The organism is Gilliamella sp. WF3-4, assembly GCF_001690275.1.
Classification (GTDB): Bacteria; Pseudomonadota; Gammaproteobacteria; order Enterobacterales; family Orbaceae; genus Gilliamella; species Gilliamella apicola_C.
Genome location: NZ_LZGW01000032.1, coordinates 57,672 through 166,702 on the forward strand (window position 1 = coordinate 57,672; position 109,031 = coordinate 166,702).

The window sequence follows — 109,031 nt, forward strand, 5'->3', positions numbered from 1 at the left end:
GCCGAATCACGTGTATCAACCGATGACTTAAGTAGTAATGTTTGCATGTTATTACTTAAGTAGTTGTGATCAATTTGTAGTAGTTCGGTAGATTTTCCGGCATTCATTACGCCATATATATAATAGATCTTAGACAAAATAACGCTCTCAAAATAAAAACAATGAATAAAAATAATGAATAAAAGCTGTGATGTAGGTAATAAAAAAGGTAAGTTAAATAACCTACCTTTTTTAACTTTAAGAAATAATTATTTTGCTTTACCTTGGTTTGCAACAGCCGCTTGTTTTGCAGCGATTTCATCAGCATTACCGAGATAATAGTGTTTAATGACTTTCATATTGTCATCAAATTCATACACTAACGGCACCCCAGTTGGGATGTTAAGCTCAATGATATCATCATCACTGATGTTGTCTAAATGTTTTACTAGTGCACGCAGTGAATTACCGTGAGCGGCAATAATAACACGCTCACCTTTAGCTACGCGTGGCGCAATTGTTGATTCCCAATAAGGAAGTACACGTTTAATAGTCAATGCTAAACTTTCCGTTAGTGGTAATTCTGCTTCAGGTAAGTTGCTGTAGCGTGAATCATGTCCAGGAAAACGTTCATCTGATTTTTCAAGTGCAGGAGGAGTAATGGCAAAACCGCGACGCCATAATTTTACTTGCTCATCGCCATATTTTGCTGCGGTTTCTGCTTTGTTTAAGCCTTGTAATGCACCATAATGGCGTTCATTTAATTTCCAACTTTTTTCAACGGGTAACCATGCTTGATCAACTTCGTCTAAAACGTGCCATAATGTGTGAATAGCGCGTTTTAATACTGAAGTGTAAGCATAATCAAATGTGAAACCTTCTTTTTTTAGTAATTTACCTGCTTCAGCAGCTTCTTTATTGCCTTTATCAGATAAATCAACGTCAGTCCAACCACAAAAACGGTTCTCTTGGTTCCAAACACTTTCTCCATGTCGAATTAACACTAATTTTTTTACAGCCATGAGTATAACTCCTTTATTACGTATAATTAAATTTTAAGTGTATTTGGTTTATAGGCAAGTGGTATATACAACCATGCCTGCCTATTTGTTTTGAATTAAAATGCTTAATTCAAAACATTTATTTTTTTGGTAAGTATTTTAACGGATCAACTGATTGCGCTTTATATCGAATTTCAAAGTGTAACCTAACTGACGAAGTGCCCGTAGCCCCCATTGTAGCAATTTGTTCACCTGCACGCACCGCTTGTTGTTCTTTTACTAATATAGATTGGTTATGCGCATACGCTGTTAAGTAATCATCATTATGCTTAATAATAATTAAATTACCATAACCAGGTAATGAATTGCCCGAATACACAACACGCCCATCAGCCGCTGCCATGACTTTAGCCCCAACTGAGCTTGATATATCAATACCTTTACTTATATTTGAGAATTTTTCAACAATCTTACCCCGTGCTGGCCATTGCCATGAAATATTAGCCACATTCACTTTTGAAGTACGGGTTGGTATAATGTCAGAAGAACTATCTAACGGCTCAGTGATAGTTTCCGTTTTTTCGATTGTCGTTGGTTGTTGATTTTTATCTGTTGTAGTAATCGAAGTCGTTGTTGTTTTAGTGATCGTTGGTCTCGTTTTGGCTTGCCCCATTGCGATAGTAGTATTATTGCTATTAACTTTATTCGATGTTGCTGGATGTGTAGTGGTTTTTTGGGTTACGACAACAGTACCACCACTAACATCTAACACTTGCCCAACATTAACGGCAAAGGGTTCTTTGATATTATTTTTAGCCGCTAGTGAACGGTAATCGTTACCTGTTACCCACGCAATATAAAACAATGTATCCCCACGTTTTACAGTATAAGTATCGCCTTGATATCCACCTTTAGGTATTTCGTCATAATTACGGTTATAAACAATACGCTCGTTGCTAATTACCGTATCATTACTGTTAGCACTTATAGAATGAGTGTCGTTAGCGGTATTTGTATTGGACGTTGTCGTTTGTCTTGATGAAGGTGTAGAAGAGGCTCTACCACCCGTTGAAATATTCGCAGGTGGTTTGGTGTAAACAGAAGACGTTGATGATCCACCTGCTCCCGAAATATCTTCAATTTCGGCTTGCTCGGTTTGAGTACAAGCAACCGCTAACAAACTTAAGCAACTTAATGTCAGTATTTTTTTCAAAGCAACACCTTTCATTCTAGAATTTCATTTTTAGTTATCTTATGCAAAATACTATTTTCAGCACATATGGGGATATTTGCACATTTTAACGTTTTTATAGTAAAAAGCTATTATATTGATTACTTATTAAGTAAATCAATAATTTTATTTAGTTCTTTATGATTTTAGCTAATATTTAGCTTGTCAGCATATCATTTTCATAAAAATAACGATGCATACTCAAATCAATTGAACCTGATACTATTCACTTTTAATTTAGGTTAACCACTTTATCAACTAAGACTGCACACGCAGATTGTTGCCATAAGCAAATTCTAGTCATAAGCAAGTTATTTTAAGTTATATTCGCTAACTAATTTACTCAGACTAGTCGAATTTATTTTGAAAGTAATGAGTATATACAATAAAATGAGGGTTCGTACAGTATCTTTACCATCTTTCTATAAAAATTTAATGTGATTAAAAATAATGACTTTATATATTGTTGCTACCCCCATCGGAAATTTAGATGATATTACGCTTAGAGCGATCGATACACTTAAAAGCGTCGATCTGATTGCGGCTGAAGATACGCGTCATAGTGGCTTACTTTTACAACATTTGGGAATTAAAGCGAAGCTGTTTGCTTTGCATGATCATAATGAACAAGAAAAATCCAATATACTTATCGAGAAACTCAAATCAGGGTTATCCATTGCGTTGATTTCTGATGCAGGTACACCATTAATTAACGATCCAGGATATCATTTGGTTAAAGCATGTCACGAAAATGGCATTAAAGTCGTACCAATTCCTGGCGCTTGCGCTGCGATAACAGCTCTATGTGCTTCAGGATTACCGTCAGATAAGTTTATTTATGAAGGTTTTTTACCCGCTAAAACTAAAGCACGCCAAGATTACCTTACCCATTTATTAGACGAACCACGCACAATCATCTTTTATGAATCGACTCATCGCTTATTAGACACGCTTAATGATATGCAAACTATTTGGGGTGCTGATAAGCCAATTATTTTGGCTAAAGAGCTAACCAAAACGTGGGAAACTATTGTCAGTTTTAAGGTTAATGAGTTGATAAATTGGTTAAATGAAGATCCTGCCCGCCAAAAAGGTGAATTTGTGTTAATCGTGCAAGGCCATACAAAATCAGAGGAAGATATTGATCCAAAGGCGATTGGTACTCTTAAACTATTGCAAAAAGAACTGCCATTAAAAAAAGCAGCAGCTATTACCGCTGAAATATATGGACTTAAAAAGAATCAACTTTACCAAATCGGTTTGAATACAGAACAATAACTAAATGACTAAGTGGGTGGGTTATGGCCAGTATACAGCAAATATTAACTTGGTAATAAACTAAGCTTGGTAATAAACAATAAATAGTAACTGTTAATTTGTTTAATTCCTCGTGGATTTATCGCTAAGAACATTGGCATAAATAGCACAATTTAGTATATAATCTCCCCTTATTTTTAAGACATTTATGATAAAAGGTAACAAACAATATGGGATTTAAATGTGGTATCGTCGGACTACCTAATGTGGGTAAGTCAACGCTTTTTAACGCACTAACTAAAGCTGGCATTGAAGCGGCTAACTTTCCGTTTTGTACTATCGAGCCAAACACTGGGGTTGTGCCGATGCCCGATCCACGTTTAGATGAACTGGCAAAAATTGTAAAACCACAACGTACATTGCCAACTACTATGGAATTTGTTGATATTGCAGGTTTAGTTAAAGGTGCGTCGAAAGGTGAAGGTTTAGGTAATCAATTTTTAGCTAATATTCGTGAAACTGAAGCCATTGGCCATGTTGTACGTTGTTTTGAAAATGATAATATCATTCACGTCGCTGGCAAGATCGATCCGGCTGAAGATATCGAGATTATTAATACTGAACTTGCCCTATCCGATCTTGAAGCTTGCGAACGTGCAATAACGCGCCTACAAAAACGTGCCAAAGGTGGCGATAAAGAGGCCAAATTTGAATTAGAAATCCTTGAAAAATGCTTACCACATTTAGAGCAAGGTAAAAAATTGTTGCAACTTGATTTAAGTAAAGAAGAGCTTGATGCAATTAAATACCTAAGCTTTTTAACCCTAAAACCAACCATGTATATCGCTAATGTGAATGAAGATGGTTTTGAAAACAATCCTTATTTAGATAAAGTCAAAGCCATTGCTGAACAAGAAAAGGCCATAGTTGTACCTGTATGTGCCGCAATTGAAGCCGAGCTTGCTGAGCTTGATGATGCTGATCGTGACGAATTTATGCAAGATTTAGGGTTAACAGAACCTGGTCTAAACCGCGTGATTCGTGCAGGATATAGTTTGCTTAATTTGCAAACGTACTTTACAGCAGGTGTTAAGGAGGTTCGAGCATGGACAATTTCAGTTGGCGATACAGCGCCACAAGCAGCAGGTAAAATTCATACTGATTTTGAAAAAGGGTTTATTCGCGCTCAAACTATCGCTTTTGAAGATTTTATTAAATACGGCGGTGAACAAGGTGCAAAAGAAGCAGGCAAAATGCGCGCTGAGGGTAAAGATTATGTCGTGCAAGATGGCGATATTATGAACTTCTTATTTAATGTATAGCTAATGATTTGACGTCGCCTTTTGGCGACGTTGTTATATTAGCAATCATAAAGATCAATTCAATCTTGATAAAAAAGTGATTTTTACTAAAACAGATACATTTCCTGAAATTTCTTAGCAAGATCAAATAATAGCTTCATAAACATAAGGAAGGCACACTTTTATGTTACTCACATTTCAACAAGCCAAACAGCAAATGCTTCAACGCGCATCAGCCATAAAATCACTCAATTGCGAAAAAGTTTCTTTGTTAGATGCATTAGGACGTATCACTGCAAAGCCGGTAATGTCGCCGATTAATGTGCCAAGCTTTAATAACTCAGCGATGGATGGGTATGCCGTTAGATTATCCGATGTTAATCAATCTAAATTATTACCTATAGCGGGCATTATTTTAGCTGGCGATGATATAAGTAATCTTAATTGGCCACAAGGTACTTGTTTACGTATTATGACTGGAGCACCCGTACCTAATGATGCTGATGCCGTAGTGATGCAAGAACAGACCGAAAAATCGGAGATAGGTATCACTTTTTTAAATGAGGTAAAAGTTGGCGATAATATCCGCCGTATGGGCGAAGATATAAAAAAAGACACTGCCGTTGTGAGTAAAGGAGAAAAATTAACCATCCCTATACTATCAACCCTTGCGACATTAGGCATTAGTGAAGTTTTGGTTTTTAAAAAACTGAAAGTAGCTATCTTATCAACAGGTAATGAATTAACGCCAATTGGTGAGCCTTTAGCTGGTAATAGTGCTATTTATGATAGTAACCGTTTCACGCTAAAATTATTATTAACTGAGCTTAACTGTGACATTGTCGATCTTGGTATCATTTCTGATGACCCTGCTCAAATCAAACAAGCGTTGATAGCCGCATCGAACCAAGCTGATTTAGTCATCACCAGCGGTGGCGTTTCTGTGGGCGATGCAGATTATACTAAAGTGGCTTTAGAAGCGCTTGGCAAAATCAGCTTTTGGAAAATTGCGATGAAACCTGGCAAGCCTTTTGCCTTTGGCAACATTGGCGAGGCGCTATTTTGTGGTTTGCCCGGCAATCCAGTTTCAACCTTAGTGACTTTTTATCAATTAGTACAACCACTAATTTTAGCGCTTTCAGGGGTTGAAGCACCAGCCATTGATTTAACCTTTAAAGTAAGCACTGCAACCAATCTTAAAAAGAGCCTTGGTAGAGTAGACTTTCAACGTGGTATGTTACAAATAAATGCACAAGGTGAGTTAGAAGTTAGCACAACAGGTCAGCAAGGATCGCATATGACACAATCATTTAAGCAAGCTAATTGTTTTATTGTGCTTGAACAGGATCGTGGTAATGTCAGCAAAGGGGAGCAGGTAACGGTTGAGCTGTTTAATCGTTTACTAAAGTAAGCGTGGTTTAAATACCCATTTGCATTATTTACCATAATAGTCATGCACATTTATTATGTGTATGATTTAGTTGTGTAAATAGGTGGTATGTAACATTATGAACATATCGTTATATTGGTTTATTACTATATAACGGTATAACCCGCTGGCAGATAATAAGTTGAGATATAATTAAAATAGTGCAACTAATATCGCGCCTACGGCAATCATAGCAACCCCTACACCAGCTAATAGCGAAACCTTTTCACCGAATAAAATAGCAGCAAATACAACAGCAAAAACTACGCTTAACTTGTCAATTGGCGCAACTTGCGATACTTTGCCCTCTTTAATCGCCATAAAATAAAATAGCCAAGATAGCGCACCGGCAATGCCACTTAGTGCAATAATAAATAACGCCTTTTTATCATTAAAAAACGTGTTGATAAGGCTTAGTTTACCTTGAACAGCAACCACCCCAACTAAAAAAATAGCCATGACAATAGCACGAATTGCAGTTGCTGTGTTTGCATCAAGGTACTGTAAACCGATTTTTCCTAAAATAGCTACGCATGCCGCAGTAATAGCGGAAAGTAGCGCATAAATAAGCCACGCACTCATATTAGTATTTATCGATTTTAAATAGGTATTGTTGATTGTTGGAATTCGTTTCACATTGTTGTGATTTACTCATCACCCCACGACAATCTTCTAAAACACCGTGAGCTTTTGACCAATGATAAGTTTTACCTTCGTCGTTTTTACCTCCACATCCAACTAATGCCAAGCTAAACATCAAACAAGACAAACCAATAACCGTAGCTTTCATTTCATTCTCCTTTTTTGGGCAAACGCATTAAATATTTAACAGCATTGCTGTTTTTTTTATGGGAATTATTTTAATTCAGAATGAATGTGATTAATAGCTAAAGTACCACCTATTTTTAATAGATTAAAGTGGCGGTTTGCTTTATATCCATTTAATAACTGGCACGGTTCATCTAATGGCTCGTCAGCTAATTCAAATGCTCCCCAATGAATAGCTATGGCTGAATGGCATTGTAATTCATCGTACAGTTGCACAGCTTGCTTGGGGTCAATATGCTGTGATTTCATATACCAACGTGGCGCATAAGCACCAATAGGTATTAATGCCAAATCAATTGAAGGAAAACGCCTAGCAATCTCTTTTAATTCAACACAATAGCTAGTATCGCCCATAAAATAAACTGTTTTTGTTTGATTAGCAATCTTAGATTGAATCATCCAACCACACCATAATGCTTTATTCACATCAAACAATCCTCGATTGCTCCAGTGTACAGCTGGGGTAGCAGAAAAAGTAAGCCCATCAATAGTTTTACAACCCCACCAATCTAATTCAATAGTGTTCTTAGCCCCCCACTTTAGTAATGTTTTTTTTAAACCAAGCGGAACCATAATGACAACATGAGGGAAACGAGCCAATAATTGCTGAATACTTTTATAATCAAGATGATCATAATGGTTATGTGAAATAACAATAAAATCAATCTGTGGCAATTGTTCAATATCTAAAGCTGGCGGTGTTCGCCGTTTAGGTCCTATGAATTGCGAAGGTGAAGCCCGCTTAGAAAAGATAGGATCAGTTAAAATCATCTTACCATTTAAACGAATCAATGTTGTTGAGTGACCAATCCACCAAACTCTATCATCAGGTAAACTGAGATTGATTGGCTCAAACCATGTTTGGTTAAAAGTATGATAACCTACTTTAGGTGGTAACACTTTACGCTTAAAACGCCAACGTAAAAACTCGCCAATTTTAATTTTAAAAGATGCATCATGTTTAAACCCTTTAGCAGTATGATGTTTTTTTTGAGTCGTTAAATCTTGTTTTTGATCATCCATCCTGATAGCCTTCTTTGACAATCAATTTAGTTTAGTAATTTGCTGTACGTTCAATAATTACAGCAACATTCCGAGCATTTGCTATTGCTGTTGGTTTAGATACTTTAACTTTCAACCAATTAACAGAAAATTGTTTAATAATCATTTCAGCGACTCGCTCTGCTACACATTCAATCAGCTCAAATTTCGAAGATTGAATAAAGTGTGTTATCGTTTGGCTAACCTCAAAATAGTCTAAACAAAGCGATACATTATCGCTTTCGCCAGCAGGTTTATTATCCCATGCCATTTCAAGATCAAGAACTAGCTTCTGCTTGATGGTCTTTTCCCAATCATAGACGCCGATGGTTGTTAGAACAGTTAATCCTTCAATCAGTACCCTATCTTTGCTGTATGTATTCATACCCGATTCCAAATGCCTAATTACATTAAATAGAGATTACCGAATCTTGTTAAATTACGCTATAATTTATTTTAAATAATACTAAATATCCGTAATTATGACTCGAATTTTTCAACCTTTTATTATTGAGCAAAATAGCCTTATTACCTTGGATGATAATGCGTTTAACCACCTCATTCGTGTATTACGAATGAAGGTCGGTGAAAAAATTATCTTATTTGATGGATCTAATCATATTACCCCTGCGATTATTCATGAAGTCAATAAAAAATCGGTTACAGTCAAAACAGCTTCGTCCATTTTAGATAATCGCGAATCGCCATTAGAGATCCATTTGGGGCAAGTGATATCACGCGGCGAAAAAATGGAATTTACTATTCAGAAATCGGTTGAGTTAGGTATCAGTAGTATAACGCCACTACTTTCTGAACGTTGTGGGGTTAAGCTCGATACCGAAAGATTAGATAAAAAAACACAACAGTGGCAAAAAATTGTGATTTCCGCTTGTGAACAGTGTGGACGCAATATAATACCTGAAATCAAACCTGTCATGAAATTAGAAAACTGGTGTGCAAGTTTAACGCAAGGATTAAGACTCAATTTACATCCTAAAGCTAAGCACGGCATAAAACAATTAGCCAATGAGCATAAAAAAATTTATTTATTGATTGGGCCAGAAGGTGGATTGTCTGACAATGAAATTAGCATGACGCATAACTATCATTTTACAGATATTTTACTCGGACCAAGAGTGTTACGAACAGAAACCGCTGCGCTCACAGCGCTTACTGCATTACAAGTGCACTTAGGCGATCTTGGATAAACACAGCAAAATGTAGCCGATAAGTAATGATTACTTTGCAACTGGCTTAGTAACGAGTATGATAACAGCAAGCATTATTTTGGGTGTTGCCATTAAGCCTTGACAAAGCGCTTTAGGTAATACCTATATTTTAATATAAAAACCCAATTAAGTAGATAAAATCAGTAAGGAGTCATTATGATAAAACTGGGCATTGTAATGGACCCAATTAGTCATATCAAAATAAAAAAAGACACCAGTTTTGCCATGTTACTTGAGGCACAAAAGCGAGGGTACCAACTTTTTTATATGGAAATGAATGATCTCTTCTTACGCAATGGTGAAGCTTATGCGACAACACGGACATTAACTGTTTGTAATGATGATCACCATTGGTTCGATATGAACAATGAACAAACCATACCCTTAAGTGATCTTGATGTCATATTAATGCGTAAAGATCCCCCATTTGATACCGAATTTATTTATGCAACCTATATTCTAGAGCGTGCTGAGGCAAAAGGCGTATTAGTAGTAAATAAACCTAAAAGCTTACGTGATTGTAACGAAAAATTGTTTACTGCATGGTTTGCAAAATTTACGCCTGAAACATTGGTTACTCGTCAAACTCAACAGATTAAATCCTTCTATCAAGAGCATAACGATATCATTTTAAAGCCACTTGACGGTATGGGTGGAGCGTCAATTTTTAGAATTAAAGCTGGTGATCCCAATGTGTCGGTTATCATTGAAACCTTAACTGAGCACAACTCACGTTACTGTATGGCTCAAACTTACATACCCGCGATAACAGACGGGGATAAACGTGTTTTGGTTGTCGATGGTGAGCCTGTACCCTATTGTTTAGCAAGAATTCCACAAAAAGGGGAAACTCGAGGTAACCTTGCCGCAGGTGGGCACGGAGAAGTAAGAGCATTAAGTGAAAGTGATTGGCATATTGCCAAAAGTATTGCCCCAACGTTAAAAGAAAAAGGCTTACTATTTGTTGGCCTAGATATTATTGGCGATAAGCTAACTGAAATTAACGTAACAAGTCCCACTTGTGTTCGTGAAATTGAGGCAAAAAACCCAAATCTTTCCATTACAGGTATGTTAATGGATGCCATTGAACGTCGATTAAATAAGTAGAGCAAAAAAATGATCAGAGAATATAAAACAGCAGATTTAGATAAAGTCATGGCTATATGGCTAGAAGGTAATGAACAAGCACATCGTTTTATTGATCCTCAATTTTTCAAACAAAATTATGAATTAGTAAAAATGCTCATTCCTATGTCGACATTATATGTTCAAGATCTTGATGGAGTAAAAGGTTTTATTGGCATAACTGAAAACTATATTTCAGGTTTATTTGTTGATGAGGCTTTTCGCCGACAAGGGACAGGTAAAGCACTCGTTGAAAAAGCAAAACAACGCCATAATGAACTGCTAGTGCATGTTTATAAAAAAAATACCGCAGCGATTGATTTTTTTCTTTCTCAGGATTTTAATATTGTATCAGAATCAATCAACGAAGAAACCGGAGAGCCTGAGCTATTAATGCGCTGTAATGTTGAGCATAAAGTTAAAATTGGTAAATGCGCGTTATAAACTATTAAAAATGTGAACATATGAATTTAAAAAATCATTTTATCATCGCTATGCCAACGATAAGCGATTCAACATTTAGTCGCTCGGTTATCTACATTTGTGAGCATAACCGCGATGGTGCTATGGGTATCACCATTAATAAACCGATATTAGAACTTAATGTATCAACAGTACTGACACGTTTAGATATAACAGCAAGCAAAAATTGTGCTGAACTGGAACAGCCCGTTTTCGCTGGTGGTCCTATTGCTGAAGAACAAGGGTTTATTTTGCACACACCACAGCAAGGTTTTTCATCAAGCATACAAATTTCTGACGATGTGATGATTACAACATCGCTTGATTTATTAAAAACTATCGGTTCGCCTGAACAACCAAAAGATATATTGCTCGCATTAGGTTATACCAGCTGGCAATCGCTACAACTCGAAGAAGAAGTAGCACGAAACAATTGGTTAGTTGCTGATACAGATCCTAAAATTATTTTTGAGATTGCCATCAATGAACGGTGGCAAAAAGCAGCAGAATCTCTTGGTATTAATATGAATACCATTTCACACCAAATGGGAAATGCATAACCAATGGCAACGATTATCGCATTTGATTTTGGCACAGCAAGTATTGGTGCGGCTATTGGCCAAGATATCACTAAAACAGCTAGCCCTTTATGCTCATTTAAGGCACGCGATGGCATTCCTAACTGGCAAACAATCGAAAAGGTCTTAAACGAGTGGAAACCCGATTTTTTAGTAGTCGGATTGCCTTTAAATATGGATGGCACAGAGCAACCACTCACTGCCCGAGCACGCAAATTTGCTAACCGTTTACATGGTATGTTTGGTTATCAAGTCCATTTACAAGATGAACGATTATCAACCGTTGAAGCTAAATCACATATTTTTGCTTCTCGCGGTTATCGAGCACTTGAAAAAGGTCATGTAGATGCGACTTCCGCAATCATTATTTTAGAAAGTTGGTTTGAAAACAATTAATTATTTTAATTAATCAATTCTTTTACCTAATAATAGATCGCCAACCAATATCATCCTTGCTAAAATAAACAGCAATTTTTTATTGGAAGGAACTTGCCGTGTCAAATAACAACTCTCTTAGTTATAAAGATGCTGGTGTCGATATTGATGCCGGCAATGAACTTGTTAATCGCATCAAATCGGTTGTAAAAGAGACCAAGCGCCCCGAAGTTATGGGGGGATTGGGTGGTTTTGGCGCGTTATGTGCTATTCCACAAAAATACAAAGAACCAATTTTAGTATCGGGCACAGATGGTGTGGGCACCAAATTACGCCTAGCAATGGATTTAAACCGCCATGAATCAATTGGTATTGATTTAGTGGCAATGTGCGTTAATGACCTGATTGTGCAAGGTGCTGAGCCTTTATTTTTCCTTGATTATTATGCCACAGGTAAACTCAATGTCGATGTTGCAGCAACAGTAGTCACAGGCATTGCCGAAGGCTGTAAACAATCAGGATGTGCTTTAGTTGGCGGCGAAACTGCCGAAATGCCAGGCATGTATCAGGGAAATGACTACGATTTAGCGGGATTTTGTGTTGGTGTAGTTGAAAAATCAGCTATGATAGACGGTAGCAAGGTGCAAGATGGCGATGCATTAATCGCATTAGCTTCAAGCGGTGCTCATTCTAATGGCTATTCGTTAGTACGTAAAATTATTGAAGTCAGTGGTGTAAACCCTGCTACTGAACAGTTAGACGGCAAACCACTTGCCGATCACTTGCTAGCACCAACTAAAATCTATGTTAAGCCCATACTTGATTTAATTGCGCAAGTTGATATCCATGCAATAGCACATATAACAGGTGGTGGTTTCTGGGAAAACATTCCTCGTGTGTTACCTGAAAATACTCAAGCGATAATTCATGAAACAAGTTGGCAATGGCCTGCTATATTTAATTGGTTACAAAAAGCAGGCAATGTTAGCCGCCATGAAATGTATCGCACCTTTAATTGTGGTGTTGGCTTAATTATTGCCATACCAAAACCATGGGTCGATAAAACAATTGCCTTACTAAATAATCATGGTGAAACAGCATGGCTATTGGGTGAAATTAAACAAACTACATCAGCAGAGCGGGTAATAATAAAATAGATTTTACATTCACTTTATCTATCCAAATCTTAACATCCTCCCTGCCCTAAAGGACGGAAATTCCTACTGAAGTTAGTTTATGCTAACTTCAGTAGGTTTCTGTTTCTGATAGCATGATGACTGCACCATTCGTATTACAGACGCTTCGGCATATCCTACCCCTAGTATATATTAAGGCACTAACCATTCATCCTCGCAAAAAAATGAACCAATGCCTTCTGTACCGCCACTTATCCAGATATAGTTAACATTAAATTCAGCTTGTTTTTGATATCACTAAAGCTAATGGTGTCTGTATCAAGTTTGTTTTGTTGGTATCTTCGGCTTCTGAAAATATTCCAACTCTTTTTAGGTAGTATTGTGACAAAAGAATTTATGTTATTATTTACTATCATTTTATAAAATAAAAAATCCAATAAAATCAATGGTTTTTCTGAATGATTTTTGTAGCATAATCATCTTAAGTATGGATTTTGGCAATAGAATTAACTGTTACCTTTAGTTGATAATATAACTATCTCCTAAAACAAGCAGCTTAATTTTCTAGGTGGCTTGTGTGTTAAGTTTGGGATATTTACACAAGGCTAATTTGACAATATCATTTGCTTTATAATAAAAGCAACAAATCTAATAGTAAAAAATCAATTAAAATAGAAAGGAATATTATATGCAATGGCTTATTACAGATGAATTTAGGCAAGACTTAAAAAAATTGGTAGCACTTTTAACTAACAGTCTTGATTTACAATGGATTAATGATGTGATTGATCATTATGAATGGGATGAAGACGAAGATGAGGAATTTGAAACAGATTATTTAGTGAGTGAAGACGAACTGATCACTTTTCGCCAAGTTGAGATATTAGGCGATATATTACAACCGGAATTTATGCTACAAATCGATTGGAACGAAAGCGTTGATGAGCTTAAATTAGGGATTGCAGATCTGTTACTCAATAATTTTGGTGTTAACCATGTTTCGTTCCCTAATATGCGTCATTACGATAACCGCACAACTGTTTCAAATGATGGAGTATTAGCAGATTTTAATCGAGAACTTAAAAAACAAGGTTTTAATCTTGCTAATGTCATATCGGGGGATGATAATTTATGGATTATCGTTTACCCAACGACAGCACATAACGAAGTAGAATACCTAATTAATCAATTGGGTAGCGAATTAGAGTAGTGGGATAAATTACTTTACAAACAGGCGTAGCATTGTTCGATTATGGCGTTAAAATGCCATCTGTACCCATTAATGGTTGTTGGTTATTTTGTAATAACTTTAATGCTTTTTCATTTAGTTTATCAAAATAATAAAGGTAAATTTGGTCATAATCAAACTGCTCGACTTTTTCAGCATGATGTTGCTTGGGATTGACCTCAGGGTAAGTCACTGTGTGTAATTGACCGGCGTTATCATAACGATAACGGCGTGGCTGATGTCTGGTGATTTCGGCAAGCTATCCGTTATAATGATACTGATATTGCCAGAATTAATGCGATAAAAATCAAACAAGATAAGCTAATTGTTAAATTTTTCTTGTTAATTTTAATAAATAAAACATGCTCCCCCACTAATTATGTGAGGGATTTTACTATTTACTTTGAATAACGTTCTCTTAATTTATTCATATAAAATTCGATTGAATCTTTATCTTTAGGATGCGCTTCAATATAGCTATTTGATATTATTTGCATAAGTTCAACAAAATGTTGGGGAGATAGTGTTGAACTTTCATAATCCCCTACTAAAAAAGATACCTCATCAAATTCTTCCGGATCATCTAAATCTTGATCTAAAACATATTCTAATCCCTCGTGAACAATACAGCCAATTCCTCTTGATGCATCGTAAATAAATTGTAAAAGATTCATTTTATGCTCTTTGTACATCGTCTCGATTAAGTAATATAAATCACCTCCTCCTTGTTCTTCTATTTCTTTTGCTATTTTATTTAACCATGTTAAATTATGATTCATTTTATATTCCTCTCTGGTATTGTAAGAAATGCATTGCTTATTTTACCTGTGCTTTGATTTTTTGTTACAGTGAACCAATATCCATCAATTTGTACAGAATATTCTCTTTTATCTGGATTATTTCTAAAATAATCTTCCGCTTTTTTCGCTGCTTTATTTGACATATCTGCTACTTTTGCATCGGAAAGTTTTGTGGGATCATAGGTCGTTTTCTTTTCAGCTTTTTTAAAACGAATAATTTTACCTGCATTTGGTCCGTTTGCTGCTCTAGCTGGTAGCTGAAATTCATACTCAATCAAACCAAGAAAACGTGCATCTGTATATTTAGGACCAACAATTTTAGCCTCTGTCATTTCAATTGATTCTAAAAAAGCATCTTGGTTATGAGCGCCATAAATACCTGTTTTTTTTGCATTTAACTGTCCTGTTTGTTTGTTATGAGTAGTAACATCTGATACAAAAGTATCTGGCACTAATTGTGTATCAGTTTCTTTTCCAACAATCCCCTCAACGCTTTTATCAGCGACCTTATTGCTGGACATCCGGTTATTATTAAGGTGAGTTAAAACAAGTTCATTATTGAACTTACGATGCAGATCTAAAAAAGATAAAAAAATCCCAACATCAGGCAGAAATTTAACAAGCTTTAATTCTGTTATAAATTAATATTGTGTTGTAAATACCCCAAACTTAGTACATAACTCACGTAGAAAATTAAGCAGCCTGTTTTAGTTTTTTGTATTCAATCGGTGTCATGTTATTTAATGCCTCATGCGGTCTTTCGGTATTATAAATCGTTAACCATTCTTCGGTTATTCTCCTTGCTTGTGCTAAGTTGTTAAAAAGATATAAATCGAGTACTTCAGTACGATAGGTACGATTAAATCGTTCAATATAGCCATTTTGATAAGGACTACCGGGCTGGATATAATTAATGGTTATACCATGTAATTTAGCCCAGTTGGTAAAGGTTTTTCCTGTAAATTCTGGCCCATTATCGACCCGTATTTTTAATGGATACCCATGATATTCGGCCAGTTTATCTAAGTAACGGGTAATCCTTCCTGCGGGTAAGCTTACTGCAATATCAATACCTAACGCCTCACGATTAAAATCATCGATGACATTGAATGTTCTAAAGCGGCGTTGATTACAGCTACTGTCACTCATAAAATCCATTGACCAACATTCACCTTGTTTATTGGGGACAAATAACCTTTACGGGCATCGTGGAGGAATGCGTTTTTTACGCTTTGCCTTGAGATTAAGCTTTAATTCACAATACACCCGATATACTCGTTTATGATTCCATTGATAGCCGAGCTTTCTGATTCGATGAAAACATTTAGGAAAGCCCCAACGTAAATGCCTATCTGTGATAGCATTCAACACCGAAACAATCACCGAATCATCCTGTAACTTAGATTGATAATAGTAAGCACAACGGCTTAAACCAACAATAGCACAACTCATTGCAATAGTAACCGAATGATTTTGTTGTAGTTGCTGTGCCCACGTTTTACGTGCCCCAGTTGGCACTAAAGCTTTTTTATAATTTCTTCCTGAAGCTGGGATTTTAAGCTCAGTTCGGCAAACATCTGCTTAAACTTGCGGTTTTCAGCCTCCAGCTCCTTTAAGCGTTTAATATCCGACGTTTCCATTCCGCTGTATTTTTCTCGCCATTTATAGAAAGTTGAATTACCCATGCCATATGTACGGCACAACTCTTTAACGGGTACACCTGCCTCTGCTTCTTTTAAAATAGCGACGATTTGATGTTCAGTCATTTTTTTCATAATTAAATCCTCTTTTACTTTTATCATAGAGAATTTTCTACTTTTTTGCTGTACTATTTTAGGGGGTAGTTACGTAAAGGTGCACCTAAATGGTTAGTGATTTTTAGATAATGAAAGATGGGTATAAGATAAAGCATAACCGACCACCTATTATTTAAAAGCTGCGCCGTATTAGCCCAAACTTAATCTGATAAATACTAACTACTCATCGGAATTCATTTTAATAAAATAAATGCCCGATGAGTAAAATAAATTCTCCAGTTGTTTTCCTTCACTAGTGCTTTTGCATCTATCTAAGTATGTATAAAAATGCATTTCCTATTTTTAATTACGCCTATTGGTTATCAGAACAAAACGCACACAACAATTTACTCAAAGCTTATCCAAAGCGAGTAAAATAACCCGCCAATACTTAACGTTTTTATTTAAAACGACTTACTATTCTATTAAATACCTTAAAAACGGTGTCGATATTAAGATCCAACCACCAATAAAATCTAAATTGACACGCCTCTCCCCATATTTGCTTTACCTTTGTGATGCTTTTAAAATCAATGTAGTTAATATGCTGAGTTGTTTTTTATTGAAACGGATGTATTTCCTGAAATCTTTTTAAAAAGATCTTTACGCTCATTTTTATTAAAAAATGTCCACGCTACAAATCGGCTTACTTTTTGTCCTTGTGCCATGGGTATAATTTTACTATCAATGACACCTGCCACTTTTAATTGTTTTTGTATTAATTCTAATGAGGATTTTTTAGATACTAACGAAGTAAACCATAAGCATTGATGTTTAAACACTACACTTTCTTTAATCATCTTTGTAATAAAAACACTTTCACCACCTTGACACCAAAGCTCGGCATGTTGCCCGCCAAAGTTAAGAACTGCTTTTTGTGTTGGGCTTGTTAACTTACCTAAATTTGTCAGCTTTTTACGCGTGCTGGCCAATGCTTCTTGCTCAGAAGAATGAAATGGTGGGTTGCACAGTGTTAGCAGGTAAAATTCTTTGGGTTTAATAATATGTTTAAAAATTGTCTTCTTGTCTTTCTGTAATCGACATAACACAGATCCATTTAATAGGTTATTAGCTTGGCAAATTAACGATGCTGTTTTAATAGCAATCGGATTAATGTCGCTACCAACAAACGACCAGCCATATTCAGCACGCCCAAGAATAGGGTAAATCACATTTGCACCAACTCCGATATCAAGCACTTTCACTTGCTTGCCACAAGGGATCTGATTACCGTTGTCTTGTGCTAATAAATCTGCTAAAGAATGAATATAATCTGCCCTTCCAGGAACTGGTGGGCATAAATAACCATCAGGAATATCCCACCACGATAACTGGTAATAATGGAGTAAAAGCGCCTTATTGAGCATTTTAACTGCTTTAGGATCGGCAAAATCAATCGACAAATTGCCATAACCATTGGGCTTAACAAACTGTGCCAAACTAGGCAAAGTTTGAATGAGCAGATCAAAATGATAACCGTTTTGATGTTTATTACGGTTATGCAAAGAAGGCTTTTTGAATGATACTGGCACACTGTTCCTATTTTATTGAAAATTAAATAGTCGCTATTATAAAATATTTAGAGCAATTAAGCGAAAATACCGACATTGCAAAACAAGAGTAATATCACTAAAAAATAATCAGTACAGAAATTTATTACCCTCTATCGGTTAACGCCAGCTTATAATGGCGTGATTATAATATTTCATTGTCTCTGTTGTGGTATTTAATTGATAAAACTGAATAAAAAGTAATAAAACGCTTTTTAAAATTAATTTTAGTTTTTATTTGTTATAATTGCACCAATTTAAAAAAGTAAAAAATGACATGAAAAATTATTTTAACTTACCGCTGGTATCACTTTTTGCATTATTGCTTTTCCCTTTTGATCTTTATGCAATGGATTTTAACGAATATGATTTATCACTACTTTGGGCGATTCCTTTTGTGGGGATATTACTTTCTATTGCGTTAATTCCGCTATTTTTGCCACAACTTTGGCACTACCATTACGGCAAAATCATTATTTTTTGGACGTTGTTATTTTTAGCCTTTTTGTTGTTTTCATTTGGTTTGCAAACCGCCATCAATATTACCGTTCATGCAATTATGGTGGAATATCTTCCCTTTATCTTGTTATTGTTGGCACTATTTACCGTTTCAGGCGGAATTTTGATTAAAAGCGATGTGCTTAGCACACCCAAGCTAAATGTTGGTTTGCTGGCAATCGGAACGGTATTAGCCTCAATCATGGGTACTACAGGCGCAGCAATGTTAATGATACGCCCTTTAATCAGAGCCAATCGAGAGCGAAACTGTGCCGTGCACACAGTTATCTTTTTTATCTTTTTAGTCGCCAATATTGGTGGTGGGCTAACGCCACTGGGCGATCCACCTTTATTCATTGGTTTTTTAAAAGGTGTTAATTTTGGCTGGACAGTTAAATATATGTTATTGCCAATCTTGCTTAACTCATTGTTATTACTAGTTATTTATTATATGATTGATTGCCACTACTTTCGTTTACAATATGGTAATTTTCCCACTTTGACTTCAACCACAAAAAGTACAAAAGTTAAAATTTATGGTATAAGAAATATTTTTTTATTATTGGTAATTATTGCTAGTGTACTAATGTCGGGCATTTGGCACTCATCAATTTACTTTACCGTTTTAGATGCACACATTACTTTACCTAATTTAATTCGCGATATTATTTTCATTACCATAACAATAATTTCGATAAAAATAACCCCGAAACAAATACGAGCAGGTAATGAATTTAATTGGGCTCCCATCGTTGAAGTTGGAAAGCTATTTATTGGCATTTTTATTACTATTGTGCCTGTACTCGCTATTTTACACAAAGGTAGCAACGGCGCGCTAGCGCCTTTAGTATCGCTAGTAACCAACTCTCAAGGCGAGCCAGTTAATAGTATGTACTTTTGGTTATCTGGTTTGCTTTCGGGTTTCTTAGATAATGCACCAACCTACCTTGTTTTTTTCAATTTGGCATCGGGTCATGCGGTAATACTAATGACAACACTTAACAAGACATTACTCGCTATATCAATGGGATCGGTTTTTATGGGTGCACTGAGTTATATCGGCAATGCGCCTAATCTTATGGTCAAAAGCATTGCCACTCAAAATAAGATTAACATGCCCAGCTTTTTTGGTTATATGAAATGGTCAATATGTATATTAATTCCTGTGTTTATTATCGATAATTTAGTCTTTTTTGTGTTTTTTAGCGAGTAGTAGCACATAATCAAATAATATGACTATTTCATTTAAAAATTAAGCACTAAAGTACCTATGGATAAAATAATTTTTATTTACCGCCATATTGTGAATTTTGCTTTAAATTCGACAAGAATAACGCCTTAATAAATTTTCATTTTGGCGTTTTAAATAGCCATCACCACTCATTAATTATGGTGGCAAAATACACATCAATTGTCATCCATCATCAAGTTGAAGTACAGGTTTTCTGCTCAAGTGATGATTCACTAAGTGAATTTTTATTTCATTACTTCCATACCATTTTGTTAAATAAATTTTATCTAACTTAGGTGACTAATGCATACAATGATGAACAATATTGCTTTCTGTGGTGTGCAATGTGTTAAAAATGTAAGTAACCAATATCATATCTTATAAGATTCAGTCGTTTTACACTTTATGTGTAAATATTGTTATAATGTTCGCATTTGCGAACTTATTGAGAGTGATATATGTTAAATCAGTTAAAAGCCATTATTCAGTATCTTCTACCTAAACAGTTATTAACCGCTATATTTGGTTGGCTTGCCAAAAAACAGTTGGGAAAGGTCACAACATGGATGATTATGGGCTTTTGTAAACTATATAAAGTAGATTTGAGCGAAGCAAAAATTAGCGATGCAAAAGAATTTAAAACATTTAATGACTTTTTTGCTCGTGAATTGAATGATGATGCGCGCCCGATTGATACTGGAGATAGCTCCGTTATTATGCCGGCCGATGGTGTCATTAGCCAATTTGGTACTATTCAAGATACCCAAATGTTACAAGCTAAAGGGCATTTTTATTCTTTAGAATCTCTGGTTGCTTGTCATGCTGATATGATTAAGTTTTTTAAAAATGGTTCATATGTAACCACTTATTTATCACCTAAAAATTATCACCGTTTTCATATGCCTTGTGACGGTATTTTGCGTGAGATGATTTATGTGCCTGGTTCACTATTTTCAGTCAATAAAGCAACAACCGAAAGCATTCCAAATATTTTTGCACGTAATGAACGTGTGATTTGTTTATTTGAAACCGAATTTGGGCCAATGGCACAAATTTTAGTGGGAGCAACCATTGTTGGTAGTATAGAAGTGCCATGGGAAGGCATTATTACGCCACCGCGTGAAGGTATTATGAAACGCTGGACTTATGCCGAAGGGATACAATTAACCAAAGGGCAAGATATGGGATGCTTTAAATTAGGCTCAACGGTTATTACGCTCTTTGCATCAAATGCTATTGAGTTTGAAAGCTATCTTAAGGTGGGGGATGTTACTCGTGTGGGTCAAAAATTAGCCAATAGGATATAGCTTTATGTGGATTCGTAGTGTTTTGTGCCTTGCTGTGGCGTTGTTTTCTTCACTCACCTTTGCTGAAGAAACCCTGCCAATCATTAATAATGAAGAAGATCTTTCACAAGTTGTTCACCTGTTGAGTGATAAAAATGATGAGCTCAGACAAAATATGGAGCTACAAAAAACGCATTTAACCAGTATTATTAATGAACAAAACAATATCACTACACAGATTTCACATGTACAAAATACGCTAGCCACGCTTGATGAGCAAGGCGAATGGCTGAGCTTTTCAACAGCGCTTGGCGAAACTTTACGTCAACAATTGTTACGCTTACCCGAAAAACCTAAATCGCAAGCGCTTGATGCCGAAATTGCTGAAGCAAAAGCCCAACAACTTAATTATAGCAATATTTTAACTTCCTTAGATGATTATCCAACTTTAACCAATCCACTTAATAGTGTGAAAGAGGCCACACAATATCGCCGTTTAATTCGAGAACAAACCGAATTACTTAAGACGCTTATTTCTGGTACAGATACCACCATCTTAGAATTAACTAAATTAAAAATTGCAAATAAGCAACTCACTAATGCAATTGACGAAGTGAACGATGCTGCACATCGTTACTTTTTTTGGGTGGCAGATGTCAACCCAATATCGATGAACTATCCAATCAACTTAGCTAAAGATGTGGTTTATGTGATTTTTTCGATCGATACCCTTTCACAACTTTATAATGCGAGCGCAGAAGTGCTTAGTGCACCAAAGCCACTGTTTTTAATTATTTTGTCGTTAATGTTTGTGTTTGCGCATTTTAAGATGCGCGCTAAATATAACATTTTTTTAAATAAATCAGCTACCCGCGTCGGTAAAGTAACACAAGATAGTTATTCTTTAACGCTAAAAGTGGTTATGTTTTCATTAATTATGGCGTTACCAGTACCAATTTTGTGGGCAGTATTTGGTTATGCGTTACAGATTAATTGGGATTATCCCGTCGCCTTTGCATTAGGTTATGGAGTGAATGCGGCAGCACCAATTTTATGGGTATTTATTATTTCAGCCCATTTTGCCTCATCGAATGGGCTTTTTATTGCCCACTTTGGTTGGCCTGAACGTAGCGTACGTGCAGCAATGAAATATTATCAACTTTCGATTTGGCTTGTGATTCCATTAGTAATGATAGTCATGAGTTTTGACGAGTACAACAATCGTCAATTTGCTGCTACCATTGGTCGCACGGCGTTTATTTGTCTTTGCTTTGCTTTAGTGTTTATGACTAACGCCATTCATCGTGCAGGGGTTCCTCTTTATATTGATAAAAAAAGCTCTGGTGATAATTTATTAAGTCATATTTTATGGTTTATCTTATTGAGTGCGCCATGGCTTGCCATTATTGCGGCTTGTTTGGGCTACTTATCGACTGCCCAAGTGCTATTGGGGCGTCTTGAAGCATCAGTCATTATTTGGTTTGCGCTGTTAGTTATTTATTTTATGATTCGCCGTTGGATGTGGATCCAAAAACGCCGTATTGAATTTGAGCGCACCAAGCAACGCCGCTTAGAGCGCATGCAACGTGCCAAATCGCACGATGAAGATATTAATTCACTTAGCGACAACGTTGATGAACCCGTTATTGATTTAGATGCTATTAGTGCTCAATCTTTACATTTAGTGAGATCAATTATTATGATGATTGCGCTCATTAGTATGATTTTGTTATGGTCAGAACTACATTCAGCTTTTGCCTTTATGAATAATATTAAACTGTGGAAAACAAATGCTATTGTTAACGGCACTGAAATTGAGCAATACATTACTCTTGGAGCGGTATGCATTGCGATTTTAGTCATGACAATTACCGTACAGTTAGTCAAAAATTTGCCTGCTTTGTTAGAGTTAGGCATTTTACAGCATCTAGAGCTAGCTCCTGGAACAGGTTATGCTATTTCTACTATTTCAAAATATATTATTTTGATGGTAGGTTGCATGATTGCGTTTTCTTTTATTGGTATCGATTGGTCTAAAATTCAATGGCTCATTGCTGCACTCGGTGTTGGGTTAGGTTTTGGTTTACAAGAAATATTTGCCAATTTTATTTCTGGTCTAATTATTTTATTCGAAAAACCAGTACGCATTGGTGATACAGTGACAATTCGTGATTTAACAGGCAACATCACTAAAATAAATACTCGTGCCATTACCATTGTGGATTGGGATCGCAAAGAAATTGTAATGCCTAATAAGGCTTTTATTACGGAACAATTGGTAAACTGGTCGTTATCTGATTCGATAACGCGTATTGTGTTAACCATTCCCGCAACGATTGATGCTGATAGTGATCTGGTTATCAAACTGCTACAACAAGCTTCAAATGAATGTGAATATGTGCTTAACGATCCTGAACCTCAGGTCTTTTTGGTAGATATTCAAGAAGGTATTCAGTTGTTTGAGTTACGTGTTTTTGCTGCCGAAATGGGACACCGCATGATGCTCCGAAGCGCTATACATAAGCTAATACTTGAAGCTTATCGTGAACATCATTTGACATTACCATTCCCACCATTACAAACCAATTTGGAAGCGTTAGGTCGCAAAAGTGGGCGTCGTAGTTATACTGTTGGTACCATTTAGTTAAATAGTGTTTCTAGCCATGGCACACCGAAAGCGCCGGGAGCAAGCAATGCTAATGCCCAGACGGGTGCAGATGCAATATTGGCTAGATTAAATTTAGCAGCTGGCATATGCATTGTGCCAGCGATTAATGGCACAATTGCACGTAATGGCCCAAAAAAGCGCCCAATAAACACTCCTAGCACTCCATAACGCAAAAAGAATTGTTCGGCACGATAAACTAATTTAGGGTGTTTATTGAGAGGCCATGAAGCAATGACTTGTTGATGATAGTGCTTTCCTAACCAATAAGATAAGAAATCCCCTAAAACAGCTCCCACAGTAGCAGCAATTAATACAGGTAAAAATGATATTGCACCGCCACCAATTAAAGCGCCTATCCCCAATAAAACAGCAGTCGCAGGAACCAAAAGCGAGACAATCGCCAATGACTCCCCAAATGCTAATAAAAATATAATCGGTAACGCCCAAATTTGATGATGCTCAATAAATTGCATGGTTGTCAATGTAATTTCGTGTAGGGACATGGGTTAGCTTGTGAACTATCAATTGATTATAATTAGTCATTTTACCATAATATTAGGCGTTTAGAGCTAAGAGCGCTATCTGTTGTATAATTTTACACAGTATTAGCGTTTTTTAAATTCATTAACATTTGAGCTTACACTTATGATAGCTTTAATGATAACCCAATTAATAAGAGATAAATTATGGCAATCGGTATAGAATCAATTCTTGTGCGTAAATTTAAAAATAGTGAATTACAAAATCCACAGCCTGATACACTAGCTATTGAAAAACCAATTGCATTAATTTATAACGGAATTTCTCATGTAGTAATGATGGCAACACCAAAAGATTTACATTATTTTGCAATTGGGTTTTCATTAACTGAGAATATCATTCAATCAGTTAATGATATTTATGGTATTGATGTTGTTAATAGCCCCAAAGGTATAGAAGTGCAGATTGAACTTTCGTCTCGGCGCTTTAGTGAACTAAAGGAGAAACGCCGTAATTTGACAGGGCGCACAGGCTGCGGTATTTGTGGCACTGAGCAAATAGATCAAGTCTACCAAACCATTCCTTCTTTGCCTTTAACAAGCCAGATTAAACTAACTGATTTTAGTGCTACGCTAAACTATTTATCGCAAGTTCAACATGTAGGTGAACAGACTGGTTGCACACATGCGGCCGTGTGGTTAGATTTGAAAGGGCAATTTATAGCAGGTTTTGAAGATATTGGCAGGCATGTGGCATTAGATAAACTGCTTGGATTTAGAGCAATGCAATTGCCTAACAACGCTAACTTTCGACAAGGCGTGGTATTAGTATCAAGCCGTGCTAGCTACGAAATGGTACAAAAAGCGGCTAATTGTGGTGTAGAGATTTTGTTAGCGGTTTCAGCTGCAACCTCAATGGCTGTTGATTTAGCCAAACAGTGCCACTTGACGTTATTAGGATTTTTTAGAGATGATAAAGGTGTGATCTATTCTGGCGAAGATCGACTAATCTAATGGCGATTTTCACCTTGATCAATGTTGATCATCAAAATTAATTTTTAATTTAATATATTGAATAATAAAGAGTAAAAAAAACATTCTCTCATTCAATCCAAGATACCGCCATTCTCACCTTTCTTTATTGAGTGAAGATCATCATAATATATACCTCAGAGTTTATTCTGTTTTTTAATTACTTTATAAACTTATTATCCAATTAAGCCAAATAATAGATTGTTATTATTTATTTTATTGTGCCTGTGTTACTTTAGCATTTAACTTTTTGAAAGGATACCATCATGCATCAAACTTCAGATATTCAACAAGCCGTTAACTATATTCAAAAACACACAGATAAAAAACCAACTATTGGGATTATTTTAGGTTCAGGTCTAGGACCTTTTGCCGATACACTTGAAGATGCTGTTCATATTGCTTATGACACAATTCCCCATTTTGCAAAATCTGGCGCTGTTGGCCATGCCAATGAACTAGTTATTGGAAAATGTGGCGACAAAACAGTCGTGGCAATGAAAGGTCGCTTTCACTATTATGAAGGATTTTCGTTAGATCAAGTCACTTTCCCTGTTCGAGTGATGAAAATGTTAGGTGTTGAAAAATTGATTATCACTAATGCATGTGGCGCAGTGAATACTGGCTTTAAACCAGGCGATTTAATGCTGATTACCGACCATATCAATCTAACTGCTAATAATCCACTTATTGGACCTAATAATCCTGATTTAGGCGTGCGCTTTTTAGATGTAAGTGAGCTTTATAACAAACAATTGCGCGCAACAGTAATGGATGTAGCAAACGAACTTAATATTACCTTACGTGAAGGTGTTTACGCTTGGTGGACTGGTCCAACTTATGAAACACCAGCCGAAATTAGAATGATCCGCGTTTTAGGTGCCGATGCGGTTGGTATGTCAACCGTACCAGAAGCCATTATAGCGCATCATTCAGGTATAAAAACCATTGGTATTTCATGCTTAACCAATATGGCTTGTGGCATTTTAGATCAACCGCTAGGGCATGAAGAAGTGATAGAAACAGCAGAACGCGTTAAATCAACCTTTTTACAACTTATTACAAAAACGATTGAACGTTTTTAATCAGTACTTTTTATTTGTGGTTTTCTATAAAAGGTTTTACTTTATTTTAGGAATAAACAATGAACATAAAAAATAGATTAAAAATAATGATGTTTTTCCAATATTTTATTTGGGGAAGTTGGTTGATGACGTTTGGTGCTTGTCTACTAAATACTTTGCACTTTTCAGGTGTTGAAGTATCAATGATTTTTAGCACTAAAGCTTTGGCTGCATTAATTACCCCATTTATTGTTGGTATCATCGCTGATAAGTTTTTGCAAGCCAAATATCTTTATATGTTTTGCCATGCCATTTGTGCAATTGCACTTTTTTATGCTGCATCAATAAACAATGCAACGCTTTTATTTTGGGCGATGTTAGGCAATGCGTTAGCGTATATGCCTACTATTGCTTTATCTAACTCAATTAGTTATCACTGTTTAGATAAAGATAACTTAGATACGGTAGCCACATTCCCTAAAATACGCGTCTTTGGTACAGTAGGTTTTATTATTGCAATGTGGACTGTCAGTTTATGTAAATTAGAGTTGAGCAGTGCTCAACTCTATGTTGCTTGCATTGCTTCTTTAATACTTGCAATTTATAGCTCAACCTTACCCAATATCGAAACGCAAAAAAAACCAAAACAGTCTTGGAGTTCTTATTTAGGGTTAGATGCGTTTGTGTTATTTAAAAACCCAGTAATGGCGGTGTTTTTTCTATTTGCTATGTTGCTTGGTGCAATATTACAAATCACTAATACTTTTGGTGGCGCTTTCTTACATGATTTTGGTAAAATCCAGGAATTTCAAAATAGTTTAATTGTACAATACCCCGCTATCTTATTATCTGTTTCACAAATGGCTGAAGTTGCGTTTATCTTAACTATCCCATTTTTTCTCAAAAAATTTGGTATTAAAAAAGTCATAATGATAAGCATAATTGCTTGGACTCTCAGATTTGGTTTATTTGCATTTGGTGATCCAACACCTTTCGGGTTTGTACTACTTATGCTTTCAATGATCGTTTACGGCTGTGCATTCGACTTTTTTAATATTTCAGGCTCTATTTTTATTGAAAAAGAAGTTAACTCAAATATTCGAGCTAGCGCTCAAGGACTATTTATGACCATGGTCAACGGAATTGGTGCTTATTTTGGCTCGATTTTAAGTGGTGTTGTTGTTGACATGTGTACGCATAATGGTGTTAAGGATTGGCAAACAATTTGGTTAATTTTTGCTTCTTATGCACTTGTGCTAGGTATTGTTTTTTATTATTCATTTAATTATAACTATACTAAAAACAATTCTGTAGAGTAATCCCTTGTTTATGTAGATTAGCGGACTTTAGAATATCACTTATCACTGTTTTGCTACATTTTTTAAATAAATGAGTTAAAAGCTATAGGGGGTTGAATAAAACAAGTCCCCCTAGGGCTTTTATTGTGTTTTTTGTCGATATATTCAACAATGTTATTTTTTTAGTGTTACGAGATTTAATTATGAAAGATAAATTTTTAGGTGGTTTTTTGGTTTTCTTAGGTGCATGTAGTTTTGGTGTGCTTTCTTCAATTGTAAAAACTGCTTATAAAACAGGCTATACACTAGGCGAAGTTACTGGTGTCCAGTGTTTTTTGGGGATGCTAATGTTATGGAGCCTTCACCTTATTGTTAAAACAACCCGCAAGCCCAAAACAACAACGGATAATGCATTATCAAATTCGGCTACTAAAATACCTCAACCAACAAAAAAATGGAAGGTGTTTGCCGTTGGGCTTTTTCCTGGGTTAGTAGGTATTTGTTATTATCAATGCGTGCAATTAGTACCTGCATCAATTGCAATTATTTTATTAATGCAATATTTATGGATTAGTGTCATTATTGATTTTGTTATTTTCAAAAATAAACCCTCTATCACCCAACTAATCACCGTTATTGTGATTATTTTTGGAAGTAGCCTAGCAGCTGGTATTTTTAATCAAGATATTAGTTTAAATTTAACAGGTTGCTTTTTTGGCTTTCTAGCTGCGCTAATGTATTCGCTCTTTATTAGTTCTAGTAGCAATATTGGTAATGAATTACCTAAACTTGAAAAAAGTGCTTTAATGATTACTGGCGCCTGCTTTATCACCTTTTTAATTTTTCCACCTTTGTTTTTCTTTAAGCTTGATATTAGCGATAAACTATATCAATTAGGATTTTTATTAGCATTACTTGGAACTGTGTTACCTCCTTTTTTATTTTCAATCGGAATACCTAGAATAGGTATTTCTTTGAGTGCGATTCTGTCAGCTGCAGAGCTACCTGTTGCGGTAACTTGTTCATTTTTTTATTTGCATGAATCGGTTTATTTTAATCAATGGGTAGGCGTGATTATCATCCTGCTCGCAATTGCTTTGCCGAACTTAAAAAACATAAAAAAGTGAATTAACTCAAAATAACTGGGTAGGCAAATACCCTACCCTTATTATTTATTTTAGTTGTTTTTAGCTCATTTTATTTAAAAATTAATTAATAATCGTTTTTAAAACAATATAAACCCGTATAGTTTATTGTAAGTCATTTTTAACCATTAAATAACATACTACTTTAAGTAAAAGATTAGTTGCATTTAAAAAACAATCCAGCCCACCTTTAGCTTATTATTAAGCATTGATTAGATACTAACTGAAGTGTTGAATAACATTTGTATTTATTATTTAGTAAAAAAGTGGTATAATGATTTAACTTCGTCTTGATTAATAAATAGTGAACTAGCTTTATTTGTTAGTATTGCAAAAGCAATGAAGTAATAATGCCCTCGGGTATTGAAAACCTAATTTATCATCACCATATCTATAGTTGTTTTGTCAATTTAGCTAGCTTTGCTAAAATTTAGTCCAAAGATGAATAACTTTATAAGTCACACTATTTTTACGCATTAGCAATCAAACATGTTAAAAATTATTATGATAGATGTGTTAGTTTTACATTGTATTTATGAGGTTTAAAGAAGAACCTTTAACAAAAAAATTATATCTAGCAATATTATTGAACTCTCCAAAACTAAATGTGTCTTAATAAGAGTCATGACTATTTAAATAGTTCGTTATTCGACTCTTGAGATGTTTTAGTCAAGTATTAAGTAAAGGCGTTGTGCTATTGGTTGATACCGTCTTCGCCTTTAAAACATGACCTATAAGTAAATAAGGCTATTTAGCCTAGCCTTAGAATATAACAATTGATATTTTGAGTATTAGTATGTTACGAACATGCTTTAGTTATTTTTTCATTTGGAACTGTTTATCTAGCGAAGGCTGTTACCAATAGCCTTTTATTTTTTAAACTTTTTTGCTTTGTAATTCGAACTCATTAGTTTGAATATTTCTTGAAGAATTAAAATAACTATTTGAAATATTATTGATCTTTATATTAAAGCGCCATGTTACCCTGAAAGATCTTTACGTAAAATGTAACAATCGCTTTTTGGTATTGAAGGTCTTGTTACCTTTTTCTTTTAATTAAAAAGGAAGTGACAGAATGAAGACATTTAAAAAACCTTTATTTACCTTAGTACATAGTAATGATGCAATACCTGAACATAGAACATTAGCTTATTTAGATCCTACATTAAATTATTATACTGATCATATTGATGAGATTATTGCATTACGTGTTAAGGAACTTAAATTACACCATTCCGAATATAGGGAGTATCATGATAGTAATAGAACTAATAAAGGCGGTTTTTCCTTTATTTTTAATGAAATATTTGAATCAGAGCACCATAAAAAGCAGATTAGTATGCTGAAAGATGAAATTGCTATTACCAAAGAATCTAATAAGGTAAAGGAGTTATTAGATACTCGAATCAAAAAAATCGCTAACGCTTACCCTGAGTTGCAGTTTAATTTTAATGATATGCAAGCTTTACCCGCTAAAGTTAAAGAGTATCTTTTTGCTCCACCTTTAATTTTAACTGATGATAATGCAATTATGCTTTGGGACGATTAAGCTTTGGAATATCACAATAAGTAGAATAGAAAGTAACACACTAAGCACGACCACAACATTATAGCAATAGTAGGAAACAAAAAAGCTCGAAATATGAGCTTTTTTGTGTTTGCAGTTAACTATTAAATGCACTTTCACCATGGCTATTGATGTCAAGCCCTTCTCTTTCATGTTCTTCTGACACACGCAAACCAACGCAAAGATCTGCAATTTTATAAGAAATAAAAGAAATAACCGTGGTCCAAATTACACAAGTTATAATACTCATCAACTGAATAGCAACTTGGCTTACCATAGTAATACCTTGTGTATAACCGACACCGCCTAAGGATTCTGATGCAAATACACCTGTTAATATGCAACCGACGATGCCACATACACCATGTACACCAAATACGTCACAAGTGTCATCAATTTTTAGAATTCGTTTGAGTGTTGATACGCCCCAAACACCAGCAAAACCACAAATAAAGCCAATTAACATAGCCCCACCTACCCCGACTAGACCTGCGGCTGGCGTTACCCCTACTAATCCAGCTATCACACCCGATGCTGAACCAAGGCAAGATGGTTTTCCGCGGAAGAACCATTCAGCCAATGTCCATGCTAAAACTGCGGCGGCAGTTGCTGCAACTGTGTTAATAAAAGCTAAACCAGCAATTTCGTCAGCATGTGTTGATGAGCCGGCGTTGAAGCCAAACCATCCAATATAAAGAATGGCTGCACCAAGATAAACATAAGGCAAATTAAACGGTTTTAGTGGTTCACGATTATAACCAATGCGATTTTTGATAAAATAAGCACCAATTATTCCTGCAACCGCTGCATTAATATGTACTACAGTGCCACCGGCAAAATCAAGTGCTCCCTCATCACCTAAGATACCACCACCCCATACCATATGCGCCATAGGAATATATGAAAATGTAAACCATAGCACCATAAAAATGAGTACTGCTGAAAAACGAATCCGTTCAGCAAAAGCTCCCAGAATTAAGCAACAGGTAATGCAAGCAAACGATCCTTGGAATGCGACCCAAATTAATTCATAAATAGCTCCTGATACATTAGTAATACTTATACCTATTAATAATGCGTGATTCAAATTTCCATAAAACCAGTTACCCTCTCCAAAAGCAAGTGAATAACCATAAACAATCCATAACACAGAAATTAGCGAAAAAACAACCAATACTTGTGTTAACATCGATAACACATTTTTAGAGCGCAATAAACCACCATAAAATAAAGCAATGCCCGGAATAGACATAAACAGAACTAATGCTGTGCAGATCATCATAAATCCATTATCAGCTTTATCAGCTATGCCAACTTCTCCAGCAAAAGCAGAACTTGAAAATAAAATCGTTAAATATAAAATAGCTTTTTTCAACATAATGATACCCTTAACAATAAATTACAGCGCCGAGTCATCGGTTTCACCAGTGCGTATACGCACTACATGTTCAAGTGCAGTGACAAAAATTTTGCCATCGCCAATTTTGCCAGTATGCGCAGCCTTAGCTACAGTGCTAATAACCTCGTCAAGCTGATCATCGCTAATGGCTAAGTCGATTTTAACTTTAGGTAAAAAATTGACATTATATTCGGCACCACGATATAGCTCTGCATGGCCTTTTTGACGCCCAAAACCTTTAACCTCAGTGACAGTTAATCCTGTAATACCTATATTAGATAACGCTTCTCTAACTTCTTCTAATTTGAAAGGTTTTATAACTACAGTGACTAATTTCATTTAATGCTCCTAATAAATTTGAGATACAAAATGAATAATGCAAAGAACATGCCAGAAATTGATAACTTGAACTAAATTGCGTTATTTAAAAAGAATATGGAAGGTAGTTGAAATAAAGATCTAGGCTTAATCGTTTTTCTCAATGATGAGTAATATAAATAATTACAGTTTATTTGGATACTTTAACTATTAGCCACGCACTAATCTGGTGCCAATGCATATTAGTAGTGCCCAATCATTTAATCAATTGCTACAAGCTAGAATGTGACCATTAACTTGCGATATTCATCATAAGCAAAGTGATCGGTCATACCACTAATATAATCTTGCAATAATCGGCATCGGTAATAAAATTCCATACACACGAAACTTGTTTTATTTGAATTAAGTTCGCTGATTGCTTGTTTATAAGCGACACAATGTTTTGAGGATAATTTATGATATAAGCGTGTCTCAATGGGATAATGTTTGTGATATTGATTGTCAACCAATTTTAAAAAGTCATGAGTTGGCATATTAAGCAATGGACTATAAATATCAAGCAACCCACTAATAATTCGGTATCCTTGAAGTTCAATATTTTCGACCGATTCATGATTGAATACATGTTCAAATCCAACTTTTTTAAAAATATTTAGTAATTTATATTCAGCGCTATGATCTTCAAGTAAAGCATAATTAAATGATCCATGATAGATTGCTTCAATATTTTCAATAACACGTTCCGCTGCATGGGGTACCAGCTTACCGATAGTGTTAACACGTAAATACATAAAGAACTGATCAATACCAATAGCATCAAATCCATTCTGTTTTAAGTTTTCATAAGGTCGATTCACAATGGTATCAAACAGATCGTCTTTTTTAACTGGTCCCCATGCTTCTGCTAGGTATACGTAGAGCTGTTTTACTGTTAGGATTTTCTTTTCAACAGCATCTTCTAGATCTGCAATGCAATATGAGATATCGTCGGCAGCTTCCATAATGTAGGTCAATGGATATCGATGGAATGGTTTAATATCAAGCTGTTTAGATAGCTCTTTTATAAATGGCTCTTCTGATAAATAATAACCTGGCTTTTTCATTAAATAAGAAAATTCAGCCGGCACTTGTTTAGACCAATAGGCCGGTTTGGAATATTTAAGAATTGAGGCAATTTGTGAATAGGTTAAATTAAGACGCAATATTGTATGCACTAATCGAATTGCTTGTGCATTACCTTCAAAATTAGATAGATCTTGGCGGATTTTTGTTTTAAGTTTTTTGATTTCATCGGTATCGTTATCATTTATATCAAGTTCACTATAAGCTGTGGGTTTTCCAAGCCCTAGGCGTAACGTAAACCATTGATTAATAGCAGCCTCACCAAAATGACCAAATGGGGGATTGCCAATATCGTGCATTAAACAGGCCATCTCAACCAGACTTTCGATAGCCATTACGCAATTATCAAATCCATATTTTTCTAGTTGCCTAGATTTGCTTAGTCGATTGACGATTTCTTTAACAATATAGCGACCCACTTGTTGCACTTCCATAGAATGAGTGAGCCGTGTTCTAACCACTGAATTTCGTTCTAGTGGAAAGACTTGCGTTTTTTGTTGTAATCGACGAATGGCAGCGGAATTAATAATACGCTCGCGATCGCTTTCAAAACAACGCACTATTGAGTACTCATCAGACAGTATTTCACGCTGTTTACTGGCGTAACGCTGATAATTAATTTTTTGGTTGAAGTTGACCATGGATCTACCCTTAAATTTAATCACCTTGATTGGTTTAACTTACTAAATTACAATAATTTTTGTTTTGCCCATTCAATGCTTATTTGATAATCACAAGGCAATAGCAATATTAAAGTGTCTAATGCTTTTAGCAATTTGTCAGGTTGATTATGAGTTAAATTTAAATGCCCTACTTTACGCCCAACTCGGACTTCTTTTTCATACCAATGTAGATGAACTAAATCGATAGATAACCAATTAATATTTAATTCTGTGCCAATTAAATTAACCATAACCGAAGGTGAAAACACATCAGGTTTAGGTAATGGCAGCCCTAATATAGCTCGGAGATGTAGCTCAAATTGGCTTATTGAGGCACCATTTTGCGTCCAATGTCCACTATTATGCACACGTGGTGCAAGTTCATTGATCAGTAAATCATCACCAACAATAAAACACTCCATTGCCATCACACCAATATAATTTAATTTATGCATAATGGCAGATAGCATTTTTTCAGCTTTTGCCTGTAATAATGAGTGGGAAGCATTAGGTAATGCAACACTCATTTTTAATATGCCATCTTGATGTAAGTTATGAGTAAGGGGGTAAAATACTGTTTCACCTTTTGCGTTACGAGCGCCCACTAATGACATCTCTTCGTCAAATGGAATAGCTTGTTCAACAATAGCGTGCTGATAGAGATCATCTGGCACGTTTATTGGGTTATTAACCGAAATTCGCCATTGCCCTCGCCCATCATAACCACCAGTGCGACGTTTAACAATTAATAGCTCACCCAGTTCGGTAAACAGTTTTTGCCAATCCTGAGATTGATTAAGTAAAAACCATTTAGCGGTAGGTAAACCAAGTTGATCGAGTAGCTGTTTTTGCGTTAAACGATCAGCAATAAGCGGAAAGATATCTCGATTAATAAAATGAGGGTGTTTAGCTAGAATCTGTGTAAATGGTGTATCTGACCAACGTTCTATTTCGGCGGTTATCACTGATTGTTGATATGGAATTGTCGTTGGTTCTTCCTCTAACCCTACAGGGTAGACTTTAATACCTAATGGTTCACCAGCTTGCTTAAGCATTCGTCCTAATTGCCCGTTACCCAGTACACAAACAGATCGAAGTTTCATATTATGCATTCACTCTTGGATCGGGATGATTTAATACATCATCCGTTTGATTTAATCGCCATGTTGATAAACGTTGATAAATAGCTTTATCATGCAAAGCTAAAATTTGCGCAGCAAGTAATGCCGCATTGGCTGCCCCCGATTTGCCTATTGCCAATGTGCCAACAGGAATGCCTTTAGGCATTTGCACAATGGAATATAAGCTATCAACGCCACTTAGGGTAGCAGTTTGCACGGGAACACCGAATACAGGAACGAGTGTTTTGGCTGCTAACATGCCAGGTAAATGGGCAGCACCACCAGCACCCGCAATGATCACATCAAAGCCTTTTTGCTTAGCATCTTCGGCAAAGCGAAATAATTTATCAGGAGTACGGTGAGCAGAAACGATTTCAACATGGTAGGGAATAATCAATGTATCAAGAATATCAGCGGCATGTTGCATTGTATTCCAATCACTTTTAGATCCCATAACAATGGCAATTTTAGGTTGAGTGTGCATAGCAAATGTGAGAATAATTAAAATAGAATGTATGCAAAGTATACACTAAAATTTTGTTAATGGGGATCATAATGGCTTTATCACTTAGCAACAAAAAAGCTACAATTAACGAGGTAAAGAAAATAACCTTAGAGGTATCGCCGAATAGTATCGGCGATAATAGAAAAACTAGGCTTTTACTGCTGCCACGATTTTCATTTCTATCAAATATTCTTTTTTCATTAACTCAGCTTGCACTGTACAACGTACTGGTGCACTACCTTGAGCTACCCATTCGTCCCATGCTTTATTCATACCTGCAAAGTCACTTTTATTAACTAAAAATAATGTTACATCTAATATACGCGTTTTATCACTGTTAGCTCGGGCTAATATTTTGTCAATTTCAGCTAATGCACTTTTGGTTTGCACATAAGCGTCATTTTCAAGATTAGTAGGAACGCTTGTGTAATAAATAACGTTATTATGGATCACAGCTTCAGACCAACGATCATCTGGATCAATTCGAGTTATTGTCATCTTTTTTCCTTGTTAAATGCGCCATCAAGATACTTTTATAAAATCCGCACGTAATTTTTTTATTTCATCACGCAACACACCTGCTTTTTCAAATTCAAGATTTTGAGCAGCTTCATACATCATTGCTTCAAGTTCTTTCACTTTTGCTTGTACTTCTTTAACTGAAACATAATGGTATGGTTTGCCTGGTTCAAATGCCTGTACTTTGGCTGTTGACTTTTTAGTGCTTAAACCTGCTTCTAATATGTCTTTAATTTCTTTGCGTACCGATTTTGGTGTAATGCCATGCGTTGTATTAAAGTCTTCTTGTTTTTTTCGACGGCGAGAAGTTTCGTCAATCGTTTTTTGCATAGCTGGCGTTATTCTATCAGCATACAATATGGCTTTACCATTCACATTTCGAGCTGCGCGCCCAACGGTTTGAATGAGAGAACTTTCCGAGCGCAAAAAACCTTCACGATCAGCATCTAATATTGCCACTAAAGAGACTTCTGGTATATCTAGCCCTTCTCTTAATAAGTTAATCCCAACGAGTACATCCACTTTTCCTAAGCGTAAATCTCGAATTATTTCCATTCGTTCAACTGTGTTGATATCTGAATGTAAGTATTTTACATTGACACTATGTTCTGACAAATAGTCAGTTAAGTTCTCTGCCATACGTTTAGTTAGTGTAGTTACTAATATTCGCTCGTCGTTATTAATACGAATTTTGATTTCAGATAGCAGATCATCAACTTGTGTAGCAACGGGCCTAACCTCGATAATAGGATCGAGCAGCCCCGTAGGCCTAACTACTTGCTCAATGATTTCTCCACCAGATTTTTCTATTTCATATTTGGCTGGTGTTGCTGATACATAAATAGTTTGTGGCATAATATTTTCAAATTCAGTAAACTTTAAAGGTCGATTGTCTAGCGCTGATGGTAAGCGGAATCCATATTCAACCAAATTAAGTTTTCGAGAACGATCACCATTATACATTGCCCCCAATTGCGGAATAGCAACATGAGATTCGTCAATAAACAATAAACCATCTGCTGGCAAGTAATCAAATAACGTTGCAGGTGGATCACCTGGATTGCGTTGAGCTAGAAAGCGTGAATAATTTTCTATCCCAGAGCAGTAACCAAGTTCACTCATCATTTCAATATCAAATAGTGTTCGCTGGGTTAAACGTTGCTCTTCCAATAGGCGATTATTGTCTAATAACACCTTTTGCCGTTCTTTTAGCTCCTGTTTAATTTGTGCTATGGCATTTTCCATAATATTTCTTGGTGTAACATAGTGCGTTTTAGGATAAATGGTGATTCGCGATACTTCACTAACACTGCTACCTGTTAAAGGATCGAACATTACAATACGATCGACTTCATCATCAAATAGCTCAACACGTACAGCAAGCTCATCAGAGTCAGCAGGAAAAATATCTATCACATCCCCTCTCACGCGAAACGTACCACGGCTAAAGTTTATTTCGTTACGAGTGTATTGCAATTCAGCCAAACGAGTTAAGATTGAGCGCTGATCAGTAATCGTGCCTTTTGTTAAGTGCAATATCATCGACATATACGTTTCTGGCGCACCTAAACCATAAATGGCTGAAACCGAAGCAACGATCACAACATCACGCCGTTCTAATAGTGATTTAGTGGCAGAAAGACGCATTTGTTCTATATGTTCATTGATTGATGCATCTTTTTCAATAAAAGTATCAGTTGATGGCACATAAGATTCAGGTTGATAGTAATCATAATAAGATACAAAATATTCCACCGCATTTTCCGGGAAAAAAGCCTTCATTTCGCCATATAACTGGGCTGCTAATGTTTTATTGGGCGCCAAAATGATTGTAGGGCGGTTATGCTGAGCAATAACATTTGCCATAGTAAATGTTTTACCCGATCCTGTTACCCCTAATAAAGTTTGATGTGCAATTCCGTCATCAAGATTTTGATTAATTTTTTTTATAGCTTCAGGTTGATCACCAGCGGGCTTAAATTCGGAACATAATTTAAATTTTTTCATTACTCACAACCTAATATTTTACCTATTAATAAAAAATTATCCCCAAAAGGACTTGACCTTCAAAAATCTTCTATTTTTTGTTCAGCTTCCTTTTTAATTTATAAAAAAAACAACAAATGCACCTCTTGATTTATGGTATCTTATTGATATTAAACAAAAAACATTTTTATGCTTAAGTTACAATCAAATCAAGAAAAATCCTGATAGTGACTGGGGTTAGCGCTTTTTTCAATAAACTATTAACAGAGTTATCCACAGGTAACGGGGATAACTTCATAAGTGTAGCCTTTATAAAATGTTTTCATTTATCAAGATAAATTTTCAAAAAAAAATCCTTTTTATTTTGAAGATCATTTCTATTTTTAACATCAATTTTAATAGTTCTAACTAATTATTTTACTTAGCTGTTCAATTTGATATTGATAGCTATGATCAAACTCAGGAACAAAAGTTAATCGATGTGTGATGCATTTTGGGGCATCCTCAGCATGATGAGAAACAAATATCAACTGTGTGTGCCCCTCATTAATTAAACGATCTATCCAGCGTTTTACTAATTCTCTATTAAGATGATCAAGCCCTTGTAACGGTTCATCTAAAATAAGCAGTGTCGGATGTTTGACCAAAGCTCTGGCAATAAGTATTAACCTTTGTTGCCCCCAAGAAAGCGACTGAAACGGTTTATCGGCTTGCGCTTGCAACCCTAGCAATTGTAACCATTCATCAACCAGTTTAGCTTGTTTATCACTTGTTGCTTGGTAAACACCAATCGAATCAAAATAGCCAGACAATAACACGGTTTTAACACTAGAACTAACACGATAATTCAAATGCAAGCTACTGCTCACATAACCGATATGGCGTTTAATATCCCAAATCGTTTCACCCGAACCACGTTTGCGCCCAAATAAAGTAAGATCATTGCTATATCCTTGCGGATGATCGCCTGTTATTAAACTTAATAACGTTGATTTACCTGCGCCATTAGGCCCAACAATTTGCCAATTTTGCTTGGCTTTTACTTGCCAAGTTAATCCATTAATAATTGCTTTATCATCATAATAGACATAACCATTTTTTAATATGACACGATCTAATTGATCGGCTAATGGTGTTGGGGGTTCATCGGCCTCTGGTAAGGACATATTGGGTATATTTTCTAAATCAGCTAATTGCTTAACTGTTGTATCGTTTAATATTGTGTGCTTTGTGTCAATTTTCAATAGTTGACAATCGGCTAATATGCCAATATTTTCGATAAAAGTAGGGATCTCGTTAAATCGATTTAAAACAAGAGCAATAGTGACTCCTTGCTTTGCAAGCACTGCAAGTATTTCTACTAAATTTTCACGGGATGCGGCATCTAAACCATCAAAAGGTTCATCTAATATTAAAAAATCAGGTTGTTGCATTAGCGCTCGGCAGATTAGCGTTTTACGTGTTTCCCCCGTTGAAAGATATTTAAAACGTCTAAGTAATAAATGTTCAATCCCAAATTGTTGTGCTAGTTGCTGGCAAAGCTCTTGATTACTCATATTTTGTTGAATAATTTGTTCAGTGCTCAGCCCCGTATCATTTTCACCTTCACTTAACATGTCAGTATTGTTTCGCTTCCATTCATCATTAATCAGTTTTTGAAGTTGTTCAAAAGAGATATCAACTATAGATTTAAATTGATTGATAATTTTCCCTGATAATAGTTTTTGTTTGCCAGCCAATGCTTTAGCAAGTACAGATTTACCACTGCCATTACGCCCCACAAAAGCAACATTACCAGCTTGTTGAATTGTTAATGATTCAATGGTAAAAACTTGGTAGTCATTAATTTTAAAATGTGCATTTTCTATCTGTAGCATGATAACCTCATATTACTAAACTAATGTAGTAACAATAATATGTTGTGGATTAATAGATAGTTTAACCTGTTTGCCTATAATTAATCTCGATTGCTTAATTTCATTAGCTAATTTGCTAGCATAAAGCACAATGCCAGAGGGTAGTGAGCAAGCGATTTCACTCCATTTGCCATCAGTCGTGATTTTTTCAATAGTGACCGATAGGCAGTTCTCATTAGCATCGTTCAATTCAATTAAGGGAGCTTTAATTAGCAACAAGACTGTTTTATCTGTACCCAACTTTAACCGTTCAATACTTGGTTGAGTGATGTAAGCTTTTAGCTCTGTTTTATTATCACTTAACTGCACAGTAATAAATCCAGCAATCCCACTTGTTTGAATCTGTTTAACAGCACCATATAACTGATTACGTGCACTAGTTTGCAAAGATAAACTGGCTGTGGCTTTTAGAATATCATCTAATGGAATTTTGTCGTCACTAAGAATATTAAATGCTTTTTGTTGTAGATGAGTTAATAATTCATAAAGTTGAATAAACCTAACAGCATAGGCACTCAACTTAGTTCCTCCTCCATTTTTACCACCAATTGCTGTAATTAAAAAAGGCTTAGGCGCTAGCTTGTTAATCTCATTGATAGCGTCCCATGCTGTTTTATAGCTGACCCCAATTTCCTTGGCAGCTTGACTTAATGACCCCGTTTGTTCAATAGCTTTTAACAACGCAATGCGCCTCGGGTCGGTAAATAGCTGTTGATGAATATTCAACGTTAATAAAATTTCAGGAGAAAACATAATGTAACACCATGAACAATCAACTAATTAAAGGAAAGAGTAAGGTAATTATTGTAGACCCTTTTTGACATTCCTTCAAAAAAGTTAAAAATCTTATTGGTTGTTTTATAAAAAACCGTTTTATAGAATTTGTTTAATTGTACTTTATAAATAAAGTTTGTTATTATCGATATGTTATTTTTTATATAGCGATTATTAAATATTCTATTGATAACATAAAATTTATTTATAATAATCAATCCAATATATAGCATTGGCAGCCCAAATAAACTTACTATTATTGTGAGGAGTAAAATGAAAAAAGTTATTGGAATTTTGCAAATTATCATAATGATGACAGTAACCTTTTTAGCATCAGCAGCCGAAAAAATAACGGTATTTGCCGCTTCGTCATTGACTGATTCTATACAGAATATCGCTGCTATTTATAAAGTTGAACATGAAGATACCAATATTGTGTTTTCATTTGCTTCATCATCAGTATTAGCTAAACAAATTGAACTAGGTGCACCTGCTGATATCTTTATGTCAGCGGATCAAAAGTGGATGACTTACCTTATTGAACATAACTTAGCTAAAAATAAACAAGATCTTTTGAAAAACACATTGGTTCTTATTGCTCCCAAGCAATCGAAATTAAATCATGTTGTTATTAATACTCAAACTGACTGGGAAGCAATTTTACCTAAAGGGGAAAAAATAGCCATTGGCGATCCAGATCATGTTCCTGCTGGGCTTTACGCCAAAGAATCCTTAACCAATTTAGGAATATTTAATAAATTGTCACCACAATTTGCTCCTGCTAGCAATGTACGTGACGCATTGATGTTAGTCGAGCGTAATGAAGCTACGCTTGGTATTGTCTATAGCACAGATGCAAAGGTAAGCGATAAGGTAAAAATTATTGGGACATTCCCTATGGATACTTTTAAGCCTATAGAATATCCCATTACCTTATTGAATCCCAAAGCAAACGATTTTTATCAATATTTAAATTCGCCACAAGCTAAAGCCATTTTTAAACAATACGGTTTTATAATAAAATAATTTATCGCCAAGTGTATTTTGAAATATGTTATTAAGTGAATTTGAATGGCAAACTTTATTACTTAGTTTAAAGATAGCTACTTCGGCAATTGGGTTTAGCTTACCAATAGGAATTTTAACTGCTTGGGTATTAGCCCGCTGTCAATTTTTTGGTAAATCGTTATTTGATAGCATTATACATCTTCCACTTGTTTTACCTCCCGTAGTTTTAGGTTATTTATTGCTAATAACTATGGGCCGGCATGGTGTAATTGGTGAATGGTTAAATAATAATTTTAATATCAGTTTCAGCTTTAATTGGCAGGGGGCAGCTTTAGCTTCGGCGGTGGTAGCTTTTCCGCTAATGGTTCGATCAATTCGTTTAGCCATTGAATCGATTGATATCCGCCTTGAAAACGTAGCTCGTACTCTTGGTGCTCATAAATGGCGAGTGTTTATAACTATCACGTTACCTTTAGCTGTTCCTGGCATTTTAATGGGAATGGTGCTAAGTTTTGCACGTTGTTTAGGAGAATTTGGTGCAACCATTACGTTCGTATCAAATATTCAAGGTGAAACCCGCACTTTACCTCTCGCAATGTATACATTTCTGCAAATTCCCAACGGTGAACACAGTGCACTACGGCTTTGTATTATTTCAATTGTGTTATCACTAATTGCACTTTTTTTATCCGAATGGTTAAATCGTTGGCATAAAAATAAAATTGCAGGATAATAACTCATGTTACAAATACAAATTAGCAAACAACTGGCTTCATTTTCGTTCCAATTCAAGCATGACATAAAATGTCAAGGTATCACCGCTATTTTAGGGGTTTCTGGATCGGGAAAATCCACACTAATTAACCTTATTAATGGGTTAATTAAGCCTGATCATGGCTATATTCAACTAAATAATACTCTTCTGGTTGATTGCAATAGGCATCTTTTTATTGCCCCAGAAAATAGGCAGATTGGCACAATTTTTCAAGATGCATTACTTTTCCCTCATTATAAAGTTATAAAAAACCTTACTTATGGAGCTAAGAATTTAAATCTGTCAAAATTTGACGAAATCGTCAATGTGCTTAATATTCGTTCATTATTAAATCGTTATCCAGCCACTTTGTCTGGTGGCGAAAAGCAACGAGTGGCAATTGGTCGAGCGCTATTAACCAACCCGTTATTGCTATTGATGGATGAACCGCTTTCGGCACTTGATATGCCAAGAAAAAAGGAATTATTAATCTATATTAAAAAATTATCTAATGAGTTAAATATACCCATTATTTATGTGACCCATAATATTAATGAAGTTAAACAGATAGCCAATAATGTGGCAATATTAGATCAAGGGAAGCTGATTGAATTTGGTAAGGTCGAGCATGTGTTACAAAGTGATTATTTGAAAGAATGGCTATAAAGCTCCAAAGTATTGCTATCTTGTGATTGCTTAATGTATGTCACACCATCATGCCATGCGCCAAGAACAAGGCGAGTTGCACTGCGCCCTTCAATTTGAAAATGGTGAGTTGCAGGTTTATGTGTATGACCATGCACCATAATATCAGCTTTATGCTCCGCCATCATCTTAACCACAGCGTGTTGATTTACATCCATAATAGTTCCAGATTTTATTTGATTATATTGGCTACTTTTTTGTCGCAGCTTAGCCGCAATTTTTAGTCGAAGGAACAAAGGCAGTAATAAAAACAGTTTTTGTAACCATTTATTATGCATGATTTTTCTAAACTTTTGATACTGAGAATCGTCAATACATAATAAATCACCATGTAAAAATACGATATTTGTTTCTTGATTAGGCAAACAATTAATTTCTGGCAATATAGTCATATCACATTGCTGAGCATACTTTTTACCTAATAGAAAATCGCGGTTTCCATGCACAAAATATTTAGTGATGCCTCGTTTTGATAACCGGCACAATGCTTGGACAACTTGTTGATGTAATTCAGTCTTTACATCATCACCAACCCAATAATCAAAAAGATCGCCTAAAATATAAAGCTCACAATTTTCAGGTAAGGTATCTAGAAAAGACAAAAAACCTGCGGTTATATCGCTATAACCAGAAGCAGGTTTATTATCTGCTAGATGAATATCTGCAATAAAATAACGAGCTGGATTATTCAACCGTTACACTCGTAATAATAATATCTTCAACAGGAACGTCTGAATGCATGCCACTGCGCCCTGTTTTTACAGCTTTTATTTTATCAACCACATCAAGCCCATCAGTGACTTGTGCAAACACGCAATAGCCATAACCATTAACGTCAGCAGAACGGAAGTTGAGATAATCATTATCAACTACATTGATAAAAAATTGAGCTGTCGCAGAGTGTGGATCTGATGTACGCGCCATCGCTAATGTACCACGATCATTTTTTAAACCATTATCTGCTTCGTTTTTAATAGGCGCATTCGTCTTTTTCTGCTTCATGCCTGGTTCAAAACCGCCACCTTGAATCATGAAATTATTAATAACACGATGGAAGATTGTATTGTTATAAAAACCAGCTTTACAATATTCAACAAAATTTTTGACGGTTTCAGGGGCTTTATCGTCAAAAGTTTTGATCTTAATATCACCTAAATTAGTGTGAAATATAATCATTACATATTCCTTATTTTTATTTAATGTACATCTTTCTATAAAATTTAATGAGTCGGAGTCAATTTGGCTTACTAAATTTTTCACATGCTTCAAGCGTGTTACTCATTAACATAGCAACAGTCATTGGGCCAACACCGCCCGGAACAGGTGTGATCCATCCAGCTCTTTCAACAGCCACATCAAACTCTACATCACCTGCTAATTTACCATCTGACAAACGATTGATACCAACATCAATCACAATTGCTCCTGGTTTAATCCATTCACCTTTAACATAATTTGGAATACCGACACCTGCAACCACTATGTCTGCATTATTGACATGTTTTGCTAAATCAACGGTACGGCTATGGGTAATGGTAGTTGTACAACCTAATAGCAATAATTCTAATGCCATTGGACGACCAACAATGTTTGATGCTCCTACAACAGTTGCATTTAAACCAGATAAATTTATCCCCGTTGATTCTAGCATTTTAACCACACCATATGGCGTACACGGACGTAAAATAGGATCGCGTTGTAGTAAGTGTCCAATATTATATGGATGAAAACCATCAACATCTTTACTTGGATCGATACGTTCAAGGACTTTTGTTTTATCAATATTATCAGGTAAAGGGAGTTGCACTAAAATACCATGCACATCTGGACGTTGATTAAGCTCATCAATTAATGCCAACAACTCATCGGTAGTTGCCGATAAAAAATCATAAGCAAAGGAAGCAAAGCCAACGTCATCACAAGCTTTTTGCTTATTTTTAACATAGATTTTCGATGCAGGATCTGAGCCAACTTGAATCACAGCCAAACCTGGAACAGATAGGCCTTTTTCAATACGTATTTTAACTTTATTAGCAATATCCGTTCGTATTTGTTGTGCCAATGCTTTTCCATCAATAATATGTGCAGTCATAAGCTTCCGTTTAGCTATCTTAGTCATGTTATCATTTTCGCAAAAGTTTTTATTAATGTCTATTTACTTGTGAATTGATTGTTAAGTTGAGTTAATATTAGAGTATATTGCTTATCAATATCTGTTATAACTGAACAAATATGTGCATCAAAAGCTTTTAATTTAGGCTTTTGAGCTTTCCACTCATTTTTAGAGATTTGTTTAATTGCGGCTAAATTCTTAAAAAAATTAAAATGCAAAATACTTCCACCCACGACATTATAGAAAATACGCTGACCAATATCTTCACCGTCTTTTTTTAGATTATTAAAATTTTGGTAGGAAAATCGAGTATAACCATTTTCAGTAATAATCGCAGTATGTAGCAAATTAACTAAACGTTTATATAACTTATTTAACTCGCCTTTGAGTTCATTATCATCACTCAACTGATTTTTTATTGCTTTTTCAAACGCCTCTTTAACTTCAGTTAAAAGATTTACTGATTGCAGTTCTAAAAGAGGTAGCTGTTGGCGTAATACATGTTGAAATTGAATGAGTTCTTTTTGTAATGAAGGGTTAAGTGTTACTAATTTTTCATTTAAGATAACACGACCATTTTGCGTTATAGTTAAATCATTTTTTTTATTAAAAATATGTACGCTTTCTTTACTTATCGTGATGTTGTAACTAGGTTTAACTCCACACTCTTTTTTAGCGGCAAAAACAGAAACAGGAAAGAAGAAAACGATTAATAGTAAATATTTCAACATATTTATATCCAATTAGTTAATCATATAGATTATAACGTCTAACAGACAAGAAACATAATGAAATTCAATGAGAATTATGATTTTAAACGGCTATAAATGTATTTATAACAAGTGAGCTGAATCTAGCTTGGATTTTAATTAGATGTAACAAAACATCAAGTTGTTTACACTTCACGATGAAAATAATTCCTTAAAAAATCATAAGATGTTTTCCCAGAAAACACTTTATGCGGTTTAACCGTATTATAATAGTTAATAAATTGCCTAAGTTATAGAACTTCTTCGCGTTGTTTACGCGTCATGAATATGCATAAAAATGCAAGATTAACACCTTATCACCGAAAGCAGTTTTAACGTTTATACAAAAGAAAATCGCAGTCACTGGCTTAGCGTTGTGATTTCATATCAGCCGCCTCATGATTTATAGAACATCAAGACTTTACCGTCACAAGTTTTTCAGCCACAATTAATTTCAAATGAGCGTTAAAAAACAATAAAATATGATGTTAAAAGACTGATTAAAATTGAAAAATCGATAGAAGGGCACATTAACCGGCAAGCAAACGTTATGCTATAATAAGAGCTATTCAAACGAGAGATTTCATATTGATACTAAACATTTACCGCCACTTAATAGAGATACCAAGCAATTCCAACTGTGGATTCCCGTGAGTCATACACAGGTATTTAGGCAATAAATCGTAATTCAACTCAGCCACGTTTTTACAATATAATGTGTGGACATACCAGTGTTAGCACAAACACCTTATACCATTATCAGTATTTACTCAGATAACTGAGTCAAATACAAAGAACTGTTGATCATGCTTTTGTTAAGCTTTGCCAAACCAAACTACATCGTCTTACTAACTTTTACAATACATTTAAACCACATAAAGGCTTAAATGTAGCTATGCCTTATAGAATACTTGAATTTTATTTTTAACCAAAATGAGTAGACAACCAGAGAAATCCTACATTTCATAAAACCAACAGTGCATATTCTTGCACTGCCGTAAGATGATTTTTACTTATTAAAATTATACAGTTAAAATATAATTAAATATTTTCTTATATACCAAAGTAATTAACGTTTACACACTATTTTACTAACATTTCCTCTTTCTGCTTCACGCACAGAAACATAACCAGATAAATTAACTGCAAAATAAATATTATATTGAGCATTGTTTACAAAATTGAATAATGCATTAATATTAAAACATTTAATACAATATCACTAAGTAAGTATACAATCAATTTACTTTAGCTACTACGGCTAAGTGAAAGTGGCACCTTATAAACTAGATAAGGCACCTACAACAGCTTAGACCATTAACACTATCCCCTACAGGCTACATAATTACTCCACGTTTCATCTCCTTCACCAACATGACCTGAATCAGCATAGATATGATAATGGCTTTCCGAATAATCCGATTTATTTCCTGTCCAATAAACACCACCTCGCCATTGAGAGTCTGGATAAGCCTTTTGATTGATAAACCCCCACTCACTAAATAGTGAACCATCAATAGCTCGCGTTAAAATCCCGCCCCAAAAAACGGCAGGATCATCTTTTTGAAAAGTAAAAGGAGCATTAGTTAGCTCATATCTACCCAGAACATTATTAATACCCCCACACTTTTGCCAAGCACTTTCCTTATGCGCTTTAAAATCACCTTGAGGTATAGCCCAAACAGACGTTGGGGTAAAACTATAATCATAATTAACAGAAGGATCTCTCTTTAATGTCGCCCTTACCGTGACTGTTCCCGTTGGTTTACTTATTAATTTAACCATACCATCTTGATCAATCGAAACACCACTTCCTGGGTTATTGATGACTTGATAGCGATAATCAGTTTGAGCTCCCGTCATTACTAATTGAAATTTGGCACCTGGAAAGCCTGTAGTTGGGAATTTTCTACCTCCAGACACCGTAGTAACCACTTTAAAACCATAATCTGGCACATAATCTCGAGTATAACCCCCACCACCTTTTGAGCGTGTCCGGCCATCTGAAGCGTTCCAATACATTTGATAATGTAAATCTGGATTATCACCAGGTTTGCCCCATTGGCGATCGGGATAAATGATCGCGCCATTTGGTTTGGCATAACATAATTCAGATCTCGATGCTATTTGATATGTTTTAGCTAGTGTACTGGGTTTACTTTCTTTTGGGATCCCATACTCAGAATAGGTTTTTACTTTTGTTTGAATTATCAATTTTAATGGCATTGAAAAACCACTTCCGCAACCTATAATTTTTTTCTTATCATCTCCAGTTATGCGTTTTCCGCTATTGTCATACCACCAATAATAAGTCGATTCAACTTTAAATGGCTGGTTCGCATCGACATTGTCACCATCAATATCGCGATAATTTTTCACCCTATCTAAGTTTGTTGGTGCATAATTTGCCACTTTAAAATCATTAAACGTTAAATTACCATCAAATTCCTTAATTTCACCCGCTTTTATATTACCATTTGCTTCACTATAAAAAACGCCATTAAGCGTAAAGCCTTGCTTATCTGCACTGGATAACGCTATGACTTCTGGTGCATTACCTGTAATAACATTCGTTGTGGCACCGGTTAATATAGCATCAGATGAGCTTACTATTGCCAACTGCGATAATGACACTAAACTCGTTTTAATATTCGATTTAAAACCCTCTTTTATCATACTTTTTATTATTCCTTGTACTTATCTTACTAATTTATCCATATAATATAATTAGTTAACTTTGATTTTCAAACAGTGCAAACTTATAATATATTATAGAATATCAAATAACATTAACTTTATTTTAAAGGAATAATACGTTTTGTTGCCAACTTTTTTGTAAAGTTTTGTTAAGAATGGTATATGATGAATTTCAAAATCCGCCTAAATTTTTTTAATAATAAATCTAAATTACTAAAAAATAATCAAGCAGATTGGAACGATCTAATATAAAACCTGATTCGCTTCCCAAGTCCGCAATCAATAGATATAATCTATTTAACTAACAATATTTAACTGCTTTTTTTCTTCAATAAGTGAAGTATATTAGGCTTATATTTAAAACAAAAGATAAAGGTGAAAAATGTATACTGTAATTTTTGGTCGCCAGGGATGTCCTTATTGTGTTCGTGCTAAAGAACTAGCTGAAAAACTTTCTCAAGAACGTGATGATTTTTCTTATCGTTATGTTGATATTAATGTTGAAGGTATTACTAAAGAAGATCTATCTAAAAGTGTTGGTAAACCTGTTGAAACAGTGCCACAAATATTTATTGATGAAAAACCAATTGGTGGTTGCACCGACTTTGAAGCCTATGCTAAAGAACATTTGGGCTTATTTAAAAAGTAATCAAAATTATCAAGAACTAAGCCACCTTTAGGTGGCTTGTTTAAATAGTCATTATTAGCGACCAGGTAGTTTTTTCCATGTAACTTCGTTACGTAAATAAGTTGGTTCTACATCTTCAACATTAATTATTTCGCTTTTTTGCCATTTATTCTTAGCAAGAACAACAAGATCTTGTGCATGAGGCAATAGAATATCGCTTTGTTTTATATTATTCATCATATTAGGATAAGTTTGCCAACCAGTGCCGGCACAATAGCTATCATTAAGAATATGATCTACTTTTTCTATTACTTTTTCAGGTGCAATAACACATTCTGGAATAACCTCGTGCCATTGTTCGTTGCTATAATGATACTGTCCTAAGTAAACTTCATTCATTCTAGCATCAATAGCTGCAATGACATTTGTTGCATTTTGTGTACGATATACCCCTTGCGCCAAAGTCATCAATGTAGATACCCCTATCATAGGTTTATCAATGCCTAAAGCTAAACCTTGCGCAACACCAATGCCAATTCTAACCCCTGTAAAACTACCAGGCCCTTGTCCAAAAGCAATTGCATCAACTTGAGAAAGAGAACAATCTGATTGTTTAAGGAGCTTATCAACCATTGGCAATATTTGTTTAGTGTGATCGCGAGCAGATACAACAAAATCATGAGTGATTTCGTTATGGTAAAATAAAGCGACAGAACAAGCTTCTGTTGAGGTATCAATAGCTAAGATGGTATTCATTTTTTTCCAAAATAATTTAATTTTTATAAGACTGTTTAGATAACAAGAAATTAATAACTTTATTTATATCCCGTGTTCTTGGCGATGGCGGCAAACTATTAATAAATGTTGCACCGTAAGGCCTCATAACCAAACGATTATCACAAATAATAACCGCACCACGGTCGTTGTGATGACGAATTAATCGTCCGACACCTTGTTTTAAAGTAATAACCGCTTCGGGTAATTGTACATCATAAAATGCATCACCTCCCTGCATTTGACAATCTTCCATGCGAGCTTTAATTAAAGGATCGTCTGGAGAGGTAAATGGTAATTTGTCTATAATAACACATGACAATGTATCCCCTCTAACATCAATGCCTTCCCAAAAGCTGCTTGTTGCAATTAATAAGGCATTACCGCTATGAATAAACTGCTCAAGTAATTTAACTTTACTTGTTTCACCTTGAACTAACACCGGTAATTTTGTTAACTCTCGAAACTGTTTAGCTAAGGCGTTCATCATCGCATAAGAAGTACATAAGAAAAAACAACGACCATTATTTGCTTCAATAACCGGCAGTAAAATATCAACCAATTTTTCAGCATTTCCCTTTTCATTTGGCGATGGGATATAACGAGGGACACACATAACAGTTTGATGCAAATAATCAAATGGACTTTCTAAAATAAGTGAATCAGCATTCGTTAATCCTAAACGTTTAGTAAAATAATCTAATTGGTTATTGACTGATAGCGTTGCTGAAGTAAAAATCCAACTACCTTTTCGTTCTGTTAATAATTCAGTGAATTTATCCGCGACGGATAATGGCGTTAACGCAAAAACAAAATAGTTATGGCTACTTTCATACCAATAGCTAAAGCCAGTTACATTTGTTTCCTGCAACCGTTTTAAAAGTGTATTATATTGGTTAATTCGTTCCAAACAGTTATCTAATGTTGAAGAACGCCCTACAGCCAATAGTAAGACCTCATGACAAAAACTTAGAGCGTCTAAAAGATAAGTTAACTCTTTTTTTATCGCTTCTTGATTAAATAAAAAACGTAAATTACCTTTTGGCGATTGTTGATTGATCGCAATGCGTAAATCTTGAGTACATTTTTGTAGTTTGTCTGCACATTGTTGTAATTGTGACATATCTTTAACCTCAGTGCGATAACAGAGGTTAATTTCTTTGGACAGATCAAATAGTTGCCTGCTACTTAGTTGTTGCCCAAAATAATGGCAAGCGAGATCAGGGAGCTGATGTGCTTCATCGAAAATCATTACATCAGCTTTAGGGATAAGCTCACCAAAACCTGAGTCCTTTACCACCACATCAGCTAAAAATAAATGGTGATTAACAACGACAATATCTGCATTTAATGCTCGCTTACGTGCTTTAACCACATAACAATCGTTATAATGTTCACAATCACTACCCAAACAATTATCATTCGTACTGGTTAATATCGGCCAAATTGGATTGTCTTCCGTAACAGTTGTACATTTGCTAATATCACCATCTTTAGTTTTGATTGACCAATTTTTTACACGCGCTAAATCAACACGTAAATCTTTATCAAGATCTCCCGCTGCGGCGTATTGATGATATAACCGCTCTAAACAAAGATAATTAGAGCGGCCTTTAAGTAAGGTTATCTTTCCAGAATAATTCAATGCTTTTTTGATAATTGGCAAATCTTTACTAAATAATTGCTCTTGTAAATTTTTAGAGCCAGTTGAAAGTATTACTTTTTTATCACTACGCAATGCGGGAACCAGATAAGCAAAGGTTTTACCAGTACCTGTTCCCGCTTCAACGACAAGTGAATGTTGTTTTTTTATTGATTCTGAGACTTTACTTGCCATGTTTCGTTGTGGCTCTCTTGCCACAAACCCATCAATAGCTTGAGCAAGCAAACCATTTTCTGAAAAATCATCAATCACTTAAAAGATACCTAATAAAAAGATAAGTTCAATACACAAAGCCGGTCGACTAAGAGTTTTAATAGTTGACATATAATACATCAATGACCTAGCCCAAAAGAAATATAATAGCCCGTTAAGTGAATCATTAGCATTATATTCTATATAATGAATCTATCCTTACATTTATTTCTAACAACTAATAGTAAATTAGATTACATAACATAACATTCAGAGCTAAATACTAATGCCGTAAACTATTTCGTAAATTTAACCCTTAAATAAATTAAATAGTGTTTTACCGATGCTAAATATTTTTTTTGTTTAAACATCAACCGAGAATAAGCGCGTATTGAGGAGGTTTTTTTGTCGTTATATAAAATTAAAGGATCATTCTTCCACGGAGATTTTTCTAAATAAAGATCATATAACTTAGAACGATAAGGCTGATGCCAAGGTTTGTTCTTTGTTATGTAATGAATTAACACAGTATCCTCAGGAACACTAGAGTCCTCATTACCATTGATTGACAATGCTAACAAATTATTACACTTCTTTGCTAATATAATTCTTTTTTCGCCTACTACTATATTTAATACATCTTGGTCAGGATAATGATATTTTTCGCCACTATTTAATAACTTTAATGTTTTTGAAGTAACATTTTCCTGATACCAAAGTGGTATATTAATTAACATCACACCAGAATTAAAATACGTCCCATAGGTTACATGATACTTTGCGCATTGCGAGTCCTGCATATATGGTTCATCAGCAACAGCCGCAACAATAGCATTATTTAGAGAAATTTCATTGATAAAATCAAATTTTTTTAAGCAAAGCGTATCGCTATCAACATAGAGTAATTTGTTAGTGACATCCTTTAAAATCATAGGCGCAATTAAGCGAACGCATGCCGCAATAGGAAACAGCTCAGTATTTTTTTGATCAACTTTAAATTGTTCATTAATAACATATTCAGTTATAGATGTATTATGGGATTTAATAGCAGCAAATTTTTTTCTATTATTATCAGAAACATTATGGGTAAAAATATGGAAATGAATCTGTTGTTCATTATTATTTTCAATTATTGAAATAATATCTACACCTGCTGATAAAGCATAATTGTCATCGAAACACAAAAGAATATGTAATATACTTTCGTTATCCCAAAAATCACATGAGAGTAAAAAATTCTTTTTATTAATAAATTTATCAACGTTAACCATAACATTACCCCTTAACGTTTTTTGCAAGTTTTATGCTTCAAATAAATCAAATAATATTTGAATGCAGCAAAATATTTATGCTGACTAGCTAGTAATTTTGCATACCGTCTAGTGGTTGATGGTGCGTTTTCATTGGCTAACAATAATTTATCTTTTGCCCATGGAGATAATTCGATATAATGTCGATACAGTGGAGTGATATAAAGTTGGTACCACGGTTTATTACCTGTGACATAATGGATAATTGCGCTATCATTGCTAATAAGATTATCTTCTCCCCCTCCCACAGTAAGTGAAGTGAGTCGATTGAAACGCCTAGGTAAAAATACTGTTTTACCTTGCATTAAAATATTTAAAACATCTTGATCCGCAAACTTGTATACTTTACCACTGTTAATCATTGCAAAGGCTTTTTCAGTAAGATTATTTTGCACCCACATATCCGTATTAATATAAATCATTCCAGCATTAAAGTATTCACCATGAGAAATACCACAGGCAAGACATTGTTTTTCTTGCGTCTTATCAACATCAGGAACTACTGCTGAATATTTATTAGTTAAATCGGTATTAATTAATTCATTGAGATTATCGGTACATAACACATCACAATCTAAATATAAAACTCGAGAAGTAACTTTATTTAGCATTTGTGGGACAATAAATCGTAAACAAGTTGATGCTGAAACATGTAAAACTAATGTATCGGGGTTTATTGAAAAATTATCACTAATTTCATAACAAATTATACTAATATTTTCTTTACTTAATTGATTAAATATTATAATTTTCTCATTAGAAACATTATTAGCAAATAAATGGAACACAAGATTTTTATCAGGATTATTTAAGATTACTGAAGACATAGCAATACCTGCTGGCATTGCATAATTATCATCAAAGCAAAATGCTATATGTAAGGTATTTAATGATTCTATAGTATTATTAAATAATGTTCTAATTTTGCTAATAAAAAGATTTTCTGCCATTTTTTGCCAATTTTTCAACTATGTTAAAGGTTAAAGAACTATTCTATTGTAACATAAGTTAAATTAAACAATGAAGTAATAATCAATTTTATGTTGACATATTAATTTGGTAATGACTAAATAACGCGGTTGAGTTTTTAAAGAGTATTAGAAATGAATAACAGAATTAACATTGCATATTGTACTGATTCAAATTATATTGAGCATGTAGGTGTGTCGATTACCTCTATTATGCTTAATAATATGCATAATAATATTCATTTTCATATTTTTTTATACGATGTATCTCCCAAAGACCAACAAAAATTACAAAAAATTAGCCCATTAATTAATATCTATATTATTCCTTTTGAAGAGCTAGCTAAATATAAAGATCATAAGAGCAATAAAATAACTCATATTAACCGCTCAATGTATATCCGATTATCTGTGCCAAAACTATTATATGGCAAAATTGATAAATTTATTTACTTAGATGCAGATACCCTATGTTTTTCTGATTTATCGCCTATTTTAAATATCAATATAGATTCGGTTATTTGTGCTGTCACACCTGATTCGTTAGATAAAAAGAAGATGTTAAAAAACACAGAAAGGCTTGAACTTACTTCAGAAAGCTATTTTAACTCAGGTTTTTTATACATTAACACTGACAATTGGATTAATTTTGATACGGAGAATAAAGTAAACACAATATTACTATCTGCAAAAACAGAACGTTTAATTTACCCAGATCAAGATGTGCTAAATATAGTTCTACAAAATCAAGTCTCATATATAGATCCTAATTGGAATTACTTATTTACTTGGATGGATGATAAACAAAAGGAAACATTTTTTTATAATAAAAAATCTTTACCCTATATTATTCATTTTACTGGTCCTAGGAAAATGTGGTACACCGAAAATGAAGGTCTTGCACAAAATTTATATACATATTATAAGCATTTTACCCCTTGGGCAAATAGCCCACTAAAATCATATCAGAACAAAATGAGGCCAGTCGATTATAGAGTTTTTTCTGCACAATTTTTTAGGAAAGGTTCCATTTTAAAAGGGATAAAATTTTACATCACTTACTTAATTAAAAAATTACTATATAAATAGATTATGGAAATGATTAAAGGTTCTATCTAATGTTAAAAATAAAAAATTTAAGTATTCCAATTTTAACTAAACAAAACATTTTGGTTGTCGCGTACTTTGCAGTTATTTTGATCGCTTTTTATATTATAAATATTGGTAATTTAAACAATTTTAGTTATACGTTTCTAATCTATATGCTTTTTTTGGCATTTTTCCCAAAAACTAGATGGATAAAATTACCAATATTTGGAATATTCAATTTTATTTTAGCTATAGAATTATTTTTTACTATAAAATATGGTTACGTTTCAAAATCTCTTTTAAAAACAGCTTTAGAAAATGATACAAACCAAAGTTATATAATGATAAAAAATGAACTTGCCACAATCATATTACCTTCTTTATTCTTTTCATTAATTTATACTTATTTTATATATAATAATATTAAAATATCTTTTAAAAATAAAAAATTATATTGGTCTATAATTTTTACTTGTTGTTTTTTCTTGTTTAAGAATACTATATATTACTATTTATCGAACAAAAGGCATATTATTGAATTTCAAGTCGATCCGTTCTTTTCTTTAAACAAATCTATACGTATAAAATATCCGGTAGTGATTGGCAACTCAACCATACTATTAACCTATTATTTAGGATTTACAGAAAAGTATACTGAAACAATTGAGCATGAAAAATTTAATAGCTCAATAAGCAATCCTCATACTCCTATTACTTTTGATAAATATAAGAATATTATTTTTATTTTGGGTGAATCTGCATATCGTGATCGACACAGTATTTACGGATATAAAAAAAATACAACGCCAGAAATGCAAAAAATATTTTCCCAAACCAACGGTTGTATAATAGATAAAGTTCACTCACCAGCATCTATAACTAGAGATGCTATACCAATGTTATTTTCTTTTGCAAAACCCAATAACGAATTACCGTTATTAGAAGAAAAGAACATAATTGAAATGGCTAACCTTCAAAATTATAATTCTATATGGATATCAAAAAATCGTGAATCAGGTCCTCATAGTAGTAAATACTCCATAATAGCAAAACTAAGTAATATTTTTATTGAAGGTTTAAATGATGACCTAGCTCTACCAAAGCAATTAGTTGAAACTAACTTTCAAGATAATGAAAAGAACTTTATAGTTATCCATTTAGCTGGAAGCCACAAACCTTATAAACTTGGCTACGACGAGTTAGATATTTTAACCTTACCCAATGGCGATGAATATGATTTAACTATCCATCATACAGATAGAGTCATAAAACAAATTTATATGATTTTGAAAGAAAAATTGGATAATTTTATTCTAATTTATACCCCTGATCATGGAGAAATTGTTAATCTAGGACATGGCCTGTTAAGACAATCAAAAGAATTTAGCAACCAGTTTGAAATCCCTTTGATGATGTACTCGACTTATGACAATTACCCATGTCTAGAAATTGAAAACTATCGTAATCCTACTAAAATGATAAACACATCTAATCTTGTTTACTTATTAAGTAAATTACTCGGCTACTCCGTTAGCATAGATCAATCTTTTATTGAAAACGATTTAATATTATCAGTGGATGGGCAATCATATGAGTACCAAACTTTCATAAAACAATATCAGCACTGACATTGTTTTTACCTCTTTTTGGGAATAATACTAGATTTGGTGTGTCTAAAAAATCATGTCAATTTCTTAGACAAATAAAACGAGTAAAACTTCAAGGCAGTGATAATTTTTCCTTTTTTCAAGCAATATTTGGCGTAATGACGTAACCACGACTTTTTTAAAGATAAAGGTCGTTTTGTTGCTTTCCAAGGCGATAAATCAAAATATTTTTTGAACAATTTAGAATCAAACGTTTGATACCATGGTTTATATCCAGTCACATAATGCAATAATACTGTATAGGGCGCTATTAACTGTTCTTCTTTACAGGAAGTGGTTATATGAATTTTTGTATTATATTTAATCGGCAGAAGGCGAGTTTTATTTTCTAATAAAATATTTAAAACATCTTGATCGGCAAACCGATAAATATTTCCATCATTTATCATATTCATACACAAAGATGTCATATTGTTCATGTCCCATTGTTGAGTATTTATTAGCAAAACACCGGCATTAAAATATCTATCAAAGTTGATTTGATATAAATCTTTTATAGTATCCCTCATCACACTATCATCAGGTATTACGCCAGCGACATAATTTTCTAACGCTGAATTATATAGTTTACTAATTGATTTTAGGCATAAAATATCACTATCAAGATATAAAAACTTATCGGTTTGATCTTTTAAAACATCGGGAATAATAAACCTAACACATGACATAGCAGATAAATAACCTAAAACTAATGTTTCCGAATTAATCTGAAAATTGCTATTTAAATAATATATTTTTATCGTGCAAGCACTACTTACTAATTGCTTAAACTTTTTCAAATTATTCGGAGATATGTTATCCACAAATAGGTGAAAGCATAAACATGCATCTGGGTTATTATAAATAACAGAGGAAATTGTCACTCCAGCAGGCATTGCGTAGTTATCATCAAATGCCAATGCAATATGCATTATATCTGATCTTTGCTGATTTGATTTTGAAAGGTTTTGTACTTTACTAATATAAATTTGTTGATTAGACATTTGCTATTTTTTATTTAAATAATTCTCCTTATTCTAAATAAAACATATTTATGTGTAAATTTGTTTTTTAAATTTTTTAATAGGTTAAACACTATATCATCTACCAAAATTATTTGATCTATATTTTGACGATAATTGAATATATAATTGCATACACATTCTATAATTAAAATAATTTACATGTTGAACGTTAACAAATTTATTGATCAAATTTCCCCACTTATTAATAACAGCAACCCACAATACTCAACACTCAATATTGCTCTAGGTTTCGACGACAATTACGCAATGCCTGCCGGTGTTGCAATGTTATCAGTAATAAAAAACACGCCAAATTATAATCTTCATTTTCATTTATTTATTGATAATGTCTCTGATAAAAATATTGAAAAATTCAAAAAACTAAGCTGTAGTAATGTGTCGATTACGCTTTATTATTTGAATAATAATTTTATTATAAATCCTAAAACACTTGTTCTACATATAACTAATGTATCAACTTGTATTCGTTTTATCATGCCCAATTTTCTTTCCTCAATAACTGATAAATTAATTTACCTTGATAGTGATGTAATATGTTTACAATCATTAGCACAAATATTTGAGTACAATATTGAAGATTATATTGCTGGCGTAGTAAGCGATACAAAAGATATGCAACAAACAATAAGTAAAATGTATCATATTGATTCAAAAAGATATTTCAATGCAGGCGTTCTTTTGATAAACACAAAAAAATGGTGTGATGAAAATATTTCCGAAAAGGCGCTAGAATTGATCAATAATGGAAATATATATAAATTTGCGGATCAAGATGTTTTAAACATTTTGCTTGAAAATAAAACACGTTTGTTACCTATAAAATTTAATACTAAAATAAAAATTTCTACTGACGCTCATCAGGAAAAAAATATTAAACCTTATACAGTAATTTTACATTATATTTCACAAAATAAACCTTGGTTTAAAGTATACCTTTCTAAAATATTTGAATATTATTTTCAACTCTCTCCATGGAAAGACGACGAGTTACCATTAAGTGGTAATAGTTCTTCAATTAGAAACTATGCTAAATATCTAATGAAGCAAAGATCTTATTGCAAATCTATTTATTACTATGGCGTCTATTTAAAATATAAGTTATTTCTAAAAAAATAGCCATGGGAAAATACTATATGACAAATAAAATAACTGATATTTCTATAATTATCCCTTGTTATAATGTAGAGGACTACATTGCTGATTGCTTGAACTCTCTCATAAATCAAAGTTGTTTACCGAAAGAGATTATTTGTATTGATGATGGTTCAACCGATAACACGCTATTAATCCTTCAACAATATGCATCAAAATTGAGCTACATAAAGATTGTTCAACAATCTAACCTTGGTGTAAGCGTAGCTAGAAATAAAGGAATTGAGATAGCATCAGGCAATTATATTCTTTTTATTGATTCTGATGATATTATAAACATAAATCTATTTGATGAGTTTGCAACAATATTAAATATAGAGCCAAATTTAGATTTTTTTTATTTTGACTATACCTCTTTTCAAGACAGTAAGGCACATCTTAAATCAAGTCAATTCTCGCCTACCAAACCAAAGTTTTTTAAGTCAGGGTTAGATTTATTCAGTTATTTATTAGAAAAAAAGAATTATTCTGGTGTCGTATGGCGATATATATTTAATCAAAAATTATTTAAAGAAAAATTCATTGGAAAAAATCATGAGGATCATCTTGTTTCTCTCTCTATTATATCGAAAGCAAAAGCCACATATTATTTAAAAAATAAAGCTGCATATTTCCACCGTGTTCGATCTTCCTCATTATCAATGCAAAACATTGACTATTTATATACCAATACATTAAAAAATGTCTTAAATAAATGTATTACAAATATCATTGAATTGCCTTTATCAGAAATAGCTAAACGTAATTATATTTTAGTAATGAATGCAACCTATTTAGAATCAGTATTAAAGTCAAATAAATTACAATCAAAAAAAGAAAAAGAAAGTCTTATTCAAGAACTGGGGCTGCTAAAGCTACTAATACGAATTTACATCGACAATAAACCTAATATTTTTAGAAATATTCCTTATATTTTAAAATTTATAAAAAATTATCCTTGCCCAATGTCAACCAAACAAGCATTGCTAAAATGCGTAATAACTAAACAACATCCTTGTTTAAATATTAAAAGTAAATTCAAACAATATTCTTCATTAAATAAATTTTAAACTGTAATATAATCATTTAAATATGCAATATTTTCACTCATTAAAATTACTTTTATACAACTTAGCATAAATGCTATTTTTATTTAATAAATCTGAATGAGAGCCTTTTTCAATAATTTTTCCTTCATTCATAACTAATATTTCATCTGCATTTTCAATAGTTGACAACCGGTGAGCAATAACGATAGATGTTCGTCCTCTTTGTAGTTCTTCTAAGGCTTTTTGTATTGCTCGTTCTGACTCCGTATCTAGGGCTGATGTAGCTTCATCTAAAATAAGAATTGACGTATCTCGTAATAAAGCTCTTGCTATTGCAATACGTTGGCGTTGACCTCCAGATAATAATACTCCACTCTCTCCGACTATAGTATCAAAACCCTTTTCTAATCCTTTTATAAAATCATAGGCATAAGCTTTTTTAGCTGCTTCTTCTATTTGATCTTGAGAATATTCGCCAATTTTACCATATGCGATATTATTGGAGATAGTGTCATTAAATAAATGAACATGCTGAGACACTAATCCAATCTGGTTTCTTAAGCAATATAAAGTAAAATCTTGTATATTAATACCATCAATTAAAATTTCACCGTGTGAAGTATCATAAAAACGAGTTAATAGGCTAGCAATTGTTGTTTTTCCAGAACCCGATTGTCCCACTAAAGCAATGGTTTTACCAGCAGAAACAGAAAAGCTAATATTTTGCAAAGCAAGGTCGCTTCTAGTTTCATATCCAAATGATACATTATCAAAAATAATATCACCTTTAACTTTTGCTATATTTAAATGGCCTTTATCATTTTCTATTGGCTGCTCTAATAAGGCAAATAGTGTTTGGCAAGCGGCCATACCCCTTTGAAATCCAGCATTCACACTGGTTAGGCTTTTTATCGGTTGCATCAATGCGACTAATGAAGAAAAAACAACTGTAAATTCACCAGGAGTAATATTCAAATCAGGATTACTTGCAGTTAATAGTACAAATGCAATTGCAAAAGAAATAATAACCTGAACTACAGGAGTTGATAGCGCAGAAATAGAAACCAATCGCATACTATCACGGCGAAATTTATTACTCACTTTATCAAAGTTTTTTGACTCTTCTTCTTGAGCACCAAATATAATAATTTCTCTATGTCCTTTTAACATCTGTTCAACAGACATAGTAATGCCACCCATTGAATTTTGCATATTTTTAGCTAGTTTTCTAAACTTAACAGAAATCAAGGTAATTAAACCAATTACAATTGGTGTAATAATAATCAAAGATAGAGAGAGCTGCCAGCTATTACTAAACATAGTATAAAATAACCCGCAAATGAAAGCTGATTCACGCACTATCGTTATTAAAGCATCAGATGAAGAAGATGCAACTTGATCTGTATCATAGGTAATCCTCGATAATAGCCTTCCTGTCGAGTTTTGATCATAAAAACTAACTGGAGCATCAACAAAATGACCAAAAAGCCTTTGTCGAATTTTCATCACTATTTTGCCAGAGATTAATGATAGAAAAATAGAATAGCCATAATTAGCCACACCCCTTAATAAGACTAGCCCAAAAATGTAAAATGGTGCCATCAATAAAAATTCTTGATCATTCATAGAAAAACCTCGATCAAGTAATGGGCGTAATAATCCAATTAATGAAGTATCAGCAAAAGCACTAGCAATTAATAAAACAACAGACAAGAATAAAATAAACTTATGTTCTGCAATTAATGGCCATAATTTTAAGAAAGTTTTCCATGTTGAAGAATCCTTATCAATATCATTTATGTGTACAAGCTTACTTTGTTTAGTCATATTATTCATTATATATTAATTTTAAGTATTAAATTGCATTTTATGCATTTGAGCATAAGTTCCATTTAAATTGATTAATGACTGATGGTTTCCATCTTCAATAACTTTTCCATCGTCAATAACTAAAATTCGATCTGCTTTTTCAATAGTAGATAGACGATGAGCAATTATAATTGATGTTCGGTTTTTTTGTAGAACCTCTATTGCATCTTGAACAAGACGTTCCGATTCATTATCTAATGCTGACGTTGCTTCATCAAAAATCAATATTGGATTATCGCGTAATAAAACGCGAGCGATTGCAATGCGTTGTCGCTGACCTCCTGATAATAAAACGCCATTATCACCGACTTCAGTATCAATACCTTGCTCTAATCTATTAATAAATTCAATTGCATTAGCTAACTTAGCAGCTTTTATTATATCATCTCTGCTATAAAGCTCTTTTTCACCATAAGCAATATTTTCCGCAATTGTTCCATTAAATAAATGTACATTTTGAGAAACATAACCAATTTGTTTACGCAATGATCTCAATGTATATTCTTGAATATTTATGGAATCTAATAATATTTCACCTTGCGAAACATCATAAAAACGAGGAATTAAGCTTGCAATTGTAGATTTACCTGCACCAGAACGACCAACTAATGCGATTGTTTGACCGGCTTTTATCTTCAAAGAAATATTGTTTAAAGCAGGTATATTCCTTGTAGGGTAAGTATAAGTCACATTTTTAAACTCTATATCTCCTTTAGCCCTTTCTACAACAATAGAACCATGATCATTCTCTAGTGGAGAGTCCAAAAGATCGAATAATGATTCACATGCAATTGACCCTTTTTGAAGCTCTACATGCAAACTTGTTAGTTCTCTTAACGGCCGCATAACAGCAATCATTGCAGAAAAAACTACAGTAAAAGATCCAGGCGTAATATCTAAATTCTGGCTAGCAACTAAATAAAGTATGAATCCTAATCCTAAGGTGGCAACCAGCTGTATAATTGGTGTAGATAATCTGGAAACAACTTCTATTTTTAACATACCGCGCCTAACACAATCTGTAATATAGTTAAAATTACCTTTTTCATATTCTCTAGCATTAAAAATCAATACTTCTTTGTGCCCCTTTAACATTTCATCACTGGCGGTGGTAATTTGTCCCATCCCTTGTTGCATTGATGCAATTGTTTCCCTGAACTTTTTTGCAATAAATTGTGCAATAAAAATGATCATTGGAACCAAAATAATAAGAACTGAGGCTAATTTCCAACTTCCATATAACATAACTATACATAATCCTATCGCATACGCTATCTCACGAATGAGTATAATTAATGCGTCAGATGAAGCTTTTGATAGCATCTGAGTATTAAAAGTAACAACAGAAACAAGATCACCAACAGATTGCTTATCATGAAAACTTATAGGACTTTTGAGTAAATGGTTAAAGATCATTTGCCTAAATTTAGTCACTACCTTTCCTGATAACCAAGCAAGACAATAAGTTGAAGCGTAATTAGATAAGCCTCTTAATAAAATTAAGCCAACAATTGCAATTGCAATTGCAATTAAAAGTGGATAATCCTTGTCCATTAATCCGTGATCAAGCAACGGTTTAGTTAGCGAAATTAAAGTTGCATCTACAACCGCATTGAGTAAAAGCCCTATTACTGCAATAATTAATGCTTTTTTAAATGGGTTAATGAATGGCCAAAGCTTCTTTAATGTCGTAATTGAATTTAATTTTTGAGACATAATAAAATACTTAAACAGTAAAGTTATAAGGGATTATACTACAAATAGAAGTTTACCCGTTAATTTTATTGTAAATTTAATAAGACAAATATTAAAATCAAAGAAAAATTAATGGCAGTTTTTCATTAATTTTTTTTTATTTTTATTTTAATGCCTAAAAAACAAATAATATAATGTCTATTTGCATCCCAAATGCCCAATAACCGCTGTTTCCTTGTTAAAAAAAATCGATTAACTTCCCCAATTTTGTGATAGTGTTTCTTGGATAATGAAATTAAATAATAATCATTAGGAAAATAGCATGTAAGGTTAAATAAATTAACAATCTCTGTTGATTTATTTAAAGCTAATATGCGCTCTTTTTGAGGAAGACATCGTAAAGCTTCATAAATTTTTTGCTGAAATAGATCGACTAATACTGGCTTAAATTTTTCGTGCAACTTCCATTTAAATACAAAACGAAGTAAAAACTCAAAGCACAATAATGGATCTAATTCGTGAAAGGTTTTATGATAAGTTTTACCTTTTTTGTTACATTGGCTCATGATAGATCCGGCTCTTATCAGATAATTGTAAAATTTGTCGTTTATAAAAAATGCGGAATTACTCACCAGTGCATAAGACCAAAAAAATGGTCCATCCTCGTACCAAAGCCCCTCAGGAAATTTAATATCATACTTTTTTAGTATTGAAAGTTTGTAAATTTTATTCCATGCGCAGACATCCATATTTGCTACAACATCATTAGATAAATTAACTAAACCTGTATATTTATGTTCAAAATATCGTTCGTCCTGAATTCGAGCAATATTATCCTCAAAAACAAGTCGTGTAGAGAAATAAACAAGATCTACTTTATAAAATCTAAAATATGATAATGAGCGTTCATAAGCATCCAATTCAATGAAATCATCAGAATCAACAAAGGTAATATATTTTCCTCTAGCATATTTAATGCCAACGTTTCGAGCAGAAGATAACCCTCCATTTTTTTTATTAATAATCTTAATTCTATCATCTAATTCTTTATATTTTTTTAAGATACTAAGTGAATCATCAGTTGATCCATCATTAACGCAAATAATCTCAATATTTTTAATTGATTGATTAATAATACTATCTAAGCACTTTTTTATATACATTTGTGTATTATACACAGGGATCACAACTGAAAGAATTGGTAGGCTATTCATTTTTTAAAATCTTTTTAGTAAAAATAGTTATAGTATAAATTCAACATTGAATTGCTAATAACCTATGAAATAACCAAGCCAGCTTTACGGCTAAACTTACATCAACATAAACTAAAAACAACAACAACAGATAAAATGCAACTAAATTTAATTAAATATCTACTTTATCTATTTTTTATATAGAAAAAATATTTATAATAAATTGTTAGCTATCATCGAGATTCAATGATAAATATTTTTTATTTTAAGAAGATAATCAATCACTTCTTCAACTTCACAAATCGTTTTAGTTTCAGGATTAACATAATTACAATAAAGAATATAAGAAATATAAAATAATTCCTCTATAGAAAGTTTCCTCTGTCTACGGGGAAGTGAAATTTTATCAACTGTTAATCCCCAACCAGCATAAAAGGGAATACCATATACATGTACACTCTTACCACACATTAAAGCTTCAAAACCTAACATATCATTATGCACATAAACCTCATCCATTTGGTTTAATAAATCAAATGGATTCATACAATTATGTTCAAGGTATTTTATAGTTAGATTATCTTCTAAATTTGCCAGTATACTTTTATATCGTTTTAATTGTTTCTCGCAACATTTGCTTGACAACTTAATGACTATATTGGAATTAGGGTTGTTACAAATGGCTTCACTTAGCATATCTTCAAAAGAATAATTTACCTTGCAGTGTTCCTTATAAATTTCATGCTCAGACTGAACAACAAGTATATTTTTCTTATCTTTTTCTTTAAAAAAGCTGAACTGGTTTTCAAAATTATTGAATTTAGATATTTTCTCTTTGACAATTTTATTAATAATATTTTTAGATCTCGTTAGTTGACTTTCACTGATACTTTCTGTGTTTAATAGTTCTTCAAGATCAGTTGCGACATTGCCATCATTAAAATAACCTTTACTGTCTACCACAAATGATAAGGGAGAACAAAATGCTGGCATTGCTGAACTATAAGGAGGTAAAATATTACTAATAAAACCAGTAAATATATAATAAAATAATTTATCTTTTTCCATAGCAATTTTCATAATTTCCGAAACATTTTGGTTTTCAAACGAAAACACTGCATTAGATTTATCAAAATTGTCTGTTAAATTAACCGCAATAGATAAATTTTCAAAATAATATTTAAACTCATTTAAATTCATTTGATTAAAAAAGGTTAATTCATTTTTATTAGATAAAAATGTTTCTTTCTTCTGTTTTGAAAAACTTGAAACAACCATTTGATGTAGTTTTGATAATTCACTATATAAATTATTAAGCTTATCATTTATTTCTTTTGAAGAAACCTTTTCTATTTTGTTTTTAGATTTCTTTTTTCTAATTTTTATACCTAACAAGCATAACGTGGTATAACTTGACGAATGGTATAAACCGAATAAACTCTGCTTCTTTGTGATATATTCAATATATTTAATCTTATAATATTTTTTTCTAGATAGCGCTTTAAAAAAGCGATTTCGTGGAAATAAAGAGATGAAAGAGAATTTATTTATAATATTTGTAGTTTTCTCAAGTACTTTTTCAATATTTTTATGCGATGAATGAGCTATTTCATCCCAAAAAACTCTTTCAAAATGCTTTTCCAATGTTAATGCTACTTTATAAAATAAATCCCATTTAAAAATAAAAGTTAACAATTCTTCAAAACACAATAATCGGTCTAATTCATGATTTAATTCATTAACTTTAGATTTAGAAAGTTTCAAAGTTAAGTTCATAATTGAATTTTTACGGCTTAAATAATTATGGAGCTTTTCAGGCATAAAATAAGCGAAATCAGACACTAATGCGTATGACCAAAAAAAAGGGTTATCTTCATATAATTTACCTACTGGAAATCTTATATGATAATATTTGATAATTGAAAGTTTATATATTTTATTCCATGCACAAACATCCAAAAATTGGGCAACATAACTTGTTAATTTAACTATACCACAAAATTTATGCTGAAAATAATCTTCATTGTAACGTTCACAATCGCTATCTTCCATTACCAGATTAGTTGAAAAGTGCACAAGATCGACTCCGTCATTAGCAAATCGAGATAAGGCCAACTCATATGCGTTATGTTCAACATAGTCATCAGAATCTAAAAAAGTGACAAACTGTCCTTTAGCATTATCAATGCCCATATTTCTTGCTGATGATAATCCACCATTAGCTTTATTAAAAATCTTTATGCGAGGATCTTTATCAGCATATTCATTCAAAATGATATGCGAATTATCTTTTGAACCATCATTAATACAAAGAATTTCAATATCTCTTAAAGTTTGGTTAACAAGGCTATCCAAACATTTTTTCAAATATTTTTCTGTATTATAGACAGGCACTATGATAGTTAATTTAGGTTGCAAAATTAATTTTCCTATTTAAACAATAATGAATGCATATTTTTTTTTCTTAATTGAAAATGAAAATAATATTTTATTTGGTATTATTTCCTGATTCAATTTAACAAATGTTACCTTATTGTTAACTCTAAATTTTACTTTAAATGGTCGTTTCACCTTAGTTTGAATATTTGTATTTTTAACATCATCATCTTTCCAAGACGCATTAAACTGATGAACACAATAATTTAAATATCCTTCTATTTCTTCACAAAAGTAGTAAGATGGAAAAATAATTTCTTTAGGTGAAATGTTCAAAGAGTCAAATTTATTAAAAGGTTCGGAAACTAAGTTTTTATTTTTTAAAATAGTTGTTATTCGCTCAACATTGGTTGTAACATCTGGCTCACCGTTTCTAATAAACCTATCATGTTTATAGGTATCTAAAATCTCTTTAATAAACTCATTTCCTTTAGATGCCCCTAATGTTGCGGTTGAAATAGGATGAATTATTTCTTTCCAATTTTCATAACAAGAAAAAAAATCCAAATCTAAGAAAGAGTCAAAAGAATCAAAAGATTGAGATAAAATAATATCTGTATCTAAATATATTCCCCCTTCTGTCCATAAAGCATATATTCTAAAATAGTCAGATACAAATGCAAACTTTCTCATTTGATATGCTTCTTTGACGTACTGGTTATTGTTTGCTAAATGAAGATGATTGTCATTCCATTCTACAAATTTATAATTGGGAAGTTTTATTTTCCAATTTTGTATATTATCCAAAATTTTCTTTGGTTTAGGGTTATCGCCAAACCAACAATAATGAATTATTTTAGGGATCATAATAATTAGGAAACCTCATTATTTTTTAAAATAACTAAACAAGAAAATACTTAAAGAAAAACAGTATATTTTGTTCGTGTAATACTTTGGTAAATCAGAATGTTGTAATAAATTCAACAAGTTTTCTTTAGTAATTTCCCCTCCCCATTGTAGATGTCTTCTTATCATAAAAAAAATAGCGTTATACTTGTTTATATTAATTTTATTTTGAAACATATATTGCAATATTGAATAAATTACTATTGCTCTATCAATATTATTTCTCTTCTGTATTTCTGGATCTGGATTATTACATTGCGAATTTAGGTTAGTCTTATTATATATATAATATGTTTTTTGAGTATAAACTAATTTTTGAGAATTAATTAAATATAGTGAATTAAAATAAAAGTCTTCAGCAAAGCCAAAATAATTATCTGACTCAATAAATTTAAGATGAAGTGCTTTAATTTTATTTAAATTATACAATTTGGCATAAGGGGCAGGAAAAGAATCAATACTTAACAAATGGCTAATTTTTTTTCTTGTGTTTAATAATTGGCTTTCTTGTTGGAAAAAAAAACTCTTAACTAATCCTTCATTTTGTTGATGGTAAATATCACAAAACACGCAATCCACATCATCTGTATACACTTTAACCATTTCTTCAAAATAATTACTTGGTATAATATCATCAGAATCAATAAATGTAAGTAATTTACCAGTTGCTTTATTAATACCCAGATTTCTTGCTTTATGAGATCCACCATTTATTTGATAAAAATACTTTACTCTTGGATCAAACTTGAACTGCTCACATATAGCTCTCGTAGAATCAGAACTTCCATCATCAACTATAATTAATTCATAGTCAGAAAAAGATTGGGAAAGTATGCTATTTATACAGGAACTAGCATACTCTTCGGAATTATACATAGGCAAAACAACTGAAAGTAATGTCATATTTAATCTCAATTATTGATAAAAAATTTATTAGTCTATTTCAGCTATATCAAAGAACTAAAAAACAAAAAATATGTCCTTTAATTTACTCATTCTAGCTCATTTTATGGGCGATAATAAGTTTGAATCAATATACTTAAAAATATAAATATTTACAACTCAATTTTTTTACAGCATAAGAAATCACCGCCCTATCCCATAATCCCTCAACTTATTAGCAATAGCCGTATGCGACACGCCGAGCCGTTTAGCGAGTTTTCGGGAGCTTGGGTATTGGTCATAAAGTTTTAATAAGATTTCTTTTTCAAACTGCTTGGTTATTTCATCCAGAGTTTTATTTTCGATATTGTTGACCCATGATACTTGTGATTTAGGTGTTGGCAATACGATATTTTTAACCGTTAATATTGGGGTAGTTAATTGGGCTAATGCAGAGTATAGAATATTTTTAAGTTGTCTTACATTGCCTGGCCATGAATAGTGAACAAAGTAGTCAATAAGGTCATTATCGATCGCAGGTGGTATGAACCCTTGTTTATTGGCAAATTCATTAACAAAGATATGCGTAAGTGGCAAAATATCATCTTTACGTTCTTGCAATGAGGGTAAATTGAGCGACAGTACATTAAGTCGGTAGTAGAGATCTTTTCTAAATTTACCTTGTTCGACTAAATCAGCTAAATCGACTTTTGTTGCACAAATAATTCTTACATCGACATAGACTTCATTATCGTCACCTACTCGCCGAAAATAACCATCATTAATAAAACGTAATAATTTGGTTTGCATTTGAAAAGACATTTCATCAATGCCATCAAGCAATACTGAACCACCATTAGCTTGCTCAAAAAAACCTTTTTTACTTTCAATCGCCCCTGGGTAAGCGCCTGCTGCGTGCCCGTATAATTCACTTTCTACTACCTCATCAGGCATAGCTGCACAATTTAATGCTAGAAAGGTTTGATCGCCGCGAGGGCTATATTGGTGACAAGCATTAGCTAGTAAGTCTTTACCAGTACCTGTTTCGCCTGATATTAATAAAGGTTCACTTTGCATAGAAAAAGCTTTAGCTTGTGCAATAAGTTTTTGCATAACTAAACTTTGAGTGGCAAAGATATCGAAAGCATGGTGCCCGACGACTTTGATTTTCGACAATCGTTTTTTTAAGTAAGCAATTGGTTGCACAACAAAGACTGTTTTAGATGGATCAACCATTTTTTGCAATAAAAAGTGCTGAGAATTTAAAACGATGATTGCATCACCTTGTTCATTTATATTTATTGTATTATCAAAATTAAATGTTTTTTGATAATCAAAAGGTTGATTTAATACTAAAACGTTATGAGGAAATAATGCTTTAGCCGTATCATTATACGCAACTAGAAGTTGGTTATTATCAATTTCAATCATTGCTGCTTGCATATTCTTCCCACTTTTCACTAAGTTTTTTTAAATTATCACGTCGATGTTGCCACTGAGAGTTGTTTTTTAATTCAGCATAAGTGATTTTTGTATTAGTTAATAGATGTTTCGCTTTATTTGATATTAATGGATAAATCTTATTTAGCTCTGCTAATCTTTCTAAAATGGCAATAGTGCCTTGTCGATTATTACAAGCTAGCAGTAGATCACAGCCTGCCGCTAATGCTGCTTGGGCTCGCTCGGCATAGCCTCCCATTATTGCTGCACCTTTCATCGATAAATCATCGGAAAAAATCACCCCCTCAAAACGTAATTGCTCACGCAGCACTGTTTTAAGCCAATAAGGTGAACCACTAGCGGGCAGATCATTAAAAGCAGGATAGATAACATGAGCAGGCATAATGGCATCGAGTTTTTTATCAGCGATCAATTTGGCAAAAATTTGCATATCGTGTTCAATGAGTGATTTTTCACGATGATCAATAGGTGTTTCTTTATGCGAGTCAGCAAGCACATGACCATGCCCAGGAAAATGTTTACCGGTTGTTTTCATTCCTGCAGCATGCATACCATCAATCATAGCAGCAGCAACTTGATAGGCGATATTGATATCTTGATGAAATGAACGAGTGCCGATAGCAAGACAATGATGACCTAAGTCTAAAACGGGCGCATAGCTAAGATCGATATCAAAAGCAATAAGTTCCATTGCAAGTACCCAACCCGCATCAAAAGCTAACGATTTAGCTTGCTCAAGCTCATTAAGAGCCGCAAAAGATTGCGCAGGTGGAATAGCAGTAAAACCATCACGAAAACGTTGAACGCGCCCACCTTCATGATCAACCGAGATTAATAAACGCTGTGTAGAAACTGCCCGAATCTGTTTTATCAATTCTCTTAATTGAGTTTGATCCTGATAATTGCGACTAAATAAAATCACCCCACCAACCAACGGGTTTTGTAATAATGCCTTATCTTCTTCGGTTAATGATTTACCTTCAACATCAATCAGCAATGGTCCCATTATTTGTTATCCTCAATAACTTGATTTGATCCCTCGTTAGTATTGGGTTGTTTAGAAAAATCTTTAGAGGTAGATCTAGCTAGAATTTCTCCACTTTGTGTTGAAATTAATTCCATTGCAAGATCTGCTCCATGGCTTTCATCAGGCACTTTATAGATAGTGGTGAAAAGAACATAGTTGGCATTTATTGACTTAGCCAACCCAATCATCTTACCTCGAGAAACTAACTTATCATCAGCTGAAATACCCAGCGTTTGTTTAGCTTGATTTATGACCTGTTTATTAACCACTGTGAACGTGTTTTGTTTATGCATTAATTGGTGTAAAGCTTCATCAATTTGATTGCTTGCAAGATAATCACCGCTACGATTTTGAATATCGCTAATTAAAATAAGCTTATTATCAGAACTTGCAAGTGATGTATTAGCCAACTTATTGATAAAAGGCGATAAAATTAAATGCCAATCCGTTTTTTTAACAATTTGAGGAGGCATTTCAATGACCGCCGTATCGCTAGACTGCGTTTCATCTACTGGCGGTTTCACTTCCACTTTTGGGGTATTGCTAATAAGATGACAGCCAGTTAACGCAAAAATTAATGCACTAGTAACAAATATACCTTTGAACTGTTTCATATAATGATTAACCTATTAATCGCCCTAAATTTTTACCGCCCAATAAATGCATATGAATATGAAAGACCTCTTGCCCTGCATCTTTGTTGCAATTCATGATTAAGCGATATCCGCTTTCATCAATACCTTCTTGCTTTGCAATTTTAGCGGCAGCGGTCACCATATGCCCTAATATCACTTCATCTTGTTCAGTAACATCATTAATAGTTGGAATAAGTTTGTTGGGAATAATTAAAATATGCTTCGGCGCTTGAGGAGAAATATCACGAAATGCCGTCACTTTATCATCTTGAAAAACAATATCAGCAGGGATTTCTTTTCGAATAATTTTACTAAAAATAGTTTCCTTCAAAATAATTTCTTGAGCCATCAAATTCTCCTTACTATGCATATACCTACAATTAACATTTTACATACTCAAGCATAACATATTTTAACAATAAAAATGTATAGAAATCGTTACATTTTAAAATGCATTTTACACCCTAAAAACCGCTCAGAAAAACTATTGATTTTATTTAAGTTTTCATTGTGAGTTATATTTTAATATCTCCTATAATTTGAAATACTCAAATGCAGAAGGACTTGCTTATAACAATCAAAGTAAGTATTAAAACCACTTGGCATATTCATTTGTCAAATATAATAAGTTGATATATAATGCCACGTCGATTTCAACCGCCTATTTTCATGTTCCTTGCTTTCAATGGGTTGCGGTTGCCCCGACAGAAAGCTGATTAATCCGTAGGGAGCGATAATGCGTCATTACGAAATAGTATTTATGGTTCACCCAGATCAGAGTGAACAAGTACCTGGTATGATTGAACGTTATACTGGTACATTAACCACTGATGGTGGTAAAATCCATCGTTTAGAAGATTGGGGTCGTCGTCAATTAGCCTATCCTATCGAAAAACTGCACAAAGCACATTATGTGTTAATGAATGTTGAAGCAACTCAAGAAGCTGTTAATGAACTTGAAGATAACTTCCGCTTCAATGATGCAGTGATTCGCAGTTTAATTATGCGCACCAAACACGCTGTAACTGAAACTTCACCTATGTTAAAAGCTAAAGAAGAACGTCGTAGTTCTGAAGAAGATTTTAACGAAGTAAACATGGACGATGATTCCGACGAATAATCGTTTAGTGTTATCGGGTATTGTAAAAAAAACACCGATAAGAAAAGTCAGTCCAAGTGGGATTTCGCACTGCCAATTTTATTTAGAACATGTTTCTAAACAAATCGAAGCAGAACTCACAAGGCAAGCATGGTGCATAATGCCCGTAATTGCTAGTGGACAACAAGAGTTAAGTTACATAAAAAAAGGCAGCAAAATTTTAGTCAGTGGATTTATAAGTACCCACACTAAACGTAACCAAACAAGCCAACTTGTATTACATGCTGACCAGATTAAACTATTAGGAGAATAGCCAAATGGCACGTTATTTCCGTCGTCGCAAATTCTGCCGTTTTACTGCAGAAGGCGTTAAAGAAATTGATTATAAAGATGTTTCTTTATTAAAAAGCTATATCACAGAAAGTGGTAAAATTGTACCAAGCCGTATCACTGGTACTAGCGCAAAATATCAACGTCAATTAGCTCGCGCAATCAAACGCGCTCGTTACTTGGCATTATTACCATATACTGACAACCATCAGTAATTAGCAACAGAGGGAACATATAATGCAAATTATTCTACTCGATAAAGTTGCTAATTTAGGCAGCTTAGGTGATCAAGTTAATGTAAAAGCGGGTTATGCTCGTAACTATTTGATTCCACAAGGTAAAGCAGTAGTAGCGACTAAAAAGAATATTGAATTCTTTGAAGCTCGTCGTGCTGAATTAGAAGCAAAACTTGCTGAGACATTAAAAGCCGCTGAAGCGCGCGTTGCTGAAATTAATGCTCTAGGTAAAGTAACTATCGCTTCTAAAGCTGGTGATGAAGGCAAACTATTTGGTTCAATTGGTACTCGTGATATCGCTGATGCAGTTAAAGCTCGCGGTATTCAAGTATCGAAAAGCGAAGTTCGCTTACCAAATGGTGTATTACGTACAACAGGTGAATACGAAGTATTTTTCCAAGTACATAGTGAAGCTTTTGCTAAACTGATTGTTGAAGTTATTTCTGAACAATAATAACTCAACTTAAATAAAAAAACCCGTTTAATCTAAACGGGTTTTTTTATTATCTATTTTTCAGTGGCAGTGGCAATGATAAAAATAAAATTGAATATTTATTATATACATCAACATGAAAAATATTTTTATCTTACAACCATTGATTTACCTCTACCACGGATATCTGATACTGCTTCAGGTTTTTTATCTGTGATTTTTATCGCCTGAATATCACCGCTAAAATCTTGCTGCTCAAAGTGGTAGCCCATTTGCTTGAGTTTATCTTTTAAATCCTCTGGTACTTTGTTTTGAAATCGTTCAATAAAAATAAGATTAGTTGGTAATAATTGATGATGATAACGAGGTGCATCCATTGCTGCTTTTAATGACATATGATTATCAAAAACATTAGTTACAACTTGAAAGATGGAGGTAAAAATTCTTGAACCACCTGGCGTACCAATAACCATTGCAACATCATTATTTTTAATAAAAATACTTGGTGTCATAGAAGATAAAGGACGCTTATTAGGCTCTATGGCATTAGCATCTTTGCTCACTACACCAAACTGATTAGCAACACCTGGCTTACTACTAAAATCATCCATCTCATTATTGAGTATAATACCTGTACCCTCAATCACAACCGCAGATCCAAACCAACCATTAAGAGTGTAAGTATTAGATGCTGCATTACCCCATTTATCTACAATAGAAAAATGCGTTGTCTGTAATTTTTCATGGTTGTTGTTCAGACCAGGTTTAACTTGTTCGGTAATAGAAATCGCTTTTGGGTTAACTTGTTTTGCTCTTTCTGCCAAATAATTAGCGTCAATCAGTTTAGCAACAGGAACCGAGATAAAATCAGGATCGCCCATATATTCTGCTCGATCAGCAAACACACGTTTTTCTATTTCTGCTAATAAGTGAATATATTGAGGTGAATTGACCTTAACATTCTTAAAATCATTCGCTAAATTTTGCTTCATTAATAATAGTTGAATTAAACCTACACCGCCTGAACTTGGTGGTGGTGCAGTTACAATTTGCATATCTTGCCAGTTAGCAACTAATGGTTCTCGCCATTTAGCTTGGTAATTAGCTAAATCATTTTCAGTAATTAAACCTGCATTTTCTTGCATCTGTTTTGCAATTAATTTAGCCGTTTCACCTTTATAAAAACCGTCACTACCTTGATCGGCAATACGCATTAATACCTTGCCAAGCTCGGGCTGCTTAAATAGTTTTCCTTCTTGCATAGAACCAAAGTATTGCTTAAAGTGGCCATTAGCCGGCGCTAGTGATTCTACTTCATGATACCGTTTAACGAGTAGTTTATCTACGGTAAACCCTTCATTGGCAAATCGTATAGCTGGCGCCATAACTTCTTTCCAGGATAATTTACCAAAACGTTGATGCACAGCCCACATACCAGCAACCGTACCTGGTACGCCTGAGGCTTTGTAGGAATATAGACTTAAATTCGGGATCACATTTTTATGATCATCAAGGTACATATCTCGATCAGCCTTATTTGGGGCAATTTCTCTATAATCGATAAAATAAGGCTTGCCTTCCATCCAAAGCGTCATAAAACCGCCACCGCCAATATTACCCGCTTCAGGATAGGTAACAGCCAGAGTAAATGCTGTAGCTACAGCAGCATCAGCGGCATTTCCCCCTTTTTCTAATATCTCTTGCGCAGCTAGCGCGCCATAATAATCTGGGGAGGCAACGGCTCCAGCCTCAAATTTTTGTTTTAAATTGTCTACAGCAAATACTGGGCTTATCACTAAAAAAATAACAAGGCTACAATACGTTATCAGCCTGCGTTTAAGATAGAACATGTTGTACCTCCTAATAAAATATGATTTATTCGCCCCACTTAACACAAAATCGCATAAAAAAATAGGAAAAATTATGCAATATTTGGTTAAGGGGAATTATCAATATAGCATAGAAAATAAAAATGTTGAGTAAATATTGATCACACAGAAATTTCTATACTTGACTTTGTGATGATTTTCTTATTAATTTCGAATCAAGCCTGCTTAGATAATTTTGATTTGCCTATTTTTTGTAAAAAAGATTCAGGAATCTATGCCGTTTCAATTATGGTGAGGATTCAATACATGATTAAAAGAAAATACTTTCTTATTCATTACTTTTAGAATTGGATTTCGTGTAATTAGCTCAAAACAATTAAAAAAGAGTGTAGCAAACTAAATGGCATACACCCTTTAATATAAACTAATTAAAACTAAGCTGTTTGAGCTTGATTTGCTGATTTACCTTGTTCATCTTTATAAAGTTTATTGTCATATAGTTTGACAAAAGGAATATAAATTAGCAAAGCTAAAATGGCCGACACGACCGCAATAACAGCAGCTTTATAATCACCACCCGTACCAATAAATGCACCTATGCCCATTGGTGATGGCCATGGAATTAATGCAATGATTGGATGGATAAAACCCGTATTAATTGCAAAATAACCTAATGTTCCACACGCCATCGGCGCTAAGAAAAATGGAAATGCCAAGTAAGGATTATATACAATCGGCATACCAAAAATAATAGGTTCGTTGATATTGAATATTGCAGGCACTGCTGAAGCTCGTCCCAAGATTTTTAGTTGGCTAGACTTAGCGCAAAAAGCAATAAAGAATGTCATTAATAAGGTAGAGCCCGAACCGCCTAAAATCACTAATGAATTATTAAATTCTCCAGCAAAAGGAATATGTTCACCACCAAGTGCATTTTCGTTCATATTAGCTAACATAATTGGGGTGATAAATGCGCCAATAATAGTAGCGCCATGGATCCCAACAACCCATAACGCATGGATTAAAAAGAGAATGACCATAACACCTAGCCAACTTTTGGTTAAATTGGTCACAAAAGCAAATGGCACAGCAATAATATTAAAAATATCAGTACCAAAATAGATAAAAACGCCATTAATAATGATCACAAAAAACGCAATAATAAACGTTGGAATCAGCGCAGTAAAAGACCGCGAAACACCTAGCGGTACAGTTTCTGGCATTTTCACAACCCAATTTCGCCTAACACATAAAAAATAAAGATGAGTTGCCAAAATTGCCATTACGATTGCAATAAATATACCCGATGTACCTAAGCGGAAGATAAAAGGTTTTAAACGTAGCCCATTAAAGACTAAATTACTTTCATCATTAAGTAATGTAATCACGCCTTTTTGCATAACTAATTCAGGCAAAGTCATGAAAAAAGCAAAAATAGATAACATAGCGCCGTTAAGAGGGTTAACTTTAAGACCAGTTTCTTCTTCTTCGATTTTAGTCAGTTCATAACCAACAACAAAGTTAAAATAAAGAGCTAAAATGCCGATAGTTGCTGTGTTGGCAATCATATAAAGATCGCTCACTCTAAAAAAAGTATTTTCAAAAAAGCCTTCTAACCCTGTAAATGTCATTGGTAAGGTATTGAATACTAAAAACATAGATCCCACAATTGAGAAAGGCACTGAAGCCATCCCCGCGGCCATTACTGCTCGAACAATTTTAAATTGCGATACTTTAGCCATTGGCGCCATTAAAAATTTCTGTAAAATTACAAATCCCGTATTCATTTTGTTATCCTCATCTAATTAATGACCTGTTGGTAAGCTTGAATTCTTTGGAAAGATTTATCCTTATTAAGCTCAATCTTTTTTATTTTTTTAAGCAGTAAAAAATTAATTAATAAACTTGCTGTTAACACTACCATTACGCTATTTAAGACATATTGAGTGTTTTTAAAAAACGGAAAGAATAGATGAAATAAGGATGTATTTACCGAAATCAGCAAAACAATACAAATTACCGATAATGCAGAATAAAGCGCCTTTGCATAAGGTAAACGATTATTATGAATTCGATAAAGTTTAATCTGCTCATACATCGTTAATATCGCTAGCACAAGGATCGATAGTGGCAAAAAGGCCACAATAGATAATGATCCACCTAAAAATACAAACCAATACAGATTGATAAATAAAAAAAATGCTGTGCTATAACGAATAGCTAAAAAGCGATTAAAATAGAGGTTGGTTAGGCTCGTTTTTTGGTGCATTTCTAATTTTTTAGTTGTCATATGATGGATTCCCCCCCTAATTTGACTGCTAAGCGGTGGTTTTGCTCATACAAATGAGCCATCTCAAGTGCAATTTCGCGCATTGTCATTGTTGTCATTAAGTGATCTTGCGCATGTACCATAATAATTTCCATGGTAATTTTTGTACCGTTAGCATAATTTTGTAGTAACTCTGTTTGTGAGTAGTGAGCTTGTAAAATATCTTCATTCGCTTCGTCAAGAAGCTGGTTTGCGGTAATAAAATCGGCTTGTCTCATTGCCTTAAATGCATCATGAATTTTAGTTTTAGCATTACCGCTATATAAAATAATATTAAAAGCGATAAGTTGAATATCTTCTGAGCTCATTTCATCGTTCATTACTATGCTCCTTTTTCAATAAGTTGGATAAAAAGCCGTTTAAATTGGCCATAGTTATGCGTTTTCAACAGTTTTGATTGCATTGCTAAATCATCAATTAAATTAATAATGGCTTTAGTTATCATCGCTAAAGTTGAATTTTGATAAATAGAAGGGGAAATCATAAAAACGAAGCGAACCTGTGGGTAATTATCATCCCAAAATAATCCATCAGGGATCATCGCAACACCAATTTTAGATAATTTCCCTACAGGAATTGCAGGGTGTGGCACCACTATCGCTTGGCTAAAAAAGATATCACCTAATAGCATACGATTTTGCATTTGCTTTATCATTTGTTGCTTATAATTGCTATCTTCATTTAACGCTAAAAGATCAAGTAAAGAATCTAAAATATGTTCTTTGCTTTGAGGTTGTCGGCATGGGTAGAAATAATCTGCAAATAAATCATCAATAATTTGCTCAATATCAATAAAATGATTGCAAGATTTTTGTGTTGCAAACATTGGAATTTGCATTCTACGCTCAGAGACAGGCATATTTCGTGACGCAAGATAACGGCGAATTTTTTGTACATCATCATCCGTTAAGAATACAGAAACATGAAAAACAGGCACTTTAAATACTTGCGCGGATAAATCAACGGACGAAATAATAAAATCGACCTTATTTAACGTTTCTGGTTCAATTTCATAATATCCTTGTGTCGCAACAATTTTGATTCGTTCATCAAACTCACATTCAACTCGATTTTTTAGTAGCTGGGCACTACCAAGACCCGTTGCACAAATAATTAGCACTTTGGTTTTTTGTTCATTTTTTAATTTTTCAATCGAAGCTAAAAAGTGCAAAGTTAAGTAGCCCCACTCATCATCGTGAATCGTAAATTGATTAAGCTGGGGTAGCTGGCTAAGGTAATTTTTAACTAATTCAAATAATTCTGGTGAATTGGCTTTAATTTCATCAAGTAATGGATTTTCTAATTTAATATTTTGTTGTAAACGAACGATCATCGGTTTTAAATGTTGAATAACGCCGTTTTTCAATTGTTCGTCATTTAAAAATAAATACCCTGTCTGCTGCTCAATTTCGATTAATATATTAGTCACAGATAAATATAATTCGCAATCCACATCATTATGAGTAACATTCGATTTACTCATCAAATGTAAAGTTAAATACATTTGTTCTTGTTTGGGAAAACAAAAACCAATTACTTTTTCGACTCTATTGATAATTTTCTTAGCAACTTGATATTCCAATGTATTTTTTGTCGATTGTGGCATATCAAGATTTTGAATAGAAAGCCCTGATTGTAAACGTTTAATGCTGAGTGATAGATGTAACACGATATTTTGCATCATAACATCAGATAATTTTATCTTTGCCTCACGACACTCATCTAAAATAATAATGGTTAAGGAGTCAAAGCTAATTACATCACTAAACTTGTTCAAATAAGTAAGGTGTTGTAAAAAATTAATTGATTCTTCGTGAAAAAAATAACTTAAAATAAAATGCCTTTTAGCTTTTTCTTCGCCTTCAACATAAAATAAGGATCGGTTTTTTTTGACAGTAAGTCCATAAGGTTGAAGCTGGTGTTTGATTTCTAAAATATCTTTATTTAGTTGAGAAGAGCTAATAAATAATTGTTCTGATAACGCCTCTATATCAATTTTTTGGCTTTCTAATAATAATAGATTAAGAATATGGTGCTTTCTTTGACATGCTTCTCGGCAGTTTGCTTGCTCTTCGTTACGATCAAATAAATGATGTTCAATTAAAAATAGGTTGAAAGCCGTTCTATCTTTAATTTGTAATTGATAACCATAACCTTGTTTACTAACAATAGTTCCGCCATTGTTTTCAATCAACGGTTTTAAGTCCTTAAGGTAAGTACGAACAGTTCGATCTGATAATGATAATTCACTTGCCAGCAATGCGCTGCTTTTGAATAGATTTTTAGAGCGAACCATTAAACTAATTAGATCTCGTTGTTTGTTCTTAATCACAATCATCCGTACCTGTGACAGCTAAAAATAGGCTGTTAATCATAGAGTAGTTACTCTGATATGTTAGATAAGCACACATCAAGCAAGTTAATAAGGCGCTGCCATGTCTGGTAATCTAATGACAACGCCAAGCCATTTTTCTAAAACAAAGGCTTATTTTGGGCTATTTGATATTGTCTTCGGTTAACTTAGCCAATTGCTCAATACCCGACGGTATAGGGATATAGGCCTGAAAAGGAATGCTTACTACAGGCTTACCCACTTCATCCCCCAAATTTTTCAACTTATCAAACATCATCATCGTTTGTGGACTGATTAAAAATAATGAGAAATCACTATTTTTAATCATATTGCTTCCTTCGGTTGCCGATACTGCATCAACCGAAATAGCTTTATCTTTACTAGCAAAATATTCTGTTACTTTTTTAGCCATTAATGATGATGACATTCCTGCTGCACAAATAATTAATGCTTTTTTCATGGTTTTTCCTCAACGCAATTATGATCCCTTAATAAAACTTTTATAGAGCTTCTGCTTTTATAGAGCTTCTATAAGTTTCTATAAAACTTCACCGTTTGAAGCAATGACATTCTTAAACCAAGCAAATGAATCTTTTCGGCTACGCTTTAAGGTTCCATTACCTTTATTATCTTTATCCACATAAATAAACCCATACCGTTTTTCCATTTCACCAGTGCCCGCCGAAACCAAATCAATACATCCCCAAGGGGTGTAGCCCATTAAATCAACGCCATCTTCTTCAACAGCAATCTTCATTTGTTTGATATGTTCTTTCAAATATTCAATACGATAAGTATCATGAATGCTACCATCTGCCTCGACTTTATCATATGCACCAAACCCATTTTCAACAATAAACAATGGCAATCGGTACATATCTGTTAACCAATTTAAGGTATAACGTAATCCTTCAGGATCAATTTGCCAGCCCCAATCAGATTTTTTAACGTATTGATTACCAATCAGATCCTTTTTTTCGTCATAGTTATAGCTGTTATCATTTTCCTTTTTCCTAATAGCATTGGACATGTAATAGCTAAAGCCAATATAGTCAACCGTGCCTTTAGTAAGTACTTCAAGATCCTGCGCTGTAATATCAAGCTCAAAACCATTGCGTTGCCAATATTTTTTAATATGATTTGGATACTCACCATGCACATGAACATCAGCAAAGAAGTATTTACGTTCCATCGCTTTTTGTGCCATCAAAATATCACCTGGTTTACAAGTTTCAGGGTAGATTGGTATTACCGCCAACATACATCCAATTTTAAAATCAGGGTTAATGGCATGACCGATTTGTACTGCTTTAGCACTAGCAACTAATTCATAATGGGCAGCTTGATACATAATCTGTTCGCGATTATCGCCTGCTTTATAGTAAATACCAGAATTAGTAAATGGTGCAAAATCTTCATTAAAATTAGCTTGATTATTAATTTCGTTAAAAGTCATCCAATATTTGACTTTATTTTTATAACGATCAAAACATACTTCAGCAAAGCGAACAAAAAAGTCGATCAATTGACGATTACGAAATCCGCCATATTCAGTGACAAGATAATAAGGCAACTCAAAATGAGAAAGGGTTACAACAGGCTCTATATTATGTTTCAGACATTCATCAAATAGATCATCATAAAATTTTAAGCCCTCTTCATTAGGAGCAAGCTCATCTCCGTTTGGAAAGATACGTGTCCAAGCTATCGAAGTTCGAAAACATTTAAATCCCATTTCGGCAAATAGCTTAATATCTTCTTTATAGTGATGATAAAAATCAATTGCATCGTGGTTAGGATAATATTCCCCTTCAATAATGCCTTCGGTGATCTTACGATAACTTTTAGGCGACCCCACCGTCATCACATCAGCAACACTAATACCTTTACCACCCGCTTGCCAAGCCCCTTCTAATTGGTGAGCAGCAACTGCACCTCCCCACAAAAAATCTTTTGGTAACCCGTTATTTTTCATAATCAAATACCTACATTTATTAATAATTCAAATTTAGTATAAAAAGAAAAAAATAGAATTACTAACCAACTTTTTCCGTATTGATCAGGAAAAAGATAAATACATTGTGAAAAATTTTACTTAATAACATTATTAAACAATAATTTTATGCGACTAGTTACACACATTTAGTGTGTAACTAGCTTAGTGCATGATATCAAGAATATAGGCATGATGTGCCAGAGAGAAAAGCAAACTGGTCATGATAAAAATCAGTCAGAAAAACCATTGATTTTATTGAAGTTTTTATTTTAACAAATAATAACATTACTCCTTTTGCACAAGCCTATCTTATGATGCAAGGCCCAATACATTAAATAAATACATTAAATGGGTAGTTTAATCCAGAAAAAACAATACAACCTTAATAACGCATTTATATAGGTGGATGCGGCTAATATTTTGACTAGGATGAGATATTTTTTACAGGTGCATTTTGACACCAAATCCTTTTCTTACATAATTCACCCAATTCGGCATCTACTGTTATGACTTACTTTCTAAGCGCTGCCTGTCGCATTCTTGCTCCATAAGCTTGATAGTGATAATACCTCACCCACTTTAGCACTGAGCGCTTTGTTTTTTTCCAGATAAATTAGAATTGAGAATTAAATCGATCTCGTAGTATATCCATACTTTTCAGTAGCAAAAAGATAAAATCATGGAAATAAACACTAATTAGGATAGCCTATCCAAGCAATAATTTTGTGGAATTTAATGATTTATCGAAATGCGACAAACACAGCTACACTAACTTTTAGCATATAAGTAGCTTTTAAGTAAGTAATATATCATCACAAATTCTTTTCTGCTCAATCAATGAGAAAGGGTATATAGGTCAGTATATCGATAAAAATAGTAGATTTTCTCACTAATCGGGCAGAAAAAATTAAAGATGTTTAGTTTTATGGTTCAGCTTAAATTATTTAGCAACCCAGTTACCCTCTTCATCTTTATGATAGGTCTTTTCAACAGCAGCCCAAGCTACTTTGAAGGCAATCGTTTCTGGATCACTATGATCGCGCCTTTTGTGGGGATCTTGATATTCTTTTATTGCGCTATTAAATGCTTCTTTAAAAATATCTTGCGCATGCGTTGGCAAAACATGACGCACAGAAGCTGGCAAATCATCACGAGTTTGATACGGCATATAGGTTTCCTCCATAAATTAATCTTTTATGGTTAAAAATTCCAAATAGCAATCGCAGGCATCATTTGCAAAACAACTTATAAGCGTCAAATTTATGACTTTTTAGAAAGAAACACAAGCATTATTAATAGCTAATAAACAGTATATTTTCTTTTCAGTTTTCCAAAATTAATATATAACACTAAAATAAACACATATTTTATTGGAAAAAAAAGAAAAAAAAATGTAAAGTGTCAAATTATTAAACTAATAATAACATTAAGGAAAAAAGATGCAGAAAAAATTCTTAACAATATTTATTGCTGGGCTTTTAATGATTGGTTGCAATGATCAATCAGAAAGTAAAACTGCTCAGTCGACCACAGTTTCCGAAGCAAAAACTTCAGAACAAACTTCAGAAAATACTTCACAACAAATAGCAGCAAAAGCGAATAAAGGTAATCTGTGGTTAAGTATTTTTAACACCAATTTTTCTTTAGCCGAGCAACAGTTAACAAACAGAGTTTCCTTGCCATCTACACTGATTAATCTTGATAAGGAAGTTGACAGATATTTAAAACAATTTCAAGACAAAAATGGTAACATCGATTACAATCGCATAAAAAATGATCCAACAAAACGTATAGATCTTTTTGTCGGTTCCAATCCTTCTCCTGAAGATCTTGATGATTATAAGCAATTGATTAATAAATTAATAGCAATCAAACCAGAACTTCCCGAGCTTGATAATGCTGGCAAAGTCTTAGGTGATAAATTTGTTGAGTTAGGCTTAGCTTATGACAAAGCTGCTAAATATTATACAACGAATGAATATAAGTTAGATGAACTGGCTAAATTACCTGAACTATTCAACAATCTAGAAAATGCCTATAATCAATATATTGAAGCAGAAGATATTGCTTTTATCGCTTACGATAAATTATATAAAGAGATCCACGCATTTCAAAAAGCAGAAATTAAAAATCAAGGATTAATGCTTCACTACAATTGTATTGAATTCATAGATATATCTGAAGAAGTTGTAGCATTAATTAATCGAAATTTTGCTGAAAATAATGACTTTAAAAATCTTGATAAATCAATAATTGAACCAAAAATTGAACAACTAGAATCTATAGCCAATGAATTAATTGCCAATAAAGGCAAAACTGACTTGATCAAAAAACAAGCTTTGAACAATATTTATTATGATAGGTTTGCCGATACATTACCTCAATTGGTTAATCAAATGAAAGTTGTTTTAAAAGAGTTACAGACTGCCAAGATAGAAAATGAAGTCAAGTCTTTGAATGGTACACTTGACCATGTTATTGACCGCTATAATTCGGTAATCAATTAAAATTACGTTATAAACTAAGTTGGTGGTAATGCTGCACCACCAACTTTTAAGCGTTTGAGTGACTACAAGCGCTATTGATCAATATAATAGCCCAATATTAGCATCCTAAGTCGATTTGTTTACATCAACAACACAACGCCCCTTTATTTGCCCAGCTATCATTTTATTTGCTGTCTCAACACATTCAGTTAATGAAATTGTATTGCTAATATGCGATAGCAGTTTTTCATCTAGGTAATATGCCAATAAATTCCACGCAGCAATACGCTTATCATAACTCGCCATCACACTATCTATACCAGTTAATGTAACACCGCGTAAAATAAACGGTGCAACCGTTGTTGATAAATCTATACCTTGAGCAAGTCCACAACAAGTTACAATACCACCATATTGGGTTTGCGCACAAATATTGGCTAAAGTATGTGACCCAACAACATCCACAGCAGCTGACCATTGCTCTTTTTGTAATGGCTTACCTATTTCTTTTAATGTTTGGCTATCAATGATATTAACTGCGCCAAGTTGACGTAAATAATACTCTTCATCAATTTTACTAGTCGATGCGGTAACTTGATACCCAAGTTTGGCCAGTAACGCAACGGCAATTGAGCCAACACCACCTGTTGCACCTGTCACTAAAATCAGACCATCTTGTGGTTGTATACCAAAATCAATAATTCGTTGAACACAAAGTGCAGCAGTATAACCCGCTGTGCCAATAGCCATTGCCTGATGAGCGGTAAACTGATTGGGCAAAGGTATTAACCATTCAGACTTTAAATAAGCATATTGTGCCAAGCACCCCCAGTGAGTTTCACCGCACCCCCAACCATTTAAAATAACCGTATCACCTTTTTGATAACGACCACTACTACACTCAATGACAGTTCCAACGCCATCGATACCGGGTACCATCGGCCACTGCCTTACAATAGGGCTTTTGTTAGTTAAAGCTAACGCATCTTTATAGTTAATACTGCAATACGCTACTTTGATTAACGTATCACCTTGCTGGTCTAATAGTTGCTGTTTGTTAATGGCTTTAAGTGAACATGTAAAACCTGTTGTTTTATCTTTTTCTAAGACAATAGCATTAAATGGCATAATATCTCCTTGTAGCTTAAGGTAATAAATTACTCAAGCAAAGTAAGCAGTCAACCTCAATACAAACTATTTAATAATAAATAGCCATTGGAGAAAAAGCAATGAAACAGATTACTTATGGCTACAAGATGATAAATTCTATCAAAAGAGGAAAGGTGCACTATTTATAAATCATTGAAAAACTGAGCAGATAATCAAACAACCACCATACTCAGCCTATAAAAAAACAAGTAAATAAACTTAACTATTGAATAAAAGTTAAGATCATCTTTCATTAATAATGATTAACTTTTATTGTCTACCATTTTCTTGTGCAGCCGAAGAAACAGCGCCAATAAATACTACATCACTTGACGAATTTAACGCCGTTTCAACCGAATCTTGAATAACACCGATGGCAATACCAATACCAATGACTTTGGCTGAAATTTCATTAGGTATACCAAACATACTACAAGCAACAGGAATTAGTAATAATGAACCACCAGCAATCCCCGACGCACCACAAGCACACACAGAACTGACTATACAAAGTAATACCGCAGAATAGATATCAACATTAATATGCATTGAGTTAACTGTTGCGAGAGTTAAAACGGTAATTGTTACTGCTGCCCCTGACATATTAATCGCAGCACCTAAAGGAACAGCGACTGAATAGGTATCTTCATCCATATTTAATTTTTTGCATATTTCGATATTAACTGGGATATTAGCAGCAGAACTACGAGTCAAAAAGGCAGGTATTGCGCTATATTTTAATGAGGTAAAAACTAATGGGTATGGATTTTTTCGCATTACATAATAAGCCAATAATGGATTAATAACTAATGCCACAATCAACATGCATGATACTAATACACCTAATAGATGTGCATATTTTAATAGTTCGTCAAAGCCTGTTTCGGCTAGCGTTGAAGAAACCAGTCCAAACACACCTAATGGTGCAAAACGGATAATAATTCTTACAATAAAAGAGATAGCATAAGATAAATCATTCATCATCGTTTTAGTCGCTTGACTTGCATGCCTTAATGCTAAACCTATACCTATTCCCCATATAATCAAACCAATATAATTTGCGTTAACAAGGGCATTAACAGGATTATCAATCATTTTATTCAGTAATGTTTTTAAGACATCTTTAACCCCGTTGGGTGGCGTCAACTTGATCTGCGCCAGTGCATCGCCAAATGAAATTTGAGATGGAAATAGAAAGCTGGCAAATGTAGCTAATAAAGCAGCTAATATCATACCTGATAAGTAAAGCATGATTAACGCACGCATATTTGCTTGCTTACCTTGTTGGTGATTAGCGATTGATGCAATAACTAAAATCAGTACAAGTATTGGCGCAACTGATTTTAAAGCATTAATAAATAGCTCTCCGATAAGTGACATCCCTAAAGCGGTCTCTTTCGACACGGCAGCGAGAATAATACCAAATATTAAGCCCAATAAAATCTGTGGCATCAACCCTACTTTTAAGTAAAAACGAACCAACGGATGAGAAGAATGAGTCATAATATTCCTTTTTTATTAAAATAAAGGCAAAACAGTAACATAATTCAATATGATGTTTTAGAAAATAATGATTATCATAATGTTTTTTTATATAACAATTTGAATAATTACTAAATTTAATTATTTACAAATTAAACATGCTTTACATTACCAAATATATTTTTAATAAATAACTACATTACTTAATAAACTCAAGCAATTGTCTTGCTTTATTTACTGCCGTTGATTTTACTTTTGCATGGGCTATGTCGGCTAATCCTTGCCAATGGGAATCAGATTCAGAGAGATAACCACGCTTTGTTGCTTCTTGTAAATAAGGCACATAAATGAATGAAATATCTAAAATTCGATTGATCCAAGCAGGTATTTTTTCACCTCGTTTTGCTATTTTTCCTACAAACTTAATGCACTCAATTAATACAGGGTAAAATACTGATAATAAATTAGGCTTTTTTTCCAGTAATCGGATTAATTTAGCTGGGCTAAAATCGGGATAGTCAAGGAATAAGATAATTGCTTTACGCATGATATCAGCGTCAATGACGCCTTGTTCAACATTTTGTTCAAAAATTGAATTTGTGTGATAGGTATCACTATCTTGCGCTAATAATCCAATAATCACCATTACCAATGCGTTAGAAAAAATTAAGTTATTGGCATTTTTACCATTTTCCAACCAATATCGGCTCTTTTCAACAACCAAACATTGGCTCGCTTCACTCCAGTGTAACCAAACGCTTTCTGTTTGAGAATCAATGCAAAATTCTGAATGATTCAATGGCGCGGGATAAGCTTCGCATTGCCATTCGTTTTCTAAATCATAATACCAATCACCTTTAACAATCTGGAAAACTTGATTTGCTACATTAGGAAGTTTCAAAGTAAATAATAACGATTTAGACAAACGTTTAGAAAATTGAGAAGATGGGTTAATGACAGGTTTACTCACAGAAATAGAAACATTATCTTCAGGTACAACGCTAATTTTTTCCGTCTTTACCCATACTTGATCAAAATCATCAGGCGCCAGCATAGACACTTCTTGTTTTAAAGGCGCTGGTGCTATATTAGGGAGCTTGTCAACTATCGCTTGGGCTTTCTTTATTGCATTAGCACTACCTTTTTTACTGGCTAACATCCTGATGCCTAATAATTGTAATTGGCTTGCATCAGCTATACCCTGATCAACAGCATATTGAACTTCAGGTAAAAATTCAGCGATGGCATCGACCGTTTCAACAGTGCCTGATAACATTCTTAGCGCATTGCATGAAGCAATAATTAATTGATCGAAAATGGGCCAAACTACCGAAAGCATCCCTTGTTTTCCAATATCAGCTAATACAGCAACTAAACTTGCTATACGGGAAGGGGGCGAGCCTAAACGCTCCAATAGCAAAACATCGGCCACTCCAGGTATAAGCAATCCTCGTTGCCATGCTTGATTCACGGCTTGTGCTATATTACCAAGCACATGAGAGGAATGAGATCGCTGTGCTGCTAAAAGTGTAATTGCTGAACGAGGGGGAAAAGGAGAGCGTTTTTTAACAAGTTGCTCAAACACAAAACCTTGATGATATGATTTGGCCCAATCAATATCGGAAGGTATAGCACTATCGCCCCATAAAGGAAAAATAGAAAAAAGCTCAGCAGTATACCAACTATTGCCTATTCGTTCTGGAAAATCACTTAATGATTGAGGAAGAAACGATACATCATTAATATTAGCATTTAACGCTAATTTTGGTTCAATCACGGGATCATTAAGATACTGTAAGACCAAAGCCTCGGCATTTTGCGACATTCTTTGCCCTGACGGCAAAGTGACAGTAATTTTTAGTTTACTAAGTTTTTCTTTCGTTGATGATGATTGTGTCGATACATCAAGACGAGTCAATGCTAAAAATAGATCCGCTTCTAATACATCAATATTTAATTTCTGATAAGTTTCTAATCGCTGACAAAGATCATCCACGGTTATTGACAAATCACTCATACTCGGTGTTGACAGTAAACAAGGGATTTTTCCTAAGTTTTTACAGACAATATAATCGCGCGCAGTTAATAAACAAGTAAAATTATCGTGATACGGGATCTCTTTGCCTTTGCGCCAATAAAATATAAAACCGAGTAACTCATCAGCTCGCAATTTTACGCCGACTAAACTCGCTTTTGCGGCTTGAGGATCGTTATAAGCGATCGTATTGGCGACAGCTAAAAACCGTTCCATCACACAATCATGGGCAGATACGTCCCTTTTTACCAATTCAGAGGCTAGCTCTGTTAATATATCGGGTGAAATAGGCGCTAACTCGAAAGGTGGTAATTGCCAAAGCGATGGCGTTGGATGCCAAAGTTGCTTTAATGCCACTGGGCTAGCTTGCGTAAAATCACCATCAAGCTGCCACTGTGTAATTATTTTTCTGGTTAAAGCAACAATCGAGTCATCGGTTTGGCTAAGTAATAAAGTAAATAAAGGCATAAACCGATCAGCATTTTGGGGTATATTACGGTTGAGTGCTGTTTTTAACACCAATTTTTGCGTCGATTTTATTTTAGACGATAAACTGGCCGTCATCACTTCAACTAGTAATTCATCATCAACAAACGGAATTAAAACAGGTGCTAATCGATTAATCATCGCCGCCTCCCCCGTTGTTAGCAATGGAATTAAAGCAGATGCCCGTTGGCAAAATTCAGCATCAGTAATACCTAAACCATCAAGTGTATAAAGCCATGCTTTACGATCTACAGGGCGAGAGGCGATATCTAGGGCTAAGAAAAGAAGTTCTTTTGCTTGCTCATACTCAAGCCAACCTAATGCTACCCCTAAACTAAATAACTGAGTAAAAGATTGTGTTGCTGGTATATTTAACGCTATAGCAATATGAATGTGTTCAAAAAATCGGCGCTGACATTGCGCTAAATTTGGCGGGGTTTTATCGTAAAAATGCTTTACAATATCGTCACCCCGCATAGCAACGGCTGCGTACAAAGTCCAATTACTTATATAATTGGGATTTTCTGGAATCGCTAAATTTAATTGATCGACTAACTGAGCAACAAGATCTGTTGGTGCTGATGCTGATTGTACAAATTTCTGCGCATAATTCTCACCGCGCGCCATAATAACGGGCAATAACAAAGAGGAATGGGCATAACGCACAAGCTTTAGTGCTCGGCTGGCTGATACCCCAATCCTAATAGCATACAACACTAAATATGCTTTATTACACTTAACATAGTCTTGTAGCTCGAAAGAGTCTCCCCTACGAACATACCCATCCCATTCGCCACTTTTTAATCCAGAAAGGGCAATTTTTTGCTGTTCCTTACTGCCTAACGGCTGTTGCAAAATATTATCTGGTGTAACATTATTCCAGTTTAATGAAGTAAAAATAGCTTCTGCTTTTTCTAAGTTAGCATTCATAAATATTTTCCTTAATTTGAACCGCTAAAATATGTTTGCAAGGTCCTTTTTTAAGCTGATGATTTAAATACCATGAGCAATTACATTGCGATACCATTTCATTATTCTGTCTAACTAAACGGACTTGATAATCTTCATCATTAGAATGAACAATCCAAGTGGTTTCATCAATCTGATCAATAAATTCAACTAGCTTATAGGCCGATTTTAAACGTGGGTTATCTTTTATGACTCGATTAGGATCTTCAGGCAATTGGCGATGAAAATAGCTTTTTTGATAGGCATCAAAACCAAGTTTGCCTGAAACAGCAAGGTAAGCCAACGCACTATCGATATTCCGAGCATCTAAATGAGTTTTTGAAGATAATTGCGCTGGATCAATCTGCGAATCAAATTGCAAAATAGATTGAACAAGTTGAACATTTTGTAATTGCTGTTTTGGCACAAGCGATTCAAGTAATGCTCCTTCACCTGAATACCCCTGCCATGGCTGAGCAGTTAAGCTTAAGGTAAGCCTTGCACCATCAAGAGCGACTTCAACCATGCATGGCCCTTGTTCTCCGCTTTCCAATCGATAAAACGTTAAGCTTTTTATGTTGGTCATTAACCGCTTCAGTGCACTTAATCTATGTAAGCCAGAAATATAGACACTATTAATATCACCTTGAGACGCCAATTTAACGCCCGTATTAGATGGAACGACCCAACTTGCTTGTTGTTTGCTTGTTACTGCTGGTAATCTTGCAATAAAAGTTTGCGCATGAATTCCCGCTACAGTAAAAACAGCCGCCATTTTAGTATGAATTTCAGTAAGATTGCCAAGTGCTCGAATCCACCTATCGGGCATTTCAACTGGGCGCTCAACAACAGTTTTTATACTGATCACATCGTGATCTTGTTGTTGGATATGGCGCGTTGCTAAGCCTTGCTCACCAATATTGAGGTGAAGTTTATCCTTACTATTAACCTGATTAAGTGCTTGCCTTAAACCAAGGCCAATATCGACATTGGTTGTACCGCGTAATATTTGCCCATCGAAGCCTTGTTGTAATAAATCCAAACGAGCATAAACACTATTACAGGCAGAAAAAACCTCAGCTCTTAATTGATCCCCCTGAGCAGATAAAATAGGATCTCGCAAAGCCACTGGTACGGGTTTAAAATATCGGGTCGCAGTAATATCTGCTAATACAAGTAAACATCTAGCAAGAATTTGTGGATAAAGTGCGTAACCAGTAAAAAATTGAGGGTTATCAATAATCCCATTAGGTGTTAAGGCTGATGATAATGCTAAAGCTAAAGCCCCATTTGTTAACGTTGATTGCTGAGAAAACTTCAATATAAATTATCCTACATATGAACATAGACAAACTATCTGACGCAACGAGTATAAAATAAGCTTAATATATCGTCTATATTTGATTATTTCAGTGATTTTGATAAAAAACATGATTGTTTTTTCTGTTTAATCTATACAATTTCAGCAATGGCAACATCCGCATTGACATAGTTACCTTCTTTGATTATTTGTTTTAAAACACCATGTCGATGTGCTATAACTTGCACTTCCATTTTCATGGCTTCCATAATAGCAATCACATCCCCTGCATTTACCTTTTGATTATCGTTTATCACCCATTTAAAAAGGCTACCTGAGACAGGCGATGGGACAATTAACTCAGAAAGCGCCGCTTTGCCACAAGAAGGTGTAGCCAAATTAACATCTGTTTGCAAAGATAATCCAGCTAATAATTGTGCAGGTAAACCAAGTTTACAACGCTTACCATCAATTTCAATAAAAGTATGTGTAAGTATTTCTTCTTTTTGTGGTACTTGCCTTTTTGCTGACGCTATCGCGGTATCAAATTCAGTTTCGATCCAACGTGTATGCACGTTAAAATCATCACAAAAATCAGGGTGCTCAATGACCGCACGATCAAATGGTAATACACACGCAACGCCCTCAATTGAAAATTCTGCTAATGCACGCCGAGCTCTTGCTATAGCTTGCTGTCGGTTATTTCCAACAATAATAAGTTTTGCAATAAGTGAATCAAACATTGCAGGAATGGACGATCCCGCAACTACGCCACTGTCTAAGCGTACACCAGGACCTGTTGGCGCATCAAAACGCGTAATCGTTCCAGCTACGGGTAAAAAACCATTTGCCGCATCTTCAGCATTAATACGAAATTCAATAGCATGACCTTGTGGTTTAGGCGTTTGAGCAATACTAAGTGGCAAGCCTTGCGCAATGCGTAGCTGTTCAATAACAAGATCAACACCTGTTGTTTCTTCTGTAACAGGGTGTTCAACTTGCAACCGAGTGTTGACTTCAAGAAAAGATAATTTGCCATCTTGGCTAAGTAAAAATTCAACTGTACCAACACCTACATAGTTTGCTTTGGTACAAATAGCAATCGATGCTTGAATAATTTGTTGTTCTACATGCTCGGAGATAAAAGGTGCGGGTGATTCTTCAATTAATTTTTGATTGCGACGTTGCAATGAACAATCACGTGTTCCAACAACTACGACATTTCCTAACTTATCAGCAATAATTTGTGCCTCAATATGCCGAGGGTTGTGTAAAAATTGTTCTAAAAAGCATTCTCCACGCCCAAATGCCGCTGTCGCTTCACGTACAGCGGAATGGTAAAGCTCTTCAACCTCGTCCTTGTGCCAAGCAACTTTTAAGCCTCTACCCCCCCCGCCAAAAGCAGCTTTAATCGCAATTGGTAAACCATGAGTATGAGCAAACTCAACCACTTCTTTAACATCTTGTACTGGCGCTTTTGTTCCAACCACTAAAGGAGCGCCAACTTGCAAAGCAAGCTGTCTGGCTTTCACTTTATCGCCCAGTATGTCAATCGTTTCTGGATTAGGACCAACCCATATTAAACCAGCTTCTTGTACTGATTTAGCAAATTCAACACGCTCTGATAAAAAACCATAACCAGGATGTACCATTGTGGCACCTGCTTTTTTTGCTATCGTAATGATTTTAGCAATATCAAGATAAGTTTCACTTGGTAGATTACCTAACAACCCATAAGCCTCATCAGCCATTTGCGCATGAAGTGCATCAATATCTGCATCGGCATAAACTGCGATAGACAAAAAACCCATATCACGACACGCTCGTATAATACGTACGGCAATCTCACCTCGGTTAGCAATCAATACTTTATGAGTTATTTTTTGACTACTTTCAGACATGATCAACATCACTCCCTTCAAATTCTTTAAATATCCCGATAGGATTAAATTTTATTCTAGCATTAACTGGAATTTGACCGGCTAAATCTAAATGATAATTACACACAGCGCCAATAACAGGATATCCCCCAGTTAATGGGTGATCATTTAAAAATAGCACGGGTTGCCCATTAGCAGGAATTTGTATTGCACCAACACAAGTTCCTTCGCTTGGTAATTCTTGTTGCTTGTCACGACTTAAAGCTATGTCACCAGATAAGCGTAAACCAATGCGATTAGAGGCTGGTGTAACCTGCCATAGTTGCGAAGAAAGTAATTCTACAGCTTGCTTAGTAAACCAGTCAGTGCGCGGCCCAAGCACAATATCTAATACAATAACATCATCACAAGTAGGATAGCGCATAGCGGGGGTTTCCATTAATGACACCGCATTTAAGTTTTGATTGTGCTTAATAGCTAGCGTTTGACCAACATTAAGCGGTGATGGCCCAACTTGCGCAAGAGTATCATAAGAACAACTTGTTAAAATAGGCGATAGCTGAAAACCACCGCGTACAGCAAAATAACTACGTACACCACATTTTGCGCTGCCTAAGCTAATAATATCACCGGTTTCCAATTGGATCGGTTGATACATTGCAGCATGATACATTTCACCCGCTGATGTTGTAATACTTATTTCACATTCAGCCCCTGTGACGGCAACTAACATACTACGATTTATCTGTGCTTTAAACCCACCTTGCGTAATTTCTAATACGGCTTCATTAATTGGATTTCCTAAAATACGGTTGCTACTGTGCAGAGCTCCCTTATCCATGGCGCCAGACTCAGAAATACCTAACGCTGCCTGACCAATTCTACCCTTATCTTGTATGAGTGTTTGTAATCCCGTTGCTAATATTTTAATATCTTGTTGTTGGCTAATGCTTTTATTGGCTTTTTTAGCAGCCGGTAAATAATATTTTTTAGATGACTTACTAGCATCAATGAAATTAACGCGGTTACCCGGCTTCAATAACGCAGGTTGATCACGGTTTAAGTCCCACACTGCTGTATCAGTTGTTCCAATAAGTTGCCAACCACCAGGGCTTGCTTGGGGATAAACACTGCTAAATTCACCCGCTAATGCAACAGAGCCAGCAGGAATACGAACTCTTGGTGATTGACGGCGTGGCACGTTAAGTTCAGCATTTTTAGCTACCATATAAGCAAAGCCTGGAGCAAAACCACAAAAAGCCACTTGATATTCATTATTGGTATGTCTGGCAATGACTTCACTAACGGTTATCCCTAAATATTCAGCCACTTGAGATAAATCCTCGCCATTATACCTAACTGGTATTATGATCAATTCGCCAGATTGCATTACATGTTCTGCAATATCCAATTGAGCTATATGCTTAGCAAGCGTATTAGCATCAGTCACAATGGGATTATAACGAATTAATATCGTGCGTGCAGCGGGGATTATTTCTTCTATATTCCAATGTGAAACGACATGTTGAAGTGCATCAGTCAACGCCATTGTTTGTTCAAGGCTTTTGAGTTCAACAATAAGCGCATCAAGATTAACGGGTAAAAATCTCATTAAGCACCTCTATACATAGATCAAGTCCTAATTACCAAATATATAAATTTTATTTTGTTGTATCATGTTAAAAGATAAATTTATAGCCAACTTAAGCAGCAACTGTCTTGGCAAATGGGGTTATTATGATGCCATTTTGGTGTAATTTCTCCCGTACTTTTTGTGCCATAGCTAAGGCTCCAGCACTATCGCCATGCACACAAATTGATTCAGCATTAATATCCACAAACTGCCCCTCTACAGAGGTAACTCCCCCATCATTAACAAGCTGTAGCATACGCTCAGCTACTAAATCAGGATCGTGTAATACAGCACCAGCTTCTTTGCGAGAAACTAATGTTCCATCAGCACAGTACGCTCTATCAGCAAAAGCTTCAGCAACTACACACAAACCACTTTCTTTAGCCCATCCAATGAGTGGTGATCCAGCAAGAGCAACCAAAATCAACGAAGGGTCAATAAGGCAAATCGCATTAATTACCGCCATTGCCTGACGTTTATCATGTGCTATAGTATTATATAATGCGCCGTGTGGTTTCACATACCGAACGTTGGTACCAATCGATTTTGCTAATCCTTTAAGTGCACCAATTTGATAAATTACATCAGCGCTTAGCTCATCGGTGGCAATGTCCATATTACGGCGACCAAAACCAACTAAGTCAGGATAACCGACATGGGCTCCCACCGTCACATTATTCGCCTTAGCGGCTTTTAAGGTTTTTAAAATACCCTCTGGCGAACCAGCATGAAACCCACAAGCAATATTAGCACTACTAACAACATTTAGTATTGCCTCGTCATTGCCCATTTTCCATTGTCCAAAACTTTCGCCAAGATCACTATTTAAATCAATAAATTTAGTTATTGTCATATTGTCCTTCTATTTTAAATAGTTAAAGATAGTGGCTACAGACATCGCCCCCATATACCAAGTAATGGCACAGACAATCAGACCTGACCACAATAACCATCTAGGATAATGATAGCCTGACATAAGATCGGCACGCTTCCAACCAATATAAATAAAGATAGTTAAACCAATTGGCAATACTAGACCATTAAAACCACCGGCAAAAACCAATAATGATACAGGTGCGGTTCCCATTGCTAAATAAATAGCCAGAGAAGCCATAATAAAAATAGTGGTTGCAAATTGGCGTTGCTTTTCAGTAATAGAACGCCTAAAAGGAGTAATAAAAGTCATTGAGGTATAAGCAGCACCAATAATACTAGTTATTGCAGCAGCCCATAAAATTAATCCAAAAATCCGTAATCCTAATTCACCCAAAGCTGCCTGAAAGGCTTGCGATGCAGGATTGGCAGCATAACTTGAAATATCAATAGTGACACCACTTGCTACCACGCCTAAAATGGCTAAAAATAAGATATAACGCATCAAACCCACAACTATAATTCCTTTTGTTGCTGCGCCTGAAACATATTTAATATGCTGAGCGCCAACCATCCCTTTATCAAGTAAACGGTGAGCTCCAGCATAAGAGATATAACCACCAACCGTACCACCAACAATGGTCGTAATTGAGGCAAAATCAATATTGCTTGGAAAAACGGTTTCTTTTAAAGCTTGTCCAATTGGTGGATGTGATGCAAATACCACAAATAAGGTCAAAATAATCATCAACAAACCAAAACCAATCATTAAGCGATCAATAAAATTGCTGGCTTTGCGTGATGAAAATATATAAACCGCTACTAATGCGCTGATTGCACCACCCCACTTAGGATCAAGCCCAACAAGTGCATTTAAACCTAAGCCTGCACCCGCTATATTACCAATATTAAACACCAACCCACCAAATATGATCAGTACTGCGAGTACATAACCACTGAATGGAATAGTCGCATTAGCAATATCCGAAGAGTTCATTTTAGTTAATGCAACAATTCGCCAAATATTTTGTTGAACAACAAAGTCGATAATAATAGAGGCTAAAATACCAAAACCAAAAGCAGTGCCAAGGGTAACAGTAAAAGTCGCTGTTTGAGTAATAAAACCTGGGCCAATTGCTGAAGTTGCCATTAAAAAAATAGCACTGATTAACGAAGCTCGCCGATTTTTAACAAAAGCAACGGCGCTACTGCTATGATCTTGATCTTTCATGTGCTTATCTCCTTTTAATTTGTTTTTTTTAATTATCGACACGGCCACCCTATTTACGAATTTTTACTACTTTTGTAAGTAATGCAAACATTATGCCATAGGCTAACAACATCTATTAATAACAAGAATGGTTCCTATAATTACTGTTTTCGAGTAAAAAAACTAATTAAAAATAATTATAATTACCTACCACCAAGGAATGATAAGCGAATAATTAACACACAATAACGCTAATTTGCACCAAAATGAACATTAATAACTTAATTTAGTGCATCTTGCGTTAGTAAAAGTTAGTAAAATTTTCTATCTTGGTATGTGATACCCAACTTTTATTAGTTTTATTCATTATTGATAAAATCCTTAATCAGATAATTCTCCATATAACTTTAAGTTATAACCATGTGAATATTTGCTATTTATTCATTTGATTCTTTATTGATAGACTTTAAACGTAGATAAAAACCTTTATAGTGGAGAATCAAGATGAAATTATTAACCAAATTACTTACGACTATTACCTTAATAAGCACACTATTAGGTACCAGTTCTGCCTACGCAGATCGGCTTGATGATATTGAAAAACGAGGCGAAATCAAAATAGCGGTATTTGATAGTAACCCGCCGTTTGGGTACATTGATGAAAAGACCAATAAAATTACAGGACTTGATGTTGATTATGCTAACGAGATAGCCAAAGGGTTAAACGTTAACGTTAAGCTAATCCCAACTAATCCCGCTAATAGAATTCCGTTATTGACATCAAAAAAAGCTGATTTAATTGTCGCTAATTTTACCATTACTGATGAAAGAACAAAAACAGTTGATTTTAGTCTGCCTTATTTTGCGACTGGTCAAAAATTTGTAGCAAAAAAGGGGGTATTAAAATCAGCTGACGATTTGAAAAATCTTCGTATTGGTGCTGATAAAGGTACAGTTATGGAAATTACATTACGTGAAAAATATCCAACGGCTAAGGTGATTTCTTATGATGATACGCCATTTGCATTTGCAGCATTACGTAATGGTGTTGTGCAGGCAATCACTCAAGATGATGCAAAATTAATTGGCTTATTAGCCAATTTACCTGAAGAGCAACGAGCAGCATTTGAAATTTCACCATTTAGTATTACTGAAGAATATCAAGCTGTTGGTATACCAAAAGGGGAAACTCGTTTAAAAGATAAAGTAAATCAAATTTTGTTAACGCTTGAAAAAAATGGCGAAGCATTAACAATTCATAACCGTTGGTTTGGACCTGAAACAACATCGGCTATGCCTCGTGGTGATTTTAAAATAGGTAAAGGTCAGTAGTTATGTACGAGCAATTACTTGAACCACGTTATTTGTGGTGGTTATGGGATGGTTTTTTAGTTACGTTGGCTATTTCATTGCTTACCATTATTTTTTCAACATTACTGGGTTTTTTACTAGTTATTGCTCAACAAAGTCGAATTAAAATCATTCAAATAATCGTAATGGGGTATAGCGCAATTTTTCGTTATTCTCCGTTACTACCTCAACTCTTTTTTTGGTATTTTGGGGTAGGTAGTTTATTGCCAGTCGAATTTAAATTATGGTTATTTGAAGAACCACAAATTCAATTGTTCTTTTTTTCAGTGAAAATGCCATCATTTGAATTCATCATAGGCTCAATTAGTTTAACTTGTTATTCCTGCGCTTTTATTGCCGAAGAGTTTAGAGCAGGTATTGCTGGAGTTAGAGGAGCGCAAGAGCAAGCCGCATTAGCATTGGGTTTAAGTTGGTGGCAAAGTATGCGCTTTATTATTTTACCACAAAGTTTTCGCATTGCTTTTCCACCTTTAATTGGTCAGTACATGAATATTATTAAAAATTCATCGTTAACTATGGCTATTGGTGTGTTAGAACTTTCTTATGCCTCACGCCAAATCGAAACTGAATCATTAAAAACCTTTCAAGATTTTGCCATTGCAACTTTACTTTATATTATAACAATAGTAATAGTTGGAACTTTAGGCAATATTTATCAAACAAAACAATTGCAAACAGGTAAGGTGTGATTATTTATGGGCTTTAAAGGATTTGAAGTTATTTGGCATAATTTAGGTTACTTAATGTGGGGAAATTTCCCTGGAGGTATTTTCTTAACATTACTAATAAGTATTATCGCTATCTTGTTTTCAACAATTTTAGGTATTTTGGCAGGGGTAGGATTAACGGTTTTAAAAGGGATTTTACACAATTTATTAATTAGTGTGCTTAGTTTTTTTAGAGCTATTCCAGTTATTATGCTTATATTTTGGAGTTACTTTCTGTTACCTATGGTGCTTCATGTTGATATACCAGCAATTGCAACCGTGATATTTGCTCTATCTTTAATAGGTGCTGCATACATTGGTCATTCCGTTCATGCCGGCATGATTGCGGTGGCTAAAGAGCAATGGCAAGCAGCGTTTTCATTAGGTTTAACTAAACAACAGGTGATTATATTTATTATATTACCTCAAGCCGTTAAAATGATGTTACCGTCTTTTGTTAACCAATGGGTATCACTTATTAAAGATACTTCTTTGGCTTATATTGTCGGGGTGGCTGAATTTACTTTTGTTGCAACACAAATTAATAATCGTAGTATGGTCTATCCAACCGAAATCTTTTTATTTGTCATTGTAGTTTATTTTATTATTTGTGCCACACTTGATCTTGCGGCTTCGATTTTACCAAAATACTTATTATGCTTTTTTAAATAATACATTATCTATTTTCTATCCTTATTTCTTAATTGTTTTTTTATTTTAAGGTTGCCTTAAGGTTTTTGCGTTAAATTATTACTAGGTTAAATAGATCTAGAAAATAGTTTATTTGCATAATTTACAAGCAACCTTTTATTTTTGATTAACGAGTCAAAATATAAATTCCAATTATTTTTATGTGACATGTTTTGGATATTCAATTGTCATTAGGGGTTATTGTTGGATTTATTGTGAGCCTCATATCCGCATGTTTAATTAAAAGCTTGGGATAAATATTCATAAATTTCTTAATCGATTGTCGCGTTATTGAACTAAATAAACAGATTTAGCAATGTAAAGCCCAATATAAAATAAATTATTGCGCATGTTCAATAATGCTAAAATCGGTATTAAGGTAATGAACAATGAAGATATTAATTGTTGAAGATGATAGTTTGTTACAAAAAGGTCTATACGACGGTATAACTTCAAACGGTTATGTCTGTGAAGTTGCACAAAATGGTAATCAAGCTGAACAATATATCCAATTTGGACAATTTAGCTTAATCATTTTGGATTTAGGGCTACCTGATTGTGATGGACTTGAATTGCTAATGCATTGGCGAAAAAATGGTATTACAACACCAGTTTTGATTTTGACGGCACGAGATACAAGACTACTAACACGTAATCTAGTTGAAAATAGTTATCAATACAGCCCCAATGAGACTAAAATCTTGGTAAGTTGCAATAAGGATAAAAAAGACATCCTTATCACTGTACAAGACCAAGGTAACGGCATTGATGAATCTAAAAGCGAAAAGCTAACCCAAACCTTTTTTCGTATGGATCGCAAACATAATGGTATAGGGCTTGGTTTAAGTATTGTTAATCGTATTGCTAAATTACATCAAAGCCTATTTACCTTAAAAAATAGAACAGATAATGCAAAAGGTGTTATTGCAGAATTCAGGATGACTGCTTCACTTCATCAACTAAACGAGTAATTAATCGATTATCGCTATTCTCTTTAACAATTGAGTTTAAAAAACGTTGCCAAGTTCGTTCAATTTTCGCTTTAGCAAAAAAAGAAATGTAATTAGCAATAGGGATAAGCGTCGAATTACCAATATTATCAATAATAATCAAACGACTTTTATCAGCACTTAAGCGCTGAAACAAGATATTCTTGCTTTTTATTGTCATAGTAATAATACGGTTTTTTAATAAAGCCGATTTTAAATTTTTTAATGAAATCACTAAATCAGCATAATATTGTTGTGTTAACTTTTCATCAGAAAGGTATTTCTCAAGTGATGTCGCTGTTTTTCCATCATAATCACGGATAAGTTCAAAAACATGACCTTGACCATAATTGGTTAACACCGAGCCATAATATTTAGCTAACGCTTCAAATGAAATATTGCGCCTGATCAGATGTTTATAATAGGCAATTTCGCGGTTAGTTTCCTCTTCGGCACCATCATTATAATTTACTTTAATACACTTATTAAGATCACTAGGATAATGATAACATTTACGATGCAATCCTTTGTTAATATAATCTTTTTCTGAAAGTTGAATAGTTTTGTTCATTTGTATAAATATTGTGTTATTTAATGTTGATTTTAAGTTTATCAGTAAGGCTTCTTTCTCGCCATGATTTTTTATTTTCACTCTAGCACTTTTATATTATTTCTGTATAATATCGCCACCCACGTTACGACAACGTTTTTCCCAATGTTGTTTTAGGTTGTGTGCATTAATATAACCACTTGAAGGGGTGTGTTGATTAATAGTAACAATCAAAAAGTGTAAATAAATCAACTGATTTATTAACGTGAGATTAATTAAAAATTGGATAATTACGAATGAGTACTTTTTCAGCTAAACCAGAAACAGTTAAACGCGACTGGTACGTTGTTGATGCAGCAGGTAAAACGTTAGGTCGTTTAGCTACTGAAATCGCAAGCCGTTTGCGTGGTAAACACAAAGCAGAATACACACCACATGTTGATACAGGTGATTATATTATCGTTATCAATGCAGAAAAAGTTGCTGTAACAGGCAAAAAACGCACTGATAAGATCTATTATCGTCACACGGGTTACATCGGTGGGCTAAAAGAAGCGACTTTTAAAGAAATGATTGAACGTCATCCTGAACAAGTCATCGAGATTGCTGTAAAAGGCATGTTACCGAAAGGTCCTCTTGGTCGTGCAATGTACCGTAAACTAAAAGTTTATGCTGGTAATGAGCACAATCATGCGGCACAACAACCGCAAGTATTAGATATTTAAGGGGATAGAAGATGGCTGATAATCAATATTACGGTACAGGTCGCCGCAAAAGTTCTGCTGCTCGTGTATTTATCAAACCAGGTAGTGGTAACATCGTTATTAACAAACGTTCATTAGAGCAATACTTTGGTCGTGACACAGCTCGTATGGTTGTTATGCAACCGTTAGAGTTAGTTGAAATGACTGACAAACTTGATCTTTACATCACTGTTAAAGGTGGTGGTATTTCAGGTCAAGCTGGTGCAATTCGTCACGGTATTACTCGTGCATTAATGGAGTATGACGAAACTTTACGCTCAGCGTTACGTCAAGCAGGTTTTGTTACTCGTGATGCTCGTCAAGTTGAACGTAAAAAAGTGGGTCTACGCAAAGCGCGTCGTCGTCCACAATTCAGCAAGCGTTAATACAACTTTACAAAAGTTCTCAAAACCCGGCCAAGGCTGGGTTTTTTTTCGTAAATACATCCACATAACTAAAAACACTATTTTCATTGGAATTAGCTTATATAGTAAAAAGCATTTTCTATTAAAACGTATATACCACCTGATATCTTATTGCCATAAAACAGTTTCTTAAAATAAAGATAACAATAAAATTCATTTTTTTAACAAATTTGTTATTCAATTTGTTAGAATAGTAATCAATGAAGCTTATTTTAATTTTTCATATTTGGAGTGAATATGGTTGTTGCTGTTAATAAACGTTCTGTGATGACATTATTTTGTGATACAACAGATATTTACGGGCATCAGATTCGTTTTGTGCTGGCAGAAAAAGGGGTAACTGCGGAAATTGAGTTTGTAACGGCAGATAATTTACCTCAAGAATTATTGGATCTTAATCCATATGGTTCAATCCCAACATTAATTGATCGCGATCTAACGTTATATGAACCACATATAGCATTAGAATATCTTGATGAACGTTTTCCCCACCCACCATTAATGCCTGTTTATCCTATTGTTCGTGCTAACTCTCGATTAACAATGTATCGCATCAAAAAAGAGTGGTATAGTGCTTATGAAACTATTGTTAATGATCCTAGTAGTAATGAAGCACAGCTCGCACGTAAAAATTTACTTGATGATCTTGTTTCTATTTCGGTCATATTTAAAGAAAAGCCTTATTTTATGAGTGATGATTTTACGCTAAGTGATTGCTATTTTGCTCCATTATTATGGCGTTTACCGGTGCTTGGTATTGAGTTACCTAAAGTTGCTGAAAAAAATTATTTGGCATATATGGCACGAATTTTTGAACGACCAGCTTTCATTAATTCATTAACAGAAGACGAAAAAAAGATAAGATCATAATAATAATTTTATCTGACTTGTAATAATCGTAGACAAGGTGGCTTTTTATGGAACTTGAGCAAATGACTCCTCGCCGGCCTTATTTATTTAGGGCTTTTTATGACTGGATTCTAGATAATGAATTAACACCTTATATTGTGGTTAATACTTCGAAATATGGTGTGATAGTTCCTCAAGAGTTCATTCAAAATAATCAAATTGTATTAAATATTGCTCCTCATTCTGTAGGTCAATATTGTGCAACGAACGAACAAGTAGAATTTAATGCTCGTTTTTCGGGTGTCCCTCAACACATTGTTGTACCGATGGCGGCTATTGAAGCAATTTATGCGCGTGAAAATGGCATTGGTATGGGATTTGAAGATGAACCGCAGTATCATCAAGACCAATGCGAAACTCCACCTCAACAACCGAAACCAAAAACTAATCCATTTCGTGTTGTAAAATAGCTATTTTATTTGTTATTACGCCCATGCACATATTAATAAATGGGCGACATAATATTAATTAGTGTAAAAATATCACTACATTTAACTAAATTGATTCTACTACTTTTGATAAAGGTTAGCTTGTTTTTTTATGTATACTTATGTAACTACACCTTAAAATAGTGCATATAAAAATAGAAAATTCTCTATAATAAAATGAATAGAATTCAATTATGAAAAAATTTCCCATCACAAAATCATATCTATTATAAAAAAGCTGTGTGAATACCCCAAGCTTAGTACACAACTCACGTAGAAAATCATGCTGCTTGTTTTAGTGTTTTATACTCAATCGGTGTCATGTTATTTAACGCCTCATGCGGTCTTTCGGTGTTATAAATGGTTAGCCATTCTTCGGTTACCTTTCTTGCTTGTTCTAGATTATTAAATAGATATAAATCAAGTACCTCAGTGCGATAGGTACGGTTAAATCGTTCAATATAGCCATTTTGATAAGGCTACCAGGCTGGATATAATCAATGGTTATATCATGTGATTTAGCCCAATTTATAAAGGTTTTTCCTGTAAATTCTGGCCCATTATCGACCCGTATTTTTAATGGATACCCATGATATTCGGCCAGTTTATCCAAATAACGAGTCACTCTACCTGCGGGTAAGCTTACTGCAATATCAATACCTAACGCCTCACGATTAAAGTCATCGATAACATTGAATGTCCTAAAGCGACGTTGATTACGACTACTGTCACTCATAAAATCCATTGACCAACATTCACCTTGTTTATTGGGGACTAATAACCTTTCCGGACATCGTGGAGGAATGCGTTTTTTACGCTTTACCCTGAGATTAAGCTTTAATTCACAATACACCCGATATACCCGTTTATGATTCCATTGATAGCCGAGCTTTCTGATACGATTAAAACATTTAGGAAAGCCCCAGCGTAAATGCCGGTCTGTGATAGCATTCAACACCGAAACAATCACCGAGTCATCCTGCAACTTAGGTTGATAATAGTAAGCACAACGGCTTAAGCCAACAATAGCACAACTCATAACAATAGTAACCGAATGATTTTGTTGTAGTTGCTGTGCCCACGTTTTACGTGCCTTGGTGGGCACTAAAGCTTTTTTATGATTTCTTCCTGAAGCTGGGATTTTAAGCTCAGTTCGGCAAACATCTGCTTAAGCTTACGGTTTTCCGCTTCTAGCTCTTTTAAGCGTTTAATATCCGACGTTTCCATACCGCCGTATTTTTCTCGCCATTTATAGAAAGTTGAATTACCCATGCCCTATTTACGGCACAGTTCTTTAACGGGAATACCCGCTTCAGCTTCTTTTAAAATAGCGACGATTTGATGTTCAGTCATTTTTTTCATCATTAAATCCTCTTTTACTTTTATCATAGAGAATTTTCTACTTTTTTGCTGTACTATTTTAGGGGATAGTTACACAACAACAAAAAGAGGTTATTGAAGCGGAATTAGATAAAAACGGTATAACCGACCCCTATCATCGAGACTTTGCCATGAAAAAATTGGACGAAGCCCTTGAGCATGTCAAATCAAACTGGCAACTTGAAAAAGAGCAACGCATTAAACCGTCACTGTGGTGGAAAGAAGTGGCACAGGCACAAGCTCAAAACCCAACCGCAAACACTGATGCCAATACCCCTAAACTGTCCAATCTATCCGCAGACGGCAAGGCGTGGTTTATTCATCCGGTGGCGATGATAGATTACTTCCCTAAAAGCGAGATTCTTTTTCAGAAAGGGGATAAGCATGAGGTTATTCGGGAAATTAATATCCGCCTTGCAGGTTTTGGTGGCAATGTACCAACCGATGAATTTACTGAAAGAACAGAAAGGATGATAAAACAGTTTCAACGTGATTATATGCAAGTTGAGGAAACTGGCGTTGTGGATATACAAGTTATACAAGCAATTGATAGATTTCAAGATGAGTATTCAATAGATTCATTTTTTACACAGGCTCAATGCCAATGTTCAACTTTTAAAAATCTGACTGAGCCAACTTGTAATGGTTTTGGGCTTAATAAAACTAATAATGGAAAAACAGGTGCTAATTATGCCTATGGGATTGAATATCCAGGCTTACATCGGACTTTGTTTTGGGTATTAAGAAGTATTATGTTTTATATTGATTCAGATGAACGATATCAACACTTGACTGTAGAAATCGTATCTTCTGGTTATCGATGTTGGGCTGATAATATTTATAATAATCGAAAAAGTACTAACCATATGGGTAAAGCGCTTGATATCCATGTCATTAAAAAAGAAAAAGCAAAATCTGAACACAGTAGAGATGAAAGGATCAATTGTTGTGATTTAGTTCGCGATATTTTAACTGAAAAAACAAATGCCGAATACAGATGGTTTCATTCTAATGGTATTGCTTTAGAGAATAGCTATACAAGATACCATCCAACAAGAGGACGTGACAATTAAAGTATAGCGAGCGTTTGGGCTCATTATGATGTTCGGGTTTTTGAGAGTAAATTTTTGGAAAATCAGTTTTTTGTCAAAACAGCAAAAGATATCAATGGTAAATATTTACAAGAGTTAGTTAAAAATTTAGGAAGCTAATAACATGTTTGGATTTTATTTTTATATAATAAAAAAATATATATCGTTAGCAAAACTTGTTTGTTTATTATATGTTTTTTTGAATTTTTCATATACTTATGCAAAAGATATTAATCAAGCTTATTGGGTTTTAGATAAATATATTGAAAATAATTATCTAATGAAAAAAGATAGTTATAACCCTAATTATTTGAATAATTTACGAGTTAAGCTAGTTAATAATATCATTTATATTAATAATAACCAGTATAATGTCAGCGTACATCGAACATCTGATTTATCCCAATTGCTCACAAAAAATCTAATTGAAAATCCAATTATCAACGAATTTATTTTACCGAATGGTGATGTAAATTATTTACAATTCGATGATGTTTTAGATGTTGATTTAGCTAAATTATTATTGCCAAAGCATAGATTGATTTTTGGAAATGATCAGTTATTATTTATCAATGAATCTTTTGTTGCATCTTTTTTAAAACCCCAAAACAAGTATTCATTTCAAAAATTAAGTAATAAATTTCCCTCATTAGATTTACCAATTAATTCTAAAAGATCAGCGAAATTCATTCAGGATGAGAATTATTATAATTATCCTCAAAATATATCAAGAAGTTTTGCATACTATTTAAACTTATTCGATAACGATAGTTTATATGAACAGTTAAATAATTATTTAATTGATTTAAATGGAATAAAGCTACCTCAAATTAATAATGTGATAAATCCAATTTTAATAACTGGCACACAAGAAAATGAAGAGCAAATAATTTATCTTTACCTTTTATCAGAACAATATGATTTTTTAGATAAGATAATATTAAAAAATTATTATGGCGCAACAAGAGATGAGGCAACAAATATGTATCCAGCCGGTTTTGGTGGTTACAATATAGACAAAAACTATTCCATTGAACGCCAACAACGCTTTGAAGATGAAACAATAGAAATACAACATTTTCAAATTACAAAAGAAGGAAAGTTTCAAGAAATACCGGTTACGTCTAATTGCTATAGCAAATGGGCTACTAAAGAT

General features: G+C 34.1%; 98 protein-coding genes and 3 pseudogenes (1 of these 101 only partly in view). 41 read left to right on the forward strand and 60 right to left on the reverse strand.

The genetic code is table 11. The features are described 5' to 3' along the window. From A9G47_RS07485 to nlpD, 3 genes are all read right to left on the reverse strand, one after another. Positions 1-137: the 5' portion of a thymidine kinase gene (locus A9G47_RS07485; protein ID WP_065567103.1), read on the reverse strand. The gene continues 442 nt to the left of window position 1, outside the view; only the first 137 of its 579 coding nucleotides appear in the window; its start codon is at positions 135-137; its stop codon lies off the left edge, out of view. Positions 138-248: 111 nt separating this feature from the next. Next, positions 249-1,001 carry a 2,3-diphosphoglycerate-dependent phosphoglycerate mutase gene (gpmA, locus tag A9G47_RS07490; protein WP_065567104.1) on the reverse strand — a complete coding sequence of 251 codons (753 nt, stop codon included), beginning with the start codon at positions 999-1,001 and terminating at the stop codon, positions 249-251. A gap of 118 nt (positions 1,002-1,119) precedes the next feature. After that, positions 1,120-2,193 (reverse strand): murein hydrolase activator NlpD, encoded by a 1,074-nt coding sequence (gene nlpD, locus A9G47_RS07495; protein WP_176700676.1) that lies wholly within the window; start codon positions 2,191-2,193, stop codon positions 1,120-1,122. A gap of 468 nt (positions 2,194-2,661) precedes the next feature. Between nlpD and rsmI the strand changes: the two genes are divergently transcribed. From rsmI to moeA, 3 genes are all read left to right on the forward strand, one after another. Then, a complete protein-coding gene (rsmI, locus tag A9G47_RS07500) occupies positions 2,662-3,489 on the forward strand; it encodes a 16S rRNA (cytidine(1402)-2'-O)-methyltransferase (RefSeq protein WP_065580169.1) in 828 nt (275 codons plus the stop codon). A gap of 209 nt (positions 3,490-3,698) precedes the next feature. Beyond that, positions 3,699-4,790, forward strand: coding sequence for a redox-regulated ATPase YchF (gene ychF, locus A9G47_RS07505; protein WP_065567107.1), 1,092 nt, complete (start codon positions 3,699-3,701; stop codon positions 4,788-4,790). A gap of 163 nt (positions 4,791-4,953) precedes the next feature. Beyond that, positions 4,954-6,180: a molybdopterin molybdotransferase MoeA gene (gene moeA / locus A9G47_RS07510; protein WP_065642588.1), complete on the forward strand. Its 1,227-nt coding sequence runs from the start codon at positions 4,954-4,956 to the stop codon at positions 6,178-6,180. A 171-nt stretch (positions 6,181-6,351) separates the two neighbouring features. Here moeA and A9G47_RS07515 read toward each other — a convergent pair whose 3' ends face one another. From A9G47_RS07515 to folB, 4 genes are all read right to left on the reverse strand, one after another. After that, complete coding sequence (locus tag A9G47_RS07515) at positions 6,352-6,780, reverse strand: EamA family transporter (protein ID WP_065567109.1); 429 nt, start codon at positions 6,778-6,780, stop codon at positions 6,352-6,354. 1 nt (position 6,781) lies between these two features. Then, on the reverse strand, positions 6,782-6,988 hold the full coding sequence (locus tag A9G47_RS07520) for a hypothetical protein (protein WP_065582991.1): 207 nt from the start codon (positions 6,986-6,988) through the stop codon (positions 6,782-6,784). Between the two features lie 65 nt (positions 6,989-7,053). Further along, on the reverse strand, positions 7,054-8,049 hold the full coding sequence (locus A9G47_RS07525) for an MBL fold metallo-hydrolase (RefSeq protein ID WP_065642589.1): 996 nt from the start codon (positions 8,047-8,049) through the stop codon (positions 7,054-7,056). Between the two features lie 31 nt (positions 8,050-8,080). Then, a complete protein-coding gene (gene folB, locus A9G47_RS07530) occupies positions 8,081-8,452 on the reverse strand; it encodes a dihydroneopterin aldolase (RefSeq protein WP_065567112.1) in 372 nt (123 codons plus the stop codon). Positions 8,453-8,549: 97 nt separating this feature from the next. Here folB and rsmE point away from each other — a divergent pair, with 97 nt between their 5' ends. From rsmE to A9G47_RS07565, 7 genes are all read left to right on the forward strand, one after another. After that, positions 8,550-9,275: a 16S rRNA (uracil(1498)-N(3))-methyltransferase gene (gene rsmE / locus A9G47_RS07535; protein ID WP_065642590.1), complete on the forward strand. Its 726-nt coding sequence runs from the start codon at positions 8,550-8,552 to the stop codon at positions 9,273-9,275. Positions 9,276-9,452: 177 nt separating this feature from the next. Beyond that, positions 9,453-10,403 carry a glutathione synthase gene (gshB, locus tag A9G47_RS07540; RefSeq protein WP_065567114.1) on the forward strand — a complete coding sequence of 317 codons (951 nt, stop codon included), beginning with the start codon at positions 9,453-9,455 and terminating at the stop codon, positions 10,401-10,403. A gap of 9 nt (positions 10,404-10,412) precedes the next feature. Continuing rightward, a complete protein-coding gene (locus A9G47_RS07545) occupies positions 10,413-10,865 on the forward strand; it encodes a GNAT family N-acetyltransferase (protein ID WP_065567115.1) in 453 nt (150 codons plus the stop codon). A gap of 20 nt (positions 10,866-10,885) precedes the next feature. Then, the gene (locus A9G47_RS07550) at positions 10,886-11,443 is read left to right on the forward strand and encodes a YqgE/AlgH family protein (protein WP_065567116.1); all 558 of its coding nucleotides are present in this window, start codon (positions 10,886-10,888) and stop codon (positions 11,441-11,443) included. Positions 11,444-11,446: 3 nt separating this feature from the next. Further along, the gene (gene ruvX, locus A9G47_RS07555; protein WP_065567117.1) at positions 11,447-11,857 is read left to right on the forward strand and encodes a Holliday junction resolvase RuvX; all 411 of its coding nucleotides are present in this window, start codon (positions 11,447-11,449) and stop codon (positions 11,855-11,857) included. A gap of 98 nt (positions 11,858-11,955) precedes the next feature. Continuing rightward, entirely contained in the window at positions 11,956-12,993 is a 1,038-nt protein-coding gene (purM, locus tag A9G47_RS07560) for a phosphoribosylformylglycinamidine cyclo-ligase (protein ID WP_065642591.1), read from the forward strand. Positions 12,994-13,660: 667 nt separating this feature from the next. Continuing rightward, the gene (locus A9G47_RS07565) at positions 13,661-14,182 is read left to right on the forward strand and encodes a DUF6630 family protein (RefSeq protein WP_065642592.1); all 522 of its coding nucleotides are present in this window, start codon (positions 13,661-13,663) and stop codon (positions 14,180-14,182) included. A gap of 40 nt (positions 14,183-14,222) precedes the next feature. Here the strand turns inward: A9G47_RS07565 and A9G47_RS14255 are convergent, their stop codons facing one another. The 5 genes and pseudogenes from A9G47_RS14255 to rlmF form a co-directional block, all read right to left on the reverse strand. After that, the gene (locus A9G47_RS14255; protein ID WP_176700677.1) at positions 14,223-14,393 is read right to left on the reverse strand and encodes a hypothetical protein; all 171 of its coding nucleotides are present in this window, start codon (positions 14,391-14,393) and stop codon (positions 14,223-14,225) included. Between the two features lie 205 nt (positions 14,394-14,598). Further along, complete coding sequence (locus tag A9G47_RS07570) at positions 14,599-14,979, reverse strand: hypothetical protein (protein ID WP_065642593.1); 381 nt, start codon at positions 14,977-14,979, stop codon at positions 14,599-14,601. Then, positions 14,976-15,521, reverse strand: coding sequence for a CdiA family toxin C-terminal domain-containing protein (locus A9G47_RS07575; protein WP_065642594.1), 546 nt, complete (start codon positions 15,519-15,521; stop codon positions 14,976-14,978). Before A9G47_RS07575 ends, A9G47_RS07570 begins: the two co-directional genes overlap by 4 nt. A 172-nt stretch (positions 15,522-15,693) precedes the next feature. Next, positions 15,694-16,775, reverse strand: a pseudogene (locus tag A9G47_RS07580) (IS3 family transposase). Between the two features lie 560 nt (positions 16,776-17,335). After that, a complete protein-coding gene (gene rlmF / locus A9G47_RS07590; protein ID WP_065642596.1) occupies positions 17,336-18,328 on the reverse strand; it encodes a 23S rRNA (adenine(1618)-N(6))-methyltransferase RlmF in 993 nt (330 codons plus the stop codon). A 295-nt stretch (positions 18,329-18,623) separates the two neighbouring features. On the opposite strand from rlmF, the gene A9G47_RS07595 reads away from it, so the two are divergent. The 3 genes and pseudogenes from A9G47_RS07595 to mscM all read left to right on the forward strand — a co-directional run bounded on the left by A9G47_RS07595 (position 18,624) and on the right by mscM (position 24,005). Continuing rightward, on the forward strand, positions 18,624-20,057 hold the full coding sequence (locus A9G47_RS07595; protein ID WP_065642597.1) for a sodium:proton antiporter: 1,434 nt from the start codon (positions 18,624-18,626) through the stop codon (positions 20,055-20,057). 476 nt (positions 20,058-20,533) lie between these two features. After that, positions 20,534-21,379, forward strand: a pseudogene (gene asd / locus A9G47_RS07600) (archaetidylserine decarboxylase); the annotation flags it as partial. A 7-nt stretch (positions 21,380-21,386) separates the two neighbouring features. Next, positions 21,387-24,005, forward strand: coding sequence for a miniconductance mechanosensitive channel MscM (gene mscM / locus A9G47_RS07605; protein WP_065580666.1), 2,619 nt, complete (start codon positions 21,387-21,389; stop codon positions 24,003-24,005). Here the strand turns inward: mscM and A9G47_RS07610 are convergent. After that, complete coding sequence (locus A9G47_RS07610) at positions 24,002-24,532, reverse strand: DedA family protein (RefSeq protein WP_065568444.1); 531 nt, start codon at positions 24,530-24,532, stop codon at positions 24,002-24,004. The genes mscM and A9G47_RS07610 overlap by 4 nt on opposite strands. 183 nt (positions 24,533-24,715) lie before the next feature. On the opposite strand from A9G47_RS07610, the gene fdhD reads away from it, so the two are divergent. From fdhD to A9G47_RS07635, 5 genes are all read left to right on the forward strand, one after another. Further along, positions 24,716-25,522 (forward strand): formate dehydrogenase accessory sulfurtransferase FdhD, encoded by an 807-nt coding sequence (fdhD, locus tag A9G47_RS07615; RefSeq protein WP_065642599.1) that lies wholly within the window; start codon positions 24,716-24,718, stop codon positions 25,520-25,522. 284 nt (positions 25,523-25,806) lie between these two features. Beyond that, positions 25,807-26,625 carry a purine-nucleoside phosphorylase gene (locus A9G47_RS07620; protein ID WP_065568446.1) on the forward strand — a complete coding sequence of 273 codons (819 nt, stop codon included), beginning with the start codon at positions 25,807-25,809 and terminating at the stop codon, positions 26,623-26,625. A 59-nt stretch (positions 26,626-26,684) separates the two neighbouring features. Further along, positions 26,685-27,923 carry a nucleoside permease gene (locus A9G47_RS07625; RefSeq protein ID WP_065568447.1) on the forward strand — a complete coding sequence of 413 codons (1,239 nt, stop codon included), beginning with the start codon at positions 26,685-26,687 and terminating at the stop codon, positions 27,921-27,923. Between the two features lie 182 nt (positions 27,924-28,105). After that, a complete protein-coding gene (locus A9G47_RS07630; protein WP_065642600.1) occupies positions 28,106-29,029 on the forward strand; it encodes an EamA family transporter in 924 nt (307 codons plus the stop codon). A gap of 1,093 nt (positions 29,030-30,122) precedes the next feature. Next, positions 30,123-30,596, forward strand: coding sequence for a hypothetical protein (locus A9G47_RS07635; RefSeq protein ID WP_065568449.1), 474 nt, complete (start codon positions 30,123-30,125; stop codon positions 30,594-30,596). A 115-nt stretch (positions 30,597-30,711) separates the two neighbouring features. Here A9G47_RS07635 and amtB read toward each other — a convergent pair whose 3' ends face one another. The 9 genes from amtB to A9G47_RS07680 all read right to left on the reverse strand — a co-directional run bounded on the left by amtB (position 30,712) and on the right by A9G47_RS07680 (position 40,918). Continuing rightward, positions 30,712-31,992, reverse strand: a complete 1,281-nt coding sequence (gene amtB / locus A9G47_RS07640; protein WP_065580841.1) for an ammonium transporter AmtB — start codon at positions 31,990-31,992, stop codon at positions 30,712-30,714. A gap of 21 nt (positions 31,993-32,013) precedes the next feature. Then, positions 32,014-32,352 (reverse strand): P-II family nitrogen regulator, encoded by a 339-nt coding sequence (gene glnK, locus A9G47_RS07645; protein ID WP_065568451.1) that lies wholly within the window; start codon positions 32,350-32,352, stop codon positions 32,014-32,016. 257 nt (positions 32,353-32,609) lie between these two features. Further along, positions 32,610-34,097, reverse strand: a complete 1,488-nt coding sequence (gene dgt / locus A9G47_RS07650) for a dGTPase (RefSeq protein ID WP_065642601.1) — start codon at positions 34,095-34,097, stop codon at positions 32,610-32,612. A gap of 47 nt (positions 34,098-34,144) precedes the next feature. Next, positions 34,145-35,221 (reverse strand): 5-(carboxyamino)imidazole ribonucleotide synthase, encoded by a 1,077-nt coding sequence (purK, locus tag A9G47_RS07655; RefSeq protein WP_065642641.1) that lies wholly within the window; start codon positions 35,219-35,221, stop codon positions 34,145-34,147. 1 nt (position 35,222) lies between these two features. After that, positions 35,223-35,723 carry a 5-(carboxyamino)imidazole ribonucleotide mutase gene (gene purE / locus A9G47_RS07660; protein ID WP_065568453.1) on the reverse strand — a complete coding sequence of 167 codons (501 nt, stop codon included), beginning with the start codon at positions 35,721-35,723 and terminating at the stop codon, positions 35,223-35,225. A gap of 168 nt (positions 35,724-35,891) precedes the next feature. After that, positions 35,892-36,242 (reverse strand): RidA family protein, encoded by a 351-nt coding sequence (locus tag A9G47_RS07665; RefSeq protein WP_065642602.1) that lies wholly within the window; start codon positions 36,240-36,242, stop codon positions 35,892-35,894. A gap of 24 nt (positions 36,243-36,266) precedes the next feature. Next, on the reverse strand, positions 36,267-38,270 hold the full coding sequence (uvrB, locus tag A9G47_RS07670; RefSeq protein ID WP_065642603.1) for an excinuclease ABC subunit UvrB: 2,004 nt from the start codon (positions 38,268-38,270) through the stop codon (positions 36,267-36,269). 383 nt (positions 38,271-38,653) lie between these two features. After that, complete coding sequence (gene modF, locus A9G47_RS07675; protein WP_065568456.1) at positions 38,654-40,126, reverse strand: molybdate ABC transporter ATP-binding protein ModF; 1,473 nt, start codon at positions 40,124-40,126, stop codon at positions 38,654-38,656. Between the two features lie 15 nt (positions 40,127-40,141). Next, positions 40,142-40,918, reverse strand: a complete 777-nt coding sequence (locus A9G47_RS07680) for a TOBE domain-containing protein (RefSeq protein ID WP_065568457.1) — start codon at positions 40,916-40,918, stop codon at positions 40,142-40,144. A gap of 294 nt (positions 40,919-41,212) precedes the next feature. Between A9G47_RS07680 and modA the strand changes: the two genes are divergently transcribed. The 3 genes from modA to modC are packed head-to-tail and all read left to right on the forward strand — an operon-like array spanning position 41,213 to position 43,367. Next, positions 41,213-41,965, forward strand: coding sequence for a molybdate ABC transporter substrate-binding protein (gene modA, locus A9G47_RS07685; RefSeq protein WP_065642604.1), 753 nt, complete (start codon positions 41,213-41,215; stop codon positions 41,963-41,965). Between the two features lie 25 nt (positions 41,966-41,990). Further along, positions 41,991-42,680, forward strand: coding sequence for a molybdate ABC transporter permease subunit (gene modB / locus A9G47_RS07690; protein ID WP_065642605.1), 690 nt, complete (start codon positions 41,991-41,993; stop codon positions 42,678-42,680). A 6-nt stretch (positions 42,681-42,686) separates the two neighbouring features. Continuing rightward, positions 42,687-43,367: a molybdenum ABC transporter ATP-binding protein gene (gene modC, locus A9G47_RS07695; RefSeq protein WP_065642606.1), complete on the forward strand. Its 681-nt coding sequence runs from the start codon at positions 42,687-42,689 to the stop codon at positions 43,365-43,367. Here the strand turns inward: modC and A9G47_RS07700 are convergent. The 5 genes from A9G47_RS07700 to A9G47_RS07720 form a co-directional block, all read right to left on the reverse strand. Beyond that, positions 43,346-44,098, reverse strand: coding sequence for a UDP-2,3-diacylglucosamine diphosphatase (locus tag A9G47_RS07700; protein ID WP_065642607.1), 753 nt, complete (start codon positions 44,096-44,098; stop codon positions 43,346-43,348). The genes modC and A9G47_RS07700 overlap by 22 nt on opposite strands. Further along, positions 44,091-44,582, reverse strand: a complete 492-nt coding sequence (gene ppiB / locus A9G47_RS07705) for a peptidylprolyl isomerase B (protein ID WP_065568462.1) — start codon at positions 44,580-44,582, stop codon at positions 44,091-44,093. The genes A9G47_RS07700 and ppiB overlap by 8 nt, the downstream gene beginning before the upstream one ends. Before the next feature lie 58 nt (positions 44,583-44,640). Further along, positions 44,641-45,498, reverse strand: coding sequence for a bifunctional methylenetetrahydrofolate dehydrogenase/methenyltetrahydrofolate cyclohydrolase FolD (folD, locus tag A9G47_RS07710; RefSeq protein WP_065568463.1), 858 nt, complete (start codon positions 45,496-45,498; stop codon positions 44,641-44,643). A gap of 59 nt (positions 45,499-45,557) precedes the next feature. Then, positions 45,558-46,250, reverse strand: a complete 693-nt coding sequence (locus A9G47_RS07715) for a DUF2884 family protein (RefSeq protein WP_065580851.1) — start codon at positions 46,248-46,250, stop codon at positions 45,558-45,560. Positions 46,251-47,591: 1,341 nt separating this feature from the next. Next, the gene (locus A9G47_RS07720) at positions 47,592-48,944 is read right to left on the reverse strand and encodes a hypothetical protein (RefSeq protein ID WP_065642608.1); all 1,353 of its coding nucleotides are present in this window, start codon (positions 48,942-48,944) and stop codon (positions 47,592-47,594) included. 403 nt (positions 48,945-49,347) lie between these two features. Here A9G47_RS07720 and A9G47_RS07725 point away from each other — a divergent pair, with 403 nt between their 5' ends. Further along, entirely contained in the window at positions 49,348-49,614 is a 267-nt protein-coding gene (locus tag A9G47_RS07725; RefSeq protein ID WP_065642609.1) for a GrxA family glutaredoxin, read from the forward strand. A gap of 54 nt (positions 49,615-49,668) precedes the next feature. Here A9G47_RS07725 and tsaB read toward each other — a convergent pair whose 3' ends face one another. The 4 genes from tsaB to A9G47_RS07745 all read right to left on the reverse strand — a co-directional run bounded on the left by tsaB (position 49,669) and on the right by A9G47_RS07745 (position 54,482). Beyond that, on the reverse strand, positions 49,669-50,349 hold the full coding sequence (tsaB, locus tag A9G47_RS07730) for a tRNA (adenosine(37)-N6)-threonylcarbamoyltransferase complex dimerization subunit type 1 TsaB (protein ID WP_065568467.1): 681 nt from the start codon (positions 50,347-50,349) through the stop codon (positions 49,669-49,671). Between the two features lie 16 nt (positions 50,350-50,365). Then, positions 50,366-52,282, reverse strand: coding sequence for an ATP-dependent DNA helicase (locus A9G47_RS07735; RefSeq protein ID WP_065588179.1), 1,917 nt, complete (start codon positions 52,280-52,282; stop codon positions 50,366-50,368). Positions 52,283-52,518: 236 nt separating this feature from the next. Further along, complete coding sequence (locus A9G47_RS07740; RefSeq protein WP_065588180.1) at positions 52,519-53,493, reverse strand: glycosyltransferase family 8 protein; 975 nt, start codon at positions 53,491-53,493, stop codon at positions 52,519-52,521. A gap of 11 nt (positions 53,494-53,504) precedes the next feature. Further along, complete coding sequence (locus A9G47_RS07745) at positions 53,505-54,482, reverse strand: glycosyltransferase family 8 protein (protein WP_065642610.1); 978 nt, start codon at positions 54,480-54,482, stop codon at positions 53,505-53,507. A gap of 153 nt (positions 54,483-54,635) precedes the next feature. On the opposite strand from A9G47_RS07745, the gene A9G47_RS07750 reads away from it, so the two are divergent. Together A9G47_RS07750 and A9G47_RS07755 are read left to right on the forward strand one after the other, a co-directional pair. Continuing rightward, on the forward strand, positions 54,636-55,589 hold the full coding sequence (locus tag A9G47_RS07750; protein ID WP_065642611.1) for a glycosyltransferase family 8 protein: 954 nt from the start codon (positions 54,636-54,638) through the stop codon (positions 55,587-55,589). A 29-nt stretch (positions 55,590-55,618) separates the two neighbouring features. Beyond that, on the forward strand, positions 55,619-57,217 hold the full coding sequence (locus A9G47_RS07755; RefSeq protein ID WP_065642612.1) for a phosphoethanolamine transferase: 1,599 nt from the start codon (positions 55,619-55,621) through the stop codon (positions 57,215-57,217). 53 nt (positions 57,218-57,270) lie between these two features. On the opposite strand, the gene A9G47_RS07760 is transcribed toward A9G47_RS07755, so the two are convergent. Further along, a complete protein-coding gene (locus A9G47_RS07760) occupies positions 57,271-58,239 on the reverse strand; it encodes a glycosyltransferase family 8 protein (RefSeq protein WP_065642613.1) in 969 nt (322 codons plus the stop codon). 180 nt (positions 58,240-58,419) lie between these two features. Between A9G47_RS07760 and A9G47_RS07765 the strand changes: the two genes are divergently transcribed. Beyond that, positions 58,420-59,397 carry a glycosyltransferase family 8 protein gene (locus tag A9G47_RS07765; protein ID WP_065642614.1) on the forward strand — a complete coding sequence of 326 codons (978 nt, stop codon included), beginning with the start codon at positions 58,420-58,422 and terminating at the stop codon, positions 59,395-59,397. Positions 59,398-59,414: 17 nt separating this feature from the next. Further along, on the forward strand, positions 59,415-60,482 hold the full coding sequence (locus A9G47_RS07770; protein ID WP_065642615.1) for a glycosyltransferase family 2 protein: 1,068 nt from the start codon (positions 59,415-59,417) through the stop codon (positions 60,480-60,482). Between the two features lie 33 nt (positions 60,483-60,515). Here the strand turns inward: A9G47_RS07770 and msbA (A9G47_RS07775) are convergent, their stop codons facing one another. The 10 genes from msbA (A9G47_RS07775) to A9G47_RS07820 all read right to left on the reverse strand — a co-directional run bounded on the left by msbA (A9G47_RS07775) (position 60,516) and on the right by A9G47_RS07820 (position 72,839). After that, entirely contained in the window at positions 60,516-62,288 is a 1,773-nt protein-coding gene (gene msbA / locus A9G47_RS07775) for a lipid A export permease/ATP-binding protein MsbA (RefSeq protein ID WP_065642616.1), read from the reverse strand. 21 nt (positions 62,289-62,309) lie between these two features. Beyond that, positions 62,310-64,046: a lipid A export permease/ATP-binding protein MsbA gene (gene msbA / locus A9G47_RS07780; RefSeq protein ID WP_065642617.1), complete on the reverse strand. Its 1,737-nt coding sequence runs from the start codon at positions 64,044-64,046 to the stop codon at positions 62,310-62,312. A gap of 125 nt (positions 64,047-64,171) precedes the next feature. Beyond that, positions 64,172-65,239, reverse strand: coding sequence for a glycosyltransferase family 2 protein (locus A9G47_RS07785; protein ID WP_065642618.1), 1,068 nt, complete (start codon positions 65,237-65,239; stop codon positions 64,172-64,174). A gap of 222 nt (positions 65,240-65,461) precedes the next feature. Next, positions 65,462-67,636, reverse strand: a complete 2,175-nt coding sequence (locus A9G47_RS07790; RefSeq protein ID WP_065642619.1) for a glycosyltransferase — start codon at positions 67,634-67,636, stop codon at positions 65,462-65,464. 15 nt (positions 67,637-67,651) lie between these two features. Next, positions 67,652-68,461 (reverse strand): glycosyltransferase family 32 protein, encoded by an 810-nt coding sequence (locus A9G47_RS07795; protein ID WP_065587779.1) that lies wholly within the window; start codon positions 68,459-68,461, stop codon positions 67,652-67,654. Between the two features lie 18 nt (positions 68,462-68,479). Continuing rightward, complete coding sequence (locus tag A9G47_RS07800; protein ID WP_065642620.1) at positions 68,480-69,403, reverse strand: glycosyltransferase family 2 protein; 924 nt, start codon at positions 69,401-69,403, stop codon at positions 68,480-68,482. A 183-nt stretch (positions 69,404-69,586) separates the two neighbouring features. Beyond that, positions 69,587-70,843: a sigma 54-interacting transcriptional regulator gene (locus A9G47_RS07805; RefSeq protein WP_218057448.1), complete on the reverse strand. Its 1,257-nt coding sequence runs from the start codon at positions 70,841-70,843 to the stop codon at positions 69,587-69,589. Continuing rightward, positions 70,806-71,849, reverse strand: coding sequence for a beta-N-acetylhexosaminidase (gene nagZ / locus A9G47_RS07810; RefSeq protein ID WP_065642622.1), 1,044 nt, complete (start codon positions 71,847-71,849; stop codon positions 70,806-70,808). The genes A9G47_RS07805 and nagZ overlap by 38 nt, the downstream gene beginning before the upstream one ends. Beyond that, on the reverse strand, positions 71,849-72,484 hold the full coding sequence (locus A9G47_RS07815) for a hypothetical protein (protein WP_065642623.1): 636 nt from the start codon (positions 72,482-72,484) through the stop codon (positions 71,849-71,851). Before A9G47_RS07815 ends, nagZ begins: the two co-directional genes overlap by 1 nt. A gap of 7 nt (positions 72,485-72,491) precedes the next feature. Further along, positions 72,492-72,839: an HIT domain-containing protein gene (locus A9G47_RS07820; RefSeq protein ID WP_065642642.1), complete on the reverse strand. Its 348-nt coding sequence runs from the start codon at positions 72,837-72,839 to the stop codon at positions 72,492-72,494. Positions 72,840-73,241: 402 nt separating this feature from the next. On the opposite strand from A9G47_RS07820, the gene rpsF reads away from it, so the two are divergent. From rpsF to rplI, 4 genes are read left to right on the forward strand one after another with little or no spacing between them, the layout of a single operon-like run. Continuing rightward, complete coding sequence (rpsF, locus tag A9G47_RS07825) at positions 73,242-73,625, forward strand: 30S ribosomal protein S6 (protein ID WP_065566923.1); 384 nt, start codon at positions 73,242-73,244, stop codon at positions 73,623-73,625. Beyond that, positions 73,609-73,917, forward strand: coding sequence for a primosomal replication protein N (gene priB / locus A9G47_RS07830; RefSeq protein ID WP_065566922.1), 309 nt, complete (start codon positions 73,609-73,611; stop codon positions 73,915-73,917). The genes rpsF and priB overlap by 17 nt, the downstream gene beginning before the upstream one ends. 4 nt (positions 73,918-73,921) lie before the next feature. Next, positions 73,922-74,149 (forward strand): 30S ribosomal protein S18, encoded by a 228-nt coding sequence (gene rpsR, locus A9G47_RS07835; protein ID WP_025314965.1) that lies wholly within the window; start codon positions 73,922-73,924, stop codon positions 74,147-74,149. Positions 74,150-74,171: 22 nt separating this feature from the next. Further along, entirely contained in the window at positions 74,172-74,624 is a 453-nt protein-coding gene (gene rplI / locus A9G47_RS07840; RefSeq protein ID WP_065642624.1) for a 50S ribosomal protein L9, read from the forward strand. A gap of 128 nt (positions 74,625-74,752) precedes the next feature. Here the strand turns inward: rplI and ggt are convergent, their stop codons facing one another. The 8 genes from ggt to A9G47_RS07880 form a co-directional block, all read right to left on the reverse strand. Then, positions 74,753-76,453 (reverse strand): gamma-glutamyltransferase, encoded by a 1,701-nt coding sequence (gene ggt / locus A9G47_RS07845; RefSeq protein WP_065642625.1) that lies wholly within the window; start codon positions 76,451-76,453, stop codon positions 74,753-74,755. Between the two features lie 413 nt (positions 76,454-76,866). Then, a complete protein-coding gene (gene celB / locus A9G47_RS07850) occupies positions 76,867-78,219 on the reverse strand; it encodes a PTS cellobiose transporter subunit IIC (RefSeq protein WP_065566917.1) in 1,353 nt (450 codons plus the stop codon). 14 nt (positions 78,220-78,233) lie between these two features. Then, entirely contained in the window at positions 78,234-78,722 is a 489-nt protein-coding gene (locus A9G47_RS07855; RefSeq protein WP_065642626.1) for a hypothetical protein, read from the reverse strand. Beyond that, the gene (locus A9G47_RS07860; RefSeq protein ID WP_065566915.1) at positions 78,719-79,081 is read right to left on the reverse strand and encodes a PTS cellobiose transporter subunit IIA; all 363 of its coding nucleotides are present in this window, start codon (positions 79,079-79,081) and stop codon (positions 78,719-78,721) included. Before A9G47_RS07860 ends, A9G47_RS07855 begins: the two co-directional genes overlap by 4 nt. A 2-nt stretch (positions 79,082-79,083) precedes the next feature. Beyond that, entirely contained in the window at positions 79,084-81,093 is a 2,010-nt protein-coding gene (locus tag A9G47_RS07865) for a BglG family transcription antiterminator (RefSeq protein ID WP_065642643.1), read from the reverse strand. Between the two features lie 163 nt (positions 81,094-81,256). Next, positions 81,257-81,574 (reverse strand): PTS cellobiose transporter subunit IIB, encoded by a 318-nt coding sequence (locus tag A9G47_RS07870; RefSeq protein WP_065566914.1) that lies wholly within the window; start codon positions 81,572-81,574, stop codon positions 81,257-81,259. Between the two features lie 78 nt (positions 81,575-81,652). Then, the gene (locus tag A9G47_RS07875) at positions 81,653-83,089 is read right to left on the reverse strand and encodes a 6-phospho-beta-glucosidase (protein ID WP_065642627.1); all 1,437 of its coding nucleotides are present in this window, start codon (positions 83,087-83,089) and stop codon (positions 81,653-81,655) included. A gap of 961 nt (positions 83,090-84,050) precedes the next feature. Continuing rightward, a complete protein-coding gene (locus A9G47_RS07880; RefSeq protein ID WP_065566912.1) occupies positions 84,051-84,278 on the reverse strand; it encodes a ChaB family protein in 228 nt (75 codons plus the stop codon). 271 nt (positions 84,279-84,549) lie between these two features. Between A9G47_RS07880 and A9G47_RS07885 the strand changes: the two genes are divergently transcribed. Then, on the forward strand, positions 84,550-85,617 hold the full coding sequence (locus A9G47_RS07885; protein WP_065642628.1) for a DUF3829 domain-containing protein: 1,068 nt from the start codon (positions 84,550-84,552) through the stop codon (positions 85,615-85,617). Positions 85,618-85,722: 105 nt separating this feature from the next. Here the strand turns inward: A9G47_RS07885 and acuI are convergent, their stop codons facing one another. The 8 genes from acuI to A9G47_RS07925 all read right to left on the reverse strand — a co-directional run bounded on the left by acuI (position 85,723) and on the right by A9G47_RS07925 (position 98,613). After that, a complete protein-coding gene (gene acuI / locus A9G47_RS07890; protein ID WP_065642629.1) occupies positions 85,723-86,724 on the reverse strand; it encodes an acrylyl-CoA reductase (NADPH) in 1,002 nt (333 codons plus the stop codon). 291 nt (positions 86,725-87,015) lie between these two features. After that, positions 87,016-88,248 (reverse strand): serine/threonine transporter SstT, encoded by a 1,233-nt coding sequence (gene sstT / locus A9G47_RS07895; protein ID WP_065642630.1) that lies wholly within the window; start codon positions 88,246-88,248, stop codon positions 87,016-87,018. A gap of 178 nt (positions 88,249-88,426) precedes the next feature. Then, positions 88,427-91,678 (reverse strand): hypothetical protein, encoded by a 3,252-nt coding sequence (locus tag A9G47_RS07900; protein WP_065642631.1) that lies wholly within the window; start codon positions 91,676-91,678, stop codon positions 88,427-88,429. Continuing rightward, positions 91,668-93,017: an SWIM zinc finger family protein gene (locus A9G47_RS07905; protein ID WP_218057329.1), complete on the reverse strand. Its 1,350-nt coding sequence runs from the start codon at positions 93,015-93,017 to the stop codon at positions 91,668-91,670. The genes A9G47_RS07900 and A9G47_RS07905 overlap by 11 nt, the downstream gene beginning before the upstream one ends. A 131-nt stretch (positions 93,018-93,148) precedes the next feature. Beyond that, complete coding sequence (locus A9G47_RS07910; RefSeq protein WP_442903243.1) at positions 93,149-94,906, reverse strand: acetyl/propionyl/methylcrotonyl-CoA carboxylase subunit alpha; 1,758 nt, start codon at positions 94,904-94,906, stop codon at positions 93,149-93,151. Then, positions 94,890-96,488: an urea amidolyase family protein gene (locus tag A9G47_RS07915; protein WP_065642633.1), complete on the reverse strand. Its 1,599-nt coding sequence runs from the start codon at positions 96,486-96,488 to the stop codon at positions 94,890-94,892. Before A9G47_RS07915 ends, A9G47_RS07910 begins: the two co-directional genes overlap by 17 nt. Before the next feature lie 91 nt (positions 96,489-96,579). Further along, a complete protein-coding gene (locus A9G47_RS07920; RefSeq protein WP_065642644.1) occupies positions 96,580-97,356 on the reverse strand; it encodes a LamB/YcsF family protein in 777 nt (258 codons plus the stop codon). Between the two features lie 15 nt (positions 97,357-97,371). Beyond that, entirely contained in the window at positions 97,372-98,613 is a 1,242-nt protein-coding gene (locus tag A9G47_RS07925) for an NRAMP family divalent metal transporter (protein ID WP_065580016.1), read from the reverse strand. 477 nt (positions 98,614-99,090) lie between these two features. On the opposite strand from A9G47_RS07925, the gene A9G47_RS07930 reads away from it, so the two are divergent. The 4 genes from A9G47_RS07930 (at position 99,091) to A9G47_RS07945 (ending at position 102,331) form a co-directional block, all read left to right on the forward strand. Continuing rightward, positions 99,091-99,924, forward strand: a complete 834-nt coding sequence (locus A9G47_RS07930) for an ABC transporter substrate-binding protein (protein WP_442902999.1) — start codon at positions 99,091-99,093, stop codon at positions 99,922-99,924. A gap of 2 nt (positions 99,925-99,926) precedes the next feature. Continuing rightward, positions 99,927-100,652 (forward strand): amino acid ABC transporter permease, encoded by a 726-nt coding sequence (locus A9G47_RS07935; RefSeq protein WP_065566223.1) that lies wholly within the window; start codon positions 99,927-99,929, stop codon positions 100,650-100,652. 6 nt (positions 100,653-100,658) lie between these two features. Then, the gene (locus A9G47_RS07940; protein ID WP_065580013.1) at positions 100,659-101,342 is read left to right on the forward strand and encodes an amino acid ABC transporter permease; all 684 of its coding nucleotides are present in this window, start codon (positions 100,659-100,661) and stop codon (positions 101,340-101,342) included. A gap of 407 nt (positions 101,343-101,749) precedes the next feature. Then, entirely contained in the window at positions 101,750-102,331 is a 582-nt protein-coding gene (locus tag A9G47_RS07945; RefSeq protein WP_065642634.1) for a response regulator, read from the forward strand. On the opposite strand, the gene A9G47_RS07950 is transcribed toward A9G47_RS07945, so the two are convergent. Beyond that, positions 102,294-103,001 carry a YrbL family protein gene (locus A9G47_RS07950; protein ID WP_065642635.1) on the reverse strand — a complete coding sequence of 236 codons (708 nt, stop codon included), beginning with the start codon at positions 102,999-103,001 and terminating at the stop codon, positions 102,294-102,296. The genes A9G47_RS07945 and A9G47_RS07950 overlap by 38 nt on opposite strands. A 194-nt stretch (positions 103,002-103,195) precedes the next feature. On the opposite strand from A9G47_RS07950, the gene rplM reads away from it, so the two are divergent. From rplM to A9G47_RS07970, 4 genes are all read left to right on the forward strand, one after another. Continuing rightward, entirely contained in the window at positions 103,196-103,624 is a 429-nt protein-coding gene (gene rplM, locus A9G47_RS07955; RefSeq protein ID WP_065566227.1) for a 50S ribosomal protein L13, read from the forward strand. A gap of 11 nt (positions 103,625-103,635) precedes the next feature. Continuing rightward, positions 103,636-104,028: a 30S ribosomal protein S9 gene (rpsI, locus tag A9G47_RS07960; protein ID WP_034915459.1), complete on the forward strand. Its 393-nt coding sequence runs from the start codon at positions 103,636-103,638 to the stop codon at positions 104,026-104,028. A gap of 276 nt (positions 104,029-104,304) precedes the next feature. Continuing rightward, on the forward strand, positions 104,305-104,937 hold the full coding sequence (gene sspA, locus A9G47_RS07965; RefSeq protein WP_065642636.1) for a stringent starvation protein SspA: 633 nt from the start codon (positions 104,305-104,307) through the stop codon (positions 104,935-104,937). A 47-nt stretch (positions 104,938-104,984) separates the two neighbouring features. Beyond that, on the forward strand, positions 104,985-105,386 hold the full coding sequence (locus A9G47_RS07970) for a ClpXP protease specificity-enhancing factor (RefSeq protein WP_065566229.1): 402 nt from the start codon (positions 104,985-104,987) through the stop codon (positions 105,384-105,386). Between the two features lie 299 nt (positions 105,387-105,685). On the opposite strand, the pseudogene A9G47_RS07975 reads toward A9G47_RS07970, so the two are convergent. Further along, positions 105,686-106,769: pseudogene (locus A9G47_RS07975) on the reverse strand (IS3 family transposase). Between the two features lie 146 nt (positions 106,770-106,915). Between A9G47_RS07975 and A9G47_RS07985 the strand changes: the two are divergent. After that, positions 106,916-107,857, forward strand: a complete 942-nt coding sequence (locus A9G47_RS07985) for a peptidoglycan-binding domain-containing protein (RefSeq protein WP_065642637.1) — start codon at positions 106,916-106,918, stop codon at positions 107,855-107,857. A 142-nt stretch (positions 107,858-107,999) separates the two neighbouring features. Next, positions 108,000-109,031: hypothetical protein (locus A9G47_RS07990; protein WP_141674837.1), on the forward strand; the 1,032-nt coding region annotated here is incomplete at its 3' end.

Excerpts from the sequence above, each read along its gene's own strand:
- A9G47_RS07550 (WP_065567116.1), top strand. The coding sequence starts at position 10,886 with ATGAATTTAAAAAATCATTTTATCATCGCTATGCCAACGATAAGCGAT.
- A9G47_RS07725 (WP_065642609.1), top strand. The coding sequence starts at position 49,348 with ATGTATACTGTAATTTTTGGTCGCCAGGGATGTCCTTATTGTGTTCGT.
- A9G47_RS07925 (WP_065580016.1), bottom strand. The coding sequence starts at position 98,613 with ATGAAAGATCAAGATCATAGCAGTAGCGCCGTTGCTTTTGTTAAAAAT.
- folD (WP_065568463.1), bottom strand. The coding sequence starts at position 45,498 with ATGACTGCACATATTATTGATGGAAAAGCATTGGCACAACAAATACGA.
- A9G47_RS07575 (WP_065642594.1), bottom strand. The coding sequence starts at position 15,521 with ATGTCCAGCAATAAGGTCGCTGATAAAAGCGTTGAGGGGATTGTTGGA.
- A9G47_RS07815 (WP_065642623.1), bottom strand. The coding sequence starts at position 72,484 with ATGAAACAGTTCAAAGGTATATTTGTTACTAGTGCATTAATTTTTGCG.
- A9G47_RS07860 (WP_065566915.1), bottom strand. The coding sequence starts at position 79,081 with ATGAACGATGAAATGAGCTCAGAAGATATTCAACTTATCGCTTTTAAT.
- A9G47_RS07520 (WP_065582991.1), bottom strand. The coding sequence starts at position 6,988 with ATGAAAGCTACGGTTATTGGTTTGTCTTGTTTGATGTTTAGCTTGGCA.
- A9G47_RS07515 (WP_065567109.1), bottom strand. The coding sequence starts at position 6,780 with ATGAGTGCGTGGCTTATTTATGCGCTACTTTCCGCTATTACTGCGGCA.
- purK (WP_065642641.1), bottom strand. The coding sequence starts at position 35,221 with ATGAAACTTCGATCTGTTTGTGTACTGGGTAACGGGCAATTAGGACGA.
- A9G47_RS07935 (WP_065566223.1), top strand. The coding sequence starts at position 99,927 with ATGTACGAGCAATTACTTGAACCACGTTATTTGTGGTGGTTATGGGAT.
- A9G47_RS07755 (WP_065642612.1), top strand. The coding sequence starts at position 55,619 with ATGTTAAAAATAAAAAATTTAAGTATTCCAATTTTAACTAAACAAAAC.
- gshB (WP_065567114.1), top strand. The coding sequence starts at position 9,453 with ATGATAAAACTGGGCATTGTAATGGACCCAATTAGTCATATCAAAATA.
- amtB (WP_065580841.1), bottom strand. The coding sequence starts at position 31,992 with ATGTTGAAAAAAGCTATTTTATATTTAACGATTTTATTTTCAAGTTCT.
- A9G47_RS07745 (WP_065642610.1), bottom strand. The coding sequence starts at position 54,482 with ATGGCAGAAAATCTTTTTATTAGCAAAATTAGAACATTATTTAATAAT.
- purE (WP_065568453.1), bottom strand. The coding sequence starts at position 35,723 with ATGCACACTCAACCTAAAATTGCCATTGTTATGGGATCTAAAAGTGAT.
- A9G47_RS07770 (WP_065642615.1), top strand. The coding sequence starts at position 59,415 with ATGACAAATAAAATAACTGATATTTCTATAATTATCCCTTGTTATAAT.
- A9G47_RS07570 (WP_065642593.1), bottom strand. The coding sequence starts at position 14,979 with ATGAATCATAATTTAACATGGTTAAATAAAATAGCAAAAGAAATAGAA.
- A9G47_RS07915 (WP_065642633.1), bottom strand. The coding sequence starts at position 96,488 with ATGAGATTTTTACCCGTTAATCTTGATGCGCTTATTGTTGAACTCAAA.
- sstT (WP_065642630.1), bottom strand. The coding sequence starts at position 88,248 with ATGACTCATTCTTCTCATCCGTTGGTTCGTTTTTACTTAAAAGTAGGG.
- A9G47_RS07750 (WP_065642611.1), top strand. The coding sequence starts at position 54,636 with ATGAATAACAGAATTAACATTGCATATTGTACTGATTCAAATTATATT.
- acuI (WP_065642629.1), bottom strand. The coding sequence starts at position 86,724 with ATGCCATTTAATGCTATTGTCTTAGAAAAAGATAAAACAACAGGTTTT.
- A9G47_RS07715 (WP_065580851.1), bottom strand. The coding sequence starts at position 46,250 with ATGTTGAAATATTTACTATTAATCGTTTTCTTCTTTCCTGTTTCTGTT.
- A9G47_RS07855 (WP_065642626.1), bottom strand. The coding sequence starts at position 78,722 with ATGACAACTAAAAAATTAGAAATGCACCAAAAAACGAGCCTAACCAAC.
- mscM (WP_065580666.1), top strand. The coding sequence starts at position 21,387 with ATGTGGATTCGTAGTGTTTTGTGCCTTGCTGTGGCGTTGTTTTCTTCA.
- A9G47_RS07595 (WP_065642597.1), top strand. The coding sequence starts at position 18,624 with ATGAAAAATTATTTTAACTTACCGCTGGTATCACTTTTTGCATTATTG.
- A9G47_RS07940 (WP_065580013.1), top strand. The coding sequence starts at position 100,659 with ATGGGCTTTAAAGGATTTGAAGTTATTTGGCATAATTTAGGTTACTTA.
- A9G47_RS07760 (WP_065642613.1), bottom strand. The coding sequence starts at position 58,239 with ATGTCTAATCAACAAATTTATATTAGTAAAGTACAAAACCTTTCAAAA.
- priB (WP_065566922.1), top strand. The coding sequence starts at position 73,609 with ATGATTCCGACGAATAATCGTTTAGTGTTATCGGGTATTGTAAAAAAA.
- celB (WP_065566917.1), bottom strand. The coding sequence starts at position 78,219 with ATGAATACGGGATTTGTAATTTTACAGAAATTTTTAATGGCGCCAATG.
- A9G47_RS07740 (WP_065588180.1), bottom strand. The coding sequence starts at position 53,493 with ATGGTTAACGTTGATAAATTTATTAATAAAAAGAATTTTTTACTCTCA.
- A9G47_RS07985 (WP_065642637.1), top strand. The coding sequence starts at position 106,916 with ATGAAAAAATTGGACGAAGCCCTTGAGCATGTCAAATCAAACTGGCAA.
- modB (WP_065642605.1), top strand. The coding sequence starts at position 41,991 with ATGTTATTAAGTGAATTTGAATGGCAAACTTTATTACTTAGTTTAAAG.
- modA (WP_065642604.1), top strand. The coding sequence starts at position 41,213 with ATGAAAAAAGTTATTGGAATTTTGCAAATTATCATAATGATGACAGTA.
- rplI (WP_065642624.1), top strand. The coding sequence starts at position 74,172 with ATGCAAATTATTCTACTCGATAAAGTTGCTAATTTAGGCAGCTTAGGT.
- tsaB (WP_065568467.1), bottom strand. The coding sequence starts at position 50,349 with ATGAATACCATCTTAGCTATTGATACCTCAACAGAAGCTTGTTCTGTC.
- msbA (WP_065642616.1), bottom strand. The coding sequence starts at position 62,288 with ATGACTAAACAAAGTAAGCTTGTACACATAAATGATATTGATAAGGAT.
- gpmA (WP_065567104.1), bottom strand. The coding sequence starts at position 1,001 with ATGGCTGTAAAAAAATTAGTGTTAATTCGACATGGAGAAAGTGTTTGG.
- ggt (WP_065642625.1), bottom strand. The coding sequence starts at position 76,453 with ATGTTCTATCTTAAACGCAGGCTGATAACGTATTGTAGCCTTGTTATT.
- A9G47_RS07630 (WP_065642600.1), top strand. The coding sequence starts at position 28,106 with ATGAAAGATAAATTTTTAGGTGGTTTTTTGGTTTTCTTAGGTGCATGT.
- A9G47_RS07610 (WP_065568444.1), bottom strand. The coding sequence starts at position 24,532 with ATGTCCCTACACGAAATTACATTGACAACCATGCAATTTATTGAGCAT.
- A9G47_RS07625 (WP_065568447.1), top strand. The coding sequence starts at position 26,685 with ATGAACATAAAAAATAGATTAAAAATAATGATGTTTTTCCAATATTTT.
- dgt (WP_065642601.1), bottom strand. The coding sequence starts at position 34,097 with ATGGTCAACTTCAACCAAAAAATTAATTATCAGCGTTACGCCAGTAAA.
- glnK (WP_065568451.1), bottom strand. The coding sequence starts at position 32,352 with ATGAAATTAGTCACTGTAGTTATAAAACCTTTCAAATTAGAAGAAGTT.
- A9G47_RS07910 (WP_442903243.1), bottom strand. The coding sequence starts at position 94,906 with ATGTTGATCATGTCTGAAAGTAGTCAAAAAATAACTCATAAAGTATTG.
- A9G47_RS07525 (WP_065642589.1), bottom strand. The coding sequence starts at position 8,049 with ATGGATGATCAAAAACAAGATTTAACGACTCAAAAAAAACATCATACT.
- A9G47_RS07880 (WP_065566912.1), bottom strand. The coding sequence starts at position 84,278 with ATGCCGTATCAAACTCGTGATGATTTGCCAGCTTCTGTGCGTCATGTT.
- uvrB (WP_065642603.1), bottom strand. The coding sequence starts at position 38,270 with ATGAAAAAATTTAAATTATGTTCCGAATTTAAGCCCGCTGGTGATCAA.
- A9G47_RS07635 (WP_065568449.1), top strand. The coding sequence starts at position 30,123 with ATGAAGACATTTAAAAAACCTTTATTTACCTTAGTACATAGTAATGAT.
- A9G47_RS07720 (WP_065642608.1), bottom strand. The coding sequence starts at position 48,944 with ATGATAAAAGAGGGTTTTAAATCGAATATTAAAACGAGTTTAGTGTCA.
- A9G47_RS07665 (WP_065642602.1), bottom strand. The coding sequence starts at position 36,242 with ATGACAATAACTCGAATTGATCCAGATGATCGTTGGTCTGAAGCTGTG.
- A9G47_RS07945 (WP_065642634.1), top strand. The coding sequence starts at position 101,750 with ATGAAGATATTAATTGTTGAAGATGATAGTTTGTTACAAAAAGGTCTA.
- ruvX (WP_065567117.1), top strand. The coding sequence starts at position 11,447 with ATGGCAACGATTATCGCATTTGATTTTGGCACAGCAAGTATTGGTGCG.
- A9G47_RS07680 (WP_065568457.1), bottom strand. The coding sequence starts at position 40,918 with ATGTTTTCTCCTGAAATTTTATTAACGTTGAATATTCATCAACAGCTA.
- modC (WP_065642606.1), top strand. The coding sequence starts at position 42,687 with ATGTTACAAATACAAATTAGCAAACAACTGGCTTCATTTTCGTTCCAA.
- sspA (WP_065642636.1), top strand. The coding sequence starts at position 104,305 with ATGGTTGTTGCTGTTAATAAACGTTCTGTGATGACATTATTTTGTGAT.
- A9G47_RS07545 (WP_065567115.1), top strand. The coding sequence starts at position 10,413 with ATGATCAGAGAATATAAAACAGCAGATTTAGATAAAGTCATGGCTATA.
- nagZ (WP_065642622.1), bottom strand. The coding sequence starts at position 71,849 with ATGGGACCATTGCTGATTGATGTTGAAGGTAAATCATTAACCGAAGAA.
- A9G47_RS07875 (WP_065642627.1), bottom strand. The coding sequence starts at position 83,089 with ATGAAAAATAACGGGTTACCAAAAGATTTTTTGTGGGGAGGTGCAGTT.
- modF (WP_065568456.1), bottom strand. The coding sequence starts at position 40,126 with ATGCTACAGATAGAAAATGCACATTTTAAAATTAATGACTACCAAGTT.
- rsmI (WP_065580169.1), top strand. The coding sequence starts at position 2,662 with ATGACTTTATATATTGTTGCTACCCCCATCGGAAATTTAGATGATATT.
- A9G47_RS07800 (WP_065642620.1), bottom strand. The coding sequence starts at position 69,403 with ATGACATTACTTTCAGTTGTTTTGCCTATGTATAATTCCGAAGAGTAT.
- A9G47_RS07765 (WP_065642614.1), top strand. The coding sequence starts at position 58,420 with ATGTTGAACGTTAACAAATTTATTGATCAAATTTCCCCACTTATTAAT.
- ppiB (WP_065568462.1), bottom strand. The coding sequence starts at position 44,582 with ATGATTATATTTCACACTAATTTAGGTGATATTAAGATCAAAACTTTT.
- fdhD (WP_065642599.1), top strand. The coding sequence starts at position 24,716 with ATGGCAATCGGTATAGAATCAATTCTTGTGCGTAAATTTAAAAATAGT.
- rsmE (WP_065642590.1), top strand. The coding sequence starts at position 8,550 with ATGACTCGAATTTTTCAACCTTTTATTATTGAGCAAAATAGCCTTATT.
- folB (WP_065567112.1), bottom strand. The coding sequence starts at position 8,452 with ATGAATACATACAGCAAAGATAGGGTACTGATTGAAGGATTAACTGTT.
- A9G47_RS07970 (WP_065566229.1), top strand. The coding sequence starts at position 104,985 with ATGGAACTTGAGCAAATGACTCCTCGCCGGCCTTATTTATTTAGGGCT.
- moeA (WP_065642588.1), top strand. The coding sequence starts at position 4,954 with ATGTTACTCACATTTCAACAAGCCAAACAGCAAATGCTTCAACGCGCA.
- A9G47_RS07620 (WP_065568446.1), top strand. The coding sequence starts at position 25,807 with ATGCATCAAACTTCAGATATTCAACAAGCCGTTAACTATATTCAAAAA.
- rpsI (WP_034915459.1), top strand. The coding sequence starts at position 103,636 with ATGGCTGATAATCAATATTACGGTACAGGTCGCCGCAAAAGTTCTGCT.
- rpsF (WP_065566923.1), top strand. The coding sequence starts at position 73,242 with ATGCGTCATTACGAAATAGTATTTATGGTTCACCCAGATCAGAGTGAA.
- rpsR (WP_025314965.1), top strand. The coding sequence starts at position 73,922 with ATGGCACGTTATTTCCGTCGTCGCAAATTCTGCCGTTTTACTGCAGAA.
- A9G47_RS07900 (WP_065642631.1), bottom strand. The coding sequence starts at position 91,678 with ATGAATGCTAACTTAGAAAAAGCAGAAGCTATTTTTACTTCATTAAAC.
- A9G47_RS07870 (WP_065566914.1), bottom strand. The coding sequence starts at position 81,574 with ATGAAAAAAGCATTAATTATTTGTGCAGCAGGAATGTCATCATCATTA.
- A9G47_RS07565 (WP_065642592.1), top strand. The coding sequence starts at position 13,661 with ATGCAATGGCTTATTACAGATGAATTTAGGCAAGACTTAAAAAAATTG.
- A9G47_RS07795 (WP_065587779.1), bottom strand. The coding sequence starts at position 68,461 with ATGATCCCTAAAATAATTCATTATTGTTGGTTTGGCGATAACCCTAAA.
- rplM (WP_065566227.1), top strand. The coding sequence starts at position 103,196 with ATGAGTACTTTTTCAGCTAAACCAGAAACAGTTAAACGCGACTGGTAC.
- msbA (WP_065642617.1), bottom strand. The coding sequence starts at position 64,046 with ATGTCTCAAAAATTAAATTCAATTACGACATTAAAGAAGCTTTGGCCA.
- ychF (WP_065567107.1), top strand. The coding sequence starts at position 3,699 with ATGGGATTTAAATGTGGTATCGTCGGACTACCTAATGTGGGTAAGTCA.
- A9G47_RS07885 (WP_065642628.1), top strand. The coding sequence starts at position 84,550 with ATGCAGAAAAAATTCTTAACAATATTTATTGCTGGGCTTTTAATGATT.
- A9G47_RS07785 (WP_065642618.1), bottom strand. The coding sequence starts at position 65,239 with ATGAATAGCCTACCAATTCTTTCAGTTGTGATCCCTGTGTATAATACA.